The sequence below is a fragment of the Kitasatospora sp. NBC_00374 genome (assembly GCF_041434935.1).
Classification (GTDB): Bacteria; Actinomycetota; Actinomycetes; order Streptomycetales; family Streptomycetaceae; genus Kitasatospora.
The window spans coordinates 4695001-4807069 of record NZ_CP107964.1 but is presented as its reverse complement, the minus strand read 5'-3'; the positions used below and the strand labels follow the sequence as shown (position 1 = coordinate 4807069).

Genomic DNA, 112069 nt, shown 5'->3' with positions numbered 1-112069 from the left:
GAGAAGCCGCCGAGCAGGTCCACCTGGCCGACCAGCCCGAAGTCGGGGGCGGCGACCGGGTTGCCGGGCCACTGCGGGACGGTGAGGCCCCAGGCCGCGTCGGACAGGTGGGTGAGCTGCTGGATGAGCACGGCGACGCCGGTCATCACGACGATGCTGATCAGGATGGCGCCGGGCACCTTGCGGATCAGCAGCACCAGGGTGAGCAGCAGGCCGAGGACGAAGACCAGGACCGGCCACCCCAGCAGGTGTCCGTTGCTGCCGAGCTGCAGCGGGACGGTGGTGTGGGCGGCGTCCGGGATGCGGCTGACGAAGCCGGCGTCGACCAGGCCGACCAGGCAGATGAAGAGGCCGATGCCGATGGCGATGGCCTTGCGCAGGCCGAGCGGGACCGCGTTCATGACGCGTTCGCGCAGGCCGGTGGCGACCAGGAGCATGATCGCGAATCCGGCCAGCACCACCATGCCCATGGCGTCCGGCCAGGTCATCCGCGGGGCCAGCTGCAGGGCCACGATGGTGTTGACGCCGAGGCCGGCGGCCAGGCCGATCGGGACGTTGCCGATCACGCCCATCAGCAGGGTGGTGAGCCCGGCGGTGAGGGCGGTCGCGGTGACCAGCTGGGCGCTGTCGAGGTGGGTCCCGCTCATGTCCACGGCGTTGGCCAGGATGATCGGGTTCAGCACCAGGATGTAGGCCATGGTGAAGAAGGTCGCGACGCCGCCCCGGACCTCGCGCGCGAGGGTGGAGCCGCGCTCGGAGATGCGGAAGTAGCGGTCGACGGCGCCGGTCGGGGGGTGCGGCGCCGCCGGGTCGGGCTTGGCGTCCGACGCGTCGGTCGAGTTGGCCAGCGGAGGCATTCGGGTGTCCTCGTCGGGTGGGGGCGGAGGAGGAAGGGCACCCGAGCGACGGTGGCCGGGTCCGCCGGGGGTACTGGCGCTCGCGCTCGGGGGAGAGCCGACCTGCCGGTGACCGACCGGAATCCCAAGTATGAGTTCCTGGGTCGTGCACGCGCCATCTTCGCGCGTAGAAGAAACCCCTTACGACACTCCTCGACCATCTCCGATCACCGCGGCACCCCCACCTCTGCCGTGCTCCCACGCCGTCCCCGTACGCTAGGCCCCATGCCGAAGACCCCGCTGCACCCCTCCCCTCCGCCGCTGGAGGCCAATGACGTCGCGATCGTCGGCGGTGGCACGGTGCTGTGGTTCGTCGCCTTCGTGGCGCTGGTCCCCTTCCAGAGCTCGCTGTCCGAGCACGACCACGGCACCTGGCCGTGGATCTGCCTGTCCGGCGGCCTGCTCGGGCTGATCGGCCTCTGGTACTGCGTGTCGCGCCGCTCGGCGATCCGGCGCGACCGCGCCGCCGCCCAGGCCGAAGGACCGGCGGCGGAGAACCAGCCGGGCTGAGCCGAAGCCGCGCCGGGGCGAGGCCGGGCCGGACCGGGCCCGCCACCCGGTTGGCCTGAATCGCCTCACAGTGGGGCGCAGCGGACATATCGCCCCCATAGAGTCATGCCATGACGCACCCCGCGGAAGACCCCTCCGGCGTCGGGAGCGCCAGTCTCGGCGCCCGGCCCGCCCTGGCCGCCCCCGGCGCCCACGCGACCGGTCCCCGGCCGCAGCGGGCCGTCGGCCTGACCGCGGCGGAGGTGGCCGAGCGGGTCGCACGCGGCCAGGTCAACGACGTGCCGGTACGTTCCAGCCGGTCGGCCAGGGAGATCGTCCGGGCCAACGTCTTCACCCGGTTCAACGCGATCATCGGCGTCATGTTCGGCATCATCCTGGTGGTCGGACCGATCCAGGACGGCCTGTTCGGGCTCGTCATCGTCGCCAACACGGCGATCGGCATCGTCCAGGAGCTGCGGGCCAAGAAGACCCTGGACAGCCTCGCCCTGATCGGCGAGGCCAGGCCCCAGGTCCGCCGCGACGGCACGGCGCAGGCGGTGCCCACCGGCGGGATCGTCCTCGACGACACCGTGCTGCTCGGCATCGGCGACAAGGTCGTGGTGGACGGCCGGGTGACCGAGTCGGACGGCCTGGAGATCGACGAGTCGCTGCTCACCGGTGAACCGGACCCGGTGCTCAAGCACCCCGGTGACGAGGTGATGTCCGGCAGTTTCGTGGTGGCCGGCGCCGGGGCGTTCACCGCCACCAAGGTCGGGCGACAGGCGTACGCGGCGCAGCTGGCCGAGGAGGCGAGCCGGTTCACGCTGGTGCGCTCGGAGCTGCGCAGCGGGATCAACGACATCCTGCGGTTCATCACGTACCTGTTGATCCCGACCGCGATCGGCCTGGTCATCAGCCAGCTGACGGTGGAGGGCAACGACTGGCGGGAGGCGGTCCGCCGGATGGTGGCGGGCATCGTGCCGATGGTGCCGGAGGGACTGGTGCTGCTGACCTCGGTGGCGTTCGCGATCGGGGTGATCCGGCTGGGCCGCCGCCAGTGCCTGGTCCAGGAGTTGCCGGCGATCGAGGGCCTGGCCCGGGTCGACACGGTCTGCCTGGACAAGACCGGCACGCTCACCGAGGGCGGTATGGACGTGGTCGAGCTGCGGCCGCTGCGGAGCGCCGACGCCCGGCGGAGCGCGGACGACCGGCCCGGGCCGGGCGGGCCGCCGGCGGGCCACGCCTTCGCGGACCCCGAGCTCCTCGGGCAGGCGCTGGGCGCGATGGGTGGCGCGGACTCCCGGCCGAACCCGAGCATGCAGGCGGTGATCGACGCCTACGGCCCGCCGCCGGACGGGCACTGGCGGGTGCTGGAGGCGATGCCGTTCTCGTCCGCCCGCAAGTGGAGCGGGGTGCAGTTGCTGGAGCCGCAGGGCACCGAGGGGAGCTGGCTGCTGGGCGCTCCGGACGTCCTGCTGCCGGCCGGTGACCCGGCCCTGGCGGAGGTGGACGAGCTGGGCGCCAGAGGTCTGCGGGTGCTGCTGCTGGGCCGGACGACGGTCGCGCTGGACGCGCCGGACCCGGCCGCCGGGCTGGAACCGCTGGCGCTGCTGGTGCTGCAGCAGCGGCTGCGCGACGACGCGGCGCCCACGCTGCGCTACTTCGAGAGCCAGCGGGTCCGGGCGAAGGTGATCTCGGGCGACAGCGCGGTCTCGGTCGGCGCGGTGGCCTCGCATCTGGGCCTGGCGGGGGCGGAGCGGCCGGTGGACGCCCGGGACCTGCCGGCGGACGGCGAGGCGCTGGCCGAGGCGGTCGACCTGACCAGCGTGTTCGGACGGGTGACGCCGCAGCAGAAGCGGGACCTGGTCGGCGCGCTGCAGTCGCGCGGGCACACCGTGGCGATGACCGGCGACGGCGTCAACGACGTGCTGGCGCTGAAGGACGCCGACATCGGGGTGGCGATGGGCACCGGCAGCGACGCGACCCGGGCGGTGGCGCAGATCGTACTGCTGGACGACCGGTTCGCCACGCTTCCGTCGGTGGTGGCGGAGGGCCGCCGGGTGATCGGCAACATCGAGCGGGTGGCCAACCTCTTCCTGGTGAAGACGGTGTACTCGGTGCTGCTGGCCCTGCTGGTGGTGTTCACCAACGTGCCGTACCCGTTCCTGCCCCGGCACTCGACGGTGCTGTCCACGCTGACCATCGGGGTACCGGCGTTCTTCCTGGCGCTGGCGCCCAACAACGAGCGGGCGCGGACCGGCTTCGTCCGGCGGGTGCTGCGGCTGGCGGTGCCCGGCGGGGTGATCGCCGGGACGGCGACCTTCGCGGCGTACATGGTGGCGCGGGCCAACGACTCGACCGACCTGGAGGCGGACACCAGCGTGGCGACCCTGACGCTGTTCATCGTGGCGATCTGGGTGCTGGCCATCGTGGCGCGGCCGTACACCTGGTGGCGGCTGCTGCTGATCGCGACGATGTGCGGGGCGTTCACGCTGGTGCTGGTGGTGCCGTGGCTGTCGGAGTTCTTCCAGCTGTCGCTGTCGGGGGTGCGCGATCCCTGGGTGGGGGTAGGTATCGCGGTGGTGGCGGGGTTGTTGCTGGAGGTGGTCTGGCGGGTGATCGTCCGCCGGACGGACGCGTAGCGGCGGGGGGCGTCATGGCGCGCAGGGGCGGGGAGTTGGAGGCGTTCATCGCCTTCGCGGCCGGTGGGGCGGCCGCGGTGGTGGGCGCGCTGGCGCTGCACGCCGTGGCCCGGCTGACCGGGCACGTCGCGCCGCGCGGCGGGATGCTGCTGGTGCTGCTGACCTTCGGGGCCGGGTGCGCGGTGCTGGTGTACCGCGCACTCCGGGCCCCGGAGGCGGCCCGGCAGGCTCAGGAGCTGGCCTCGCTGCGGGACCTCAAGGACCGTCAGGACTCGAAGTCACGGGCGGCCAGCAGCTCGTAGGCCCGGTCGGGCTCGGTGAGCGCGGCGAGGATCTCGAACCGGCGGTGCCACTGGCCAACCGACCAGGCCAGGCCGGCCGCGAGCCCCTCGGGGGTGGCGGCGTGCAGCAGGCCGGGTGCCGGGGGTACCTCGAACTCGTCGTCCTCGTCGGCCGTTTCGGCGTCCTCGGGGTCGTACGGCAGCTCGGGGACGGGCGCGGCGGTGTCCCAGCGCCAGTGCACGGCGGCCTCCTGGCCGTCCGGGCCGACGACCAGCAGTTCCTCGTGCTCCTCGTACGCGGCGGGGCAGCCGGGCAGCAGTTCCCGGACGACGGCGGGCACCCGGTGCAGGCTGCCCTCGGAGAGCACCCGGCCGCCGGCCACCTCGCTGGCGAGCGAGACGTGCAGCCGTTCGGCGAGGTCCGCGGCGAACGCGGGGGCGACCGGCAGCACGGGGTGGCCGTGCAGCAGTTCCACCAGGTCGGGGGCGTCGGCGACGACCGCCTCGGCGGCGTCCACGATCACCGTGCGGTCGCCGCGCCGGCCGGTCTCCTCGTCCAGGGCGGTGAGCGCCCGCACGACGTCCAGCGACTCCACCCGCTCGGCCGGCAGCTGGGCCAGCGCGGTGTAGATGCCGTGCAGTTGGCGGTGCGTCACCTCGGAGGCCGGGTCGGTGAGCCGGTCCAGCAGCTCCTCCGGGCCGTGCGGCTCGGCGAGCAGGGCGGCCAGCGTGGTGCGTACCCCGAGGGCGTGCAGGAACAGCTCGTCCAGGGTGGTGCGGGCCTCGTCGTAGAGGCCGCGCAGCAGCGGGTCGGCGCCGGCGGCCCGCAGGCCGGCCGGCTCGCGGCCGTCCAGCACCGGGTGGTCGCGCAGCCACCAGGCGGTGTACGGCGGCAGGTCGGTGTAGCTGCCGTCGGGCAGCAGGGTGCGGACGGGGTTGACCACGGCCTCGCGGTACGGCGGCCGGGCCAGCAGGGCGAGCGCCTCGGGCCAGGCCGCGTCGTCGACCAGGTCGAGGTCGCGGACGGCGAGCAGCTCGGCGGCGACCGGCGGGACGCCGAGGTCGGCGTCGTCGGCGTGCAGGGCCTCCAGCACGTCCTCGCACCAGTCGGCGAGGCCGTCGGGGGCCTCGTCCAGCAGGCCGGTCGGACGGCCGCCGGCGGCGCGGTCGGCCGGGGCGGTCGGGTCGAGCCGCTCCAGGTCGTCCGGGTCGAGCACGACGTCCTCGGCGCGGACCAGCGCGAAGCTGGACAGCACTCCGGCGGCGGCGAGGACGTCGGGGCCCCAGCGGTCCAGCAGGTCGTCGTCCACGTAGCCGGCGTCGTCCTCGCGGGCGAGCGCGGCGAGCGGGCTGTCGGGCAGGATCAGCTCGCCAGCCCGGGTCAGCTCGCCCTCGTCGTCGGGCAGCGCGAGCCGGGCCAGCCAGGGGTGGCCGCCGGGGGTCGCGTCGGCGGCCTTGACCAGGGCGAGCACGGCGTCGGCGAGGTCCACGGCGGCGTCGAAGTCGTCCTCGCCGACCTCCAGCGAGCGGGCCACGGCGGCCCGGACCTCGGGGGTGTCCAGGACACCCGCCGGGGTGGCGGTGCCGGCGCCCAGCTTGGCGAGCAGCGGGTGCGCGGCCTCCGGGTGGGCCAGCCGCAGGTCGAGCAGTTCGAGGGCCTCGGCGAGCGCCTCCGGGTACCCCTCGTAGCCGGCCCAGTCGGCGGCGTCGGAGGGCAGCAGCACCCGGCGCGGGCCGGTGACCGTACGGCCGTCGGCCAGCGGCACCGGGAGCGCGCCCAGCGACTCCGGGTCGGCCCCGCCGAGCGCCGCGTACAGGTTGCGCCACCAGGCCGGCTCGCGGTCCAGTCCGCCGAGCTGGTCGACCACCTCGGCCAGCGGCACCCGCCGCACGGCCAGCGCGCGCAGCTCGCTGCGGCGCTCCAGGCCGGCCGGCAGCAGGCCGGGGAAGATCGGGGCGAGCGCCTCCACCACCAGGTGGTCGGCGCCCTCCAGCAGGGTGGCGTCGCGGGGGCGCAGGGCCGGGGTGCCCTCGTCCACCGTGCCGGGGTGCGGGAGGAAGGGGGTGGCGGGCAGCCGCTCCAGGATCGCGGCGCGCAGGGCGTTGTCGAGCGCGCCCTGGCCGAGCGGGGCGGGCACCAGGCCGAGCGAGCCGAGGTCGGCGCCGCGGACGCGGAGCAGGTCAGCGTAGGCCTCGGCGGCGCGCTCGGTGAGGAAGTCGGTGAGCGGGCCGGGTGCGACGTGCCGGCGGGTGGAGTCCAGCGGGTACCCGGCGATCAGCAGGGCGGGCACGCCGAGCGGCTCGTCGCTGGGCGTGGGCGCGTGCACCACGGGGGTGGTGCGGGGCGGCTGCGGAGTGCCGTCGGCGGTGACCGGGACGGCCCAGGTCACCGACCAGTACGGGCGGGCGCGCTCCTCGGTGGTGCGGTCGGCCAGCAGTTCGGGGGCGACCTCGCCGGACCGGCTGACGGTCTGCCACCTGGCCTGCCGGTCACCGTCGGTGATGGTGACCAGGGTCGGGCCGCCGGGCTCCGCGAGCGTGGCGGCGCGGGTCAGGGTGCGCACGCCGTCGGGGGTCTCGACGGTGACCTCGGCGAGGCCCGGCAGGGTGAGCAGCAGGGCGTCGTCGATCTCGGCGAGCAGCCTGCGGGTGAGGTCCTCGGCGGCGGCGTCGCGCAGTGGCAGCACCACCACCGTGTCGTAGCCGTCGGGGGCGGCGCCCTCGGCCAGGAACGGCAGGCGCAGCAGCGGGACGTGGCCCTCGCGGCGGCGCAGTTCCTCGGCGAGTTCGGGCCGGGCCGCGGCGAGCGCGTGCGCCTCGGTGAGCGACCAGCGGACGCCGCCGTGGCCGCCGAGCACGGCCGGTTCGTCGCTGACCGCCAGCACGGCCGAGAAGCCGACGCCGAACCGGCCGACGGCGCCGTCGCCGTCGGCCCGCTTGGCGGAGGCGCGCAGGGTGGAGAGCGACTCGACGGCGGCGGCGTCCGGCGGGGCGCCGGTGTTCGCGGCGGCGAGCACGCCCTCGCGCAGGGTCAGCCGGAAGCGGCCGGGGCCGGTGCCGGCGCGGGCGGCCGCGTCGGCGGCGTTCTGGGCAAGCTCGACGATCAGCCGGTCGCGGTAGCCGCCGAGGGCCAGTTCCTCCTCCGCGTTGGCGTCCTCGCGGAACCGTGCGGGCGTGGCCGTCCAGGCGTCCAGCACCCGCCTGCGCAGTCCGGCCGTGTCGAACACGTCAGCCGCCTGTCCGTCCGTGCCACTGCCGATGATCCGAGGCTCCACCGCGACCTGCCGCCTTCCGCCGAGCTGTCGTGCGTACGGGGGCATTCTTCCCTGCCCGGCCGACATCACCGACCACGGGTGGGCGCGGCAGGCCGCGCGCGAGCCGATCGGCGGGCTGTCCGGGAGCGTGTTCGACGGGTGGCCGGACGGGTGCGGACAGCGACAGACCCCGCCGGTACGACGGGGTCTGTCGGACGTGGATGCCGGGCCGTCAGGAGTGGCCGAGCTCCTCGGCCGGGGCGTCGGGCTCGACCGAGCCGCCGGTGCGGTCCGGGCGCAGCTGCAGCGGCTCGACCACGGTCTCGTCCAGGATCAGCTCGGACGGGACGGGCGGGGCGGGCAGCACAGCGGCCTCGGAGTGCGCGCCGCAGCCGTAGCCGAGCGAGACCACCTGGCCGTCGGCCGGGCCGAACTCGTTGCCGCACACACCGAACGCCTGGCCGAGCGAGCCGCCGATCGGGACCAGGAAGCCGCAGCTGGTGCAGGAGGCCGGGGCCGCCTGGGCCATCGGTGTCTGCGGCCCGAAGGTGGACTCCCAGCGGTCGGCGGCCAGGTGCAGGCCGAGCCGGGAGAGCACCCGGGGACGGCCGAGGCCGAGCTCCTCGGCGATCGCACCGATCCGGGCCCGGGCCGGCGCGGGCTGGACGTCCGGGTCCGAGACCACGACCTCCTCCTCGGCGGCCAGCGCCAGCACGGAGTTGGGGGCGGGCTCGTCCTCGCCGGTCCAGCCTGGCTCCAGGCGCAGGTCGTCGGCACCGGTCGGCAGCAGGTCGCCGGGGCCGAGGTCGCCGGGGCGCAGCCGCTCGCTCCACGGCACCCACTGGGGGGCGAGGACGGCGTCCTGGCCCGGCAGCAGGACGGTCTCGTCCAGCGTGATGTTCTTCGCCCGTGGCGCCCGCGCCACGGTCACGGCCCAGTGCCAGCCGCGGTACGCGGCGTCCAGACACTCGAAGGTATGGGTGACGACACGGTCGCCGTCCGCCTGGACGCCGAGGTGGGCGCCCACGCTCTCGGGGCCTACCGCCTCCCCGGCGGCCTGGCGGGCGAGTTCGACGGCCTCGGCACAGAGCCGGTCCGGGGTACGGCTTCGCATCGCAGCGCTCACGGCGTCGATTCTCTCCCAGTCCTGTCGTTCCTGCGGTAGATATCCGGCCCACCGCCCCGCCGGGGCGGGCCCGCAGTGCTGCCGACGGGCGTCGGCCCGCCGGGTACCGAATCCATTCTGCTCGAACCGGGGACACCTCCGGGACGGGCCGCGCCGCCCTGGCCCCTCCCCTGTCACCTCCCGGCACACGCCGTAGTGCAGGCTACCCGCCAGTCGACCGGGGAGCACAGCCCGGGGCACCACGACGCCCGTGCCGGTCGCCCCCGACACCGGCCCGACGGCGACTCGCCATCCGTACGCAAGCGTCAATCACTCGTCGGCCACGCCATTCTCGGGCAGGATTGCGGTGTGGCGGACGAGACCCCGTCGCAGCACGGACCGCACTCCCCGCAGGGCGAGGACCACGCGGAGGCGGAGGCTGTGCCGCGACAGCCGACGGTCCCCCCGGCCGGCGAACCGGAGCCGCAGCCGGAGGACGACTCGGCGCGGCCCGCCCGATCGCGCAACGTGCTGACCCGCGGCGCCTCCGCCGCCGGCGCGCGCACCGGCAAGGTGGTGCACGGCACCGGGCGGCGGATCCGGCGGGCGACCTCCGCCGAGGGCGCGGGCGAGTCCGGTCTGGCCAAGCTGATCGAGCTGCACGCGCTGAACTCCTTCGGCGACATGCTGATCACCATCGCGCTGGCCTCCACGATCTTCTTCTCGGTGCCGACCGGCGAGGCACGCGGCCGGGTCGCGCTCTACCTCCTGATCACGATGGCACCGTTCGCCCTGCTGGCCCCGGTGATCGGCCCGCTGCTGGACCGGCTGCCGCACGGCCGCCGCTCGGCGATGGCGATGTCCATGCTGGCCCGCGCGGTACTGGCCTGGACGATGGCCGGGACGATCGCCACCGGCGGGCTGGCGCTCTACCCGGAGGCACTGGGGGTGCTGGTCGCCTCCAAGGCGTACGGCGTGGTGCGCAGCGTGGTGGTGCCGCGGCTGCTGCCGCCGCAGCTGTCCCTGGTGAAGGCCAACTCCCGGGTCACGCTGGCCGGGCTGCTGGCGACCATGGTGGCCGCCGGGGTGGGCGGCGCGCTGCACCTGATCGGCCCGGGCTGGCCGCTGCGCGGGGCGTTCCTGGTGTTCGTGATCGGCACCCTGATGGCCTTCCACCTGCCGCACAAGGTGGACTCCGCGAAGGGCGAGCAGCGGGCGGTGCTGCACTCCGAGGAGCACGGGCCGGCCAGGCCCAAGGGGGTGCTGCGGGCGGTCGGCCCCTCGGTGATCCTGGCCCTGCGCGGGGTGGCCTCGCTGCGGTTCCTGGTGGGTTTCCTGGTGATGTTCCTGGCCTTCCTGATCCGCAACGACCCGGTCGGCGGCCTGCCGGAGACCGCGACGCTGGGCATCGTCGCGGCGGCGGCGGGGGTGGGCAACGCGCTGGGGTCGGTGTTCGGGTCCTGGCTGCGGACCAGGGGCTCCGAGGTGATTATCACGACGGTGCTGCTGCTGGCCACCGTGGCCGCCGCCGCGGCGGCGATCTGGTACGGGCTGCTGACCGTGGTCGTGGTGGCCGCGACGGCCGGCATGGCGGCCTCGCTGGGCAAGCTGGCACTCGACGCGCTGATCCAGCGGGACGTCCCGGAGGCGGTCCGGACCTCGGCCTTCGCCCGCTCGGAGACCCTGCTCCAGCTGTCCTGGGTGGCCGGCGGGGTGGTCGGCATCTCGCTGCCGCTGAACGCGGTGCTCGGCCTGGCGCTCGCGGCGGGGGTGATGTGCGTGTCGCTGCTGTTGACCGTCTGGTCGCTGTTCCGGATCGGCCCGCACCGCTCCGCGACCCGGCCCCGGGTGGCCTGAGCGGCCCGCGGATCGGCCGCCCGTGGGGATGCCGCGGCCGACTCGGCCACCCCGACGCACCGTGATCGCGAAAGCCCGGTAGCCTCTTGCCCATGAGCCTCAGCACCCGTGTCATCGCCGCCCTCGGCGCCGTCGTCGTGATCGGCGCCGGCACGGTCGGCGGTTCGATCGCCTACGCCAGCAGCCAGGGCAAGCCCGCCGAGCGCGAGGCGACGCTGGTCGTCGGCACCTCCTCGGTCCGCAGCGCACCGCTCTGCTACAACGGCGGCAAGCCGCTCGACCAGGCGCAGATCGAGAAGTGCCAGCTGGACGCCAAGAAGGCCGGCAAGGACAAGAAGCTGGAGTCCCTGGACGTCAAGGCCGGCGACCGGGTCGGCGTCGGCGTGGACCCGGACACCGGCGAGCGCGGCTGGTTCGCGTTCACCGACGGCGGCCAGCAGGGCCAGTCGCCGATCGCGCAGGAGGTCAAGGACTCGACCTTCTCCGGCACGGTGCTCGCCTCCACGCTGCTGAACACCTCCGGCACCACCACCGTCACCGTGGTCGAGGCCGACCAGAAGACCAACGACATCTACGGCGTCTGGTACTTCGAGCTCCACACCGAGAGCTGACACCTCCCGCGATGAGCGCGTCCGACGACGAGCGGCCCGGCCTCCAGCAGGCCGGGCTGCTCGTCGTCGTCGCGGTGCAGGCCGAGGCGGACGCGGTGCTGCGTGCGCTGCCCGGCGGCGCCCGGCCGCTGCCCGTACCGGGCGGCGGTGAACTGCGGCGCGCCGAACCGGCCGACGGCGTGCCGGTGGACGTGCTGGTCGGCGGCGTCGGCCCGGCCGCCGCGGCGGCCGGCACCGCGGCCGCGCTGTCCGCCCGGCGGTACGCCCTGGTGGTGTCGGCCGGGATCGCGGGCGGCTTCGCGCCCGGCGCGCCGATCGGCTCGCTGGTGGTGGCCGGGCGGATCGTGGCCGCCGACCTGGGCGCCGAGACGCCCGAGGGCTTCCAGGACGTCGCCCGGCTGGGTTTCGGGACCGTCCGGCACTCCCCGCCACCCGCGGCCGTCCGGCTGGCCTCGGACGCCCTGGGGGCCGCCTGTGGCGACGTGCTGACGGTCTCCACCGTCACCGGCAGCGCCGAGCGGGCCGCGATCCTGGCCGCCCGTCACCCCGGGGCGCTGGCCGAGGCGATGGAGGGCTTCGGGGTGGCCGAGGCGGCCGCCCGGTTCGGGACGCCGGCCTTCGAGATCCGGGCCGTGTCGAACGCCGTCGGGCCGCGCGACCGTGCGGCCTGGCGGATCGGAGAGGCGCTGGGGGCACTGGAGCGGGCCTTCCACACGCTGCCGTACCGAGCGCTGCTCCAGGAGGTCTCCCGTGGCTGAGCCGCTCAAGGTCGCCTACTCGCCCTGCCCCAACGACACCTTCGTCTTCCACGCCTGGGCGCACGGCCTGGTGCCGGGAGCGGCCGCGCCCGAGGTGACCTTCGCCGACATCGACCTGACCAACGGGATGGCCGAGCGCGGCGAGCTCGACCTGCTGAAGATCTCCTACGGGCAGCTGCCCTGGGTCCTGGAGGACTACGCGCTGCTGCCCTGCGGCGGGGCCCTGGGCCGGGGCTGCGGGCCGCTGGTGCTGACCGCCGGAGAGCGGGACGCGGCCGCGCTGGCGGGCCGGACGGTGGCCGTACCGAGCGAGCGCTCCACCGCGTACCTGCTGTTCCGGCTCTGGGCTGCGAAGGCGGTACCGGGCGGCTTCGGGAAGATCGTGGTGCTGCCGTTCCACGAGATCATGCCGGCCGTCCGGGACGGCCGGGTGGACGCCGGCCTGGTGATCCACGAGGCCCGGTTCACGTACCGGCGCTACGGGCTGCACAGCCTGGCCGACATGGGCGAGGCCTGGGAGCTGGAGACCGGCCTGCCGATCCCGCTCGGCGCGATCGTGGCCCGCCGCGCCCTGGGCGCCGATCGGCTGCGCGAGCTGGCCCGGACCATCCGCGACTCGGTCACGGCCGCCTGGGACGACCCGGCGGCCTCCCGCGGGTACGTGCTCGCGCACGCCCAGGAGATGGACCCGGACGTGGCGGACCGACACATCGCCCTGTACGTGAACGAGTTCACGGCCGAGCTCGGCGAGGAGGGCTACGCCGCGGTGCGCGCCCTGCTCACCCGGGCCGCCGAGGAGGGCTTGGCCCCCGCGGTCGACCCGGGTGCGCTGGCGTTCTGAGCCCCGCTCAGATGTCGAACTGCTCGGCCACCGCGCGCAGCAGCACGGCCAGATTCTGACCGGTCGGCTTGGCCGGGTAGCGGCCGCGCTGCAGCCCGGGCAGGACGGCGTCGAGCGTGGTGATCAGATCCTGCACGATCGGGGCCATGTCGTCCGCGCTCTTGCGCTGGGCCGCCGCCACCGACGGCAGGGCCTCCAGCAGGGTGACACTCATCGCCTGGTCACCGCGGTGACCGGCGACGATGCCGAACTCGACCCGCTGCCCCGGCCGCAGCGCGGTGACGCCGGTGGGCAGCGCCTTGGTGTGGACGAAGACCTCGCCGCCGTCGTCGCGCGACAGGAAGCCGTAGCCCTTCGTCTCGTTGAACCACTTGACCTGGCCGGTGGGCATCTCGAAAAGTCCTCGGTGTGGGTGTGGAGCGGCCTCGGGTCTGCGCCCCGGGGCTCGCTGGGTGGACGCCGAACCGACCACGCACGGCGGATCGGCCCGGTGAGCGGGTCAATGATCTCTCAGCTGCTCACTCATGCGCTGGAAGAGATGCATTTCGGGGCCTGGCCGGGCCAGGGTGCGGCATGGCGCTGTCCACTGGCACTCACCCCCGCTCGGTCGGGCGGGGTGTCCGCTGGACCCCGCGCGATGGCTGCATACCCCTGCCGGGGCGAGGTCGAAACTCCCCGCTGCCAGGAAACTCCATGCAGTGACCGCTGCCTGGTCACGGCGGGGTCGGGACGGCGGTGGATCGGGCGGGCGCGTTCGGCCGGGCCCGCCCGGGCGGATCAGGGGGCGCGTTCAGGAGGTGGCGTTCAGGAGGGCGCGTTCAGGTGCTCGCTCAGCCAGTCGAGCGAGGCCGGGAGCATCCGGTTCCAGGTGTTGAAGTTGTGGCCGCCGGTCTCCAGCGTGATCGAGGAGACCCGGGTCGGCCCGCCCTTGGCGGCGGCGACGAACTGCCGGGTGCTCTCGTAGTAGTCGCCGTCGCCCTCCTTGCTGCCGCCGACCAGCAGGGCGACCCCGGGGTGCGGCAGGTTGGCCAGCCGCCAGGCCAGGTCGGCCTCGTTGCGGCGCTGCTGCTGCCCGCCGAACAGGTCGCCGGTGGTCGGGTCGTCGGCCGCGCGGTAGTAGCCGGAGAGCGAGACGGCGGCGGAGAACACCTCGGGGTGCTTCATCGCCAGCTTGAGCGCGCAGTAGCCGCCGGTGGAGTTGCCCACCAGGCCCCAGTCGCCGGGGGCGTCGCCGACCCGGTAGGAGCCGCGGATCGCGGCCGGCACGTCCTTGGCGAAGTACGACTCGGCCTGCGGGCCGCCGGGTACGTCCTCGCACTCGGTGTCGCGCGGCATCGCCGGGGAGGGGCGCATCAGAACCAGCACGGTCGGCTTCATCTTCCCCTCCCGGATCTGCTGGAGCTCCGTGGCGGGGTAGTTGAGCTTGGTGACCAGGTTCTTGGCGTCGCCGGGGAAGCCGGTGATGGCCACCGCGGCCGGGAACCTGCGGTTCTGGTACTCGGGTTGGAAGTACTGCGGCGGCAGGTAGACGTAACCCTCGGTGGCCAGGCCGGTGGTGGCGCCCGGGATCCGGATCCGCTCCAGCCGGCCGACCACGGCCGGGTCCCGGCCGACGGTGTTGGCGCCGCGCACGTTCTCGTTGCCGATCTGCTGGATGCCGGCCGTCCGGCGGCCGTCGGCGAACTGGTTCTCGACGGTTACCGGGCCGTTGTCCGCGGTGCCCAGCAGATCGTCCCAACTGCTGTAGAAGGCGAACGAGTTGTTGGCCGCCAGCCCCAGTGTGCAGACCACGGCCAGCTGGGTGGCGACGATGGTGCCGATCCGGCCGCAGACCGCCGCCCAGCCGCCGCGGGCGAGCCGGGGCCACAGCCAGACCGTCCCGACCACCAGCAGGACCGAGACCAGCGCGGACAGCGCCAGCACCTTGTGACTGGTCAGACCCATGCGTGTGAAGCCCCTGTTTCCCGACGGCCCGGCCTCCGGGATCCCCCCGCAGAAGCCTCAGTACGACAATCTCCAGGGTGCCTGAGAACTCCCTGGGAAACCTGAGCGTACAGAGGGAGCCGCACCCCGCCGATCGGCGGGGGTCGGACGCTCTGTCAGACTGGACGGCCGAGTGGTGGAGGAGTCAGTTGTGAGCAGTCAGAGTGCAGGCCGGGGCGACGCGCTGGTCCGGGCCGGGGCGATCGTCTTCGGCAGCGGGGCCGTGGCCACCCTGGTGACCTTCGTCCCGCTCTTCTTCGGCCTGTCGCCCTTCCCCAGCATCGCCTACTGGCTGTGCATGCTGATGCCGCTGGGCTTCCTGCTCTCGGTCACGGACCTGTTCCTGTCCGCCCGGGCCCAGCGGCAGCGGGCCGTGGCGGGGCTCACGGCTCAGCCGGAGTAGCCCGCCAGCCAGGCCGGGAACGCGGTCAGGTCCGCCAGCACCACGTCGGCGCCGGCCTCGGCCAGCTCCTGCGCGCTGTACGGGCCGGTGGCCACCGCGACCGCGACCGCGCCGGCCGTCCGGGCGCCCACGACGTCGCCGAGGTGGTCGCCGACGTACACGCTCGCGCCGTGCTCTCGCAGTGCGGCGCCCTTGGTCTCCGCCCACAGGTCACCCACCAGGACGTCCGCCCGCAGGCCGACGCCGTCCAGGTGCAGGCGGGCGTTGGGCTCGTACTTGCCGGTGATCACCGCAACCCGGCCGCCCCGCTCGCGGACCGCCTGCACGGCCTCGAAGGCGCCCGGCAGCACCAGGGTGCGGGGCACCGCGTGGTCCGGGTAGAGCGCCCGGTAGCGGTCGGCCATCTCCGCGACCCGCTCGGCCGGGAACCACTGGCCGATCTCCTGCACCAGCGGCGGCCCGAGCCGGCTGACCGCGAGGTCGCTGTCGATGAACGTGCCGGTCTCCGCGGACAGCACGTCGTAGGTGGCCTTGATCCCGGGACGGGTGTCGAGCAGGGTCATGTCGAGGTCGAAACCAACGGTGAGCGCCATACCGTCAGCCTAGGGCCCGTCCGACGGGACCCGGGCGCGGGCCCGGACGGGACCCGGGGAGGCCCGTCCGCCGTGGCTCGCGCGCTACCTCGCCAGGTCCACATCTTCGCGGGCAAATCGGACATAATCGCTGGCAACCGAGCGTGATCCGGAGGTCCGAGCGTGCCGCACCAGCTGTCCCGCCGCACCGCGCTGACCGGGCTGGGCGCCGCACTGCTGACCGGCTGCACCGGCCTGGGCACCGGCGGCCCGAGGCTGGCGCCGCCCGCCGACGGCACCGGGAGCCCGATCCCCGTACCGACGCCCAGCGCCACCGTGACGGCCGCCACCGGGCCGGTCGTGGTGCCCGGCGGGCCGATCCGGGTGATCGCCCTGGACACCGCCGAACTGGACTCGGCGATGACCCTGGGCATCACCCCGGTGGGCGCCGCCAAGGCCCCCCTCGACGCCGGTCTGCCGGACTACTGGCCCGCGTCCCGGCTGGCCGAGGTCACCGAGGTCGGCGACATCGGCAACCCCGACCTGGTCCGGATGGTCGGCCTGGACCCGCAGGTGATCCTCGGCAACCGGGGCCGGGACGGCGCCCGCTACGACGCCCTGAGCCGCCTCGCGCCCACCGTCCTCACCCACGCCGCCGGCTACCCGTGGAAGGACAACTTCCAGCTGCACGCCGCCGCCCTGGGCCGCCGGGAGCAGGCCGCGGCCGTGGTCGGCGCCTACAACCGGCACGTCGTCCAGGCCGTTCAGGCGATCGCCGCGGCCGGCTCGGGCGGCCGGCGGATCAGCGTGCTGCGCTTCGTCGAGGGCTCCCCCGGCATCCGGATGGCCGGGAAGCCCAGCTTCATCGGCACCCTGCTCAGCGACCTTCAACTCGGGCGGCCGGACGCGCAGAACGTCGACCGCTTCGAGACCGAGGTCACCGTCGAGCAGCTCGCCCAGGCCGACGCCGACTACCTCTTCCACGCGACCTACGGCGATCCGGAGCGGTCCGGCGCCGCGGCCGTCCTGGCCCACCCCGCCTGGCAGGCGCTCGGCGCCGTGAAGGCTCACCGGGCGTTCCCGGTCGAGGACCAGCTGTGGTTCGAGGGCATCGGCTACACCGGCGCCAACCTGGTCATCGCCGAGCTCCAACGCGCCCTGGGCGGCTGACCGCCGGGGCCGCCGCGTCCCCGGGCCGCTCTTGCCCCGCGGTCGGGCCCGGGGCGACCATGGCCGCATGTCGGACGCCCAGCGGCGCAAGGCCGAACTCGCCCGGACCTTCTCCCTCGTCGCCGAGGAGTACGAGGCGCACAACGGGTCCTTCTTCAATCCGGTCGGCGCGCGGCTGGTCGCCCTGGCCGGGCCGGACGCGGGCCACCGGGTGCTCGACCTCGGCTGCGGCCGGGGTGCGGTGCTGTTCGCGGCGGCCGCCGCCGTCGGCCCGCGGGGGACGGCGGTCGGGATCGACCTGGCGCCCGGGATGGTCCGGTGCACCGCGGCGGACGCCGCCGCACGCGGGCTGCCCCAGGTCGCCGTACGGCTCGGCGACGCCGAGCGGCCGGACTTCCCGGACGGCTCGTTCGACGCCGTCCTCTCCTCGTTCGCCGTCATCCACACCCCCGACCCGGCCACCGCCCTCGCCGCCGCCCACCGGCTGCTGACCCCGGGCGGGGTGTTCGGCTACACCACCTTCGGCGCGGAGGAGGACCCCCGCTGGGCCGAGCCCTCGGCGGCGCTCACCGCCTTCGCCGCCGGACCGCGGCCGGCGACAGGGTCGGGGGCGGTCGACGGGCGCGGCCGCTCGGCCGGCCCGAACTCGCTGGCCCGGGACGCGGAGGGGGCCGCCGGGCTGCTGCGGGCCGCCGGCTTCACCACCGTCCGCACCGTCGAACGGGACTCCGTCACCCACTACGCAAATCCGCAGGCCTGGTGGGACGCGCTGTGGGCGAGCGGGCGCCGGGCCACCCTGGAGGCCGTCCCGCCCGAGCGCCGCCCCGAGGCCCGCCGGGCCGCCTTCGCCGCGCTGGCGCCCCTGACCGGGCCCGACGGCAGCCTGACCCGCCGCACCACGATCCGCTACACGACGGCCGTGCGCCCGGCCTGACGCTCCGACGGTTCCTGACGTGACGTCACCGCGCCCCGCGCTCGCGCGCATCCGGCTCGGGCCCTGCGGCGTCGGACGCGGACGGATCGGGCACGTCCGGGCCGGGCCGGGCACCGGTCGACCGCTTGCCGGTCCAGCGGGCGCGCAGCGGCCTCGGACCGATCGACCCGGCCGATCGACCTGCCCGTCCTGACCGGCCGAGCTGACCGACCGCAGGACCGCCCCGCCTCACGACTCCCGGCGCCGCCGCAGCGTCACGGCCAGCAGGAACAGCGCCGTCAGCACCGCGGCGACCCGCAGCACCCCCGGCGCCGCCGACCAGGTCATCTCACCCATCGGTGTCCCCGCACTCACCGGCGTGCCCCAGCGGCCCTGCGCCCGGCCCCAGAACCAGACCGTCGCCCCGGTCATGCAGATCATCGGGATCCCCAGCACCGCGAACTTCTTGGTGAAGTCGCCGATCCCCCGGGACAGGTACGCGGCCCCCCAGCCGCCCAGCATCGCCAGCAGCACCCCGCTGTACGCCCCCGTCAGCAGCGCCAGTGCGGCGACCAGCAGCAGCGGCGCCGGCCGCCGCCCGGCCAGCAGCCCGGGCCGCACCAGCGGCACCGGAGCGTCCGCGGCGGCCTCCGGCACCAGGGCACCCGGCACCTGGGCGCCCGGCTCCGCACCCTCCTGGCCCTCCCGCGGCTCCGGTACGGCCGGCGCGGGCGCCGGCTCCTCGAACGGATAGAACCTGACCGTGTCCCAGCCGGGGAACCTCGCCGTGACGTCCTCGCCACCGGACCGCCGACCGGGCTCCGCGCCGGGAACGGTGAGCGGCCGGTCCCACAGCGGCACCTCCGACCTCGGCACCTCCGACTTCGACAGGTCCGACTTCGACAGGTCCGACCGCGACTGCGACTGCGGAGCCGACGACGCCGGAGGCTGCGCCGGAGCGGCCGGCACCTCGGCCGCGTACACGCTCTCCTCGGACCGGGCTCCCCCGTCCCCGGGGCCGGCACCCAGCACCCGCCCGCCGACCCGCCACCACTCGCCGCCCGTAGGACTGTCCGCCATCGCCCCGCCACCCCGCATCGCACCGCACCGCACGGCTCACCTGCGCTGACGGTACCCACTGCCGCCCGCCCCAAGCGAGAAGTTCGCCCCCTCGCGCCCCGACCGGACGCTGCGTGCCCGCGGCCGCGCCCGGACCTTGCGCCGGGATCCGCCGTTCGCCCCTTGCCCTCCCTCGGCCCGGGCCGACTAACCTGGGTCGGATGACCACCACGCAGAGCGGGTCGCGCCCCGGCCGGGCCGCCCCCCGCACGCTCGCCGAGGAGCTCCGCGCCCGGAGCGACCAGGCGCTCACCGGCCTGCTGCGCGCGCGGCCCGATCTGCTCAACCCGGTCCCCGGCGACCTGACCCAGCTGGCCGCCCGGCTCTCCAGCCGGGCCTCGGCCCTGCGCGCCCTGGAGCGCCTCGACCGGTTCACCCTGCAGGTCGCGGAGGCGCTGGCCGCGCTGCCCGACGGCGGCCCGGACACGGCCGTCCGCACCCTGCTGACCGGCCCGGCCCGGGTGAAGCCGCACCCGGCGGCCGATCCGGTCGACCGGGAGGCCGTCGCCGCCGCCCTGCCCGCGGCCCTCGCCGAGTTGCGCGAGCAGGCGCTGGTCTGGGGCCCGGACTCCGCCCTGCGGCTGGTGATCGCCGTCCGCGAGGCGCTCACCCCGAGCGCCGCGAACCCCGGCCGGACCGGCCTCGGCCCGACGCTGGCCGAGGCGACCGTCGGCATGTCCCCCGCCCGGCTCCAGCAGCTGCTGGCCGGCGCCGGCCTCCCGCCGACCGCCGACCCGGTCACCGCCATCGCCGCCCTGGCCGGCCTGCTCGCCGACCGCAAGCGCTGCGCCGCGCTGCTCGCCGGAGCACCCGAACCCGCCCTGGCCCTGTTGGAACGCCTGGTCTGGGGCCCGCCCACCGGCACCGTCCCGGACGCGGCGCGGCCGGTCACCGTCGACGAGGTCCGCAGCCCGGTCGAGTGGCTGCTCGCGCGCGGGCTGCTGCTGCCGTCCAGCGCCGGTTCCGTGGTGCTGCCCCGCGAACTCGCGCTCCACCTGCGGGGCGGCCGCAGCCACCGCTCGGTGGAAGCCGCTCCGCCCGCCCTCACCGCCACCGCCACCCGCGATCCACAGGCTGTGGACAGCGCCGCGGCCGGCCAGGCGTACACCGCCGTCCGCACCGTCGAGGAACTGCTGGACGCCTGGGGCCTGCAGCCGCCCGCCACCCTGCGGGCCGGCGGACTCGGCGTCCGCGACCTCAAGCGGGCCGCACTGATCCTGGAGTGCCCCGAGCCCGTCGCCGCGTTCTGGCTGGAACTCGCCTACACCGCGGGCCTGCTCGCCCCGGACGGTGAGGCCGACGAACGCTGGGCTCCCACCCCCGGCTACGACCTCTGGCTGCAGCAGCCCACCGCCGACCGCTGGGCACAGCTCTCCCGCGGCTGGCTCACCGCCACCCGGGTCGCCGCACTGACCGGCAGCCCCGACGGCAAGGGCAAGACCCGGGCCGCCCTCGGCCCCGAACTGGACCGCACCCTCGCCCCGCTGGTCCGCCGCGCCGCCCTGGGGCTGCTCGCCGACCTGCCGCCCGGCTCGGTGGCCGGCGCCGAGACGCTGCTGCCCGTGCTCCGCTGGCAGCGTCCGCTGCGCGGCGGGCCGACCGGCCCCGACGGCCGCGACCTGCGCGACCACCTCACCGAGTGGACCCTGGGCGAGGCCGAACTGCTCGGCGTCACCGGCCGCGGCGCGCTGGCCGGCCCGGCCCGCGCCCTGCTGACCGGCGCCGACCCCGTACCGCTGCTCGACCCGCTGCTGCCGCGGCCGCTGGACCACGTCATCCTGCAGCCCGACCTGACGGCCGTCGCCCCCGGCCCGCTGCTGACCCCGCTCGCCCAGGCACTCGCCCTGTGCGCGGACGTCGAGTCCAAGGGCGGCGCCACCGTCTACCGCTTCACCCCCGAATCGGTGCGCCGCGCGCTGGACGCCGGCCGCAGCGCCGCCGACCTGCACACCTTCCTCGCGCAGCACTCCCGTACGCCGGTGCCCCAGCCGCTCAGCTACCTGATCGACGACGTGGCCCGCCGGCACGGCGTGCTGCGGGTCGGCGCGGCCTCCTCGTACCTGCGCTGCGACGACCCGGCCCTGCTCGCCGAGGTGCTGGCCGACCGCCGGGCGGCCGAACTGCGGCTGCGGCTGCTGGCCCCGACCGTGCTGGCCGCCCAGGCCGGCCCGGAGACCCTGCTCTCGGTGGTCCGGCAGATGGGGTACGCGCCGGTCGCCGAGTCCGCCGAGGGCGACGTCGTGATCACCCGACCGGACAGCCACCGCACCCTGCCCCGGACGCCTCCCACCCCCGTACCGGACGGCCCGCCGCAACCCGACGAGGTGCTGCTCGCCGCCGCGCTCAAGGCGATCCGGGCCGGCGACCGGGCCGCCACCGCGGTACGCCGGGAGACGGTGGCCGGCCCGGCCGCCAGCGTGCAGCAGAACGGCCCCGCCCGCACCGACCTGCGCCACCTGCCGCGCAGCGCCGCCGCCGACACCCTGGCCGCGCTGCAGACGGCCGTGCTGCTCGGTGAACGGATGTGGATCGGGTACATCAACGCGGAGGGGCTGTCCTCGCAGCGGGTGGTCGACCCGGTCAAGGTCGAGGGCGGCTTCGTCACCGCGTACGACCATCTCTCGGACGAGGTCCGCACCTTCGCCCTGCACCGGATCACCGGCGTCGCCGAGGTCGACGAGGACTGACCGCCGGACCAGCCGCACCACCTACCCACAGGGGGACTCCGATGGAACTCGCACCCGGCATCCGGTACGCCGTCGCCGACCGCCACGGCGGGGTCAGCGCCGCACCGTTCGACAGCCGCAACCTGGGCGGGACCACCCGGGACGACCCGGCCGCCGTCCGGCGCAACCGCGAACTGACCGCCCGTGAACTCGGCCTGGACCCGGCCCGCGTGGTGTTCATGAAGCAGGTGCACAGCGCCGACGTCCGGTATGTCACCGAGCCGTTCGGGGCGGACGCGCCGCCGCTCGACGGGGTGTTCACCGACCGGCCCGGGCTGGCCCTGGCGGCACTGGCCGCCGACTGCGCGCCCGTCCTGGTGGCCGACCCGGTCGGCCGGCTGGTCGGCGCGGCCCACTCGGGGCGGGTCGGCACCGTGTCGGGCGTGGTGCCCGCCCTGGTCGCGGCCATGACGGAACGCGGCAGCGACCCGGCCGACCTGGTGGCCCTGATCGGCCCGCTGGCCTGCGGCCGGTGCTACGAGGTACCGGAGTCGATGCGCGAGGAGGCCTGCGCCGACCTGCCGGAACTGTGGTCCACCACCCGCCGGGACACCCCGGCGCTGGACGTCCGGGCGGGGATCACCGCCCAGCTCACCCGCGCCGGGGTGACCGGAATCCGGCACGACGACCGGTGCACCATGGAGGTCCCGGACCTGTTCTCGCACCGCCGGGAGCAGAACACCGGCCGCTTCGCGGCCTATGTCTGGCTCACCGGCTGAGACACCGGCCTGGCGGTGCTCAGTGCTGCTGCGGGGCCTGCTGGGCGTCCTGCTCCTGCTTCTGCTTCTTCGCCTCGTCGACGATCGCCTGCGGGTCGGGCATCTTGGGCTCGACCCCGGTCAGCAGCCCGGTGACGGTGAAGGCCGCGGTGCCGAACAGCCCACCGGGCTGGCCGATGTCCGCGACCTGGTCGAGGCCCGGGGTAGGAGCGGCCTGCGCCGGGGTCGCACCGACGGCGGTGGCGAGGGCGGCGCCGGAGAGGGCGAGGCCGGCCAGGAAGCGGTTGCGCTTGTTCATGGGCTGCTCAACGAGCCTGTGGCCATCCGGTCACCCGGCTCCACCCGAGTGCGGGACAATGGAAGGTCTGCGACACACCACCGGAGGGCTCCCCGCGTGAACGACGGACCGCTGATCGTCCAGAGCGACAAGACGCTGCTGTTGGAGATCGACCACCCCAAGGCCGCCGACTGCCGCCGTGCCATCGCCCCGTTCGCCGAGCTGGAGCGGGCGCCCGAGCACATCCACACCTACCGGGTGACCCCGCTCGGTCTGTGGAACGCCCGTGCGGCCGGCCACGACGCCGAGCAGGTGGTGGACGCGCTGGTGACCTACTCCCGTTACCCCGTGCCGCACGCGCTGCTGGTGGACGTGGCCGACACCATGGGTCGCTACGGCCGGCTCCAGCTGCAGAAGCACCCGGTGCACGGGCTGGTGCTGTCCACCACCGACCGCCCGGTACTGGAGGAGGTGCTGCGCTCCAAGAAGATCGCCCCGCTGGTCGGCGCCCGGCTCGACCCGGACACCGTGGCGGTTCACCCCTCCGAGCGCGGCCAGATCAAGCAGGTCCTGCTCAAGCTCGGCTGGCCGGCCGAGGACCACGCCGGGTACGTGGACGGCGAGGCGCACCCGATCGAGCTGGACCAGGACGGCTGGCACCTGCGTCCGTACCAGCAGCAGGCCGTGGAGGGCTTCTGGCACGGCGGCAGCGGGGTGGTGGTGCTGCCCTGCGGCGCCGGCAAGACGCTGGTCGGCGCCGCGGCGATGGCCGAGGCCAAGTCGACGACGCTGATCCTGGTCACCAACACCGTCTCGGCCCGGCAGTGGAAGCACGAGCTGGTGAAGCGGACCTCGCTGACCGAGGACGAGATCGGCGAGTACAGCGGCACCCGCAAGGAGATCCGCCCGGTCACCATCGCCACGTACCAGGTGATGACGACCAAGCGGAAGGGCGTGTACGCGCACCTGGAGCTGTTCGACGCCCGGAACTGGGGCCTGGTGGTCTACGACGAGGTGCACCTGCTGCCCGCGCCGGTCTTCAAGTTCACCGCCGACCTGCAGGCCCGCCGCCGGCTCGGCCTGACGGCGACCCTGGTGCGCGAGGACGGCCGCGAGGGCGATGTCTTCTCCCTGATCGGCCCGAAGCGCTTCGACGCCCCGTGGAAGGAGATCGAGGCGCAGGGCTACATCGCCCCGGCCGACTGCTGCGAGGTGCGGGTGACCCTCTCCGACTCGGAGCGGCTGACCTACGCGACCGCCGAGCCGGAGGAGAAGTACCGCTACTGCTCGACCACCGCGACCAAGCGCCGGGTGGTGGAGTCGCTGGTCCGCAAGCACGCCGGTGACCAGACCCTGGTCATCGGGCAGTACATCGACCAGCTGGACGAGCTGGGCGAGGTGCTGAACGCCCCCGTGATCAAGGGCGAGACCAGCAACGCCCAGCGGGAGAAGCTGTTCGAGGCCTTCCGGACCAAGGAGATCAGCGTGCTGGTGGTCTCCAAGGTCGCCAACTTCTCGATCGACCTGCCGGAGGCCACGGTGGCGATCCAGGTCTCGGGCACGTTCGGCTCCCGCCAGGAGGAGGCCCAGCGCCTCGGCCGGGTGCTGCGCCCCAAGGCGGACGGGCACTCGGCGCACTTCTACTCGGTGGTCGCCCGGGACACCGTCGACCAGGACTTCGCGGCGCACCGGCAGCGGTTCCTGGCCGAGCAGGGCTACGCCTACCGGATCATCGACGCCGACGACGTGTAGCCGGTCGGGCCGGCCGCCCGAGGGGGTCGGCCGTGGACGGTCGGCGGTCGGCGGTCGGCTCAGAGCCTGACGCCGTCCCGCCCGAGGAAGACCACGCGGGCGGCGGTGTCGAGCAGGATGCCGACGTTGCGGACGGCCGTGGTCATCGGTCCGTGGCGGCGGGGGCCGGTCGCCGAGGTCGCGCCGGCGGCGACCCGGGGACCGGGGACGGAGTTCTTGGAAGTACGCGCCCGGGGGGCGGAGGCCGCGGCCCGGGGCGCCGTGATGTGTACGGTGCTCATGCCTTCCACAGTAGGTTTTCGGCCATACGGACGGCATCAGTCCAAAGTCCGTAGTCCCCGGGCCACAGGTCGTCCTTCCGGCGTACGGGGAGCCCGGGGGCTCTCGGGGGCGCGGCTCGGGGTCGTACGGCTCGGAGTGCGACTCGGAGTGCGGCTCGGGGTGGTCCGGACGAGTCGGCCGGTCAATTGATTCGCGCCGTCCGGTGACCGGGTCTATGCTCTCCGGTCTGCCCCCTCCCGAACCGTGGTGCCCGTCGTCGGCAGCCGTGGGAGGTCCCGACCGGTCGGCAACCGGCGGTACCCCTCCACCGTGAGCTCCGACAAGTCCGCTGCACTGCCCTGCCCGCCGCATCGTTCGCCGCGACGGGCACCAGGCAGCCGGGAAGGTTCGCTGTGCCATCTCCCACCCCCACCGACGATCCGCTGCGCCGCGAGCGGGACCACCTGGCCGCCTCCCGGTCGGCCCTGCGCGCGATGCGCGAGGACGTCGAATCGCTCGACCTGCGGGACGTCACCGGCACCTGGGTGTCCGCCGCCGTCCTGCGCAACCAGATCGAGCTGCGGATCGCCGCGCTGGCCGATCTGGCGCACACCCCGCTGTTCTTCGGCCGCCTCGACTACCTGCACGCGATCAGCGAGACGCAGGCCGAGGGTGCCGGCGGGGAGCGGTTCTACATCGGCCGCCGGCACGTGCACGACGCGGACGGCGACCCGATGGTGATCGACTGGCGGGCACCGGTCTCCCAGCCGTTCTACCGGGCCAGCCGCAAGGAGCCGCTGGACGTCGAACGGCGGCGCCGGTTCGGCTACACCGGCGGCGAGTTGACCGCGTACGAGGACGAGCACCTGACCGACCCGGCCGAGACCGAGACCCGCTCGGCCCTGCTCGCCGCCGAGATCGAGAAGCCCCGCGTCGGCCCGATGCGGGACATCGTGGCGACCATCCAGCCCGAGCAGGACGAGATCGTCCGGGCCGACATCTCCGGCACGGTCTGCGTCCAGGGCGCGCCCGGCACCGGGAAGACGGCCGTGGGCCTGCACCGGGTCGCCTACCTGCTGTACGCGCACCGCGAGCGGCTGGCCCGGACCGGCACGCTGGTGATCGGCCCGAACCGCTCGTTCCTGCACTACATCGAGCAGGTGCTGCCCGCGCTCGGCGAGGTGGACGTCGCCCAGGCCACCGTCCAGGAGCTGGTCGGCCGGGTCGAGGTGCGCGGCGAGGACTCGGCGGCCGCGGCGACGGTCAAGGGCGACGCCCGGATGGCCGAGGTGCTCCGGCGGGCCGTACGGGCCGGGATCAGCCTGCCGACCGAGCCCTGCGTGGTGGTCCGCGGATCCCGGCGCTGGCGCGTCCCGGCCTACGAACTCATCGAGCTCATCGAGGAGTTGCAGCGCCGCGAGATCCGCTACGGAGCGGCCGCGGAGGCGCTGCCGCAGCGGATCGCGCACGCCGTCCTGGTGAAGATGGAGCAGGGCGGCGAGGCCCCCGACGACCGGGTGCAGGACGCGGTGGCCCGCAACCCCGAGGTGAAGGCCGTGGTCCGGGCCTGCTGGCCGGCCGTCGACCCGGTCCGGCTGGTGCACCGGCTGCTCGGCGACGCGGCGTTCCTGGCCGAGTGCGCCGAGGGAATCCTGAGCCCCGAGGAGCAGGAGCTGATCCACTGGGCCAGGCCGCCCCGCTCGGTGAAGTCCGCCCGCTGGTCGGCGGCGGACGCGGTCCTCGTCGACGAGGCCTTCGACCTGGTGCAGCGCACGCCCTCGCTGGGCCATGTGGTGCTGGACGAGGCGCAGGACCTCTCGCCGATGCAGTACCGCGCGGTCGGCCGGCGCTGCTCGACCGGCTCGGCCACCGTGCTGGGCGACCTGGCGCAGGGCACCACGCCCTGGGCGACGGGGAGTTGGCCGGAGGCCCTGCACCACCTGGGCAAGGCGGGGGCCCACGTCGAGGAGCTGACCCAGGGCTTCCGGGTCCCGGAGGAGGTGATCGTCTACGCCTCCCGGCTGCTGCCCTCGATCGCCCCGGGCCTGGCCCCGGCGACCTCGGTCCGCGAACTTCCCGACTCCCTGACGATCCGTCACTTCGTGGACGGACTGGTGGAGTCGGTGGTGGAGACCTGCCGCCGGACGCTCGCCCTGGAGGGTTCGACCGGCCTGATCGCGGCGGACGCCAGGATCCCGCTGCTGGCCGAGGCGCTGACGGCGGCCGGCCTGCCGTACCTCGACCCGGGCACCGAGACCACGGCCGAGGCCCGGCTGACACTCGTACCGGCGTCGCTGGCCAAGGGTCTGGAGTACGACTACGTGGTGCTGGACGAGCCGGCCGCCGTGGTCGCCGGGGAGCCGGACGAGCGGACCGGCCTGCGCCGGCTGTACGTGGCGCTGACCCGGGCGGTGTCCGGGCTGACCGTGCTGCACACCGAGCCGCTGCCCGAGCAGCTGCGGGCGTGAAGAGGGGGGTTGCGGCCCGCCGACCGCAACCCCCGTCTCCCGGACGCGCTCAGGCGTCGATCAGGGCCCGCCACTCGGCGACCTTCGCCGCGTCCACCGGGGTGTACCAGCCGTCGGCGCGGACGGCTCCGCCGATGTGGAAGGCGTCGAAACCGGCCGCCCGCAGCCCGGGCACGTGCTCGGCCCGCAGGCCGCCGCCGACCAGGATCCGCTGGCGGTAGCCCGGCTCGCCCGCCTTGGCCAGCTCGCCCTCCAGGACGTGCTGGCCGTGCGAGACGCCCGCGGCGGCGCCCGAGGTGAGGTAGGTGTCCAGGCCGGGAAGGTCGGCGAGGTCGGCGCGCAGCGCGGCGCGGTCGGCGCTGTGGTCGATGGCCCGGTGGAAGGTCCAGCGGCAGCCGGCGACCGCCTCGGCGAGAGCGCGGGTGGCGGGCAGGTCGAGGCCGCCGTCGGCGGTCAGGAAGCCCAGCACGAACTCCTCCGCCCCCTCGGCGCGCAGGGCGGCCGTCCGGGCGAGCAGCTCGTCCAGGCCGCCGGGGGTGAAACCGTCCCGGATCCGCAGCATGACGCGCAGCGGGAGGTCGACGGCCGCGCGGATGGCGGCGAAGTCCGCCACCGCCGGGGTGAGGCCGTCGGCGGCCATGTCCGTGACCAGTTCGAGGCGGTCGGCGCCGCCGGCTGCGGCGGCCTGGGCATCCTGCGCGGTCAGCGCGATGACTTCGAAGATTGGTCTAGACATGGCGCTACCTTGCCACACCCCCCGCCACCTGGGCGAGCCCTCTGCCCACCCGGGCGGCCGCTCAGTCGGCCGTCGGCGGCCGGTGCGACAGCCCGGTCTCGTGCCGCCGCCGGAGCCACCGGGCCCAGACCACCGCCAGGACCACCAACGCCAGGTATCCCGCCGCCCGCCGGACCCCACCGAGCTCGAAGTCGATCCAGAACCAGAGGTCGTCGTTGAGCAGCAGCGGCAGCGCGCCGATCGCCGCCGCGGCCGGCAGCACCCGGCCGCGGGCCAGGCCCAGCAGCGGCAGCGCCACCAGCGCGAGCCGGTACGGGTGCCAGCTCGGGTTCCAGAGCAGCGGGGTATCGATGACCTCCTTGCCCATGGTGAGCAGCAGCGCCACCGTGACGCCCGCGAGGGCGACGGGCGCGGCCCGGCGCACCCGCCCGCCGAGCAGGTCCACCGGCGCCGGAAGCAGCAGCACCAGCCAGGCGGCGAGGCCCACGCAGGCCCGCACGGCCTGACCGAGGTAGAACGACAGCGGCAGGTGCTGGAACGGCGGGATCTGGACGCTCCAGGCGACCTCCAGCGCGATCCCGCCGATCGTCGCCGCCACCGCGATCCAGCGCGCCGCCGCCCAGCGCCCGGCCAGCCCGACCGCCAGGGCCATCGCCCAGACGGCGACGAGGCCGACCCCCCACCAGCGCAGCGGTCCGTGCCAGGCGAAGTGGTACGGCGACATCTGCCACATCACGCCGGCCTGCCGGCCGAGCCCGGCCCCGACCACGAACGGCACCGCCGCCGCGATCAGCAGCCCGGGCAGGCCTCCGGAGGTCAGCCCGACCCGCAGCCGCAGGCCGTGGCCGGCCAGGCCGGCCAGCTCGCGGGCCCGGCCGAGACGGCCCGTCCCGGCGGCCAGCGAGTCGTAGACCTCGGCGAGTTCGGCGCCGCGGTCGGCGCGGTAACCGCGCGGGTAGAGCCGCAGCACGGCGGCGAGCCTCCGGTCGCTCATGCGAACGCTCCGTTCAGTCGGGGGCGGACGACCGCGAGCCGCCGCTCGGCCTCGGCCGCGACGGCCCGCAGGCGCTCGGCCTCGGTGGCCAGCACCGCCCGGCCGGAGTCGCTGAGCGCGTAGGTGCGGCGGGCCCTGCCCTCCACCACCTCGTCGCTCTCGACCCGGATCAGCCCCTGCCCGAGCAGCCGGTCGAGCGCGCCGTACAGCGTGCCGGCCCGCATCCGGACGCGGCCGCCGGAGATGGCGGCGATCTCCTGGATGAGCGCGTAGCCGTGCCGGGGTGCGTCCGCGAGGGCGGTGAGCAGGAGCAGCGTGGGCTCCTGGATCGAACGTTCTGTCATGTCACCTAGATATACCGGTCGTCGGTATATACCGTCAGGCGAATCCGAACATTCGCCCAACCCGCCCTGACGGGCCGTCGGGCACCGGGGCCACAATGGGCGCATGACCGATCTGCTCGACCGCTGGAACGATCTGCTGCGCCGCTGCGGCGCGACCGCCGACCCGCTGCCGTACGGGCAGGACCTGCTGAAGCGCTGGGCCGAGCCGCAGCGCCGCTACCACACCACCGACCACCTGCGGGCGGTGCTCGACCAGGTCGACGCGCTCGCCGGGCAGGCCGCGGAGCCGGACGCGGTGCGGCTGGCGGCCTGGTTCCACGACGCGGTCTACCGGCCGGAGCGCTCCGAGAACGAGGAGCGCAGTGCCGTGCTGGCCGTCCGCGCGCTGCGCGAGGCCGGGCTGGCCGAGCCGCTGGTCGAGGAGGTGGCCCGGCTGGTCAGGCTCACCGTCACCCACGCCCCCGAGCCGGCGGACCGCAACGGCGAGGTGCTCTGCGACGCCGACCTGGCCGTGCTGGGCGGCTCCGCCGAGCAGTACGCGGCGTACGCGGCGGCCGTCCGCGAGGAGTACGGCTTCGTCCCCGAGGACGCCTTCCGGGCGGGCCGGGCGGCGGTCCTGCGCCAGTTGCTGGACCTGCCCGCGCTGTACCGGACCGAGGCGGCCCGTGCCCGGTTCGACGCGGCCGCGCGGGCCAACCTGGCGGCCGAGCTCAGGACGCTCGAAGGCTAGCCCGCCGACGCCGCGGCCCGGCGGGCGTGGCCGCGAGGGCCTCGGTCACGAGAGCTTTCCGACCGGCGCGACGGCCAGGCCCTCCTTGCCGCACACCCAGTGCGGATCCGGCCCGAGCTCGGGCTCCACGCTCAGCGCGTGCGGGTCGCCGTCCTCGGCGCAGGCCTCGCACAGCGGCCAGCGGCCGTACGCCTCCAGCAGCGCGTCCTGCACGTCCTGGGCGACCAGCCCGAGCACGTACTCGGTGCCGTCCGGCCACTGCTCCAGCCACCAGCGACGGTGCGTCACGGCGTCCTCGACCAGCGACACGACGGCGGCGTCCGCGACGTCCCGGGCCGTCAGGTCGGCGAGGATCAGCGCCCGGGCGCTGTGCAGTGCGGCTTCGATCTCAGGACTGGCCATCCGCCCATTGTCCCGCAGCTCACCGCGGCCCCGGAAACCCCTCGGTGGCCAGCTCGACCCCGAACGGCTCCGGCAGCGCGACCGGCTTGCCGAAGGGCGTGCGCAGGCTCTGCCGGTAGGCGCCGTTGACCGGCTCCGAGAACAGCGTCACGGTCGGGCCGTGCTCGTCGAAGCGGTCGATCAGCAGGTGGTGCGGGACGGGCGCGTGGGCGTAGGCCCAGAGCTTCCTGGTGCGGTCGTGCCGCGCGTTGCCGGAGGAGGTGATCTCGACGGCCAACAGGATCTCGGCGGCGTCGACCGGGTCGGCGTCGGTGCGGTCCGACTGCCTGAGCAGCGCCTTGTCCACGACCACGAGATCCGGCACGTAGACCCTCTCCGACTGCACGATCTCGACGCCGAGAGTCTGGTAGGCGCCGATTTCCGGCGGGAGGCAGCGCACCAGGGCGTCATGAACCTCGCCGGCGATCAAATTGTGGCCCTTGCCGGGCGGTGGCACCAGGACGATCTGCCCTTCCTCGATCTCGGCGCGCCAGCCCTCCGGGACCTCCAGTCCCCTCCAGGTGTCCAGCAGGTAGGTCCAGTTCCGTTCCGACTCCACGGCCATCGCGGTCCCCCCTTCTCCCGCATGACGCTGCTCGCCCTCACCGTAGCCGCGCTCCGAGGCGCCGGGACCGTTCATGCGCCCAGCGTCGCACGATCGGGTGAGACGGGGCGAGAACGCCGCGAGGGCGGCCTCCCCGTGGGGAGACCGCCCTCGCGGACGATCAGAACTCGCCGATCCTCGAAGGAGGATCAGAAGTCCATGTCACCGCCCGGCATGCCGCCGCCGGCCGGCGCGCCGGCCTTCTCGGGCTTGTCGGCGATGACGGCCTCGGTGGTGAGGAAGAGCGCCGCGATGGAGGCGGCGTTCTGCAGCGCGGAGCGGGTGACCTTGGCCGGGTCGATGATGCCCGCGGCGATGAGGTCGACGTACTCGTTGGTGGCGGCGTTCAGGCCGTGACCGGCGGGGAGGTTGCGCACCTTCTCCACCACGACACCGCCCTCGAGGCCGGCGTTGGTCGCGATCTGCTTGATCGGGGCCTCCAGCGCCACGCGGACGATGTTGGCACCGGTGGCCTCGTCGCCCTCGAGCTCCAGCTTGTCGAACGCGACACTGGCCTGCAGCAGCGCGACGCCACCACCGGCGACGATGCCCTCCTCGACGGCGGCCTTCGCGTTGCGGACGGCGTCCTCGATGCGGTGCTTGCGCTCCTTGAGCTCCACCTCGGTGGCCGCGCCGGCCTTGATGACGGCGACGCCGCCGGCCAGCTTGGCGAGGCGCTCCTGGAGCTTCTCGCGGTCGTAGTCCGAGTCGCTGTTCTCGATCTCGGCACGGATCTGGTTCACGCGGCCGGCGACCTGGTCGCTGTCGCCGCCACCGTCGACGATGGTGGTCTCGTCCTTGGTGATGACCACCTTGCGGGCGGAGCCCAGCAGGTCGACGCCGGCGTTCTCCAGCTTGAGGCCGACCTCCTCGGAGATGACGGTGCCACCGGTGAGGATGGCGATGTCGCCGAGCATGGCCTTGCGGCGGTCACCGAAGCCCGGGGCCTTGACGGCGACGGACTTGAAGGTGCCACGGATCTTGTTCACGACCAGGGTCGACAGGGCCTCGCCCTCGACGTCCTCGGCGATGATGACGAGCGGCTTGCCGCTCTGCATGACCTTCTCCAGCAGCGGGAGCAGGTCCTTGACCGAGCTGATCTTGGAGTTGGCGATCAGGATGTACGGGTCCTCGAAGGACGCCTCCATCCGCTCCAGGTCGGTGGCGAAGTAGGCCGAGATGTAGCCCTTGTCGAAGCGCATGCCCTCGGTGAGCTCGAGCTCCAGACCGAAGGTGTTGCTCTCCTCGACGGTGATGACGCCTTCCTTGCCGACCTTGTCCATCGCCTCGGCGATGAGCTCGCCGATCTGGGTGTCGGCGGCGGAGATGGAGGCGGTGGAGGCGATCTGCTCCTTGGTCTCCACGTCCTTGGCCTGGGCGAGCAGCTGGTCGGAGACGGCCGCGACGGCCTTCTCGATGCCGCGCTTCAGGGCCATCGGGTTGGCGCCGGCCGCGACGTTGCGCAGGCCTTCCTTGACCAGGGCCTGGGCGAGCACGGTGGCGGTGGTGGTGCCGTCACCCGCGACGTCGTCGGTCTTCTTCGCGACCTCCTTGACGAGCTCCGCGCCGATCTTCTCGTAGGGGTCCTCGAGCTCGATCTCCTTGGCGATGGAGACACCGTCGTTGGTGATCGTGGGGGCGCCCCACTTCTTCTCAAGGACGACGTTGCGGCCCTTGGGGCCAAGCGTCACCTTGACGGCGTCGGCAAGCTGGTTCATCCCGCGCTCAAGGCCGCGGCGAGCTTCCTCGTCAAACGCGATGATCTTTGCCATGTGAAGTGGTCCTCCGGGACGCGATCGACTGCATCGGACCGAAGGGTGCCCGCGACGGACGGCCCTGCGAGCGGGGGTCCTGTCCCCTACCGCTCCCGGGAGGCCTCACCGACCCGATCCGTTTGTCACTCTCGTACCGAGAGTGCTAACGCCAATGATTAGCACTCTCGGGTGGCGAGTGCAAGCCCGATCGCGGGGTGTCCCGAACATGGCGGCAGGCCCGCACGGGGATGCCGTACGGGCCTGCTGCCGATGATCTGTGGCCGCCAGCTCGTTGACCGAACCGAGGCTCCACAGGTCGAAGAGGTCACGCAACCAGCGCGCGGACCATGTCCGCCTGCGGACCCTTCTGCCCCTGGGAGATCTCGAACTCGACCCGCTGGCCCTCCTCGAGGGTGCGGTAGCCGTCCATCTGGATCGCGCTGTAGTGGACGAACACGTCCGCACCACCGTCGACCGCGATGAAGCCGTAGCCCTTCTCGGCGTTGAACCACTTGACGGTGCCCTGAGCCATTCCGAACTCCCCTTGTGCTGTGCTGGCCCTTCACGGACCCGCAGGGTGCGGGTCCAGAGGTCTGGAAGGCCGGCCCGGGGAACCCCCCCTGGGCGCAGCCGTGCACGCCGCAGACCACCGCACCGAGGCCCGAAAGGGGAACCGGAACGCGGGTGAATGCGTCGACCGCGGCTGAATGTATCCGGACATGCGCCCTCTGCAACAGGCCCTACTTTTGGGCAAATGCTACGGGCCGCAGGGGATATGACGGGATGAAAGCGGCACTAGTGTGCAATTGACGCCGGACATCGCGGACCAATGCCACAAATCGCCGGAATAATTCTGACGGCGGCCTGACAGTTCGGCGCTGCGCTTCGTCGCACCGGTCTCAGCGAGCGGACAGCCGCTGCGTACCCGACCGGAGGGCGGGGGCGGGCCGACTCGAATCGGCCTCGAATACCCCGGTGTCACGCACTCTATACCCAGCCACGTGGGCAAATGTCCGCCGGCAACGCCGAGAGCCGTCGCCGGGCCCGGAATTTCCGCATTCCGGTCCTGACGACGGCTCAGGGGTGCTAAGCGCACCCGGGAAGAGGGGCGTCCGCCGAGGTCAGCAGCCGCCGGCCACCGCCGGGATGATGGAGACGGCGGCGCCGTCCTTGATCTCGGTCTGCAGGCCGCCGTCGAATCGCACGTCGTCGTCATTGACGTACACGTTGACGAATCGGCGCAGCTGGCCGGCGTCGTCCAGGATCCGGGCCGAGATGCCCGGGTGGTTCTGCTCCAGGTCGCCGATCACCTCGGCCAGGGTGGCGCCCTCGGCGGCCACCTCGGCCGAGCCGCCGGTGTAGGTGCGCAGAATGGTGGGGATGCGGACGGTGGCGCTCATGGGCGTCTACTCCTTGCTGCGGGGTGGTGGGGGGCTCAGACGGAGGCGAGGCCGGCGGCGCGGAAGGACTCCAGGGTCGGCCGGATGGTGGCGGTCAGACCGGCGTCGGAGACCGCGTCCAGGGTCTTCAGGCCGTCGCCGGTGTTGATCGCGACGGTCTCCTTGGACGGGTCCAGCTGTCCGGTCTCGACCAGCTTCTTGAGCACGCCGACGGTGACGCCGCCCGCGGTCTCGGCGAAGATGCCCTCGGTGCGGGCCAGCAGCCTGATCGCCTCGACCACCTCGGCGTCGGTGACGTCCTCGACGGCGCCGCCGGTACGGCGGGCGATGTCCAGCACGTACGGGCCGTCGGCCGGGTTGCCGATCGCCAGCGACTTGGCGATGGTGTCCGGCTTGACCGGGCGGATCACGTCGTGGCCGGCCTTGAAGGCGGCGGAGACCGGGGAGCAGCCCTCGGCCTGGGCGCCGAAGATCCGGTACGGGCGGTCCTCGACCAGGCCGAGCTTGATCAGCTCCTGCAGTCCCTTGTCGATCTTCGTGAGCTGGGAGCCCGAGGCGATCGGGATGACGATCTGCTCCGGCAGCCGCCAGCCGAGCTGCTCGCAGATCTCGTACGCCAGGGTCTTGGAGCCCTCGCCGTAGTACGGGCGGAGGTTGACGTTGACGAAGCCCCAGCCCTCGCCGGCCGGGTCGCCGATCAGCTCGGAGCAGAAGCGGTTCACGTCGTCGTAGTTGCCCTGGATGCCGACCAGCTCGCCGCCGTAGACACCGGCCATCACGACCTTGCCCTGCTCCAGGTCGTGCGGGATGAAAACGCAGGACTTGAAGCCGGCCCGGGCCGCCGCCGCGCCCACCGCGCCCGCCAGGTTGCCGGTCGACGAGCAGGACAGGGTGGTGAAGTCGAAGGCGCGCGCCGCCTCGATGGCGCAGGCGACCACCCGGTCCTTGAAGGAGTGGGTCGGGTTGCCGGAGTCGTCCTTGACGTGCAGCTGGGCGGTGAAGCCGAGCTCGCGGCCGAGGTTGTCGGCCTTCACCAGCGGGGTCCAGCCGGGGTTCAGGTTCGGCTTGGACGCGACGTCGGCCGGGACGGGCAGCAGCGGGGCGTAGCGCCAGATGGAGGCCGGGCCGGACTCGATCCGCTTGCGCAGCTCCTCGGCCTCGTAGGAGCCGAAGTCGTAGGCGATCTCCAGCGGACCGAAGCACTCCACACAGGCGAAGCTCGGGCCGAGCGGGGTGCGGGCGCCGCACTCGCGACAGGACAGCGCGGCGGCGGGGCCGAGGTCGACGACGGCGACAGGGGTAGCGGTAGCCATGATGGCGGAGGCCTCTCTCCTCATCTTCCCCGTGACGCGGGCGCGCCACAGGACGGAATTGGCACCTGTCCCGCCGGGGCCTCGACCTGACGGTCAGTTAGCCGGACGAGAAGGTTGCCGGGACGTCGACGGGCCGTTCCCTCAGTCCCTCTGGATGAGCAATGTGGCGCGCGGCGTTGGAGCCGACAGCGCGTTTGTGGTCGTGCGCGGCGACCCACCCCGACGTGCGAGGGTCGGATCGCATTACCAAGACTGTATCCGAAGGCCCCGGTACCACCCCATGGCGTCCGACACCCGAGACGGCGTCGCCCATTCCGAGGAGCGAGACCTTGCCCGACCAGCCCAGGCCCGACGTGCTGCCCGAGGTGGCGTCCTGGCTGCGCCGCCGCTCCTGGACGGCGGGCGACCGGCCGGTCGCCTCGCTGCTCGCCGCGAAGCGCGCGGCGGGGGCGGCGGGCTCGGTCAGCGTGGTGCTGCCCGCGCTGGACGAGGAGCCGACCGTGGGCGAGATCGTCTCGGCGATCCGCGAGGAGCTGATGGAGCGGCTGCCGCTGGTGGACGAGCTGGTGGTGGTCGACTCCGGCTCGGTGGACCGCACCGCCGAACGGGCCGCGGCCGCCGGGGCGCGGGTGGTGCACCGGGACGAGATACTGCCGCGGCTGCCCGCCGAGCCCGGCAAGGGCGAGGTGCTCTGGCGCTCCCTGCTCGCCACCCGCGGCGCGATCGTCTGCTTCATCGACGCCGACCTGCGCGAGTTCGACCCCGCCTTCGTCACCGGGATCATCGGTCCGCTGCTCACCGATCCGGCAATCCAGCTGGTCAAGGCCATGTACGACCGGCCGCTGGAGACCGAGGGCGCGGTGGTCCCGGCCGGCGGCGGCCGGGTCACCGAGCTCGTCGCCCGCCCGCTGCTCAACCTGCACTGGCCGCAGCTGGCCGGCTTCGTCCAGCCGCTCGGCGGCGAGTACGCGGCCCGCCGCTCCCTGCTGGAGCGGCTGCCGTTCCCGACCGGCTACGGCGTCGAGCTCGGCCTGCTGGTGGACGCCCTGGACACCGTCGGCCTGGACGCGCTGGCCCAGGTCGACGTCGGCGTCCGGCACCACCGCCACCAGGACGGCCAGGCGCTCGGCCGGATGGCCGCCACCATCTACCGCACCGCCCTGGAGCGGCTGGACCGCACCCACCGGCTGAAGGCCGGGGACGGCCTGGTGCACCCGCTGCTCACCCAGTTCTCCCGGGACCCGGTCACCCGGGACTTCACCGCCCACACCCATCCCGTCGGCGCCGTCGAGCGCCCCCCGATGCGGACCGTCCCCGAGTACCGGCGGCTGTTCCCGTGACCGAGCGGCGCGCCCCGGCGCCGTGCTGAGTGGTTTGCACACCGGGTGTCGCGGCAAGCTTGGCAGTATGGCCGATCACGCGTCCGCACGTTCGAATCAGCCCGGCGCCGCCCCGATCCTGGTGGCCTCCAACCGCGGCCCGGTGTCCTTCACCAGCGAGGACGACGGTTCGCTGACCCTGCGCAGAGGGGGTGGCGGCCTGGTCTCCGGCCTCTCCGCGATCGACGACCCGAGTGCCGTCTGGGTCTGCGCCGCCCTCGGCGAGGCCGACCGGACGGCCGCCCGGCAGTCCCCCGACGGCCGCCTCGACCTCGGCGGCTTCGACGTCGGCGGCCAGGCCGTCCGCATGCTGGACATCGATCCCGGCACCTTCGCCCGCGCCTACAACGGTGTGGCCAACTCGACCCTCTGGTTCGTCCACCACCTGCTCTACGACACCCCGGTCTCGCCCACCTTCGACGACCGCTTCCGCCGCGAGTGGGAGTCCTACACCGCCTACAACGCCGCCTTCGCGCAGGCACTGGCCGCCGAGGCCGCCCCGGGCGCCGCCGTCCTGATCCAGGACTACCACCTGTCGCTCGCCCCCGACCTGCTCCGGGCCCTGCGCCCGGACCTGCGGATCGGACACTTCTCGCACACCCCGTGGGCCCCGCCCGAGTACTACCGGATGCTGCCCGACGACGTCGGCGCCGCCGTCCTCACCGGCATCCTGGGCGCCGACCGGGCCGGCTTCCTCACCCGGCGCTGGGCACTGGCCTTCGCCGACTGCTGCGCCGACCTGCTCGGCGCGGAGATCGACCGGGACGCCCTCACCGTGACGCACGCAGGGCGCACCACCCGGCTCGGCGTGCACGGCCTGGGCGCCGACGCCGACTTCCTGCGCGAGCGGGCCCACCGGCCCGACGTCGACGCCCGGCTGGCCTCGCTCAAGGAGGCCGTCGGCGACCGCCGGACCATCGTCCGGGTCGACCGCACCGAGCTCAGCAAGAACATCGTCCGCGGCCTGCTCGCCTACCGGCACCTGCTGCGGACCAGGCCCGACTGGCAGGGCCGGGTGGTGCACATCGCCTTCGCCTACCCGTCCCGGCACGACCTGCCCGAGTACCGCGAGTACACCGCCGCCGTGCAGCGGATCGCGCACGAGATCAACGACGAGTTCGGCACCCCCGCCTGGCAGCCGCTGATCCTGCACGTCAACGACGACTTCCCGCGCTCGCTGGCCGCCTACCGGCTCGCCGACGTCGCCCTGGTCAACCCGATCCGGGACGGCATGAACCTGGTCGCCAAGGAGATCCCGGTGGTCTCCGACCACGGCTGCGCCCTGGTCCTGTCCCGCGAGGCCGGCGCCTTCGCCGAGCTCGCCGAGGACGCGATCACCGTCAACCCGTACGACGTCGTCGCCACCGCCGAGGCCCTCCACCAGGCCCTCACCATGCCGCGGGACGAGCGCGCCGACCGCACCAAGCGGCTGGCCGCGGCGGCCACCGCGCTGCCCCCGCAGCAGTGGTTCCTGGACCAGCTCAACGCCCTCGGCTGAGCCCGGCCGCGAGGGCGGTGAGCAGTTCGACCACGCCGGCCGGGCCGGGGACCACCAGGTCCGCCCGGTCGGCGAGGGCCCGGACCGGGGCCTCGCTCCCGTCCGGGGCGCTGCACACCAGCAGACCGGCCATCCCCTCGGCCCGGCGCCGCTCCACAACCTCGTACGCGGGCAGGTCGCCGAGGTCGTCGCCGGCGTACAGCACCGTCCGCAGCGCCCGCTCGGTGAGGAACGCCGTCAGCGCCGCCCCCTTGTCCACCCCCGGCGGACGCAGCTCCAGCACCATCCGGCCCGGCTCGACCATCAGGCCGTGCGCGGCCGCGAGCTCGCCGAGCGGCCCCCGCAGCAGGTCCAACGCCTCCTGGGGCCGGTCGGTGCGCCGGGTGTGCACGGCCAGCGCCCGGCCCTTGTCCTCGGTCCAGGTACCGGCGGGCGCGCCCGCCCCGGCCAGGACGGCGGGCAGCTCCGCGCGGGCCGTGACCACTCCCGCGGGCGGCTCGGGTGCGGTGATCCGTCCGGTGCGGGCGTCCCAGCGTTCGGCGCCGTAGTGCCCCAGCACGGTCAGGTGCTCCAGGCCCGGGACGCCGGCGAAGCCGCCGTACTCCACCGCGAGCGCGGCGGGCCGCCCGGTCACCACGACCACGGAACCGACCAGCGGCGCCAGCGCGGCGAGCGCGGGCACGACCCCGGGGTGCGCCCGAGCCTGCTCGGGGTCGGCCACGATCGGCGCCAGCGTCCCGTCGAAGTCGAGTCCCACCGCGCCTTCCGCGGGGGCGGCCAGCAGTGCGGCCAGCCCCTCCCGGCCCGCAGCCGTCCGGGGCGTCACGTACTCAGGCATACCCATGCCCACGACCGTACCCAGGCCCGCCCGCCCGACGCGTCCCTGCGCCCGGCGGGCTACCGCGCGTCGCGCCGGGCCTGCCGGATCCGCCGGAGGCGGTTCACCAGCACCGGTGCGTGCGCCAGCGCCTCCGGCCGGTCGAGCAGGGCGTTCAGCAGCTGGTAGTACCGGGTGCCGGAGATGCCCAGCTCCTCCCGGACGGCCCGCTCCTTCGCACCGGCCGTCCGCCAGGCCCGCGCCTCCAGCGCCAGCACCGCGCGATCGCGTTCACTCAGCTCAGCCATGGTCACCTCCGCTTACGAGGTGTCATTCTGCCCGCCCGCCCCGACACACTCTGCGGCCGCCGGTCCGGCCCGTCGGCGGTTAGCGTCGGGATCATGACCAACAGTTTCGCGGTGCACATTCCCGACGCCGAGCTCGAACCCGACCCGCTCGACCCCGCCCAGATCGTCTCCGGCTCCCCCGAGGTGTCCGGCAAGGTGCTCTGGGAGTCCCCGGACGGCAGGCAGATCCGCGGCATCTGGCAGATCACCCCCGGCGTGGTCACCGACACCGAGGCGGACGAGCTGTTCGTCGTGGTCAGCGGCCGGGCCACGATCGAGTTCGAGGGCGGGCCGACGCTGGAGGTCGGTCCAGGTGATCTCGCCGTCCTGCGGGAGGGCGACCGCACCACCTGGACCGTGCACGAGACGCTGCGCAAGGCCTACTCGATCAACCTCTGACCCGCCGGCCGTCAGTGGCCCGCGGCAGCGCGGGCCCGGCCGGCCTCCTGCGCGGCCGAGGCCTGGAGCTCGGCCAGCACGCCCTCGCCGCCCGCCTTCACCGCTCCGCCGATCTTCGTCTTCAGCAGTCCGCTGACCTTGTCCCAGGAGGGGTCGCCGAGCGGGTAGAAGTTGGCGGTCGGCAGGGCGTTCAGGAACTCGGTGAGGTCCGGGTGCTTGCCGCTGCCGATCATCTCGTCCTTGGTGTCCTGGGTGACCGGCAGCAGGTTGTACTGCTCGTCGAACTTGAGCGTGTTCTCCTTCGCGTACACGAAGTTGAGGAACTTCTTGATCTCGGTCTTGTGACCGTTGGCCTTGAAGGCCATCATCCAGTCGGCCACGCCGAGGGTGCTCGGCTTGGCACCGGCCTCCTTTCGCGGGATGGCCGCCGTGCCGTACTCGACCTTCGCCTCGATCGCCTTGGCGACCAGCCCGGGGTGCCCGTTGAGCATGGCGACCTTGCCGGTCGCGAAGTCCGTGAAGGCGGTCTTGCGGTCGACCGTCGACGGGTCCGGGTACGTGAGGTGACGGTCCACCAGATTGGTGCGCAGCCACTTGAAGGTGTCGCGGTTGGGCTGGCTGTCGACGGTGTAGTTGCCGGCGTTGTCGGCCAGCGTGCCGCCGCCGCTCATGGTCCAGATCATCGACTCGCCCTGGGCCTCCTCGGGCCCGAGCGGCAGCGCGTACGGGATGGTGCCGGGCTGCTTGGCCTTGATCAGCTCGGCGTCCTTGCGCAGTTCCTCCCAGGTGGCGGGCGGGCCGCTGATGCCGACCTTCTGGAAGATCGTCTTGTTGTAGACGAAGACCCGGGTGGAGGCGACGAACGGGATGCCGTACTGGCTGCCGAGCACCTGGCCGGCCTTGGCGAACACGTCGATCATGTTGGCCTGGGTGTCGATCGACAGCACCTCCCCGGCGGGGTAGAGCCGGTCGGCGGCGACCTGGTCGGCGTAGCCGCCGGTCTGCACCACGTCGGGGGTCTTGCCGGCGGCGATCAGCTCGGCGACCCGCTTGTCGATGTCGGTCCAGCTGACCACCTCGACCGAGACCTTGAAGCCCGGATTGGTGGCCTCGAAGCGGCTCACCAGGTCGTCCCAGTAATGGGTGGTACTGGTGGCCTCGGTGTCACCGTAGTCGGCGGCGACCAGCCTGAGGGTGACGGGGCCGCCGTCGCCGCTTCCGACCGCTCCGCAGCCGGTGAGCAGGAGGGCTCCGGAGAGGGCCGTCGCGAGGGCCGGGCGACAGGACGTGCGAGTCGGTCTTTGCTGGGCCGCGCTGTTCAACTCGGTTTACCGCCTTCGGGGGAGGAGACCGGCGCCACCCTGGCAGGCATCGCCCGGGTGGTCCATACCTCTTGCGGTGTTAGTTACCGAGTTGTCTGTTGACGTTGCATCAGGTGCAACCGGAATCCGACCTATGCGGACATCGGGGACACCCTCCTCCGGGTCTCCGCCGGTCGTACGCGACCGCCCCACAGTCCGTTCAGGCTGTGATCACCTCGACGCCGGCCTCCGTGAAGGCGGCGGCCAGTTCGGCGTCGACGCCACCGTCGGTCACCAGGGTGTCCACCCGGTCGAGCCCGCAGATCCGGGCGAAGGCGCGGTGCCCGAGCTTGGAGGAGTCGGCGGCCACCACCACCCGTCGGGCCCGCTCGGCGAGCAGCCGGTTCACGCTGGCCTCGCCCTCGTGATGGGCGGTCGCACCGTGCTCGACGTCCACCGCGTCCACGCCCAGCACCGTGATGTCCAGGGCGAGTTCGCCGAGCACCAGACCGGCCAGCGGGCCGATCAGCTCGTACGACTGCGGGCGGGCGACGCCGCCGGTGACGACGATCTTGACCTGCGGGCGGACGGTCAGCTCGTTGGCGATGTTGAGCGCGTTGGTGACCACGGTGAGGGTCTGCCCGGGGCCGTTCTCCGGCCGCTCGGTGAGCTCCGGGCGGACGGCCAGGGCGCGGGCCACCTCGGTCGTGGTGGTGCCGCCGTTGAGGCCGACCACCTCGCCGGGCGCGATCAGCGCGGCCACGGCGGCGCCGATCCGCTGCTTGGCGTCCGCGTGCCGGGCCGACTTGTAGCGCAGCGGCAGGTCGTACGAGACGTTGTGCGCGACCGCGCCGCCCCGGGTGCGGGTGACCATCTGCTGGCGGGCCAGCTGGTCGAGATCGCGCCGGATCGTCGCGGCGGACACCCCGAGCGCGTCGGCGGCCTCCTCCACCTCCAGCTTGCCGTGCTCGGCGAGCAGCTCCAGCAGTGAGTTCCAACGCTCGTACCTGGACACGCGGTGCCGCCCCTCCTTGCGCGCTCGACGTGCTTCGCAAGCCGCGCGGGACCACGCGCGAAGCGGGGACAGCTTGTCACATCTCCGCGCGTCGATGCGGGATCTTCCCGCCGAACCGGCGCCCACCATTGCGCAATGATGCTCGAAAAAGCTATAAATCAATCAGCTTCACGCACCACCCGTTGCTGTGGACCGGAGTGCCGACCCGAGGAGCCCACCCGATGCCCCATCCATCCCTGACCGGCGAGGAGCTCGCCACCCAGCCCGCCGACTGGCGCACCGCCGCCGGACTGGCGGCCGAGTCGGGCGCTGCCCTGCCGCAGCGCGGTGAGCGCGTGGCCGTGGTCGGCTGCGGCACCCCGTGGTTCATGGCGCAGTCCTACGCGGCACTGCGCGAGGCCGGCGGCCACGGTGAGACGGACGCCTTCGCGGCCTCCGAATTCCCCTACCACCGCCGCTACGACCGGGTCGTGGCGATCAGCCGCTCGGGCACCACCACCGAGGTCCTCGACCTGCTCGGCCGGATCGGCACGCCCAGCACCGCGATCACCGGGGACACCTCGCAGCCGATCGCGGCGGCCGCCGACCGGCTGGTCGACCTGGGCTTCGCCGACGAGCGCTCGGTGGTGCAGACCCGCTTCGCCACCACCGCGCTCGCACTGCTGCGCGCCCACCTGGAACTGGAGGACGCCCGGCCGGCCGGGGTCGGCACGGTGGCCGCCGCCGCCGACGACGCCGAGCGGGCCCTGGCCCAGCAGCTGCCGGCCGAGCTGGTGGCCTGCGAGCAGTTCACCTTCCTCGGCGCCGGCTGGACCAACGGACTGGCCCAGGAGGCCGGCCTGAAGATGCGCGAGGCCGCCCTGGCCTGGACCGAGGCCTACCCGGCGATGGAGTACCGGCACGGCCCGATCAGCATCACCTCGCCGGGCCGCGCGGTCTGGGGCTTCGGCGCCCTGCCCGAGGGCCTGGCCGAGCAGGTCGGCGGGGTCGGCGGGCACCTGGTCGCGGACTCCGGGCCGGGCGGCATCGACCCGCTGGCCGACCTGGTGCGCGTCCACCGGCTGGCCATCGCGGTCGCCGAATCGCGTGGTCTCGACCCGGACAAGCCCCGCAACCTGACCAGGTCCGTCATCCTGGCCTGAGCGCACGGCGGCCCCCGGGGCACCGACGGCTGACCGGAAGGAAGGTTGCCCGAGGATCCACAAATCCCTCAGCAGGCACCCAAGCGCGACAAACCTCACCTCTCATGGACCAGACCAATCGGGCAACTGGACTAGACCTCTTCGACTCGGGCAAGGGAAACTGTCCCCCGTGAAGCACGTCATCGCACTCGATGTAGGCGGCACCGGCATGAAGGCCGCGCTGCTCGCCCAGGACGGCTCCGTGCTGTTCGAAGCACGCCGACCGACCGGGCGGGAGCACGGCACCGAAGCCGTCGTCGCCACCATCCTCGACTTCGCCGCCGACCTGGCGGACGAGGGCCGCAGCCGCTTCGGCTGCGCGCCCCTCGCCGCCGGCGTCGCGGTGCCGGGGACGATCGACGAGAGGAACGGGATCGCGGTCTTCTCCGCCAACCTCGGCTGGCGGGACCTTCCGATGCGCAAGCTGCTCGGCGAACGGCTCGGCGGCCTTCCGGTCGCCCTCGGCCACGACGTCCGCTCCGGCGGGCTGGCCGAGGGCCGGATCGGCGCCGGCCGCGGGGTCGACCGCTTCCTGTTCATCGCGCTCGGCACCGGCATCGCCGGCGCCATCGGCATCGGTGGACGGATCGAGGCCGGCGCGCACGGCTACGGCGGCGAGATCGGCCACGTGGTGGTCCGCCCTGGCGGACCGCGGTGCGGCTGCGGCGCCGTCGGCTGCCTGGAGACCCTGGCCTCGGCCTCGGCGGTCTCCCGCGCGTGGGCCGAGGCCAGCGGCGACCCCGCCGCCGACGCCGCGGCCTGCGCGCTGGCCGTCGACGCCGGGGACGAGCGCGCGGTCGGGATCTGGCAGACCGCGGTCGACGCCCTCGCCGACGGGATCGTGCTGGCACAGAGCCTGCTCGACCCGTCGACGGTGATCGTCGGCGGCGGGCTGGCAGAGGCCGGTGACACCCTCTTCACGCCACTGCGCGACGCGGTGAACGAGCGGCTGACCTTCCAGATGCCCCCGAAGGTCGTTCCGGCCATGCTCAAAGACACCGCCGCGTCCCTGGGCGCTGGCCTGCTCGCCTGGGATCTGCTCTCCATGGAGGTGACCGCGTGACAACCGCGGACCGTACTGCACTGGCCGGCGCCCGACTGGTCCTGCCCGGCGGCATCGTCGACAACGGCCGGATCACCGTCGAGGGTTCGCGGATCGCGGCCGTCGGCGGCGACGCCGAGCCGGGCGATCTCGACCTCACCGGGCGCACCGTGGTGCCCGGCTTCGTCGACCTCCACGTGCACGGCGGCGGCGGTGCCTCGTACACCTCCGGGGTGGCCGAGGAGGCCCTGCGGGCAGCCCGGACGCACCTGGAGCACGGCACCACCACCACCGTCGCCTCCACCGTCACCGGCGAGATCGACGAACTCTGCCACCAGGCCGCGGTCCTGTCCGAGCTGGTCGAGGACGGGGTGCTGGCCGGCATCCACTTCGAGGGGCCGTTCATCTCGCACAACCGGTGCGGCGCCCACCGCCCCGACCTGCTGCGCGACCCGGACCCGGCGCTGGTGCGCAAGCTGACGGACGCGGCCCGCGGCCACGCCCGGATGTTCACCCTCGCCCCGGAACTGCCGGGCGGCCTGGAGTCCGTCCGGATGCTGGCCGACCTCGGCATCATCGCGGCGGTCGGCCACACCGACTCCGACTACACCAAGACGCTGGAGGCGATCGAGGCCGGCGCCACCGTCGCCACCCACCTGTTCAACGCGATGCCGGGCATCCAGCACCGCGCCCCCGGGCCGATCGTCGCGCTGCTGGAGGACGAGCGGGTCACCGTCGAGCTCATCAACGACGGTGTCCACCTGCACCCCTCCGTGCTGGACCTGGCGTACGGCACCGCCGGCGCGCACCGGGTCGCGCTGATCACCGACGCGATGGGCGCGGCCGGCATGGGCGACGGGCTCTACCCGCTCGGCCCGCTGCAGGTCCGGGTCGAGAACGGGGTCGCGCGGCTGGTCGAGGGCGGCTCCATCGCCGGCTCCACGCTCACCCTCGACGTGGCGCTCCGACGCTCCGTCACCGTCAACGGCCTGAGCCTCGAACAGGCCGTGCAGTCCCTGTCCGCCGTCCCGGCCCGCCTGCTCGGGCTGAGCGACTCGATCGGCTCCCTGGAGGCCGGCAAGAACGCCGACCTCGTCGTCCTCGACTCCGACACCTACGAGCTCGTCGCGGTGATGCGCCGCGGCGAGTGGATCGTCGGCGCGGACCGCCTCGCCCGGGCCCACGCGGCCTGAACTCCCGTCCTGCCGGGGGTGAGTAGCGGTACTGCGTCCCGCTACTCACCTTCTGGGGGACTCCCATGCCACTCGCCCGTACCGCCGACCTGCTCGCCGCCGCCGTCGCCGAGCGACGCGGCCTGCCCGCCTTCAACGTGATCACGCTGGAGCACGCCGAGGCGATCGCCACCGGCGCCGAACTCGCCGGCACCGCCGCGATCCTGCAGATCAGTCAGAACGCGGTGGCCTTCCACGGCGGGCGCCTGCTCCCGCTCGCCCGGGCCTGCGCCGAGGTGGCCGCCGCCGCCCGGGTGCCGCTCTCCCTGCACCTCGACCACGTCGAGGACGGGGAGTTGCTGCGGGCCGCGCCCTCGGCCGGCTTCTCCTCCGCCATGTACGACGCCTCGGCCCTGCCGCACGCGGAGAACGTCAAGGCCACCGCCGAGGCCACCGCCTGGGCGCACCGGCACGGCCTGCACCTGGAGGCCGAGCTCGGCCGGGTCGGCGGCAAGAACGGCGAACCGCCGCTCCCCGCGCACGCCCCCGGCGCCCGCACCGACCCGGCCGAGGCCGCGCAGTACGTCGCCGAGACCGGGGTCGACGCGCTGGCGGTCGCCGTCGGCAGCTCGCACGCGATGACGACCCGCTCCGCCGCCCTCGACCACGAGCTGATCCGCCGACTCGCCGCGGCGGTGCCCGTTCCGCTGGTGCTGCACGGCAGTTCGGGCGTCCCGGACGAGGAGCTGGCGGCGGGCCTGGCGGCCGGCCTGGTGAAGGTCAACATCGGGACGGCGCTGAACACCGCCTTCACTCCGGCCGTCCGCCGGCACCTGGCCGGGGACGACCGGGTCAGCGACCCTCGCAAGTACCTCGCGCCCGCCCGTACCGCGATGGCCGAGGTGGTCGCCCACCTGGCCGGGCTGGTCCGTACCGGAGTGGCCGGCGCCGGCGGTCAGCGCCTCGGGTAGTCGCCGCTCACCGACATGTCGGTCAGGGTCACCTGGTCGAGCAGCACTCCGCCCGGACTCCCGGCCGGGACCGACACCGTGAGGGTGTTCGTCCCGGCCTGGAGCTGCGGCCACACGTTGGTGTAGGACCAGGAGTGCTCCGGGTCGAGACCCTTGGTGAAGACCTTGAAGGTGACGCCGCCCGGATGGTCCTTGCCGTTGGCCGTGACGGTCGCGGGCGCCTCGCCGGCGGTGTTGTTGTAGTGCAGCCAGAGCTTGTACTGCCCGGCCGTCGGCACCGAGATCGTCCAGGTCACCGAGGACCCGGGCTGCAGCGTGAGGTAGCCGCCGTCCGCCGAGACCGCACCCTTGACCGTGTTGCCCACCGGGGCGTTCTGGCCCTGCAGCTTGGACGCGTCGGCGACCGGGTTGCTGTCCGCCGTCGGGCTGGGCGAGGCCGACGGCGACACCGGGGCCGCCGCGGACTGCGCCGCGGTCGGCGCGCTGCTCTGGGTGCCCTTCGCCCCGGGCTTGCCGTCCGCGTCGCCGCCGGACAGCGCGATGCCCGCGCCGACCGCGACGGCGGCGATCACCGCGACCGCGCCGATCACCGCGGCCTTGCCCCGGCCGCCGCTCGGGCGGTCCTCGCCCGGCTGCGGGCGCGAGCGCTCGGCGTACCGGGTCTGCTGCGGCACCGGCGCGGGCTGCGGGGGCGGCGGGAACTGCTGCGTGGGCGCCGCGGCCGGCGCGCCGTACTGGGCCCGGCCGACCTCCATCGGCCTGCTGTACGCGCTGCGCGGCTGCGGCTGCGGGGCCGTCTCGCCTTCGGCGGGGCGGTAGAGGTAGGCGAACGGGTCGTCGTCGCCCGCGCTCTCGGGTGTGCCGTTGCTGCCGGCCGTGGTCACGGTGGTTCAACTCCCCATCGCGGCGGGCCGCACGGAGCATGCCGTACGGTCAGTGGTGGACGCTCGTACCCAGGGCACCCTACCTGTCGCCCCGGACAACGGGGAAAAGGCGGTCTGATCTGCGCTTGGCCGGGCCCGCCCGGGCTCATCCCGCGCGGCGGTGGGAACGTTCCCCGCGGGCTCCGCGCACGGCGCTGCCGCGGGCCCGCTTCTCGTCGTACATCCGCTCGTCGGCGGCGTGCAGCACCTCCTCGATGCTCATCCCGCAGCCCGCCCAGCCGATGCCCAGGCTGACCCCGACCCGCATCGCCCGGTTGTCGATCCGCATCGGCGGGATGATCGCGTTGCGCAGCCGGCCGGCCAGGTCCTTGGCCTCCTCGCGGCCGATGCCGTCCGCCAGGACGACGAACTCGTCGCCGCCCATCCGTGCGACCGTGTCGCCCTCGCGGACCACCTGCTGGAGCCGGCGGGCCACCTCGATCAGCACCGCGTCGCCGGCGTTGTGGCCGAACCGGTCGTTGACCGACTTGAAGCCGTCCAGGTCGCAGAAGAGCACCGCGAGGCCCTTCTCGCCCGGCGGGGCCGTCCGGCGGGCGGCCCCCCAGACCTCGCCGCCCGGCGGGTCGCCGGGGACGACGGCGTGCACGTGGTCGGCGGCCGGCTCCCGGCCGCGCAGCGGGTAGCCGCCGTCGAAGGCCTCGACGTCGTGGTGGAGCGACTCCTCGGGGTGACCGTAGCCGTGCGCCGGGACGCCCGCGTCCAGGCCCTCGAAGCCCCCGTGGGCGCCATAGGAGGCGCCGCCGTACGAGGGCTCGTAGGCGGGGCTGTAGGCCGCGCTGTAGGCGATGTCCTGGGCCTCGTGGGCGACGGTCCCCGGGGGCAGCGGGGCGTGCCCGGCCGCCACCGCGCCGTAGCCCGCCCCGTACGCCGCCCCGTGCGCGGCGGCTCCCCCCGGCCCCTGCGGCGCGGCGCAGAGCCGGCGGCCGAGCCGGGCCCTCAGCTCGGCGCCGTTGGGCAGGCCGGTCAGGGCGTCGTGGCTGGCCCGGTGGGCGAGCTGCAGCTCGTGCTTCTTGCGGTCCTCGATGTCCTCGACGTGGGTGAGCAGGAAGCTCGGGCCCTCGGCGGCGTCGGCCACCACCGAGTTGCGCAGACAGACCCACTGGTAGCCGCCGTCCCGGCGGGACAGGCGCAGTTCCGCCCGGCCGCCCTCGGCGCTGGTGCGCAGGAGCAGCTCCAGGTCCTCGGGGTGGACCAGGTCGGCGAAGCGCTGCTGGCGCAGGGTGGCCCGGGGGCGGCCGAGCAGCCGGCAGAGCGCGTCGTTGACCCGGGTCAGCTGGCCCATCGCGTCGCCGTGCAGTTCGGTGATGGCCATCCCGCTGGGCGCGTACTCGAACGCCTGCCGGAAGCTCTCCTCGCTGGCGCGCAGTGCCTGCTGCTCCTTCTCCAGCCGGGCCAGGGCGCGCTGCATCTCCGCGCGTAGCCTCGCGTTCCCGATGGCGATGGACGCCTGCAGCGAGAACATCTCCAGCGCCTCGCGGGTCCAGGCCCCCGGGCGCTTGCCGCTGCGCGGGCGGTCCACCGAGAGGACGCCGAGCAGATCGCCGCCGGCGCTGTACATCGGGGCGAGCAGGGCGTCGTTGGGGTGCCAGTCGTTGGCGTACACCGGCAGCGGGCCGTCGCCGGTCCAGGTCGGGATGTCGGAGGCGACCGCCCAGCCGCGGTCGTTCGGCAGGAAGCGCAGGGTGCCCCAGTGGTCGCAGACCCCCAGCAGCCGCTCCCAGGACTCCCGGGAGCCGACCTGGCCGAGCAGCACGGCGGGCCCGCCGAGGGCGCTCTCCTCGATCTCCCAGACCGCGGCGACCACCAGGTCGCCGTCCGGACGGACCAGGCTGACCGCGGCGGCGTCGAATCCGAGCCCGTGCACGGCGCCCTCGACCACGGCCTGCAGGGTGCCGGCCAGGCTCCGGGCAGCGTTGAGGTCCGCCACGACCCGGTGCAAGGTGCGGAGGGTCGCGAGGCGGACGTAGGGCTCCGACTCGGCTTCCATGCGGGGGCTCCCCGGCTGCTTCGGATTGTTCGTGACTGGTTATCGTCCGATTGCCAGAAGAACTGAATCACAGGGAGCACTGCGATAGGCACGCTCGGTCAGCAATAGGTAGCCACTGTGACTCAAATCACACAATGATCGACCGGTTCGGGCGCTTTGAGTCATCCGATACCGGGACATTCCCTGACTCCGGACCATCCGGCGGCCCGCCGTCACGGCCCGCGGCCGAAGCGCCGTGACGGCCTCCGGGCCCTGCATCATCACCCCTGGGAGCGCGCGGGACCAGCCCCCGGGCCGCACGCGTCCCCGACCAGGGGCCCGTCCGGTCCTACGACCAGGGCCCGATACCGGCGGAGGGGCCGGGCGACTACCGTGCGGTACGTGCACAGCTCCCCACAGCCCTCCGCCGCTCCCGCCGCCCCGGCCGTCCCGGTGGCGACCCCCGACGAGTTCCGGGCCGCCCTCGGCCAGCTCGCCTCCGGGGTGTCGCTGGTGACCGCCCACGACCCGGAGGACGGCGAGGACGTGGGGATGACCGCGACCTCGGTGCTGTCGGTGTCGCTCGACCCGCCGCTGGTCCTGGTCTCGGTGCGGGCGGACTCGCGGATGGACGAGCTGCTCGCGCGGGTCGACGGCTGGGCCGTCTCACTGCTCGCCGAGGAGCAGCGCACCCTCGCCTCGCGGTTCGCCATGAAGGGCCGGCTCAGCGACCGGCTGCTGTTCTCCGACACCCCGCACACCCGCGGCCCGTGGTCGGGCGCGCCCCTGATCGACCGGGCGCTGGCCACCCTGGAGTGCCGCACCGAGCAGCGGGTCGAGGCCGGCGACCACGTGCTGGTGATCGCCCGGGTGCTGGAGGCCAGGGTCCCCGGACCGGCCGAGCGCCCGCTGCTGTACTTCCGCGGCGGCTACCGCCGGGTCGGCTGACCGCCCGCGCGCACGCCCGGGCGGCGGAACGTCACTCCGGACGCGGCCTGCTCCGGCCCTGCTTCAGCTCGGCCCGGCGCCGCTTGTTGTCGAGCCGGCGCTCCACCATCCCCCGGCTGGGCCGGGTCGCCCGGCGGGCCTTCGGCGGCGGCGCCGTGGCCTCCCCGAGCAGCGAGGCCAGCCGGGCCGCGGCCACCTCCCGGTTGCGCCACTGCGAGCGGTGCTCGGAGGCGCGGACCACCAGCACCCGCCCGTCCACCAGCCGTCCCGCCAGCCGCTCCAGCGCGCGGGCCTTCCAGACCTCGGGCAGGGCGGCACTGGCCGCCAGGTCGTAACGCAGCTCGACCTGGGTGTCGGAGGTGTTGACGTGCTGGCCACCGGGGCCGGACGAACGGGAGAAGCGCCAGACGAGCTCGGCGTCGGGGACGACCACCGACCCCCGTACGCGGATGGGCTCAGGCATGCGCCCATCATCCCGCGCCGGACGGCCGCCGGTCACCCGGTTATCCCCCGGGCCGGAGCGCTCCGCCGGTGCCGGACAATGGCGTACGTGATCGAGCTCGGCTACGCCCTGTCCAACCGGTTCCCCGACCCCCCGCAGACCGACTACCGCGGCGCCTCGGTGCGCAGCCTGCGGTACGACCTGTTCTGCGGCGACGTCTACCTCGACCTGGACGGCGAGGAGCTGTCCACGCGCTGGGGCTGGGTGCCGGTGCTGGACTTCGCCTGGGCGCTGTGCGACATCGTCGAGCAGCTGGACGCCGACCCGCAGGGCAGCCGGGCCGCCGCCGTGCAGACCGCCGACCTGGACTTCACCCAGAACACCGAGCTGCTGCGGTTCGCCCGCCGGTTCGGCTGGGTCGAGATCAGCGCCACCTGGCGTCGGGACGCCGAGCCGCTGGTGGTCCGCCACGCCGAGCTGCGGCGGGAGGCCAGGGACTTCCTCCAGGACGTCCTGGCCGACCTCACCGACCTGCACGACGGCCTCGCGGACAACCCGGCGATCTGGACGGTGCAGGGGAGGTTCCCGCGGGTCTGAACCGGCCGCTCCCGGCGCGCCGACGGGGCGGTTCGGGTGACGGTCGGGTGATGGTTCGTGAGAGAACTCGCCGCCCTGATGGAACCATGGACGGGCCGGCCCGCGTTCTCCCGGCAAAAGCGACCGAAGGGACACCAAACAGCATGCCAGTGAGCCTCTCCAAGGGTGGCAACGTCTCGCTGACCAAGGAGGCCCCGGGCCTGACCGCGGTCACCGTCGGCCTCGGCTGGGACGTCCGCACCACCACGGGTGCCGAATTCGACCTGGACGCCAGCGCGATCGTCCTCAACGAGGGCGGCAAGGTCTACTCCGACCGCCACTTCGTCTTCTTCAACAACACCAGCACCCCGGACAACAGCGTCGTCCACACCGGCGACAACCGCACCGGTGAGGGCGCGGGCGACGACGAGGCCATCAACGTGAACCTCGCCGCGCTGCCGGCCGACGTCACCAAGATCACCTTCCCGGTCTCGATCTACGACGCGGTCACCCGCGGCCAGAGCTTCGGCCAGGTCCGCAACGCCTACATCCGGGTGCTGAACGCCGCCGGCGGGGCCGAGATCGCCCGCTACGACCTCTCCGAGGACGCCGCCACCGAGACCGCCATGATCTTCGGTGAGCTCTACCGCAACGGCGCCGAGTGGAAGTTCCGCGCCGTCGGACAGGGCTACGCCTCCGGCCTGGTCGGCATCGCCCAGGACTTCGGCGTCAACGTCTGACCGGCCTCGCGCCGAAACGGGCGGCGCCCGGACCCCTCGGGTCCGGGCGCCGCCCGTTGTCACACCCGCGGGTGCCGGGCCGTCAGGACGACCGGCCCGCCCGCAGCTCCGGCAGCTCCAGCAGCTCGGTCTCGTCCTCCGGGGTCAGGTCGACCACCTCGGGACGGCCGTGCACCGGCTCCGCCTCCTCGTCCCGCTCCACCGCCGGCTCGGCCTGCGGCTCGGCCGCCAGTGCCGGCGGCACGGCGTAGCGTGCGCTGGCGGCCACCGCCTCGTCGCCGACCACGTCCGCCAGGTCACCGACGGACGGCGCCGGCGCGGCGGCCCGCACGGCCGCCCTGGCCGCGCCCTGGCGGCCGAAGAAACTGAACCCGGGACCGCGCCCGGCCCCCGGCTGGGCCGGCCGCACCCGCTGCCGCCCACCGGACACCACCGTGGCGGCCGGTGCGGACGAGACCGCGGGAAGCCGGCTCGGCTCCGCCGGACCGGCCAGCTCGGGCCGCTCGGGCGCCGCCGCCACCGCCGGACGGACCACCGGCTCCGCGGCCCGCGCCGCCGCGCCGGCCGCGACCAGCTCCGGCACGCTGCGGCCCGGCGCGAGCTGCGTCCTGGCCTCGCCCGCCCGGCGGGCCTCCGCCTGCTCGGCCTTCCGCTCCAGATGCCGCAGCACGGCCGCCGCGCGGGCGTACGCGGCCGGGCCGGCCGGGTGCTTGGGGCGGGACTCCGCCAGCGCCCGCCGGGCGGCCTCCGCGTCCTTGAGTGCCTGCTCGGCGACGGTCACGGCGCGCTCGCGCAGCAGTCGCGCGATCTCCGTCTCCGCCTTAGCCAGCCGGGACTTCTCGGCCGTCAGCCGGCGCCCGAACCTGGTCGCGCGCTCCTCCGCGACCTCGGCCGCGTACTCGGCCTCGGCCAGCTGCTCCTCGTACCGTTCCTCGGCCCGCAGCCGCTGCACCACGGCGAGTTGGGCCGCCGCCCGGGCGGCCTTGTCGCGCTGGCGCAGCACCACGCCGAGGCCGACGGCGGCGAAGACCGCCGCGACGCCCACCGAGCGGGCCGCCACCTGATCCGGGCTGGCCACCAGGGCGGCGAGGGCCGCGACGACGAGAACACCGGTGGCGACCGGGGGCACGGATCGGCCGAGGAAAGAGGAATGGCGGTGGCGTCCACGAGACATGCCAAAGAAACTAGCGTGCGAATTGGGGCGCTGTCAGCCTCGCCACTCATTCCGCTCTTGACAGCGCGTCGGAAACACGTCGGGACACCGGTCCGCGACCCTGGGCGCACCCCGGCCGGACGGATCGTCCCGGCAGGTCAGCGGTGGGCGGCGGGGCGGCCGGCCGGGCCGCCCTCGTGGTCCTCGGGGAGCCGGCAGATGTGCTGCAGCCAGAGCGCGACCGCGATCACCGCCGCACCCGCCAGGACGGCGAAGCCCGCGGTGATCGCCTGCGACCTGCGGACCGCGATGTCCAGCTGGCCGAGCAGCACGATGCCCACGCCCGCGTACACCCCGGACACCACCGCCGACACCAGCGCGCTGGCCTGACCGAGCACCAGGGCCCGGGCCGCGCCCAGCGGATCGACTCCCTTGGCCCCCGGCTGCCGCTCCCGGACGGCCTTCAGCCTGGACCGCAGCGAGATCGCGGTGGCCAGCAGCACCACCGCGATCCCGGCCATCACGAAGGGCGCGAAGACCGGTACGCCGGGCAGCGCGCCGCGCGCGTCCCACAGCTTGGCACCGGCCCAGGACAGCACCGCGGCCACCGCGGCGATGCCGAGCAGCAGACGGAGACGGAGCGGCTTCACGCGCAGGAGGTCCCTTCCCGACAATCGCGGCGACCGGGGGCACCCCGGCCGGGGTGCCGGGGAGACTGCCGGGCCGTCGCCGAGCGGCGGCCAGGCCACCGTACCGGGCGGAGCCCCCGCAGTACTTACTCGTACGGCCGCGACCGGTGGAAGGTTCCCGGCCCCGGCGCCGGGGCGGCCCGGAGCGGACTACTCCGGCAGCCGCAGCTGCAGGTCCTCGCGGCGCCGGACCACCTGGCCCGGCTGGTCGGCGATGCCTGCGAGCAGCTCGCCGACCGGGCCCTGGCCCGGCACCTCGGCGGCGGGGTCGGCGTCCTGCCAGGGGGCGAGCACGAAGGCCCGCTGGTGCGCCCGCGGGTGCGGCAGCAGCAGCACCGGGTCGTCGCTGGTCACGCCCTCGTAGGCGAGGATGTCCACGTCCAGCGTGCGGGCGCCCCAGCGGACCTCCCGGACCCGGCCGAAGGCGTCCTCGACCGCGTTGGCGCGGTCCAGCAGGTCGCGCGGCGGCAGGCTGGTGCGCAGCACGGCGACGGCGTTGAAGTAGTTCGGCTGCTCGCCCGGGCCGCCGAGGGCCTCGGTCTCGAACACGGCCGAGACGGCGGTGATCCTGATGCCGGGGGTGTCCGCGAGCGCGTCCACGGCGCCCTGCAGGGTCTCCAGCCGGTTGCCGAGGTTGCTGCCGAGGGCGACCACGGCGGAGCGGGTGGTGTGCAGGGTGGATTCGGCGCAGTCCACCCGGCGCTCCAGGTCGAACGTGGTCGGCGAGGCGGTCGGGTCGCTGGTGCTCATCGGAATCCCTCTGCTCGGGGCGGCGGGAGGCTGCGGCCGCTGGAGATGGGGGCGGCGCACGTCATGCGCGGCCCCGGTGAATGGTGATGGTGACGTCGTCGAACGGGACGGTGATCGGGGCGTCCGGCTTGTGCACGGTCACCTCGACCTCCTCGACGGCCTCGTGGGTGAGGCACTGGTCGGCGATCCGCTGGGCGAGCGTCTCGATCAGGTCGACCGGGTCTCCCGCGATGACCGCGGTGACCTCCTCGGCGATGATCCCGTAGTGGGCCGTACGGGTGAGGTCGTCCCCCGCGGCGGCGGGCCGGGTGTCCAGGTGGAGCACGAGATCGACGACGAAGGTCTGGCCCTCGATCCGCTCGCGCTCGAAGACGCCGTGGTGGCCCCGGGCGCGCAGGCCCCGCAGGGTGACGCGGTCCAGCAAACGAATCACTGCTCCCAGATTCGGCCCCTGCGCAGGCAGGGTGGTGACGGGCCCCGTCGCCCGTTGCCCCCGAATCTACCCGCGGGCGCGGACACCGCCTGACCGTCTACCCGGCACGGCGGGGCGCCACGCACGCCGCTTCGGCGATTGACGTGAACGTTCGGTGCCGTTCCGGAGACATCGGCGCGGCCGCCCGGGCCCGTTCGGGGCTGCGCCGTCCGGTCAGTCCTCGTCCTCGTCGTCACCGCTGGTCAGGACGGGTGAGCCGTGGTGCGACCAGAGCCGCCAGCCGTCCGCCGTGCGCCGGAACAGATTGGTGGAGACGACCTTCCCGCCGACCAGCGGGCCCAGCTCGCCCTCCTCCTCCGCCTCGCCGCCGGACAGGATGTTCTCGGTGCAGGTGACCAGTGCCACATCGCCCTGGACCTCGACCTCGACATCGGTCAGGAAGAACTGGATGTACTCCGTGTTCATCATGATCAACATGTACGAACGGGTGACCTGCGCCCGCCCGCGCAGCACCGGCCAGCCGGGGTGGACGCAGACCACGCCGTTCTTGTCGTCCGCGTCCGCCGCGCCCAGCCAGATGGACTCGACCGCCTCCAGATCGCCCGTCTCCAGTGCCTCGTAGAGGGCCTGGTTGGCGGCCAGGACCGCCTCGCGGTCCAGCTCCGGAGCCGCCGCCGGGTTGCTCCGGTCGTTGCCGCTCACCGCTTCTGCCACGCCTTACCCCCTCTGTGCGGCCTGTTCCCAGGCCGCGACCACTCGAACGGCGTCGGCCGTGCCGGCCACGTCGTGCACCCGGACGGCCCAGGCGCCCGCCCGGGCCGAGAGCACCGAGACGGCCGCCGTGGCGTCGTCGCGCTGCCGGGCCGGGCGCGGCTCCCCGGTTTCCGGGTTGGCGAGCAGCGTACCCAGGAAGCGCTTGCGGGATGCCGCGACGAGGACCGGGCGGCCCAACGCCGTGAGCGCGTCCAGGCGGCCGAGCAGCGCCCAGTTGTGCTCGCCGGTCTTGGCGAAGCCCAGACCGGGGTCGAGGATCAGCTGCTCCTCCTTGACGCCGGCCTCCTGCAGCGCGGCCATCCGGCCGGCCAGCTCGGCGGCGACCTCGGCCACCACGTCGCCGTAGACGGCCAGACTGTCCATGTCGGCGGACTGGCCGCGCCAGTGCATCACCACGAACGGGACGCCGGTGCGGGCCACCACCTCCGCCATCGCCGGGTCGGCGAGGCCGCCGGACACGTCGTTGATCAGGCGGGCACCGGCGGCGACCGCCCGGTCGGCGACGCCGGCCCGCATGGTGTCGACGGAGACCACCACACCGGCGGCGGCCAGCTCGCGGATCACCGGGATCACCCGGCGCAGTTCCTCCTCCTCGGTGACCCGCTGCGCGCCCGGGCGGGTGGACTCCCCGCCGACGTCGACCAGGTCCGCCCCGCGGGCCGTCAGGGCGAGACCGTGCGCCACGGCGGCGGCCGGGTCGAGCCAGAGACCGCCGTCGGAGAAGGAGTCGGGGGTCACGTTGACGACGCCCATGACGGCGCAGCGGCCGAGGGTGGGGAGGCCGGGAAGACGGTTGTTCATGTGGTCATTATCGAGCGGGGTGGCGCGGGCCGGGCCGGTGACGTGGGGCGCGCGCGTCGGGCGGTGCACGATGCGTATCGCGCACCGCGATAACGGACGACGGACGACGGACGACGGCTGACAGATACTGAAATCTGTCAGCCGTCGTCCGTCGGTCACTCACCCGATCCCGGACGGCATCAGGCCGCCTCGGTCACCGCACCGACCTTGACCGGCTCCGGCATCAGCCCCTGCCGCTGCCGCTTGCGGCCGAACCGCGGCATGCCCAGCGTGATGAAGGCCTCCGCCTGCATCGCCGCGAAGCCGATCCGCGGCAGGTCCCGGGTCGCCGGGTAGACCAGGAACCGCGGCTCCCACTCCGGCTGGAACTTGGCGTTGAACTTGTACAGCGACTCGATCTGGAACCAGCGCGAGAGGAAGACCAGCAGCCCGCGCCAGGCCCGCAGCACCGGCCCGGCGCCGATCCGCTCACCGCGCGCCAGCGCCGAACGGAACATCGCGAAGTTCAGCGACACCCGCCGCACGCCGAGCGCCGGCACCTCCTGCAGGGCCGCCACGATCAGCAGCTCGTTCAGCCCCGGGTCGGCCTCCCGGTCGCGCCGCATCAGCTCCAGCGAGATCCCGTCCGGGCCCCACGGCACGAAGTGCAGCACCGCCTTGAGATCGTCCCCGACCCCGGCCGGCACGCCGCCCTCGTCGGCCCCCGCGTCGGCACCCTCGGGCGCCTTGTGCGCGGTGACCACCACGCAGTCGTCGTCCCCGATGTCGCCGAAGCGCCCGAGCGCCATCGAGAAGCCGCGCTCGGTGTCCGTACCGCGCCAGCGCGCCGCGGCGTCCGCGATCTGCCGCTTCTCCTCCAGGGTCAGGTCGCCGACCCGGCGGACCTTACAGGAGTAGCCGTTGCGCTCGATCCGCTTCACCATCTGCCGGACGTTGCGCATCGCGCGCCCGGAGAGCGAGAAGGCCGCGGTGTCGACGATCGCCTCGTCGCCCAGCTCCAGCGCGTCCAGCCCCGCCTCGCGGGTCCAGACCTCGCCGCCGACCTCGCTGCAGCCCATCACGGCCGGCACCCAGGCGTGCTCGCGCGCCTCGGCCATGAAGACCTTGATCGCACCGGGCCAGGCCTCCACGTCGCCCACCGGGTCACCGGAGGCCAGCATCACGCCGGACACCACCCGGTACGAGATCGCCGCCTTGCCCGAGGGCGAGAACAGCACGCTCTTGTCGCGGCGCAGCGCGAAGTAGCCGAGCGAGTCACGCTGCCCGTGCCGGGCCAGCAGCTCCCGCACCCGGATCTCGTCCTCGGGGGTCAGCTCGGGCTCCGGCTTCTCCGGCCGCAGGGCCAGGTAGCCGGTGGTGAACGCGGTCAGCAGGCCGAGGGCGCCGAGCGAGTACGCCACCAGGTCGCCGACCCGGTCGCTGCCGTACTGGATCGGGCCGTCGAAGCCGAACAGGCCGTACAGCGTCTCCTGGAGCCGCTCGGCCAGGCTCGGGTCGCCGATCTCCGACTTCGGGTGCACCGACACGATCAGCAGGCCGAGGCCCAGGCTGACCAGCGACATCACTACCAGGTTGGCGACGGCCCGCCAGCGGGTCCGCGGGTCCGCCTTGGCGTAGAACTCGCGGCGGTGGATCAGCACCACCACGAACAGCACCACGGACACCACGCACGGCCCGGGCTGGTGCCAGCGCAGCGCCTGCAGCGCGGCGCCGAGCGGCAGCAGCACGCAGACCGCCCGCCAGGCCCGGCGCTTGCGGCGGCGCAGCGCGTGCGCCAGCAGCACCAGCAGGATGCCGATCATCAGGGTGCCGACCGCCGCCAGCGTGGTGGTGGCGCCGGGCAGCTGCCCGGCGAAGGTGTGCACCTTGGTGTGCCGCAGCTTCGGGAACACCGCACTGCAGATGTCCAGGAGCCCGATCAGCAGACAGGCATACCCGACCGCTCCGGGCAGCCAGGCTCGCGGGACGGACGCGGCTTGGGAACGGAGCGTCTGCAGACCCCGGCGGCGGGGCTGCTCGGGCGACGGCTCAACGGACACGGGAACGCTCATGGAAGCTCAGCCTAGAGGCTGCCTGGGACTGTCCTGTCACTCCGGAGGAGGAGCTGTGATGGACCTTCATGACTATTCCTTGGTCTGGCAATCCGTAGGTCAAGAGAGCCCCTGCGGGCGGTCAAACCGCCCGGGGACACGGGACTCCCCCGGCCGACGGAGCCTGGGGACAGGTGGTGCCGGGCCCGGTCCGTCCAGCGGGACGGCTGGTCGGGCGGACGGCGACAGCAGGAAAACAGGAGACGGGTGCCCCCCGTGGAACGGGTGGCATGGGACCAGCATGACCGCATCGGCGCCGCGAGACCGTCGCCGACGCGTTTACACACGGTGGACGCCGCATTCTAGGGCCTCGGTTGCGCCCGGCCGCAGCCGCGGGCCGGAAGGCACCGGACGCCCGGTCAGGCTAGCCCCGGTGGCCGAAGGTGACACCCCAACGCACGATGAACCCTGGCCCGACAGCAACCCGAGGAGGACGAGCCCGGATGGAACTGACGAGCAGCGCGCTGGTGTACTCGCTGACTGCGCTGGGCTCCGTTGGCCTGCTCGCCACGCTCTGGCTCTGGCCCCGGCTGGCCCGCCAGCGACCGCTGCCGATGCTCGGCCGGCTCGGGCTGCTGAGCGTGGTTCAGGTCTCGGTGATGGCGGTCCTGGCGCTGACGGTGAACAACTCCTTCGGCTTCTATACCTCCTGGGACGACCTGCTGCGCCCCGGCGGCGCCCCGCTCGTGCTGGCCGGCGCGTCGGCCCCCCGGGGCGCGGCGCCGGACCTGGCCAAGCTGGTCCAGCCGACCACCGAGGGCGGCATGGAGACCGTGAAGGACCTCCTCCCCGCCGGCACCCCGCAGGAGGTCGGCAAGGTGGAGTCGGTCCGGGTGACCGGCCCCGCCTCGGGCCTGTCCGACCAGGTCTTCGTCTACCTGCCGCCGGAGTACTTCGCCCCCGAGTACGCCAAGATGCGCTTTCCGGCGGTGCTGGCGATCGGCGGATTCCCGGGCACCTCGCTGCACCTGCTGGACGGCCTGCGGCTGCCGCAGACCGTCTCCGCGCTGCACCGGGCCGGCCAGGTCACGCCGACCGTGATCGTGATGGCCCGGCCCACCGTGGCCCCGCCGCGCAACACCGAGTGCGTGGACGTCGCCGGCGGGCCGCTCACCGAGACCTGGTTCGCCAAGGACCTGCCGAACGCCGTCCACTCCGCCTACCGGGTGCGCGACTCGGCGAACTCCTGGGGTGTGCTCGGCTACTCCACCGGCGGCAGCTGCGCCCTGCGCCTGGCCATGCGCTTCCCCGAGCGGTTCTCCGCCGCGGCCGCCATGCACGCGGACTACCAGGTGCCGAACGACAGCTGGACGGGTGGCGACCTGTTCCAGGGGGACGCCGCCCTGGCCAGTCAGTCGGACGTGCTCTGGCGGCTGCGCAACCTGCCCGCGCCCCGGACCTCCCTGCTGGTGGTCAGCACCAGGACGGAGGAGAACTTCAAGGCGACCGAGGACTTCCTGGCCGTCGCCCAGCAGGTGGCGGAGGCCCATCCGGAGTTCACGGTGGACTCGACCTTCCTGGACGACGGCGGCCACAACTTCGACTCGTGGCAGCGTGAGCTGCCGGCGGCGATGACGTGGCTGGGCGACCGGCTGGGGACCTTCGAGTGGGTCAACGACCGCGCCTCGTAGCACCCGGTGGCACCCGCCCCGGAAACGCCGGTGACCGGCCACCCGTGGAGAGTGGCCGGTCACCGTACCGGTCGGTCACCGCGCTGGCCGGTCACCGCACCGGCGCCCGACGGTCAGCGCCCGATGATCAGTGCCCGATGATCAGGCTCATCGCCTCGGCGCGGGTGGCCGGGTCGCGGAGCTGGCCGCGCACCGCGGAGGTGATGGTCTTGGCGCCGGGCTTGCGGATGCCCCGCATCGACATGCACATGTGCTCGCACTCGATCACGACGATCGCCCCCCGCGGCTCCAGGATCCGCATCAGCGAGTCGGCGACCTGACTGGTGAGGCGCTCCTGCACCTGCGGGCGGCGGGCGAAGACGTCGACCAGCCGGGCGAGCTTGGACAGCCCGGTGATCTTGCCGCTGGTGGACGGGATGTAGCCGACGTGGGCGACGCCCCGGAACGGCACCAGGTGGTGCTCGCAGGTCGAGAACACCTCGATGTCCTTGACCAGCACCATCTCGTCGTGGCCCAGGTCGAAGGTGGTGGTGAGGACGTCCTCCGGCTGCTGCCGCAGGCCCGCGAATATCTCCTGGTAGGCCCGTGCGACCCGGGCGGGGGTCTCCAGCAGCCCCTCGCGGTCCGGGTCCTCGCCGACCGCGATCAGCAGCTCCCTCACCGCGTTCTCGGCACGTTTCTGGTCGAAGTGCCCGATGGCGGATTCGCCGTCAAGAGTCACCGGATCGATCATTCGTGCCTCGCTTGGCTGCAAAAGTGGACGGGAGAAACAGGTCTGGCAGCACGGATGCCGCGCCTCCAGGGTACAAACCCGGGTGACGCGGCATCCATTCCGTTCGGTGTGCCGAGTGGATCAGCCCTCGGCCGGGCCCTCCGGCAGCTTGCGCACGTCGACCGCCGGGGCGTCGACGACCGGCACCGCGATGCCGTTGGAGAGCGCGAGCTCCTTGGGCGACTGGACCGGCGGGCGGGTGGAGGGGGTACGCCGGGAGGAGCCCGTCCAGGCCGGACGGTGCGGGCGCTTGATCACGTGAGTGAAGATCTCCGCGATCTGCTCCTTGTTCAGCGTCTCCTTCTCCAGCAGCTCCAGCACGAGGTTGTCGAGCACGTCGCGGTTCTCGACCAGGATCTCCCAGGCCTCGTTGTGCGCCGTCTCGATGAGCTTCTTGACCTCCTCGTCCACCAGCCCGGCGACCTCTTCCGAGTAGTCGCGCTGGTGGCCCATCTCGCGACCGAGGAACGGCTCCGAGTCACTGGAGCCGAACTTGATCGCGCCGAGGCGCTCGCTCATGCCGTACTGGGTGACCATGGCCCGCGCCGTGGCGGTGGCCTTCTCGATGTCGTTCGAGGCGCCGGTGGTCGGGTCGTGGAAGACCAGCTCCTCCGCCGCGCGGCCGCCCAGCATGTAGGCCAGCTGGTCGAGCATCTCGTTGCGGGTGGTGGAGTACTTGTCCTCGTCCGGCAGCACCATGGTGTAGCCGAGCGCCCGGCCCCGGGACAGGATGGTGATCTTGTGCACCGGGTCGGAGTAGTTGCACGCCGCCGCCACCAGGGCGTGGCCGCCCTCGTGGTACGCGGTGATCTTCTTCTCCTTGTCGGACATGATCCGGCTGCGCTTCTGCGGGCCGGCCACCACGCGGTCGATGGCCTCGTCCAGGATGAAGTTGTCGATCAGCTTCTTGTCCGACCGGGCGGTCAGCAGGGCGGCCTCGTTGAGGACGTTGCTGAGGTCCGCGCCGGTGAAGCCGGGGGTGCGCTTGGCGACGGCCGAGAGGTCGACGTCGGGCGCGATCGGCTTGCCCTTCTGGTGCACCTTGAGGATGTCCAGACGGCCCTGGAGGTCGGGGCGGTCGACCGCGATCTGACGGTCGAAGCGGCCCGGCCGGAGCAGCGCCGGGTCGAGGATGTCCGGACGGTTGGTGGCGGCGATCAGGATGACGCCGCCCTTGACGTCGAAGCCGTCCATCTCGACCAGCAGCTGGTTGAGGGTCTGCTCGCGCTCGTCGTGGCCGCCGCCGAGACCCGCACCGCGGTGCCGGCCGACGGCGTCGATCTCGTCGACGAAGATGATCGCCGGCGCGTTCGCCTTGGCCTGCTCGAACAGGTCGCGGACCCGGGAGGCACCGACGCCGACGAACATCTCGACGAAGTCGGAGCCGGAGATCGAGTAGAACGGCACGCCCGCCTCGCCCGCCACGGCACGCGCGAGCAGGGTCTTACCGGTGCCGGGCGGGCCGTAGAGCAGCACGCCCTTGGGGATCTTGGCACCGACCGCCTGGAACTTGGACGGCTCCTGCAGGAACTCCTTGATCTCCTGGAGCTCCTCCACCGCCTCGTCCGTACCGGCCACGTCCGAGAACGTGGTCTTCGGGGTGTCCTTGGTGAGCAGCTTGGCCTTGGACTTGCCGAACTGCATGACCCGCGAGCCGCCACCCTGCATCTGGTTCATCAGGAACAGGAAGACCAGCACGATGATCACGATGGGCAGCATCGACAGCAGCAGACTCATGAAGGTCGACTGCTTCTCGGGGCTGATGGTGTAGTTGTCCGGCAGCTGGCCGTTCGCGAACTGGGTCTGAAGCCTGTCCGCGATGTCCTTGGCCTGCTGGTCCGAGACGTAGGACGCCTGGAACTTGCTGCCCGACGGCTGCTTGCCGGAACTGTTGGAGGGCAGCTTCTGGTCGCCCTTGAGCTCAATCTTGATCAGGTTCGAGTCACCAGTGGTGATCTCCGCCGACTTCACCTGCTGCTTGTCGATCGCAGCAACGACCTGACCGGTGTCCACCGTCTTGTAGCCGCCGGAGTCGGAGACGACCTGCATCAGCACAACGACGGCGAGGACGGCCAGCACGATCCACATGATCGGCGCACGGAAGTATCGCTTGACGTCCATCCATGCGGGGCGTTGCCGCCCCGTCCCTCCTGCCACTCAACGGCGCTGCGCGACTGGAGCCGCGGGCGCATACCGGGTATGTGCTCATGAGAAGAGCGGTTTATTGGACCGTACCGCAGTCCCACTCGCTCAAGGCGAGAGCACCGACGACACGACGTACTTTCCTACCCCGGCTCAACGGGTGGGAACGGTGCTCCGTTCCCACCCGTAGCCCGAACGATTCAGCCCCCGTAGACGTGCGGCGCCAGGGTGCCGATGAAGGGCAGGTTTCGCAGCTTTTCCGCGTAGTCCAGGCCGTAGCCCACCACGAACTCGTTGGGAATGTCGAAACCGACGTACTTGACGTCGATGGTGACCTTCGCCGCATCCGGCTTGCGGAGCAGGGTGCAGACCTCCAGCGAGGCCGGGCCGCGCGAGCCCAGGTTGCCCAGCAGCCAGGACAGGGTCAGACCGGAGTCGATGATGTCCTCGACGATCAGGACGTCCCGGCCGGCGATGTCGGTGTCCAGGTCCTTGAGGATCCGCACCACGCCGGAGGACTTGGTGCCCATCCCGTACGAGGAGACCGCCATCCAGTCCATGGTCACCTGCGAGTGCAGGGCCCGGGCGAGGTCGGCCATGACCATCACGGCGCCCTTGAGCACACCGACGATCAGCAGATCCCGACCGGCGTAGTCCTGGTCGATCCGCTCGGCCAGCTCGGCCAGCTTGGCGTCGATCTCGTCCTTGCTGATGAGCACCTTCGCCAGGTCGGCGCCCATGTCGTTCTGATCCACCGGGGATACGTCCTCAAACGTTCGGGGTCTGGGTTCGGCGGCGTCCTGGTACCAGCGGACGGGCTCACGCCCGCTGATCGCCCTGTCGCCGAAAGACCAGCGTGCCACACCGGCGGACGGCTTCCACTCCCCCGGGTAGGTGCAGCGGCCCCTGACCGCGCCACCCGGTGACCAGCAGGTCCACCGCTTCGAGGTGACGGGCGAACAGGTCCCCGGCCGGGCAGCCCGCGCGCAGGGCGGCCCGGCGCAGCACCCGGCGGCGGACGGCGGGCGGCAGGCCGGTGAGTTTGCCGACGTCCAGGGCGCCTTCGGCCGTTCGGAGATCGGGCTCGGCGAGGGCGGCCCACTGGTCGAGGGCGTCGGCGTCGTCACGGAACAGCCGGGCGGTGCGGGCCAGGGCCTCGACCACGCCGCCGCCCAGGTGCTTCTCCAGCACCGGCAGCACCTCGTGGCGGACCCGGGAGCGGGTGTAGGCGGGGTCGGTGTTGTGCGGGTCGTCCCAGACCGGGATCGACTGGGCGGTGCAGGCCTGCCGGGTGGCGGCGCGGTCCAGCTCCAGCAGCGGCCGGCGGTAGCGGCCCTTCTGTGCGGGCATGCCGGCCAGTGAGCGGGAGCCGGAGCCCCGGGCCAGGCCCAGCAGGACCGTCTCGGCCTGGTCGTCACGGGTGTGGCCGAGCAGCACGGCGAGCGCCCCGAGCCGGTCGGCCGCGCCGTCGAGCGCCGCGTAGCGGGCGTCGCGGGCCGCGTTCTCCGGGCCGCCGTCGCGGCCGACCCGGACCCGGATCGCCTCGACCGGGTCAAGACCGAGCTCGCCGAGCCGGTCGGCGACCTGCCGGGCACGCTCGGCGGACCCGCTCTGCAGACCGTGGTCGACGGTGACGGCGCCGACCCGCAGGCCGAGCTTGGGGGCCTCGAAGGCGGTGGCGGTGGCCAGCGCCATGGAGTCCGCGCCGCCGCTGACCGCGACCAGGACGAGCGGGGACCCCGGCGCGGCCGGGGTGCGGGGCAGGCCCGAGGGGTGGCGGCGGGCGTTGCCGATCAGGGTGGTGGCGCCGGCCAGGGCCGCCTCGGGCGCGGCGGCCGGGCGCAGCCGCGGCGCCCGGGTCGGCGAGCCTGGGACGACGCCGGCCTCGGCGGCGAGTTCGGCGAGGGTACGGCGGACGGCGAGGCGTATCGCCGCGACAGCAGGATGTGGGCCCACGGGGATGCACTCCTTGGCGGAGGGGGGAACGGGCAGGCCGGAGGCAGCGCCACAGGGTGCGGGGAACACCCGGTCAGCTCTCTGTCACCATGCGCTCACAGATGGTCGCAGAATCCGGCCCCCGGCTACGCCACCCTCGCCACCGGTACGACCACGGTCCCACGTACGGGTGAATGGAGAAACGTTCATTCGGGCTCCATCTGTACGGCTGCGCCACTCGTGCGAACGCCGGCGGCCGTCACCGGACACCCTCGGACAGCGCCGGACGGCGCCCGGTGCGTCCCGTCCGGCGGCGGCGGTCAGCCGACCACCCGGGCCACCCAGGCGGCCGGGTCGTGGATCTCGTCCTTGGTCGGGAGGGTGTTGGGCGAGGTCCAGACCCGGTTGAAGCCGTCGATCCCGACCCGGTCCACCACGCCGCGGACGAAGACCGCGCCGTCCTGGTACTGGCGCAGCTTGGCGTCCATGCCGAGCAGTCGGCGCAGCACCAGGTCGAGCCGGCCGGCGCCGCGGTCGCGGCGCTGCTGGAACTTCTCCCGGATCTCCGCCACCGAGGGCACCACGGCCGGGCCGACCCCGTCCATGACCACGTCCGCGTGGCCCTCCAGCAGTGACATGACCGCCGTCAGCCGGCCGAGGATCTCGCGCTGGGCGGGCGACTGGACGGCCTCCAGCAGGGTGCTGGGCCCGGACCCGTCGCCCCGGCCGCCGAGGCCCGGCACGCCGCCGCCGAAGGCCTCTCTGGCCCGTTCCAGCAGCGCGCCGGGGTCCACGTCGGCCTGGGCCAGGAAGGCCTGCACCTCGGACTGGATGTGGTCGCGCAGCCAGGGGACCGCGGTGAACTGGGTGCGGTGGGTCTCCTCGTGCAGGCAGACCCAGAGCCGGAAGTCGTGCGGGTCGACGTCCAGCTCGCGCTCGACGTGCACGATGTTCGGCGCGACCAGCAGCAGGCGCCCGGGGCCCGGCAGGTCGGGGCCGCGGCGCGGCTTGTCGAACAGGCCTGCCGGGCTGTCCGGCGGGGCCGGCAGCTCGGCCGGGGCGAAGGTCTCGTACTGCCCGAGCACCTTGGTCGACAGGAAGGCCAGCACCGCGCCGACCTCGACACCGGTGGCCTTCTCGCCCAGCGAGCCCATCATCGCGGTGCCCGCGCCCGGCCCGCGGCGGGCCTGGAGCTTGTCGACCAGCGGCTGGACGATGGTGCGGAAGCCCGCCACGTTGGCCCGCACCCAGCCCGGCCGGTCGACCACCAGGACGGGGGTGGCGACGGCGTCGATCAGGCTGCTGGAGCGCATCCGGGTGAACTCGCGGACGTGCTCCTCGGCCTCCAGCGCGTGCCGGCGCAGCTCGGCGACGACCGCGCGGGCCTCGTCCCGGGAGACCTCGGGGCCCGGACGGACCAGCCGGGTCGCCGTCGCGACCGCGAGATCCCAGTCGACCATGTCCACCCTGCCGCTCGCGCTCGTCATGCCCTCACGGTACGTGCTCGGACGCGCCGGGGGGAGGGAGTCCGACGCGGACATCCCTCCCCCGCGGCGGGCGGCCGCCGGGCCGGAGCGGCGGTCAGTGGCAGCCGCAGGCCGCGATCCTGGCGACGATCCGGTCGACGGCCACCCGTGCGGCGTCCACGGCCCCGGTCTTGGTCATCATCGCGAAGACCAGCACCCGGCCGTCGGCGTCCACCACGGTGCCGGCCAGCGTGGTGACATTCGACAGGGTGCCGGTCTTGGCCCGGACGATGCCGGACGCCTCCCCCGCGCCGGACCTGGTGCCGAACCGGCCGACCAGGGTACCGGTGAAGCCGGCGATCGGCAGCCCGGTGAGCACCGGGCGCAGCTCCGGGTGGTCCGCGGAGGCGGCCGTCGTCAGCACCTTGACCAGGGTGGTCGGCGGGATCAGGTTGGCGGTGCTCAGTCCGCTGCCGTCGTTGAGCACCACCCCGGTGGTCGGGACCCCGAGCTTGGCCAGCTCCTGGGTCACCGCGCTCGCGGCGCCCTCGAAGCTGGCCGGCTGGTGCGCGGCGATCGCCGCCTGCCGGGCGACGGCTTCGGCGATGGTGTTGTCCGAGTAGGTGAGCAGCCGCTCGACCAACCTGGCCAGGGTCGGCGAGGAGACCGTGCCGAGCGTGCGGGCGTCGGCGGTCGCGGTCGCGGCGGTGGGCCGGCCCTGGACGGTGATGCCGTCGGCCTTGAGCAGGGCGGCGAAGGCGTCCGCCGCCTGGGCGGCCGGGTCGGGGACCCGGGCCGGCGCCTCGATCTGGGACCTGGGCTCGTACTTGCCCTCGTCCACCATCAGCGGTGTGACGGGGGCGATGTTGTAGTCGTCCTTCTCCATGTGCCGGACCTGGCCGGTGTACAGCGAGGTGTCGTAGCCGAGCCGGACGCCGGTGGTGCCGGCCGCCTTGAGCGCGGCGGCGGTCTGCGCGGCCAGGTCGGCCATGGAGGCCGGGGCGCTGTCCGGGTCGACCGGGAGGCCGCCGACCTGCACCTGGTCGGCCGGGAGGGCGGTGAGGGTCGGGTCCCCGCCGCCGACCAGGACGATCTCGTCCGGCTTGGCGCCCGCGACCACCTTGGTGGTGATCCGGTGGTCGGCGGGCAGCAGGGCCAGGGCCGCCACCGAGGTGGCCAGCTTGGTGGTGGAGGCCGGGGTGGCCGGGGTGGCCTCACCCGCGCCGAACAGGAGCCGGCCGGTGGCGGCGTCCGCGACGGCGAAGTTCAGCGTCCCGAGCGACTTGTCCTGGAGCAGGGTACCCACGGCCTGCTGCAGGCCCTGGGTGGTCGGCAGGGTGTCGTCGGCGTCGACCACCGGCGCGAGCACCGCCCCGCCCGGGAGCGGTACGGCCGCCGCCCCCGGCGGCCTGCTGCCGCTCTGCCCCGCGGCGGGCGAGGGTGCGGCGAGCGCCCGTTCCGTCCCCACCGCCGGCCCGGACGTCGCGAGGGCCGCCCCCAGCACGCCCGCGACCACGGCTCTGCGCCGCCGTCCCACCCCTGTACCACCGTTCACCGACCGGCCCCTTTCCAGAGCACACCTTGCCGTAGGAGACACTTGGATTCTGTCAGTCCCTACCTTGGAGGAACCGTTGGAGTTCGACGTCCTGATCGAGATCCCGAAGGGCTCGCGGAACAAGTACGAGGTCGACCATGAGACCGGCCGCCTCCGTCTGGACCGGATGCTCTTCACCTCGACCCGTTACCCGGCCGACTACGGCTACGTCGAGGGCACCCTGGGCGAGGACGGCGACCCGCTCGACGCGCTGGTCATCCTGGACGAGCCGACCTTCCCCGGCTGCCTGATCAAGTGCCGCGCGATCGGCATGTTCCACATGACCGACGAGGCCGGCGGCGACGACAAGCTGCTCTGCGTCCCGGCGACCGACCCGCGCTGGGAGCACCTGCGGGACATCCACCACGTGTCGGAGTTCGACCGTCTGGAGATCCAGCACTTCTTCGAGGTCTACAAGGACCTGGAGCCCGGCAAGTCCGTCGAGGGCGCCAACTGGGTGGGCCGGATCGAGGCCGAGGCCGAGATCGTGGCCTCGATCAAGCGGCTGAAGGACCAGGGCGGTCACTGAACCGCCGTCCCCCACCGTTGCGCGGGGTGACCGGAAGGCCGGGACGAGCGAACCGCTCGTCCCGGCCTTCTGCCGTCCGCCGGGGTTCGGCCCGCCGGACTTTTACCGACAGACTGTCGGCATGACATTGACTTAGGTAACCCTAACCACAAGAATCGTGGGGACAGTCCGTCCGGAACCCGGAGGCCACCACATGCCCGACTCCGAGCCCCTCGCCTTCTCCACCGTGCTGCGGACCGCCAGCAGCCGGGAGCACGAGGCCGCCGAGCACTCGCCCTTCATGGGCCACCTGCTGAACGGCCGCCTCGGAGTGGACGCCTACGCCGAGCTCACCGGCCAGCTGTGGTTCGTCTACCAGGCCCTGGAGGGCCGGGCCGCGGAGCTCGCCGACCACCCGGTGGTCGGCCCGCTGATCGACCCGGCGCTGCTGCGCACCGCCGCGCTGGAGCGCGACCTGGCCCATCTGCTCGGCGCCGACTGGCGGGCCGGCCTCGCCCCGCTGCCCGCCACCGCCGCGTACGCGGCCCGGCTGGAGGAGCTCGCCGGGCGGTGGCCGAACGGCTACCTCGCCCACCACTACACCCGCTACCTGGGCGACCTGTCGGGCGGTCAGATCATCCGCGGCATCGCCGAGAAGACCTGGGGCTTCGAACGCAAGGGCGCCGGCGTGGAGTTCTACGTCTTCGCGGACATCTCCAACCCGGCCGCGTACAAGCGCGGCTACCGCGAGAAGCTCGATGCGGCGGGCCTCGCGATGGACGAGGTCGAGCGGCGCCGGGTGGTCGAGGAGTGCAAGCGGGCCTTCACCCTGAACGGCGCGGTCTTCGCCGACCTGGACACCCGTCACCCGCTGAGCGCCTGACCCCCACCGCCGTCGCGGACCGTGAGCCGGAGCAGGACGGTGGTGGTGCCGCCGGCGCTGCCGGCCGCACGGCGGCCGGCCCGTCGGATCAGCCCTCGTCGTCGAGCCGGAAGCCGACCTTCAGCCCGACCTGGTAGTGCTCGATCCGGCCGTCCGCGATGTGTCCGCGCACCTGGACCACCTCGAACCAGTCCAGGTTGCGCAGCGTCCGGGCGGCCCGGTCGACGGCGTTCCTGATCGCCTGGTCGACGCCCTCACCGGACGATCCGACGATCTCGGTGACGCGGTAGATGTGGTCCGTCATGGCAGTCTCCTGAGCAGTCCGGTTCGGCACGTCCGAGGCCCCCCGTCCACCGTGCCGCACCCGGCCGCACCCCGCTCGCCGGAACCACCCGCCCGGGGCCGTCCGGGGCCGCCCGGGGCCGTCAGAAGGCCGCCCGGACCTCGCCGACCACCGCGCCGCCGCCGTGCAGCGGTGCGGCCCCGATCCGGTCCAGCACCTCGTGCTCGACCCCGAGCCTGCGCAGGGCCGCGGCCAGCACCGGGCCGCGGGCCCGCTCGGAGCCGTCCTCGATCTTGAAGGCGAGCGCCCGGCCGTCCGCCAGCGCGACCACCTGGACGGCCTCCGCGCCCATCTTGGACAGTGCCCCGGGCACCGCCCGCATCAGCCAGGTGTCGGCCCGGCGGGTGCCCGCCACGTACTCGGGGTGGGCACGCATCGCGTCGGCGACCAGGCGCGGTGCGGTGCCGGGCTCGGCCAGCACCAGCGCGCGGTAACCGCGGGCCAGGGCGGTGAGCGAGACGGCGAGCAACGGCGCGCCGCAGCCGTCCGTGCCGACGTGCGCGGGCTGCTCACCGGTGGCCTCGGCCGTCGCCTCGCGGGCGAGCCGCTGGATCGGGTGGGCCGGGTCGAGGTAGCTCGCGGTGTCCCAGCCGTTGGCGGCGCAGGCGGCCAGCCAGCCGGCGTGCTTGCCGGAGCAGTCCATCAGGATCGGGCTGGGCCGCCCGTCCCGGCGCAGCAGCAGCTCGGCCTCGGCCTCGTCCAGCGGGAGGTCGGCCGGGGTGCGCAGGTCGGCCTCGGACAGTCCGGCCTCGGCGAGTATTCGCCGGACGGCGTCGAGGTGGAACGTTTCGGCGGAGTGGCTGGAGGCGGCCAGCGCCAGCAGCTCGCCCTCGATCGCCAGCCCGGCCCGCAGGGTGGCCACGGCCTGGAACGGCTTGGCGGTCGAGCGCGGGAACACCGGCGCGTCGGGGGCGCCGAGCGCGTACTCGACCGAGCCGTCGGCGGCCAGCAGCACCAGCGAGCCGCGGTGGCGGCCCTCGGTGAAGCCGGACCGGATGACCTCGGCGAGGGCGGGCAGGGCGGCGGACTGCGGCATGAGGTGGCTCCTGAGTTCCGGGGGCACAGGGGTGAGGGTGGCCCGGTCGCCGCCCTGCCCCGGCTCCGCGGCGGTGGCCTCAGCCCCCGGTGAGCAGGTCGTCGACCCGTGCTTCACCCTCACGGTACCTGCGGGTGATTTCCGCGCTGCAGTCGTCCGCCGTCCGCTGCAGCAGCTGGCGGCGGCCGGAGACGCCCCGCTCGTGCTCGGCCAGCCGCTCCACCGCGGCCAGCAGGTCGGCGGTCGGGTGCGCGGCCAGGTCGGCCAGCTGAACGTCGCCCATCAGCTCGTCCGCCTCGGTGCGGGCCTGCTCGCTGCGCGGGGGCCCGAGGGTGACGTGCCGGGCCGGGCGCCGGACGGAGGAGGGGGCGTCCGCCAGGATCGCCGGCAGCCGGTCCAGCAGCGGACCGACGTCGAGGGCGGCGATCGCGGAGTCGTCGAGCGGCACCTCCCGGCGGTCGAGCTCGGCCCGCAGGATGTCCAGGCGGCCGTGCAGCAGCCGGCGGAGGTACGAGAGGTCGGCCTCCTGCTCCTGGGCGTCCCGCCGCAGCGCGCGCAGCTCCTCCAGGCCCAACCGGCCGATCCAGCCGACCTGTTCCCGGGCCGTACCGCTCGCGTCCATCATCCAACCACCTGCCGTGATCCGATCCCGCCCTGACTCCAGTACGGGGCCCGTACTGGAGCACGCCCGGACATCCCCGGGGGTTCCCCGGCACCCCGCTGCCACCCGCCCGGGCGACACCGGCCGGTACGGGCGTACGAGCCGACCGCACGCCGTCGGACGGCGCGCCGTACGGCACCGTCCGACAGCGTGCCACCCCCGGCCGGGCATGTGCACGCCTGAGCACCCGAACGGCCCCGTGGCGAACGGGGGTGGCTGATACGACCGGAGCAATCCCCAGGCAGGCACGCGCCGTCCGGGGCGCGCAGCGCGCCACCCCGGCGCGTGCACAGGTCATTCGCGCCTCCGCGCTCCGGCAGAATGGCGACATGCGAGCAGTGGTGCAGCGGGTGGCCGGGGCAGGCGTGACGGTGGACGGCGAGAGTGTCGGGGCGATCGAGGGCCCGGGGCTGTGCGTCCTGGTGGGCGTGACCCACGACGACACCCCGGCGAAGGCCGCCCAACTCGCCCGGAAACTCTGGACCCTGCGGCTCTTCGACGGCGCGGAGGGGGTCGAGCAGTCCTGCTCGGACCTGGGCGCGCCGCTGCTGGTGATCAGTCAGTTCACGCTCTACGGCGACGCCCGCAAGGGCCGCCGCCCCACCTGGAACGCCGCCGCGCCCGGCCCGCTCGCCGAACCGCTGGTCGACGCGGTGGTGAGCGAACTGCGGGCACTGGGCGCGAAGGTGGAGACCGGGCGGTTCGGCGCGGACATGAAGGTGGCGCTGGTGAACGACGGGCCGTTCACCGTGCTGCTGGAGGTCTGAGCCGCTACTGCGGGACCACCACGTCCTGGGTGGCCGGCACGGTACCGGCCAGCAGCACGGCGTCCACCGGCACGTTCCGCTTCACCAGCGCGAGCGCGATCGGCCCGAGCTCGTGGTGGCGGGCCGAGGAGGTGACGAAGCCGAGCGCACGGCCCGCCCCGCCGTCCGCCGCGAGCCGGACCTCGGTGCCGTGCGCGGGCAGCTTCTCCTCCGTGCCGTCCAGATGCAGGAAGACCAGCCGGCGCGGCGGCCGGCCGAGGTTGTGCACCCGGGCGACCGTCTCCTGGCCCCGGTAGCAGCCCTTCTGCAGGTGGACGGCGCTGCCCAGCCAGTCCACCTCGTGCGGGATGGTGCGGTGGTCGGTCTCGAAGCCGAGCCGGGGCCGGTGCCCCTCGACCCGCAGCGCCTCGTACGCCCACACCCCGGCGGCCGGGCCGTAGCCCGCGGTGAGCCGGGCGAGCTCGGCGCGCGGCACGAAGAGGTCCCGCCCGTAGGAGAGTTCGCGCACCGCGGCGGCGCCCTCGGCGGAGGCCGTGGAGCCGGCGGGCAGGTGCACCACCGCGTACTCGGCCGTGGCGTCGGCGACCTCCACCCGGTAGAAGAACTTCATGCTCTCCAGGTAGGCGACCAGCGCCTGCTGGGTGCCCGGCTCGACGTGGGCCCAGGTCGTGGTGCCGTCGTCGACCAGGTAGAGGGCGTGCTCGACGTGGCCGTTCGGGGAGAGCACCAGCGCCTCGGTGGCCTGCTGCGGCGGCAGCTCGCTGACGTGCTGGGTGATCAGCAGGTGCAGCCAGGACAGCCGGTCGGCGCCGCTGACGGTGACCACGCCGCGGTGCGAGAGGTCGACGAAGCCGCGGCCCTCGGCGAGCTCGCGCTGCTCGCGGAAGATGTTGCCGTAGTGGGCGGCGACGCCCTCGTCGGCCCCCTCGGCGGGGACGGCACCGGGCAGGGCAAGCAGCGGGCTCTTCATACCGGCCAGCTTAGACCGACCGGCAGCGGGGAGCGTGGGTCGTGGCGCCGCGCACCCTGTGGCCGGCCGGTCGGAGTCCTCGGTCAACCGGCCTGCGGCTGCTCCCGCTTCGCGGTGCAGTCGGCGCAACGGCCGAAGATCGCGAAGTGCTTGAGGTCGGTGTCGAAGCCGTGCTCGGCGCGCAGGCTGTCGATCAGCGGGGCCGCGATCGCGGTGTCGGTCTCGGTGACCTTGTCGCAGTCCCGGCAGACCAGGTGCAGATGGGTGTGGCGGCCGGCCAGGTGGTAGGTGGGGGCGCCGTGGCCGAGGTGCGCGTGGCTGACCAGGCCCAGCTCCTCCAGCAGCTCCAGCGTGCGGTACACGGTGGAGATGTTCACCCCGCTGGCGGTCTTGCGGACCTGGGAGAGGATCTCGTCCGGGGTGGCGTGGTCGAGGGTGTCCACCGCCTCCAGCACCAGCTGGCGCTGCGGGGTGAGCCGGTAGCCGCGCTCGCGCAGGTCGGTCTTCCAGTCGGTGGTGCCCTGGAGTCCGCTGGGGGTGTCGGTGTTGGCCACGGTGTCGTCCCTGCCCGGTCGAGGTCGTGAGACAAGTGTAGGGACCGACCGGGCGGTCGGTCCCTCATCTTGTGCCGTGCTGGGCGGGCTCAGCGGAAGAAGGCGATGCCGTCGTCCGGAAGGTCCGCGATGTCCTGGATCAGCTTGGCCGGGTTGAGCACCTTCTTGAGCTGGGCCGACATGTACGGCCGCAGCGGCACCTCGGGGGCGGCCTTCTCGCCGACCCACAGCAGCTCCTCGCCGACCAGGCCGAAGAGCCGCTTGCCGCCGGTGTACGCGGCGGAGCCCTCGATCCGGGCGACCGCGTCGGTGGCCAGGTCGATCTGCGGCTTGCCGTCGTGCAGCTTGCCGTACCAGATCTCCACGGTGCCGTCGTCGCGGACGGAGGAGACCTCGATCTCGCGCTCACCGGTGCTGCCGTGCTGGTTGGTGGTGACGCGCCAGAAGGCGTGCTCGTTCTCCAGCGGGCCGACCTTCTCGCCCTCGTTGTTCAGCACCCAGGTGCGGGAGCGGAACTCCAGGAAGGCCCGGCCGTCGTGCCGGAACACGACCTCCTGGCCGAAGTTGCACTTCTCGCTGCCGGGGAAGTCGAAGACGCCTGCGCCCTCCCAGGTCCCCAGGAGGAAGGCCAGCGGGACGACGTCCTTGTGGAGGTCTGAAGGGATCTCGATCATGTTCCTGGTCACTGTCGTCGGGACGGGTTCGCCATCAACCGTACGGCAGTCGCGGTCAGCGCTGGCCCTGGTAGAGCTTCATCACCGAGAAGATCGCGAACCAGGTGATCAGCACGGCCATCAGAGCCAGCAGGCTGTCGAAGAAGATTTCGAGACCGGACACGGGTGCTCCCATTGACGGCATTGGCATACAGGGCGGACGCGGCCGAGTCTATCCAACGGTGATCCCGCGCTCACGGTGAGCCCCACCACGTCGGGCTAGGGTGTCGCCATGTCGAAGAAGCTGGTCATCAAGGTCACTGCCGGGGCCGACGCGCCGGAGCGCTGCTCGCAGGCCTTCACGGTGGCCGCGGTCGCGGTCGCCAGCGGCGTGGAGGTCTCGCTCTGGCTGACCGGGGAGTCCTCCTGGTTCGCGCTGCCCGGTCGGGCGGCCGAGTTCGAACTGCCGCACGCGGCGCCGCTGCCGGACCTGCTGGAGTCGGTGCTGGCCGCCGGGACGGTCACCCTGTGCACCCAGTGCGCGGCACGGCGCGGGATCGAGGAGAAGGACACCGTCGAGGGTGTCCGGATCGCGGGCGCCCAGGTCTTCCTGAGCGAGATCATGGCCGACGGCGTGCAGGCCCTGGTCTACTGAGGACGCCCTACGGCCGGCGTTCGTGGTCGGGGTGGTCCCGGTCGTGGCCGGGGTCGTCCCACTTCGGGTCGTCCCAGCGCGGGTCGTTCCACCAGTCGTCGTCCGGGTCGCGCCGGTTGGCGAGGACCGCCGCCAGCGGCGGGATCACCATCGCCACCACGCACATCCCGATCGCGGCCGGCACCGACCAGAACCGCACCACGCCCCAGGCCAGCACGAACAGGCCGAGGCAGACCCCCATCATCACGAAGTAGCGCACGTGGCGCCGGTGTGCCCGCACACCTCCAGGATATGGCTGAGGGCCCCTGCCGAGCAGGGGCCCTCGTACGCTCACGGTCGGGTTCAGACCGCGATCGCGACCTCGGTGAGCTCGCCCTGGGAGGCGACCACCACGCGGTCGACGCTCGCGCCGGGCACCAGGGCGCGCAGCGTCCAGGTACCGGGGCGGGCGAAGAACCGGAACTGTCCGGTCGACGAGGTGGGCACCTCCGCCGTGAAATCGCCGTTCTGGTCGAGCAGGCGCACGTAACCGTGCACCGGCTCCTCGCCTCGGGTCACGGAACCCTGAATGATCGTCTCGCTGGCCACGTCAACTCCTGCCAGGTCCGGGCCGCCGGCCTTCGCACCGCACATGTCTGTCTTCCCTCTCTTACGGTGGAGCCGAGGCTCAGTTGTCGCCGAGCGCGATCGGCACGCCCACGAGGCTGCCGTACTCGGTCCAGGAGCCGTCGTAGTTCTTGACGTTCTCCTGGCCCAGCAGCTCGTGCAGCACGAACCAGGTGAGCGCGGAGCGCTCGCCGATGCGGCAGTAGGCGATGGTGTCCTTCGCCAGGTCGACACCCTCGGCGGTGTAGAGCGCCGCGAGCTCCTCGTCCGACTTGAAGGTGCCGTCGTCGTTGGCGTTCTTGGCCCACGGGATGTTGCGTGCGGTCGGGACGTGGCCCGGGCGCTGCGACTGCTCCTGCGGAAGGTGGGCCGGGGCGAGCAGGCGGCCGGAGAACTCGTCGGGCGAGCGCACGTCGACCAGGTTCAGGGTGCCGATCGCGTTCACGACGTCGTCGCGGAAGGCGCGGATCGAGGAGTCCACGGCCTTGGCCCGGTACGCCGTGGCGGGGCGCTCGGGCTGCTCGACGACCAGCTCGCGGGAGTCGAGCTCCCACTTCTTGCGGCCGCCGTCCAGCAAGCGGACGTCGCCGTGGCCGTACAGCTTGAAGTACCAGTAGGCGTACGAGGCGAACCAGTTGTTGTTGCCGCCGTAGAGCACCACGGTGTCGTCGTTGGCGATGCCCTTGGCGCTGAGCAGCGCCTCGAAGCCGGCCTGGTCGATGAAGTCGCGGCGGACCGGGTCCTGGAGGTCCTTCTTCCAGTCGATCCGGACGGCGTTGCGGATGTGGTTCTTGTCGTACGCGGAGGTGTCCTCGTCGACCTCGACGACGACGACCTTCGGGTCGTCCAGGCGGGCCTGGACCCAGTCGGCGTCTACCAGGACGTCGCTGCGGCTCATGGTGGTTTCTCCATCCGGGGGCGGTTGGCGGAAGAGGCTGTTCAGGGGGCGCCCGGCGCTGCCCGTCCGGACTTCTGTCCGAATAGTGGGACAGGGCGGAGTGCGGGAGGCCTGGGGCCGGTGGTGCGGGAGCTGGAGGTGCGAACGCCGCCCACTATCGCGGGTCGGGCCGTCGCAGCGGGTCGGGCGAGCCGGAGATACCGGTCAGAACTGCCCGGTCAGCGCATTCGACACAGGCAGGTGGACACGCGGCACAGGTCTACCGCCCGCCGCTTCGTGAGATCCGCCTGTCGCTTCATGTCGACGATGCTAGGGACATCCCGGGCCCGCTGTCATCAGCGTGTCGAATAGTGAGACCGGAATGTTCGAATGATGAGATTTGCCCGCCCGTCCCCCTTGCGGCGCCTCGCCGGGGTGCCACAGGCACCTCCCGGACGGCCGGACGACACCGCTCCGCGGGTCGGCGCTGGACAGCGCGTCTCGCGGAGCGGGACGGAAGAGACGGGACGGAAGAGACGGGACGGAGGCGGGCGACACCGGGGCCGCCCGGTCAGCCGGTCCCCTGGTCAGCCGATCAGCCGATCAGCCGGACGTCGCTGCCGCGGAAGTCGAGCAGCAGCCCCTCCGGCTCCGGGGTCACCCCCGCCAGGCTCAGCCCGGCCGGCAGCCGGCTCAGCGTGAAGCTCCGCGGCGCCAGCAGATCCTTCATCTTCCCGTTCAACGCCGCCGCCATGCCGGTGAGTTGGAACCCGTCGGCGACCACGGTGTTGCCCTCGCTGTGCACCTTGCCCTCGCCGATCGAGATCCCCGCCACCGAGGCCTTCACCTTGCCGGGCCCGCCGTAGGAGAAGTCGAGCCGTTCCGCGCCCTGCACCAGCTTGGCGGCGTCCGGGTACGAGATCAGCCCGCTGCCGGTGGCGCTGCGGACGGTGGCGCTGCGGTAGGAGTCGCCGACCGAGACGCCCGAGAGGCTGGCCTTGAAGGCGTGCACCGAGACCTGCTGGCGGCCGTCGCTGACCTGCACCCCGTCCGCGGCGAGCTTGACGCCGTCGAACTCGCCGGACAGGGCCTGGGTGAGGAAGGGGAAACCGTCGATCGACACGTTCGGCCGGGTGCTCAGCCGGCCGCTGCTCACCAGTCGGTCGGCGGCCTCGTCCTCGGCCACCCCGACCGCGACCCGGTCCGCCCCGACCAGTAGGCCGGTCAGCACCCCAAGACCGATCGTCAGCTTCAGCCAGCCCCGCATCTCACTCCCCCGTGGGTCGTCGCCGCCGGACGGCGTGCCGTCGTCCATCCTCACAGCCGTACGGAGATACGACGATCACCCCGGGCGCCATGGTTCCTGGACGGCACCCCGGCCGCGGGGCTCAGCCCCCGGCGAAGGGCGGCAGCACCTCGACCGTGCCGCCCGCGCTCAGCCGCACCGCGGCATGGTCCCGCCCGCCGACCGGGTCACTGTCGACCAGGTACGAGCAGGCGCCGAGCACCCGCAGCAGCTCCGGCCGGCCGGCGTGCCGGGCGCGGACCGCGGCCAGTGCCTCGGCCAGCGTGGCCGCCAGGTACGGCTCCTCGGCCACGCCCGCCGCCGCCTTGGCGGCAGCCCAGTAGCGCATCGTGCCGCTCACTCGAACGGGTGAGGCGTCCGCGGTCCGGGCATCGGTGGTCGCAGTCATGGCAACCCCTTCCAGTGGTCCTCGCCCGGTGCGGCGGCCGGCTCCTGTGCCGGGCCGCCCACGCCAAAGGTGTACACGTACCGTGCGGCCGGTGCGGCTTCCATGATGACCCCATCACCCACCCGGGCGACAACACCCCAGGTCGCGGACCGACCGCCGCAAGCGCCCCCGGGTGTCGGAGGTCACGCCCACCAGGGGCCGGATCCCGGCCCTGTCACGCTCCGCACCCTCCCGCTGCGCGGTGTGGTCGGCTATTCTCGTGCCGTAAGGGATCCGGGCAGAGTCGCCCCCGGGTCCTTTTGTGCTTTCAGGACGCCAGTACGGACGTCCTTGCGAACGGCGCCCACCCGCGCCGCTCAGCGAGGACCGCCCCGCGAGCGCGGTACAACGAGGTGCCGCAGTCCGCCGGGGTGTCGCAATCGGCGCCGGGCCCCCGCCCGGCGCGGGCACAGACCGGAAGGTTCGCGGATGGGCAGGGCAGCTGCGGAGCACCACCAGGGGTTGCGGGACCTCTGGCACCCGCCCCGCACCGCCGTGCGCGCTGCCGAATCGGCCGGATCTCACCCTGCGGACGTCCCCCCACCCCACCACGCAGTCGCGACGGGCGGCCACGCCACCCGACGTCCTGCGACCGCGACGACCCGGAAAGGGGACTACCGGGTATGAGTTCTCTCCTCCTGCTCACCAACGCCCTCCAGCCGTCCGCCGAGGTACTGCCGGCCCTCGGGCTGCTGCTGCACAACGTCCGGGTCGCGCCCGCCGAGGGCTCGGCGCTGGTCGACACCCCGAGCGCCGACGTCATCCTGGTCGACGGCCGGCGTGATCTGCCGCAGATCCGCAGCCTGTGCCAGCTGCTCCGCTCCACCGGCATCGGCTGCCCGCTGATCCTGGTGGTCACCGAGGGCGGCCTGGCCGCCGTCACCGCGGAGTGGGGCATCGACGACGTCCTGCTCGACACCGCGGGCCCGGCCGAGGTCGAGGCCCGGCTGCGGCTGGCCATGGGCCGGCTGCAGGTGGTCGCCGACGACAGCCCGATGGAGATCCGCAACGGCGACCTCTCGGTCGACGAGGCCACCTACTCCGCCAAGCTCAAGGGCCGCGTCCTCGACCTCACCTTCAAGGAGTTCGAGCTGCTCAAGTACCTCGCCCAGCACCCCGGCCGGGTCTTCACCCGGGCGCAGCTGCTGCAGGAGGTCTGGGGCTACGACTACTTCGGCGGCACCCGCACGGTGGACGTCCACGTCCGACGGCTGCGGGCCAAGCTCGGGGTCGAGCACGAGCAGCTGATCGGGACCGTCCGCAACGTCGGCTACCGGTTCGTGGTGCCGGAGAAGCCGGACAAGGGCGAGCGCCCCGGCAGCGAGCCCGCGCGCGCCTCGACCGGCGCCGCGCAGCAGGCCTGATCCGGCGGCCGGCGGGGTCCACCTCCGCCGGCCGCCCGGCTTGTCGCGCTATGCCCGAATCGCCGCCGGTTCCGGTCCGGGACGCCGTGACACTGCTCATACCGCTGCCGCGCCACCCGCGTAGACTCCCTGCGTGGCCAAGGTGACGCGCGACGATGTAGCCCGACTGGCTGGGACCTCGACCGCGGTCGTCAGCTATGTGATCAACAACGGGCCGCGCCCTGTCGCGCCCGCGACCAAGGAGAAGGTGCTCGCTGCGATCGAGCAGCTCGGGTACCGCCCCAACAGCGTGGCCCAGGCGATGGCCTCCCGCCGCACCAACCTGATCGGCATGGTGGTGCCGGACGCCCGGCAGCCCTTCTTCGCCGAGATGGCGCACGCCGTGGAACGCGCCGCCTCCGAGCGCGGCAAGCTGGTGCTGATCGGCAACTCCGACTACGTCGACGACCGCGAGGTCCACTACGTCCGCGCCTTCCTCGGCATGCGGGTCTCCGGCCTGATCCTGGTCAGCCAGGGCCCCTCGCAGCGCGCGGCCGAGGAGTTCGCCGCCATGGAGGGCGCCAAGGTGGTGCTGCTGCACCGCCGCCCCGAGGCGATCGACGACGTCGCGGTGGTCACCGAGGACGTCGTCGGCGCCGAGGAGGCCGTGCGCCACCTGCTGGAGGTGCACGGCCACCCGTACGTGGTCTGCTTCGGCGGCCCGGTGGAGTCCCCCGCGCCCGGCGACCCGGTCATCGACCACGTCGAGGGCTGGCAGCGCGCCATGGAGGCGCACGAGCTGGCCGTCGAGCCGAACCTGGTCGACGCCCCGTTCCACCGCTACGGCGCCTACGAGGTCGCGGTGAAGCTGCTGCGCTCCCCGCAGCGGCCGCCGGCCATCTTCTGCTCCACCGACGACCAGGCGATCGGCGTGCTGCGGGCCGCCCGCGAGGTCGGCCTGCGGGTCCCCGAGGACCTCGCGGTGGCCGGCTTCGACGACATCCCCGAGGCGGCGCTCGCCGACCCGCCGCTGACCACCGTCGCCTCGGACCGGGACGCGATGGCCCGGGCCGCCGTCGACCTGGTGCTGGACGACTCGCTGATGGTCCCCGGTTCCGGCACCGAGCGGGTCCGCAAGTTCCCCTCCCACCTGGTGATCCGCCGCTCCTGCGGCTGCGGCGGCGCCGACCAGCCGTAATCCGTGCGCTGACCAGGCTTTATGAGAAGTCAACGGGCTTCTCGGGAGGCTCTGACCCCGCTCTCATCGAATCCTCATGATCCGGGCGGACCGTGGCTCCATGAGCGAGCAGCAGCGCAGCAACCCGGACCGGCACCCCGACGCCCCGTACGGCTCCCACGCCCAGGGCTCCCACGCCCAGGGCCACCACGACCCGCACGGTCAGCACCCCGGTTGGGCCCCGCCGCAGCCCGTCGAGCCGCCCACCGCGCACGTCCTGGAGGGCACGGTGCTCCGGGACGACACCGGCAGCTCCCACCACGACCGGCCCGGCACCCCGGAACCGCCCGCCCCGCCCGAGCCCGCGACCGGTCCGGCCGACCACCGCGGCCACCGGGCCCGGCGCGGCCTGCTCAAGAGCCGGCTCGTCCTGGTCGCGGCGGTCGCCACCGTCGCCGCCCTGATCGGCGGCGTCACCGGCGGCGTGCTCGCGGACGCCCACGACGACCGGGCCGGTGCGGCCTCGACCCTGGTCAGCCCGGTCTCGGCGAAGTCCGACGGCACCGCGAACGTCTCCGCGATCGCCGCGGCCGTCTCGCCCAGCGTCGTCCAGATCACCGTGAAGACCGCGAGCGGCACCGCCACCGGCACCGGCGTGGTCGTCACCTCCGGCGGACAGATCCTCACCAACTACCACGTGATCTCCGGCGCGGTCTCCGACGGCGGCCGGGTCACCGTCACCTTCAAGGACGGGAAGACCGCGACCGCCACCGTCACCGGCACCGACAAGGGCCTCGACATCGCCGTGATCGACGCCGCCGGGGTCTCCGGCCTCACCGCGGCCGCGCTCGGCGACTCCTCCGGCGTCCGGGTCGGCGACGAGGTGGTCGCCATCGGCAACCCCGAGGGCCTGACCGGGACGGTCACCTCCGGCATCATCAGCGCCATGAACCGCAAGGTCACCGTCCAGGTCGACGAGGGCTCCACCCGGGGCAACGGCGGCTTCGGCTTCCCCAACCTGCCCGGCCTGAACGGCAGCCGCTCCACCGCGGCCGGCGGCGACACCGCCACGTACCAGGCCCTGCAGACCGACGCCGCGCTCAACCCCGGCAACTCCGGCGGCCCGCTGCTCAACGCCAACGGCCAGGTGATCGGGATCAACTCCGCGATGTACTCGGCGAGCGGCGCCGGCTCCACCGCCGACTCCGGCACGGCGGGCAGCGTGGGCCTCGGCTTCGCCATCCCGATCAACGACGTCAAGCAGGTCCTCTCCGAGCTGCAGGCCGGTCAGAACCTGTAAACCGGGCCCCACCGCAGGACAATGGCCAGACCGTACGGACTCAGAAAGGGCCCGAGCCCATGAATCCCCCCGCCGACGACCGCACCCCTGCCGAGGCCGCGGGCCCCACCGCCCGCGTTCTGGTGGTCGACGACGAGCCCGCCCTGCGGGACGCCCTGGAGAGCAGCCTCGCCTTCGAGGGCTACGAGGTGGCCACCGCCACCGACGGCTACGAGGCCCTGGAGGCCGTCGAACGCCAGCGGCCCGACCTCGTGCTGCTCGACATCATGATGCCCCGGATGGACGGGCTCACCACCGTCCGCCGGATGCGCTCACGCGGCGACGCCGTACCGGTCCTGATGCTCACCGCCCGCGACGCGGTCGGCGACCGGGTCACCGGCCTGGACGTGGGCGCCGACGACTACCTGGCCAAGCCCTTCGAACTGGACGAACTGCTCGCCCGGGTCCGCGCCCTGCTGCGCCGCAACGCCCTCGCCGCCGAGGCCGCCGCCCGGGCCTCGGTCGACACCGACGCCAGCGAGGTGCTGGCCTTCGCCGACCTGCGGATGAACCTCGCCACCCGCGAGGTCACCCGCGAGGGCCGCCCGATCGAGCTGACCCGCACCGAGTTCATGCTGCTGGAGATGTTCCTGGCGCACCCCCGCCAGGTGCTGACCAGGGAGCAGATCCTCAAGGCGGTCTGGGGCTTCGACTTCGAACCGTCCTCCAACTCGCTCGACGTGTACGTGATGTACCTGCGCCGCAAGACCGAGCAGGGCGGCATGCCCCGCGTCATCCAGACCGTCCGAGGCGTCGGCTACGCCCTGCGGAGCGCCACCGGCGCGGCAGCGTGAGCGAGGCCGTCCCGCCGAAGCCCGCCCACCCGCCCAGGCGCGCGCGGCGCGGGCCGGTCCGGTGGTACCGCAGCCGCTCGCTGCGCAGCCGGCTGTCCATGCTCACCGCCGCCGCGGTGGCGTTCGCGATCGCGCTGTCCGCGCTGGCCTGCTGGTTCCTGGTCCGGGACCGGCTGTACGAGCAAGTCCACAACAACCTGGCCGAGGCGGCCGCGGACCCGTTCTTCAACGGCCCGCCGCGGCAGGACAACGCCCTGTCCTGCGCGTCGACGCCGGCGGCGGCGGTCGCCGTCGCCCAGTCCGCGACCGACCGGCACCGGCCCCTGAAGTGGGACATCGAGCTGATCGCCGCGGACGGCTCGGCCTGTTTCCCCGACGGCGCCTCCCGCGCCATCCAGACCTCGCCCGCCGATCTGTCGGTGCTGACCTCCCGCACGGTCTCCTACCGGGACGGCCAGTACGTGGACGGCAAGCCCGCCCGGGTACTGGCCTTCCCGGTGAAGGTCACGCAGCTCAACCAGCCCCTGAAGCAGTACGTGGCGCTGGTCGCCCTGCCGGTGGAGAGCGTCCAGGACTCGCTGAACAACCTCGCGCTGGTGCTGCTCGCCGTGGTCGGCGTCGGCACGGTCGGTGCCGGGTTCATCGGCCGCCTGGTCGCCCGGTCCGCGCTGCGGCCGGTCGACGACCTCACCGACGTGGTCGAGCACATCGCCCGTACCGAGGAGGTCGGCACGACCATCCCGGTGCACGGCAGCGACGAGATCGCCCGGCTGTCCACCTCGTTCAACTCCATGTCCACCGCGCTCGCCAACTCCCGCGACCGGCAGACCCGGCTGATCGCGGACGCCGGCCACGAGCTGCGCACCCCGCTCACCTCGCTGCGGACCAACGTCGACCTGCTGATCCGCAGCGACGACACCGGCCGGGCGCTGCCGCCCGCCACCCGGGCCAGGATGCTGGGCAACATGAAGGCGCAGATGCAGGAGCTGACCCTGCTGATCGGCGACCTGCTGCAGCTCTCCCGCCCGGACTCCCCCAAGCCCGGGCAGAACATGTCCGTCGTGGCCCTGCACGAGATCGCCGAACGGGCCGTCGACCGGGCCCGGCTGCGGGGCCCGGGGCTCGTCTTCGAGCTGGACATCAGCCCCTGGTACGTGCACGGCGACGGCCCCGCGCTGGAACGGGCGGTGATCAACCTGCTGGACAACGCGGTGAAGTACAGCCCGCCCGGCGGGGCCGTCGAGGTGGGGCTGAACGCCGGCCGGCTGACGGTCCGTGACCACGGCCCGGGCATCCCGGCGGAGGAACTGCCGTACGTCTTCGACCGCTTCTGGCGCTCGCCGTCCTCGCGGCAGCTGCCGGGGTCGGGGCTCGGCCTGTCGATCGTGGCGCAGGCCGTCCGGGACAGCGGTGGTGAGGTGTCGCTCGGCCCCGCCGCGGACGGCGGCCCGGGCGCGCTGGCCACCATCCTGCTGCCCGGCGAAGCGGCCCCGCCGCGGTAACGGGCCCCGGCATGCCGAGGGCGGGACACCCGAAGGTGCCCCGCCCGCTCAGCGGTACGGCGGTCAGTCGTTGTCCGCGCCGGGGCCGATGATCTTGATCCGGTCCTGGGCCGGGACCTTCAGCGGGGATCCCGCCTTGCTGTTGGCGCCCAGGTAGGCGGCGAACAGGTCCAGGTCCGAGGCGCCGACCAGCTTGTCGGTGCCGGCCGCGAAGGCCGGGAAGCCGTCGCCGCCACCGGCCAGGAACTCGTTGGCCGCGACGCGGTACGAGGCGGCCGGGTCGATCGCGGTGCCGTTCAGCTTGACCGAGTCGACCAGGACGCGGGCCGCGCCGGTCTTGGTCATGTCCAGCGTGTAGGTGAAGCCGGCCGAGTTCTGCAGGATCTTCGGCGCCGCCTCGTTGGGCCCGCTCACCTGCTGCTGCAGCAGCTGGACGATCTGGGCGCCGGTCAGCGTCTTGACCTGCATCATGTTGGTGAACGGCTGGACGGTGAACGCCTCGCCGTAGGTCACCACGCCGTCGCCCTCGGCTCCGGAGGCCTTGAAGACCAGGTCGGAACGGATGCCGCCGGGGTTCATGAAGGCGATCTGCGCGCCGCCCTTCTCCTTGGGCGCGAGAGCGGCCAGCTGCGCGTCGGCGATCACGTCACCGAGCGGCTTCTCCAGGTCCGTCGAGCCGCGGCCGTTGATGTCGGCGCTGATCCAGCCGAGCGGGCGGTTGGCGATCGGGGCGGCCAGCGCGCGGTAGTACTCGATCAGCTTGGTGATGTCCGCGGCCTTGGGCACGTTCTGCCGGACGATGTGGTTGGCGGCGGTGACCGAGGGGCGGACGACCGTGCCGCTGCGCTTGTCTATCTTCAGGTCGATCTCGGTGTAGAGCCGGCCGAAGGAGGCCGCACTGGTCACCGAGCGCGGGACGCCGTTCGGGTCCGGGATGCTGCACGCGTAGGCGTTGTGGGTGTGGCCGGTGACGATCGCGCCGACGGACGGGTCGATCTTCTTGGCGATGTCCACGATCGGCCCGGAGACGCCGGAGCCGCCCGCGCCGCAGTCGAAGTCGTAGACCGGGCTGGCCGGGTAGCCGCCCTCGTGGATCAGGGCCACGATCGAGTTGACGCCCTTGCGCTTGAGCTCCGCGGCGTACTTGTTGATCGTGGCGACCTCGTTGCCGAACTTCAGGCCCTTGACGCCCTCGGCGGTCACGATGTTGGGCGTGCCCTCCAGCGTGACACCGATGAAGCCGACCTTCACGCCGTCGACCTTGGTCACCCAGTACGGGTCCAGGATCGGGCGGTTGGTCTTCTCGTTGGTGACGTTGGCGGCCAGGTACTCGAAGTTGGCGCCCTTGAACTTCCGGCCCTTGGTGTAGCAGCCGTCGGTCGGGTGGCAGCCGCCGTTCTGGAGCCGGAGCAGCTCCTTGGCGCCCTCGTCGAACTCGTGGTTGCCGACGCTGGTGACGTCCAGGCCGAGCTTGTTCATCGCCTCGATGGTCGGCTCGTCGTGGAACAGACCGGACATCAGCGGGCTCGCACCGACGATGTCGCCGGCCGCGACGGTGATCGAGTTGGAGTGGCCCTTGCGGGCCTCGCGCAGCGCGGTGGCCAGGTACTCGACGCCACCGGCCGGGGTGGAGACGGTCTGCTTGGTGACCGGGTCGATCTCCTTGACGGTGCCCGAGGAGCCCGCCGGGGGCTCCAGGTTGCCGTGGAGGTCGTTGATGGCCAGCAGTTGGAGGTCGACGACCTTCGGCTTGTGGTGGTGACCGTAGCCGTAGTCGTCGTAGTCGTGCGCCTGGGCGACGCCGGGCACGATCACGGTGCCGAACAGGCCTGCGGCGGCGGCGACGGTATACGTCGCCTTGCGGTAGCGACCGGTGAGACCGGTGGTGGGCATGAGGGATCCCCTGGACCGTCGGGGCCCCGGGTGGGACGGGGCCGGGCTGGCAGGTGCCATATGACGGTGAAGCCTAGGGTCAACGCGCGTAGCTGTCAGGACCCTGGACGTAACGACCGGGTTTCCAGGACCTGTCGGCCTGCTGATTTCTGACCCGCCGTCCGACCTGGCCCGACCGGGTCCGGGACGGACACCCGAACGGTTCGCCGACGGAGGACCCGCGCGACCGAAGGGGAAGTGGACATGACCAACCAGGCCGCCGCGCCGGCCCGCGCGACCCGGGCCGGCCCCGCGCACGGGACCCGGCGGCCCGGACCAGTGGTGATCATCACTAGCCCGGCCCGGGACCCGCCTCAGCGCCTCGGCTCGGCCGCCAAGTGCTGTTCGGCGCGCTCGCGTTCGGCCACCGCGTCCTCGGTCATCGCCCGGTCCGTGTAGACCAGCGGCCGTTCGGCCTCGGTGATGATGTGCTTGACCACCTGGACGTTGCCGTTGACATCCCACACCGCGATACCGGGCGAGAGGGTCGGGATGATCTCGACCGCCCAGCGCGGCAGCCCGAGCACCCGGCCGGTGGCTCTGGCCTCCTCGGCCTTCTGCATGTAGATGGTCCGGGTGGAGGCCATCTTGAGGATCGCCGAGGCCTCCTTGGCCGCCGCCCCGTCCACCACGTCGGAGAGGTGGTGGACCACCGCCACGAAGGACAGGCCGAGCCGGCGCCCGAACTTCAGCAGGCGCTGGAACAGCTGCGCCACGAAAGGGCTGTTGATGATGTGCCAGGCCTCTTCGACCAGGAAGATCCGCTTCACCCGGTCGGGCCGCAGCCAGGTGTGCTCCAGCCAGACGCCGACGATCGCCATCAGGATCGGCATCGCGATCGAGTTGCGGTCGATGTGGGAGAGGTCGAAGACGATCAGCGGCGCGTCCAGGTCGATGCCGTCCGTGGTCGGCCCGTCGAACATGCCGCGCAGGTCGCCGTCGACCAGCCGGTCCAGCACCAGCGCCACGTCCAGGCCCCAGGACTGCACGTCGTCCACCGCGACCCCGAGCGAGGCGATCGACGAGAGCTCCGGGCTGCGCAGGGTGTTGATGATGTCGTCCAGCACCGGCTGGCGGTCCGTCACCGACCCGATCACATAGGCGTGCGCGGCCTTCAGCGCGAAGCCGGCCCGCTCGTCCAGCCCGTGCCCCATCGCCACCTCGATGATGGTGCGCAGCAGGGACAGCTGGCCGGTGGTGGTGATCGACGGGTCCAGCGGGTTCAGCCGCACGCCGCCGTCCCTGGCGGACATCGGGTCGAGCCGGATCGACTTTATGCCCAGCGCGTTGGCGATCAGGTTCCACTCGCCGACGCCGTCCTCGCCCTGCGCGTCCAGCACCACCACCTGGCGGTCGCGGAACCTCAACTGACGCAGCACGTACGTCTTCTCCAGCGCGGACTTGCCGTTGCCGGACTCGCCCAGCACCAGCCAGTGCGGGGCCGGCAGCTGCTGGCCGTACAGCTGGAACGGGTCGTAGACGTAGCCCTTGCCGCTGTAGACCTCCCGGCCGATGATCACGCCGGAGTCGCCCAGGCCGGGCGCGGCGGTGGGCAGGTAGACGGCCTGGGCCTGGCCGGTGGAGGTACGGACGGGGAGCCGGGTGGTCTCCACCTTGCCGAACATCAGGCTGGTGAAGGCCTCGGTCAGATTGCCGATCGCCATGACGGTGCCTCCTGAGGGGTCAGCGGCGGATGCCGGTGGCGAACGGGAGGGTGTTGACGAAGGCCCGGTGGTGCTCGCGGTCGCACCACTCCAGCTTCAGGTAGCTCTTGCCCGCCGAGGCCCTTATGGTCCGCTTGTCGCGCGCCAGCGCCTCGGGGCTGCGGGCCGAGACGGTGAGGTAGCCGACCAGGTTGACGCCGGCCGCGCCGGAGGCGAGGTCGTCGCCGCGCTGGTCGACCCGGCCGGTGTGGGCCAGGTCGCGCGGGTCGACGGTGCGGTTCATCTTGGCCGCGCGGTTGGCCTCGGCCTCGTCGTTGGTCTTCTCGGTGAGCATCCGCTCGATCGCGACGTCGGTCGGCTCCAGGTCCATGGTCACGGCGACCGTCCGGATCACGTCCGGGGTGTGCACCAGCAGCGGGGCCAGGAAGTTGACGCCCACCGGGGTGAGCGGCCACTCCTTGATCCAGGCGGTGGCGTGGCACCACGGCTCGCGGGTGGCGGACTCCCGGGTCTTGGCCGTCAGCAGCTGCGGGTGGGTGGCGTCCAGCTCGGCCGGCCAGGCGTTGCGCCGGCTCATCGCCTGCAGGTGGTCGATCGGGTGGTCCGGGTCGTACATCGAGTGCACCAGCGAGGCCAGCCGGGCCTGGCCGAGCGGCTGGCGGACCCGGATGTCGGCCTCCGCCAGGCGGGCGCAGATGTCGGTCAGCTCGCGGGCCATCACGGTGGCCAGCCCGTCGTCGTCCCGCACCCGGCGGCCGTCCGCGGTGCGGCCCATGGCGTGCGCCTCGGCGGCGAGGTCCCGGGTGTAGTGCATGCAGGCGACCAGGTAGGCCCGGTGCTGCTCGGAGGAGGTCGACACCATCGACTGCAGCTGGTCGTAGGACTCCTTCAGCCAGCGCGGCGCCTCCTGGGAGCCGCGCCGCTCGACGTCCTTGGCGTGCGCGTCCGGGTCGGCGGGCAGCGTCCGGGCCAGGATCTGCAGCCGGGTCACGAAGCCGTCGCCGTTGGCCACGTGCTTGAGCAGGGTGCCGAACCGGTCGACCAGGGTCTCCTGGTCCTCCGAGTCCCGCAGGCCGACGCCCGGGCCCTCGATCTCGATCGCGGCGGTGACGGTCCGGCGCTCCAGGTGCATCAGCACCGCGACCTCGTCCGGCCCGAACGGCGCGGACAGCCAGCGCAGCCGGCCCACCCCGGGCGGCGGACCGATCTCGATCTCCCGCCCGTCCAGCCGGGTACCGGCGTCGATCACCTCGGACTTCCACACCGCGCGGCCGCTGCGCAGCGTCCGCCGGTAGGTGCGGTTGATCTCGGCCCACTTGTAGAACGTGCGCCGCCGGTACGGCACGTAGACCGCCATGATGGCGAGCAGCGGGAAGCCGACCAGCCCGGCGATCCGCAGCGGCAGGATCGGCAGCAGCAGGCCCCACATCATGCCGAGGAACGCGCCGAAGATGATCAGCACGATCTCGCCGGTCTCCCGGTTGCGCCCGATCGGCGCGTTGGGCCGGGACTTGCCGATCAGGTACGTGCGGCGCTGGTGGACGTACGGCTGGGCGTACTGGGCTCCGTACTGGCCGAGCGGTTCGCTGCTCACCGACCCGTCACCCCCCCTTCGCTGAGTTGCTGTCACGGATCATGGGCGGGGCCTGCGGCGGCGGCGCGGCCGCGGGGGTGCGGCCGGCGTGCGCGGCGATGCCGGGGGCGACGGAACCGCCGCCGGAGCCGGAGCCGGAGGACGCGTTGGCGGTCTGCGGGCCGCCGCGGGAACCGTGGGTGGAGATGCCCTGCTTGACCAGGTTGGCCGGGCCGCTGATCATCGCCGAGCCGGCCGAGACCGCGCCCGCCCGCGCGTTGCGCAGTTGGAGCATCTCGTCGCCGAGGCCGGGCACGAAGCGGTAGACGGCGGCGCTGGCGAAGATCGACAGGAACAGGATGGCCAGGCCGGAGAGCACCCGGGCGAAGTCGTCGTCCGCGCCGGCGCCGGTGGCGACCGCGCCGGCCAGGCCGAGGATGATCACGATGATCGGCTTGGCCAGGTCGACCGCGAGCATCAGGCCGGCCCAGCGGCGGACGTGCTTCCACAGCTGCTTGTCGACCAGCCCGGCGTAGACGGCGGTGCCCAGCAGCGCGCCGACGTAGAGCATCGCGGCGCGGATCAGCAGTTCGATCCAGAGCACGGCCGCGGCGAGCACCGCCACCAGGGAGACGATGATCAGGATCAGCGGGCCGCCGCCCATGGTGCCCTTCTCCAGGGTGTCGGCGAAGCCGCCCAGATAGGTGCCGGTGTCCGACTTGGTACCGGCCGCGATCGCGGCGGTCAGCCCGTCGGTGACGCTGACCAGGGTGAACAGGATCAGCGGGGTGAAGGCGGAGGCCACCACCGTCAGCCACAGGAAGCCGATCGCCTCGGCGAAGGCCTGGCCGAGCGGCGCGCCGCGGACGGCCCGCTTGGTGACGGCGAGCAGCCACAGCACCAGGGTGATGATCGTGGACCCGGCGAAGACCACCGCGTACTGCTGCAGGAAGGCCGCGTTGGTGAAGTCGACCTGGGTGGTGCCGTCGATCGCGCCGGACAGCTTGCGGACCACCCAGGCGGCCGCCTGGGCGCAGCCCTTGGCCAGCGAGCCGAGCGGGTCGGTGACGCCGGAGACGGTGCCGCTGCCCGGCACCACGACGGCGCCGGGCGGCGCGCAGAGCCGGTCGGCGCCCAGGACGGTCGCCTCCTGGCCGGCGCACTTGGAGACCGAGGGGCTGGGCGAGGGGGTCGGGGAGGGGTCGGCGAAGACCCGCTGGGCCGTCACCAGGGCGGCGAGTTGGAGGGCCGCCATGGCGCCGCCGAGCGTGGCCGCCCGGGGTAGCAGGCGGGCTGGGCCGTCAGCGGGCATAGCGGAAGCCTCCGAACTGCCTGACGGCGTTGGTGATGTCCTCGGCGGTGGCCGCCTGCTGGTCGCCCGGTACGGGAGCCGGCCCGGCGGCGCGGGAGAAGTCGGTGACCTTCCAGTCGCTGCCGTTCCACCGCATGGTGACGGTCAGCGTGTACCAGTCCTGGGAGACCGGTTTGGTGGAGCTCTCGCCGGCCAGCCCGTACAGGCCGGTGCACCAGACCTCGACCTTGGTGGCGGTGTCGGCGAAGTTGGTGGTCCTGGTGCCGACCGGGACGCTGCGGCTGACGAAGGTCAGCCCCTTGGGGGCCTTGCCCTGGGCGTCCAGTCCGAAGCCGGCGACGGTCTCGGGGCCGAAGGCCCTGTCCAGCCGCTCCTGGAGCTGCGGGGTGACGGTCGGATCGGCGACGGCGGCGACCAGGGTGTGCCGGGGGTCGGCCTGGAACATCTCGGCCGAGCCCAGCGCGGCCGCGTAGTTGGCCGCGGCCGACTGGGCGCCCTGGTCGGTGTGCGGGAAGCCGTTGGCGACCCCGTTGGCGGAGGTGGCGACCGGCTGCTGGCCGCTGGCGGCGGTGTTGGCCGGGGCCGGCACGGCGTCGCCGGCGGACCCGCCGGTCCGGTCGGCGGAGCCCGTGGCCCCGCCCGGGTCCGGCTTGCCGCGGTTGGCGATCGAGATGGCCAGCACCAGCAGGGTGACCACCACCAGCACGGCGAGCAGGGTCCGCAGTGGCCGTGGCTGACGTCCGCTCACCTGGTAGGAGGACTGTTCGGCGACCGGTAGCCGCGTACGGGTGTGCGGCTGGTCGTCGGACAACGGCACGGCGGCCCTCCTGGTGCGGGGAGCCCGGGTGGGACTCCGGTGGTGACACACGACAGCCCCAGCAGACGCGGCGCGACCGGTCCGCCGGGACGACTATCTGATCGTCAGATGGCCATGCCGTAGACAATGGTGAACAGGGTGCCCAGGGAACCGATGATGAACACGCCGGTCAGGCCCGCGATGATCAGCCCCTTGCCCTGTTCGGCGCTGAAGGTGTCCCTCATCGCGGTGGCGCCGATCCGCTGCTTGGCCGCACCCCAGACCGCCAGCCCCAGGCACGCCAGGATGGCCACGGCCATGACGACCTCCACCATCACCCGGGCCTCGGAGCCGAGGCTGGCGAACGGGCCCCAGTCGGGCGCGATCCCACCGATGATGGTGTCGATGTTGGCTTTCTTCGGCGGATCCTCCGCCAGGTACCCGGTCACCTTGCTGCCCACGCTGCTCAGGTTCATTTCCGTCTCACCGCCCGATCAGGCAAATTCAAGGCCCCGAACCATGGTCGAGCGAAGGGGCCGGTCCTATTCTTGGCCAGATCTGATGTCGACTTGGCTACTTCTCGCGGATTGGTCGTGCGGCACGGGACACGTACGACAGGATGTCCACCGTACGAAGGATACGGCTCACTCTATGTGTTCGCGTTGATTGCGCTGAGCAACGCCTTCCGGGACACTGACGACTGACGCTTCGTCGGGATGGTGCTGATGGTACTCCGCAAGGCAGGCGCAGCCGCCGCCGCTGCGGCAGTTGTGACGTTCGGATTCGTCGGCCTGGTCAGTGTCGGGACGTTCGCCGCCAGTGGCGCGCCCCAGCAGGCCGCGAACAACCTCGGCCTCTCCAGCGGCACCGTGCCCGCCGCGTACCAGCCGCTGATCCAGAAATGGGGCGTTCTCTGCCCCGAGATCTCCCCCCCGATGCTCGCCGCGCAGCTCTACCAGGAGAGCGGTTTCGACCCGTCAGCCCGCAGCCCCGCGAAGGCCTATGGCATGGCGCAGTTCCTCGAGGCCACCTGGGCGACCTACGGGACGGACGGGAACGGCGACGGCAAACGGGACATCTGGGACGCGTCCGACGCCATCGCCTCCGCCGCCACCTACGACTGCGCCCTCGCGAACGACGTCTCCAAGGTCCCCGGCGACCGCCAGGCCAACATGCTCGCCGCCTACAACGCCGGCCCCTACGCGGTGATAAGGGCCGGCGGCATCCCCGCGTACCGCGAGACCCAGGGCTACGTCCGCAGCATCCAGGCGCTCGCCCGCAGCTTCACCGCACCCGCCGCCTCCGGGGCCGGCGCCGCGATCAGCGTCTCCCACCAGGCGGCCGGCGCGATCTACTACGCCCAGACCAAGCTCGGCACGCCCTACCTCTGGGGCGGCGAGGGCCTGCCCTCGCAGAACGGCCGCTTCGACTGCTCCGGCCTCACCCAGGCCGCGTTCGAGAGCGTGGGCATCAAGCTCCCCCGGGTCGCCAACGACCAGTGGTACGCCGGCGAGCACCCCTCCCGGGACCAGCTCCGCCCGGGGGACCTGGTCTTCTTCGCCAACGACCTGAACGATCCGCGCTCCATCCACCACGTCGGGATCTACGTCGGCGGCGGCTACATGATCGACGCTCCGCACACCGGCGCGGTGATCCGCTACGACCGGATCGACCAGCGCGACTACATCGGCGCCACCCGGATCACCCAGGACGGCGCCGAGGCGCTGCCCGTGCGCGCGGCGGACGGCAGCATCACCGGCGGCGGCGGTCCGAGCGGCGGCAACCCCGGCGCGGGCGCCGCGAGCCCGGCGGCCCAGGCCCTCGCGGCCCCCGCCCCCGGCCTCCCGGGCCCCGCCGCCGTGAGCCCCGCGACGGCCGGTCAAAGCCCGGCAAAGAGCTGACTCGGCGACACCACACCGTGTGGGTGTCCAGTGGACGGTCAGTCAAGTTTCCATAACAGGGCTTCCTGATGGAAACCTGATCCCCGTCCACGGCGTTCTTGTCCAGTGGACCGTGGGACCCATGTGATGAGAGAGGGAGGTGTGGCGTGCCGACGCTGCTTGCCGACACGGGCGACCCCGATCTCGACCTGCTGCGCGCCATCAACGGACTGGCCGGATCCGCGCCGGGCTGGGTGGACAGCCTGGTCTCCTGGGTGGGCGAGTACGGCATCCTGCTGGGCCTCGCCGCCGTCTGCCTGGCCGCCTGGCTGGGCGCCCGCCGCGCCCCCGACGCCCCGGTGGCGGTGGCCGGCCTGCTCTGGGCACCGCTCGCGGTCGCCATCGCCGAGCTCGCCAACCTGCCCATCTCCGCCATCGTCGACCGCCCGCGCCCGTTCGTCGACCATCCCGAGCTGGACGTCCTGGTCGAGGGCAAGGAGGGCACGCTCTCCTTCGTCAGCGACCACTCGGCGATGTCCATGGGGATCGCCGTGGCCCTGATGCTGGTCAACCGGCGGCTCGGCCTGGTGGCCGGCGTGCTGGCGCTGCTCCAGGGCTTCTGCCGGATGTTCATGGGCGTGCACTACCCCACCGATGTGCTCGGCGGCTACGCGCTGGCCACCGCCGTGGTGCTGCTGCTGGCCCCGATCGCGATGGCGGTGCTGGTCCCGCTCTGCCACGCGCTGACGAGAACCGCCGTGGCACCCCTGATCGTGGCCGGGCCGCGGCGCACCGCGCCCTCCCGGCGCCGCCGCGCCGCCTCCCGCCGGGCCCGGCCGGTGGCGGCCTCCGAGGAGCCCCCGCAGGAGCGCGATCTGGCGGCCTGAGCCGCCCCCGGCGGGCCTCGCCCGCCACGGCCGCTTCAGTACCGCTCCACGGGCTGCTGAGACTGTGCCAGGTGCTCCGCGGCGTCCCGTCGCGCGCGGTCCCGGGAGCGCCGCGCCGGGGCGACCCAGCCGCAGCTGCAACCGGCGAAGCAGAACGACCCGCGCTCGTCGACCGAGACGCGATGGTCCGACACGGGTGCCGCACCGGGCTGAGCCGGCAGCTCGCTGTACACGTGCCTCACGGTAACCCGATCCGCACCCGGCGCGCGACGACTTCCACACGCCCCCATTGGCGTAACCCTTGAGCCGTCGGCTCGTTTGACGGTGAAGAGCTCTGCCCACCCGGGGTAGCTGCTTGCCGGGCACCCGCGCCCGAGGGGGTTGTGTCGAGAGTGAAGAAGCCGATCAAGAGCCGCCGGTCCGCGCAGCCTGTCCGGACCGCCGCAGCGGTGACGGTGCTGGCCGCAGCCCTGGCCGCCTGCGGTGGCGGCGGCAGCGACGGCCGCCCCCAGGGCAGCTCAGCGGACCGGCTCTCCGCCGATCCGCTGACCGCCGTCCGCAGCGCCGCCGACATCACCGGCCGCACCGGCTCCGCCCACGCCAGGACGGAGCTGAGCACCGAGTCCGCGGACAAGAAGGCCGTGTTCACCGGCACCGGCGGGTACGACTACGTGAAGCGGATCGGCCGGCTGGAGATCACCGTGCCGCCCGGGGCGGCGACCACCGGCACCATCCTCGAGGTCGTCCTGCCCGGCACGGTCTACCTGCAGAACAGCGGCGCCAAGATCCCGGCCGGCAAGTGGGTCAAGCTGGACGTCCGCCAGCTCCCCGACGGCAACCTGGTCAGCAGCGGCGCCACCGACCCGGCCGGCGCCGCTGGCGCGCTGCGCGGGGTGACCTCCGCCGAGCTGGTCGGCACCGAGACGGTCGGCGGCGTCGAGCTCAAGCACTACAAGGGCGCCCTGGATCTGGCCAAGGCGGCCGACGCCACCGGCGGCCGCGGGGCGGACTCGCTGCGGATGGCCGCCCAGACCTTCACCGCCAAGGAGGTCCCCTACGAGGCCTGGCTGGACGCCCAGGGGCGGCTGCGCAAGGTGGTCGAGACCTTCAACTTCACCGGTGTGGCGGGCTCCAAGGCCGCCAAGGACCAGGTGAAGGTGGTCTCCACGGTCTCGCTCGACGACTTCGGCAAGCCGGTGGAGGCGGCCGAGCCCGCGGCGGCCGACATCTACGCGATGCAGGCCTCCGAGTCCCCCACCGCGAGGTAGTCCGCGGTGTCCCACCCGTTTCGGCGGCAGAGATGACCCGTCCGTGCCATGTGGCCGGGCCCGGTCCTGCCTACGCTGGACAGCCGGGGCTGCCGTCCGGACCGGCAGGTGGCGCTGAAGGGGTGGTGGTGCAGGTGGCGTCCGCGGACGGCCGGGCAGGCGGCCACGACAAGACGGCGCTCGACGAGATCGAGCTGGCCGGTGAACTGATGATCGCCGCGTCCACCAGCGAGGAGGAGCGGCTGGCCACCGAGCAGATCGACGAGGTGCTGCTGGACCGGGCCCCCGACCCGCGGTCGGACGGGCCCGGCGGCTGACCGGCCCTCAGCGGCGCCGCACCGCCCGCCCGCCCGGCGGCCGGGGAGCGCGGCGGCTCGGGGGTACCGGGCTCAGGACCGCAGCAGCCGGGCGACGGCCGCGGTGGCCTCCGCCACCTTGGCGTCCAGCTCGGCCCCGCCCTCCTCGGCCGCGGCGGCGACGCAGTGCCGCAGGTGCTCCTCCAGCAGCGCGAGCGCGAAGGACTGCAGTGCCTTCGTCCCGGCCGAGACCTGGGTCAGGATGTCGATGCAGTAGACGTCCTCGTCGACCATCCGCTGCAGACCGCGGATCTGGCCCTCGATCCGCCGCAGTCTCTTGAGGTGCTCGCTCTTCTGCGAGCTGTAACCGTGCGGGCCGTGCCCGCCGTCACCGTGCCCCGCACCGCTGCTCGGGGCCTCGCCGTGCGGCGCCCCGGCCTGCTGGGCACCGGTCTGGCCACCGGCACCGCGCCCGCCGTCGCCGGGCGCCGGTACGTCCTCGGTGCGCGTCGGGATCGTGGTCATCCGGCTCGCCTTCCGTCCTTGCTGCTCGCCTCTGCCTGAACCCCCAGTGTCCAACACCCCGGGCCGGTACGGTGTTCCGCCGTCCGGGCGGCGGCCCGGGAACCGCTCATGCAGGGCAGGAGCAAACCGGCCGAGTTTGGGCCACACTGAGGCGTCACGTCAACCCCCGTTTGCACTGTTCGGACGGCTTGCGCCTAGCATCGTTCAGTCCCGCCCCCGCACATCGGAGATTTCCGTGCGTTTTAGCCTGACCCCGAAGGAGACGAGCTTCTACGACATGTTCGCCGCTGCCGCGGAGAACCTGGTCGTCGGATCGAAGCTCCTGCTGGAACTGCTGGGTGCAGACGTGTCGGCCCGCGCGGACATCGTCGAGCGCATGCGCGCCGCCGAGCACGCCGGGGACGACACCACCCACGCGGTGTTCCACCAGCTGAACTCCTCCTTCATCACGCCCTTCGACCGCGAGGACATCTACAGCCTGGCCTCCTCGCTGGACGACATCATGGACTTCATGGAGGAGGCCGTCGACCTGGTCGTCCTCTACGACATCCAGACCCTGCCGAAGGGTGTCGAGCAGCAGATCGAGGTGCTGGCCCGGGCCGCGGAGCTGACCGCCGGGGCGATGCCGAACCTGCGCTCGATGTCGAACCTGACCGAGTACTGGATCGAGGTCAACCGACTGGAGAACCAGGCGGACCAGATCCACCGCAAGCTGCTCGCCCACCTCTTCAGCGGCCAGTACGACGCCATCGAGGTGCTCAAGCTCAAGCAGGTCGTCGACGTCCTCGAAGAGGCGGCCGACGCGTTCGAGCACGTCGCCAACACCGTGGAGACCATCGCGGTCAAGGAGTCCTGACCAGCGTGGACACGGCAACACTGATCGCCGTCCTCGGCGTCGCGTTCTTCTTCACCTACACCAACGGCTTCCACGACTCCGCCAACGCGATCGCGACCTCGGTCTCCACCCGGGCGCTCACCCCCCGGGTCGCCCTGGCGATGGCCGCCGTGATGAACCTGGCCGGCGCCTTCCTCGGCAGCGGGGTGGCCAAGACGGTCTCCAGCGGGATCATCGAGACCCCGACCGGCCAGCAGGGCATGGCCATCCTGTTCGCGGCCCTGTTCGGCGCGATCGCCTGGAACCTGCTCACCTGGTACTTCGGCCTACCGTCCTCCTCCTCGCACGCGCTGTTCGGCGGCATGGTGGGCGCGGCGCTGGCCGGCGGCACCCAGGTGATCTGGTCCGGCGTGCTGGACAAGATCGTCATCCCGATGTTCGTCTCCCCGGTCGTCGGCCTGCTCTTCGGCTTCCTGGTCATGCTGGCGATCCTGTGGATCTTCCGGAAGGCCAACCCGCACAAGGCCAAGCGCAACTTCCGGGTCGCGCAGACCGCCTCGGCCGCCGCGATGGCGCTGGCCCACGGTCTGCAGGACGCCCAGAAGACGATGGGCATCGTGGTGATGGCCCTGACCATCTCGGGCCACCAGTCGACCAACGACATCCCGATCTGGGTCAAGATCTCCTGCGCGACCGCCCTGTCGCTCGGCACCTACGCCGGCGGCTGGCGGATCATGCGGACGCTCGGCCGGAAGATCATCGAGCTGGACCCGCCGCAGGGTTTCGCGGCCGAGGCCACCGCGTCGACGATCATGTACATCACGTCGTTCGTCTTCAAGGCGCCGATCTCCACCACCCACGTGATCACCTCGGCGATCATGGGCGTGGGCGCCACCAAGCGGATCCGCGCGGTGCGCTGGGGCGTGGCCAAGAACATCGTGCTGGGCTGGTTCATCACCATGCCGGCCGCGGCGATCGTGGCCGCGGTGATCTACTGGATCATCGACCTGGTCTTCGGCTGACCCACCCGGCCCGGCGTCCGGCCGGACGCCGACCGACAGACGGAAGGGCCCGCCCCCACATCACGGGGGCGGGCCCTTCTCGCACGCTCTGCGGTGGCACCGCCATGCAGCACCACAGAGCAGCTTCTGTCCGCGACAGCGGCCGGCGTGCCTAGCCGAAGCGGCCGGAGATGTAGTCCTCGGTGGCCTGGACCGACGGGTTGGAGAAGATCCGCTGGGTGTCGTCCAGCTCGATCAGCCGGCCCGGCTGGCCGACCGCGGCCAGGTTGAAGAAGGCGGTGCGGTCGCTGACGCGGGCCGCCTGCTGCATGTTGTGGGTCACGATGACGATCGTGTACTGGGCCTTCAGCTCGCCGATCAGGTCCTCGATGGCGAGGGTGGAGATCGGGTCGAGGGCCGAGCAGGGCTCGTCCATCAGCAGCACCTGCGGCTCGACCGCGATGGCGCGGGCGATGCACAGCCGCTGCTGCTGGCCGCCGGAGAGGCCGGCGCCGGGCTTGTTCAGCCGGTCCTTGACCTCGTTCCAGAGGTTGGCCCCCTTGAGGGACTTCTCCACCACGCCGTCCAGCACGGCCTTCTTCTTGACGCCCGCGAGCTTGAGGCCGGCCACCACGTTGTCGTAGATGGACATGGTCGGGAACGGGTTGGGGCGCTGGAAGACCATGCCGACCGAGCGCCGCACGGCGACCGGGTCGACGTTGGAACCGTAGAGGTTCTCGTCGTCGAGCATCACCTTGCCCTCGACCCGGGCGTTGGGAATGACCTCGTGCATCCGGTTGAGGGTGCGCAGGAAGGTCGACTTCCCGCAGCCGGACGGGCCGATGAAGGCCGTCACCGAGCGGGGCTCGACGGTCATCGAGATGTCCTCGATGGCCTTGGTGGTGCCGTAGTAGGCGGACAGTCCGCTGACGTCGATGCGCTTTGCCATGATCTCTCGTCTTCTCTCGTCTCGTACGTCAGTCGGTGTCAGTGCCCGGCCTTGGGCGAACGCCAGCGGGCGATGCCCCGTGCGACGAGGTTGAGCCCCATCACGAAGGCGATCAGCACCAGCGCCGCACCCCATGCGCGGTCATAGCCGAACTCGTTGTTGACCACGGTGTACTGCTGCCAGATGTAGAGCGGCAGAGACTGCTGCGGGTCGTGGAACGGGTCGTTGTTGATGACATCGCTGCCGAACACCAGCATCAGGACCGGCGCCGTCTCACCCGTGATGCGGGCGACGGCCAGCATCACACCGGTGGTGATACCGCCGATGGCGGTCGGGATGACGATCCGGACGATGGTCTTCCACTTCGGCACACCGAGGGCGTACGAGGCTTCGCGCAGCTCGTTCGGGACGAGCTTGAGCATCTCCTCGGCGGAGCGGACCACGACCGGGATCATCAGGATGGCGAGCGCGAGACTGCCGGAGAAGCCGGAGTAGCCCTGCTTGAACATCGACCAGAGCGAGAAGATGAACAGACCGGCGACGACCGACGGGACACCCGTCATGACGTCGACGAAGAACGTGACCGCCTGCGCCAGCCGACCCCGGCCGTACTCGACCAGGTAGACGGCGGTCAGCAGGCCGATCGGAGCGGCGATCAGGGTGGCCAGCAGCACCTGTTCCAGGGTGCCGATGATGGCGTGGTAGATACCGCCGTCGGCCGTGGTGGAGGCCACCACACCCTTCATCGAGTGGGTCAGGAAGTCGCCGTCGATGGCGTCCGCGCCCTGCTGGACGGTGTAGAAGGTCAGCGCACCGAGCGGGACGACGGCGAGGATGAACGCGACCCAGACCACCGAGGTGGCGAACCGGTCCTTGGCCTGTCGGCGGCCCTCGACCTTGGCCGAGAGCCCGTAGCTGATCACCAGGAACAGGGCGGCCGCGATCAGGCCCCACTGGATGTGGCTGGCGAGGCCGGCGCCCGCGCCGATCGCGCAGCCGAGCGCGATCGCGAGGACGGCCACCCCGATCGGCGCCCACTTCGGGAGCCGGGCGGCGGTCAGGTCGCGGCGCAGCAGCGGAGCCGGCGGCGTGGTGGTGGTGACACTCATGCGGCACTCCTCGCTGCGCTCGTCGGGGCGCAAGAGCGCCGTTCGCACCTGTCCATGGTTCGTTCGCTTCGCTCACTCACGCGTTGGCCCCCGAGTACTCCTTGCGGCGCGCGATGATCATCCGGGCGGCGCCGTTCACCAGCAGGGTGATCACGAACAGGACGAGGCCGGAGGCCATCAGGGCGTCACGCCCGAACGGCTGGGACTCGTTGAACTTGAGCGCGATGTTCTGCGCGAAGGTGCCGCCGCCCGGGTCGAGAAGGTGCAGCGAGAGGAGGCTGTTACTGGAGAGCACGATCGCGACGGCGATCGTCTCACCGAGCGCGCGGCCGAGGCCGAGCATCGAGGCCGAGATGATGCCGGGGCGGCCGAACGGCAGCACCGCGGTGCGGATCATCTCCCAGCGGGTGGCGCCGAGGGCGAGGGCCGCCTCCTCGTGCATCCGCGGGACCTGCCGGAAGACCTCGCGGGTGACCGCGGTGATGATCGGCAGAATCATGATCGCCAGCAGGATGCCGACCGTGAACAGGTTGCGGGCCGGGGCGCCGCCCTTGGTCTGGTCGAACACGTACGTCCAGGACAGGTACTGGTCCATCCAGCTGGTCAGACCGTCCATGTGCGGGACCAGGAAGAGCACGCCCCACAGGCCGTAGACGATGCTGGGGACCGCCGCGAGCAGGTCCACCAGGTAGGCGAACGGCTGGGCGATCCGGCGCGGCGCGTAGTGCGAGATGAACAGCGCGATGCCGACGGCGACGGGCACCGCGATCAGCATCGCGATCAGCGCGCTGACCAGGGTGCCGAAGGTCAGGACCGCGATGCCGAAGACCGGCTTGGTGCCGTCCGGGGTCCACTCGAAGGTGGTGAAGAAGTTGCCCTCGTTCTTCCCCAGGGCGAGCGCGGACCGGTAGGCCAGGAAGCCCGCGATGGCGGCCATGATGACCAGCAGCAGGATGCCCGACCCCCGGGAGAGGTTGAAGAAAACCTTGTCGCCGAGCCGGCTGTCGCGCCGGGTCGGGCGGGCCCTGCCTGCAGTGTCGGCAGGGGGCGATGAAGTCATGATCGTTTACTCCGGTCTGGCGGCGCTGCCCCGCGGGGGCGGCACCATGGCGGCGGTGCCCCGGACGTGTGTCGGTCGGTGGATCAGTACCCCGGTCACCCGGTGGGGCGGCCCCGCCCCCTCCATTGAGGGCCGCCCCACCGTGGTCCCGAGGATCAGGCCAGGGTCGGAATAACAGCCTGGACCTTGGAGGACAGTTCCTTCGGCAGCGGCACGTAACCGGCCTGGCCGATGGCCTGCTGACCGTTGTCGCTGATGGTGTAGGTCAGGAAGGACTTGAGCAGGTCGAGGCTCTCGGCCTTGTTGCCCTTGTCGCAGGCGATCTCGTAGGTGACCAGGACCAGCGGGTAGGCGCCCTCGTCCTTGGTCGCGTAGTCGAGGGTCAGGGCCAGGTCGCTGCCGGTGCCGGCGATCTTCGCCTTGGAGAAGGTGGTGGCGCCGTTGGCGGCGGTGGCCTCGACCGGCTTGCTGGCGCCGGTGTTGATGGCGGCGCTGGTCAGCTTGTTGGTCTGGGCGAAGGAGAGCTCGACGTAGCTGATCGAGTTCTTGACCTGCTTCACCTGGGCCGACACACCGGCGCTGCCGTTGGCCGACTGGCCGCCCTTGCCCGCCCAGGTCTTCGCCGCCGGGTAGGTCCAGGCGCCGCCCGAGGCCTTGGCCAGGTACTTGGTCAGGTTCTCGGTGGTGCCCGAGTCGTCCGAGCGGTGGATCGCCTGGATGTCGGCGGCCGGCAGGTTGACACCCGGGTTCAGGGCGGCGATCGCCGGGTCGTTCCACTTGGTGATCTGCGAGTCGAAGATCTTCGCGATGGTCGGGCCGTCCAGGACGAGCTTGTCGACGTTCTCGACGTTGAAGACGACCGAGATCAGGCCGCCGACCATCGGCAGGTTGACGCCCTGGCCACCGGTGCAGACCGCCTTGGAGGCGTCGACCTCGGCCGGCTTGAGGGCCGAGTCGGAGCCGGCGAAGGCCACCTTGCCCTGGTTGAACTGCTGGATGCCGGCGCCCGAGCCGACCGCGCCGTACGTCACGGTGGTGCCGGAGCAGGCGGCGCCGTACGCGGCCTTCCAGACGTCGACCGCGTTGCCCTGGGCGGTGGAACCCGCGCCGAGCAGCTGGCCGCCCTTGGCACAGGCGATCGCCGCGGCCGAGGCGGCCGAACCGGAGGAGCCGCCGGCGGCGGGCTTGGTGTTGTCGTCGGTACCGCACGCGGCGAGCGACAGCGAGCTGACGAGCGCCACGGCACCGATGGCGAGGGCCTTGGAGCGGCCGTTCCGCTGGAGCTTCACAGGGTGTCCCTTTCTGAGGCAGCACCTGCGCCGGGCCGGCCCCGAGGGGCTCCGCGACGCGGGTTCTGCTGTGGTCCGGGGCCTTGCTCGGCCCTCCGGTAGACCCGAAGTTAGGCCGGGCAGGTGACGCATCAGGCGGTCGCAAATGAACGGGGAGTGAACCTCGAACGGACGACAGGAAACTGCGGCCGGTAGTAACGGTTGCGTCACGAGCAGAGCGCAGCGAGATCACCAGGACCGGCCGGTCCTAGCCCGCGGCGGTCCACCCACGGGTCCGGAGGCGGTCCACCCACAGGTTTCAGACCTGGCGGACGTCCTTGCCGAGCACCGCCAGCAGGGCGTCCACCAGTTCCCGGTCCCGGACGTGGGTGAGCCGCGCCCGGGCCTTCCGCGGCGCCAGCCACTCCAACCGGTCCACCTCACGGTTGGGCGCGAACCCGCCCCCGGTCGGCACCGCCGCCCAGTACCGGACCTCCTTCGGCCGGCCGTTCACCCGGTAGTGCTGGGCGGGCAGCTCCTCCCCCAGCACGCAGTCGAGGCCGGTCTCCTCCCGCACCTCGCGCAGCACCGCCGCCCGCCAGCCCTCACCCGGCTCCAGCTTGCCCTTCGGCAGACTCCAGTCGTCGTACTTGGGCCGGTGGACCAGCGCGATCCGCGGCTTCTTCCGGCGCCGCCCGTCCTTCGCCACCGGGCCCGGCACCCACAGCACCGCACCGGCGGCGAGAATCGTCGAACGCTCGACCCGCCCCCGGCGCGCCCCCGCCCCACCACCGCCCGCACCCGTGCGGGATCCGTACGTACGGGCCGCGTCGCGCGCGGCGGTCAGGCGGTCGCCCATTCATGCCATCCGTGGTGCAGGGGGTACGCCCCCGGACTCCGGCCGGGGGGATCCCCACCCGGCCGCCAGGCCGAGGGACAGCGTCGGCCACTGGTGGCCGAAGGCGTATCGCGCCGCCTCCACCTCCAGTCGTTGATCAGCATGCACCACGCCGAGCACGTACGCGGTCGCCGGGGTGATCCTGGGCGTGCGCGCCGCCGTCGCGGCGGTCACCGCGGCGTCCGCGGCCTCCTGGTGCCGGTCCAGCACCGCGTCCAGCCCGTCCAGCTCCGGCACCGGCCGCCGGCAGACCTCCAACGCGTACCTGGCCCGCTTCACCAGGATCCGCACCCGGTGCCACGGCGCGTCGTCCGCGGCCAGCGCGGCCTCCGCGTCCAGCACCGGCCCCCGGGCCGCCGGCACCGTGGCCAGCCGGTGCAGACCGTCGCCGCCGTACGGAGTGGCGGCCCGGCTCAGCGGCAGCCGCTCCGCCCCCGCCACCAGCGCCGCCAACGCGCCCGCGGCCTGCCCGGGCAGCTCCGCCGCCGGCCGGGCGGCCGCCGGGGCCGCCAGCGGGACGTCACCCGCCAGCAGCGTCATCCGGTCGGCCAGCGCGTGCAGCCGCGCCGACCGCAACTCCTGCAGCACCGCGGTGTGCGCCCTGGTCCGCGCCAGGGTCAGCTGCCGCTCCAGCAGGGCCCGTGCCTTCGGCGTCCCGGCGTGCCCGGCGAGCATGCCGGGCCCCTCCCCGGCGGTCTCGCCGAGCGAGTCGACGGCCGCCAGCAGCCGGGCCGCCCGCCGCTGGTACGCCGGCTCCTGGCCCAGCAGGTTCAGCAGCCACCGCAGCTCGGTCCTGGCCTCCTCGGCCCAGCTCTGCTCGAACACCGTACCGAAGGTGTGCAGCACCCCGCCGACCCGCCGCACGGCCCGCAGCAGATCGTCCGCGGCCGCCGCCGACGCCGGCAGCGCGCCCGGTCTCGAACCCGCCTCCCCCACCGCCTGCGGCAGCGCGCGCAGGAACACCCCCGCCTGCGCGGTGAGATAGCCGGCAAGGACCTCCCCGACGGTCGCCGCGGAGGCCGCGGCTGCCGTGGTCGGCGCTTCGGTCATGGCACTGCTCTCCCCGATGTGGTCCCGGGCCCACGCCGTGGCGGCGGACCCGGGGCTGGTGTCCGGTGCTCCCGTGCTCCGACCGCAGCCGGTCAGCGCTGTCCGGTCAACGCGTGACCGCCGAGCTGCGGTGGCGGCGTCGCGAGTCGATCAACAGGCCCTGGATGTGCCGCAGAGCCTGGCCCTCGGCGTCCTGGGAGTGCCTGGTCCAGCTGCCGTCCGCCCCCAGGTGCCAGGACTCGGTCCCGTCCGACATCCCGAGGTCCAGCAGCCCGGACAGCTCCGCCCGGTGCGCCGGGTCGGCGACCCGCACCAGCGCCTCGATCCGGCGGTCCAGGTTGCGGTGCATCATGTCGGCGCTGCCGAACCACACCTCCGGGTCGCCCCCGTTGCCGAAGACGAAGACCCGGGAGTGTTCCAGGAACCGCCCGAGGATGCTGCGCACCCTGACGTTCTCGCTCAGTCCGGCCACCCCCGGCCGGATCGCGCAGATCCCGCGCACCAACACGTCCACCGGCACCCCGGCCTGCGAGGCCCGGTACAGCGCGTCGATCAGCTGCTCGTCGACGACGGAGTTGACCTTGATCTTGACGTACGCCGGGCGGCCCGCCCGGTGGTGGGCGATCTCGCCGTTGATCCGCGAGATCAGACCGTCCCGCAGCCCGCGCGGCGCCGTCAGCAGCCGCCGGTAGGACTCCCGGCGCGAGTAGCCGGACAGCCGGTTGAACAGGTCCGACAGGTCCGCCCCGACCTGCTGGTCGGCGGTCAGCAGACCCAGGTCCTCGTAGAGCCGCGCCGTCTTGGGGTGGTAGTTGCCGGTCCCCACGTGGGAGTACCGGCGCAGGGTGTCGCCCTCCTGCCGGACCACCAGCGACAGCTTGCAGTGCGTCTTCAGGCCGACAAGCCCGTAGACCACGTGGCAGCCGGCCTCCTCCAGCTTGCGGGCCCACTTGATGTTGGCCTGCTCGTCGAACCGGGCCTTGATCTCGACCAGGACCAGCACCTGCTTGCCGGACTCGGCGGCGTCGGTCAGCGCGTCCACGATCGGCGAGTCGCCGGAGGTCCGGTACAGCGTCTGCTTGATCGCCAGCACGTGCGGATCGGCTGCGGCCTGCTCCAGGAACGCCTGCACGGAGGTGGAGAAGCTGTCGTACGGGTGGTGCAGCAGCACGTCCCGCTCACGCATCGCGGCGAAGATGTCCGGCTGCGAGGCCGACTCGACGTCGGTCAGGCCGCGCGCGGTGCCGGCCACGAACTTCGGGTACTTCAGCTCCGGACGGTCCAGGTCCGCGATCCCGAACAGCCCGGTGAGGTCGAGCGGACCGGGCAGCGGGAACACCTCGGCCTCGGTGATGTTCAGCTCGCGGATCAGCAGGTCCAGGATGTAGGGGTCGATCGACTCCTCGACCTCCAGGCGCACCGGCGGCCCGAACCGGCGCCGCATCAGCTCCTTCTCCAGCGCCTTGAGGATGTTCTCGGTGTCGTCCTCCTCCACCTCCAGGTCCTCGTTGCGAGTGACCCGGAAGGCGTGGTGGGCGAGCACCTCCATCCCCGGGAAGAGCTCCTCCAGGTGCGCCCCCATCACGTCCTCCAGCGGCACGTACCGCTGCGGCGAGGCCTCCAGGAAACGCGGCAGCGACTGCGGCACCTTCACCCGGGCGAAGTGCTTGTGACCGGAGACCGGGTTGCGGACCACCACGGCGAGATTGAGGCTCAGTCCCGATATGTACGGGAACGGGTGCGCCGGGTCGACCGCCAGCGGCGTCAGGACCGGGAAGATCTGCTGCCGGAACAGCGCGTGCAGCCGGGACTGGTCCTTGTCCACCAGCTCCGACCAGCGGACCAGCTCGATCCCCTCGGCCGCCAGGTCCGGCAGCACCTCCTGCTGGAAGGTCGCCGCGTGACGCGCCATCAGCTCGCGCGAGCGGCGCCAGATCAGGTCGAGCACCTCGCGCGGCTGCAGCCCGGACGCGGACTTCTGCGCGACACCGGTCGCGATCCGGCGCTTGAGGCCGGCGACCCGGACCATGAAGAACTCGTCCAGGTTCGACCCGAAGATCGCCAGGAACTTGGCCCGCTCCAGCAGCGGGATGGTCGGGTCCTCGGCCAGCTCCAGCACCCGCTCGTTGAACGCCAGCCAGCTGCGCTCGCGGTCCAGGAAACGGCCCTGCGGCAGCTCGTCCAGCCCGTGGTCGGCGCCGGCCGCCGTCTGCGGCCCCTCCTCGGCACCGAGGCCGAGCGTCAGGGCGCTCGCCAGCGCCGGGGCGGGCACCACCGCGCCGACCGTCCTCGCCGCGGCGGTCGGCTTGGGCGTCACCGTCCGCTTGGCGGGCGTCGCGGCGGCCCGCTTGGCCGTGCTGCGCTTGGCCGCCGCCGCGCGCTTGACCGGCGTGGCCTTCTTCGCGGCGCCGCGCTTGGCCGCCCGGGCCGGAGCCGCGGTGCCCTCGTCCCGGTCCTGGCCGACGGGCGTGGCCGCCGAGCCGTCGGATGCCGCAGATGCAGGTCCCTCGGCCGTACCGGAGCCCGGGATGCCGGGCGCCGACGGAATCGAGGTGGAGACAGGCCGAGGGATGCTCATGGTTTCCAGCTCCTCCTGCAGGGCGAAGTCGCGGTGGTACGAAGCGCCGGTGGCGCCCACCCGGCCCTCGTCCCGCTGCACCGGCGTCCACCCACCGTGGGCGGCCGGCGGATTACCGGCCGGTCGGTGGGCGGTACGTGGACGAGGCACTTCGGGCTTCATCCTGTGATCTTCGCGGTGTCAATTGAATCCACGGTAAACACCGCATGGCCGGGAGGAAAGCTGAGTCGGTCACCCCTGTGGCTGCACCCGGGAGTGCGGCCCGGCTCCGACGGCGGCCGCCTGGACGCGGTACATCAGGTCCACCTCGTGGACGGCGAACCCCAACCGCTCATATACCCGCACAGCGGCCGGATTGTCAGCGTCCACATAAAGAAGTACCGCCGGCACGTTACGCTCCAGCAGCAGGTACCGCAGGCCGGCGGCCGTCAGCGCCCGGCCGAGACCGCTGCCCTGCTCGCCCGGGGCCACGCCGACCACGTACACCTCGCCGAGGCCGTCCGGGTGCACCTTCGTCCAGTGGAAGCCCACCGGTTCGCCGTCCCTGGTCGCCAGGAAGAAGCCGGCCGCGTCGAACCACGGCTCGGCCAGCCGGTCCGCGAGGTCGTCCGCGGTCCAGCCGCCCTGCTCGGGGTGGTGGGCGAAGGCCAGGGCGTTCAGCCGGAGCCAGGCCTCGTCGTCCTCGCCCGGACGGAAGGTGCTGAGCCCGATCCCCGCAGGCAGCGGCACCTCCTCGGGCACGTCCCCGATCCTGCGCATCTGCCGCAGCTCACGTACCAGCTCCGCCCCGTAGACCTCGGCCAGCCGGCCCGCGGCGGGGTGACCGCCGTGCGCCCAGAAGTCCACGGAGGTGCCGGGCCCGGCCGCGGCCAGCACCTGGTCGACCAGGCGGTGGCCCAGTCCTCTGCCCCGGAGGGCCGGCAGTACCGCGAGCTCGGCGGCCGCGGCGGCCGGGCCGGTGCTCTCCAGCTGGGCGTACCCGCCGGGCGCGTCGGCGTACGTCTGCACCAGATGGCGCACCCCGGGGCGCGGACTGTCCGCCTTGATCCTCAGCCGGCCGGCCTCCGAGACGGCTTCCCGCCCGTCCGCCCGGGCGGCCGCGGTCAGCACGGCCCGAGCCACGTCGAGCTGTTCCGGGGTGAGTGAGTCCGTCGCCAGAATCCGGCCCTGGTCGTCGGCGCGCGAGAGGTGCTCAGCGGTCTCCATGCCAGCGACCTTACGCCGCATCAGCTGCCGTCCACCCGGCGGCCGGGGCGAACCACGGCGGTCCGGTCGGGCCTCGTCCTGCCTGGGCTCGGCCGGTCCGGTCCGGGAACGCGAAAAGCCCCTCCCGGGTGACCCGGGAGGGGCTTCTCTGAAAGATTGTTCGGCGGCGTCCTACTCTCCCACAGGGTCCCCCCTGCAGTACCATCGGCGCTTTGAGGCTTAGCTTCCGGGTTCGGAATGTAACCGGGCGTTTCCCTCACGCTATGACCACCGAAACACTATGAAACTGTCAACCGCACCACACCCGTGACCAAACGGTGTGGGGTCGTTGTTTCAGAACAACACAGTGGACGCGAGCAACTGAGGACAAGCCCTCGGCCTATTAGTACCGGTCAACTCCACCCCTCACAGGGCTTCCATATCCGGCCTATCAACCCAGTCGTCTACTGGGAGCCTTACCCTCTCAAGGAGGTGGGAGTGCTCATCTCGAAGCAGGCTTCCCGCTTAGATGCTTTCAGCGGTTATCCCTCCCGAACGTAGCCAACCAGCCATGCCCTTGGCAGGACAACTGGCACACCAGAGGTTCGTCCGTCCCGGTCCTCTCGTACTAGGGACAGCCCTTCTCAACACTCCTACGCGCACAGCGGATAGGGACCGAACTGTCTCACGACGTTCTAAACCCAGCTCGCGTACCGCTTTAATGGGCGAACAGCCCAACCCTTGGGACCTACTCCAGCCCCAGGATGCGACGAGCCGACATCGAGGTGCCAAACCATCCCGTCGATATGGACTCTTGGGGAAGATCAGCCTGTTATCCCCGGGGTACCTTTTATCCGTTGAGCGACGGCGCTTCCACAAGCCACCGCCGGATCACTAGTCCCGACTTTCGTCCCTGCTCGACCCGTCAGTCTCACAGTCAAGCTCCCTTGTGCACTTACACTCAACACCTGATTGCCAACCAGGCTGAGGGAACCTTTGGGCGCCTCCGTTACTCTTTAGGAGGCAACCGCCCCAGTTAAACTACCCACCAGACACTGTCCCTGATCCGGATCACGGACCCAGGTTAGACATCCAGCACGACCAGAGTGGTATTTCAACGACGACTCCACCCAAACTGGCGTTTGGGTTTCAAAGTCTCCCACCTATCCTACACAAGCCGAACCGAACACCAATATCAAGCTATAGTAAAGGTCCCGGGGTCTTTCCGTCCTGCTGCGCGAAACGAGCATCTTTACTCGTAATGCAATTTCACCGGGCCTATGGTTGAGACAGTCGAGAAGTCGTTACGCCATTCGTGCAGGTCGGAACTTACCCGACAAGGAATTTCGCTACCTTAGGATGGTTATAGTTACCACCGCCGTTTACTGGCGCTTAAGTTCTCAGCTTCGCCACACCGAAATGTGACTAACCGGTCCCCTTAACGTTCCAGCACCGGGCAGGCGTCAGTCCGTATACATCGCCTTACGGCTTCGCACGGACCTGTGTTTTTAGTAAACAGTCGCTTCTCGCTGGTCTCTGCGGCCACCCCCAGCTCGGAGTGCAAGACTCGTCACCAGGAATGGCCCCCTTCTCCCGAAGTTACGGGGGCATTTTGCCGAGTTCCTTAACCATAGTTCACCCGAACGCCTCGGTATTCTCTACCTGACCACCTGAGTCGGTTTGGGGTACGGGCCGCCATGAAACTCGCTAGAGGCTTTTCTCGACAGCATAGGATCATCCACTTCACCACAATCGGCTCGGCATCAGGTCTCAGCCTCAATGAGTGACGGATTTGCCTATCACTCGGCCTACACCCTTACCCCGGGACAACCACCGCCCGGGCTGGACTACCTTCCTGCGTCACCCCATCGCTCACCTACTACCCTGTTGGGTCACCGGCTCCACCACGTCCCTTTGTCCGAAGACTCCGGGCCGGCTTCACGGGCTTAGCATCAAGAGGTTCGACGTTGGCGCTTCAAAGCGGGTACGGGAATATCAACCCGTTGTCCATCGACTACGCCTGTCGGCCTCGCCTTAGGTCCCGACTTACCCTGGGCAGATCAGCTTGACCCAGGAACCCTTGGTCAATCGGCGCAAGAGTTTCTCACTCTTGTATCGCTACTCATGCCTGCATTCTCACTCGTGTACCGTCCACAACTGGATTCCTCCGCTGCTTCACCCGGCACACGACGCTCCCCTACCCATCCACACAGCCGTTGGGCCTATATATGTGAATGACACGACTTCGGTGGTGTACTTGAGCCCCGCTACATTGTCGGCGCGGAATCACTTGACCAGTGAGCTATTACGCACTCTTTCAAGGGTGGCTGCTTCTAAGCCAACCTCCTGGTTGTCTCTGCGACTCCACATCCTTTCCCACTTAGCACACGCTTAGGGACCTTAGTCGGTGTTCTGGGCTGTTTCCCTCTCGACCATGGAGCTTATCCCCCACAGTCTCACTGCCGTGCTCTCACTTACCGGCATTCGGAGTTTGGCTAAGGTCAGTAACCCGGTGAGGCCCATCGCCTATCCAGTGCTCTACCTCCGGCAAGAAACACACGACGCTGCACCTAAATGCATTTCGGGGAGAACCAGCTATCACGGAGTTTGATTGGCCTTTCACCCCTAACCACAGGTCATCCCCCAGGTTTTCAACCCTGGTGGGTTCGGTCCTCCACACGGTCTTACCCGCGCTTCAACCTGCCCATGGCTAGATCACTCCGCTTCGGGTCTTGGGCATGCAACTCAACCGCCCTATTCGGACTCGCTTTCGCTACGGCTACCCCACACGGGTTAACCTCGCTACACACCGCAAACTCGCAGGCTCATTCTTCAAAAGGCACGCAGTCACGAGACACACAGCAAGCTGCGCATCCGACGCTCCCACGGCTTGTAGGCACACGGTTTCAGGTACTATTTCACTCCGCTCCCGCGGTACTTTTCACCATTCCCTCACGGTACTATCCGCTATCGGTCACTAGGGAATATTTAGGCTTAGCGGGTGGTCCCGCCAGATTCACACGGAATTTCTCGGGCTCCGTGCTACTTGGGAGAAGCTCAAGTGAGCCGTACAAGTTTCGTCTACGGGGGTCTTACCCTCTACGCCGGACCTTTCGCATGTCCTTCGACTACCCATACGGTTTCTGACTCACCCAGCCGCCGGCAGACGACTGAAGAACTTTCCCACGACCCCGAAGTGGCAACCCCTGCCGGGTCTCACA

At 72.6% G+C, this 112069-nt stretch carries 106 protein-coding genes, 2 rRNA genes and 1 riboswitch (2 of these 109 running past the window's edge); of the genes, 41 read left to right on the top strand and 67 right to left on the bottom strand.

Features of this window, described 5'->3' with window-relative positions; translation table 11 throughout:
* Positions 1 to 857, bottom strand: the 5' portion of a protein-coding gene (locus OG871_RS21690; RefSeq protein WP_371498629.1) for an NCS2 family permease. It extends 610 nt beyond the left edge of the window; only the first 857 of its 1467 coding nucleotides appear in the window; its start codon is at positions 855 to 857; its stop codon lies off the left edge, out of view.
* A gap of 264 nt (positions 858 to 1121) precedes the next feature.
* Between OG871_RS21690 and OG871_RS21685 the strand changes: the two genes are divergently transcribed.
* From OG871_RS21685 to OG871_RS21675, 3 genes are all read left to right on the top strand, one after another.
* Positions 1122 to 1406, top strand: coding sequence for a DUF2530 domain-containing protein (locus tag OG871_RS21685; RefSeq protein ID WP_371498628.1), 285 nt, complete (start codon positions 1122 to 1124; stop codon positions 1404 to 1406).
* Positions 1407 to 1516: 110 nt separating this feature from the next.
* The gene (locus tag OG871_RS21680) at positions 1517 to 4027 is read left to right on the top strand and encodes an HAD-IC family P-type ATPase (protein WP_371498627.1); all 2511 of its coding nucleotides are present in this window, start codon (positions 1517 to 1519) and stop codon (positions 4025 to 4027) included.
* Positions 4028 to 4041: 14 nt separating this feature from the next.
* The gene (locus tag OG871_RS21675) at positions 4042 to 4329 is read left to right on the top strand and encodes a hypothetical protein (protein WP_371498626.1); all 288 of its coding nucleotides are present in this window, start codon (positions 4042 to 4044) and stop codon (positions 4327 to 4329) included.
* Here the strand turns inward: OG871_RS21675 and OG871_RS21670 are convergent.
* The gene (locus tag OG871_RS21670; protein ID WP_371498625.1) at positions 4293 to 7628 is read right to left on the bottom strand and encodes a sacsin N-terminal ATP-binding-like domain-containing protein; all 3336 of its coding nucleotides are present in this window, start codon (positions 7626 to 7628) and stop codon (positions 4293 to 4295) included. The two genes, OG871_RS21675 and OG871_RS21670, sit on opposite strands and share 37 nt — an antisense overlap.
* A 166-nt stretch (positions 7629 to 7794) precedes the next feature.
* Entirely contained in the window at positions 7795 to 8676 is an 882-nt protein-coding gene (locus OG871_RS21665) for a DUF3027 domain-containing protein (RefSeq protein WP_371503378.1), read from the bottom strand.
* Between the two features lie 432 nt (positions 8677 to 9108).
* Here OG871_RS21665 and OG871_RS21660 point away from each other — a divergent pair, with 432 nt between their 5' ends.
* The 4 genes from OG871_RS21660 to OG871_RS21645 all read left to right on the top strand — a co-directional run bounded on the left by OG871_RS21660 (position 9109) and on the right by OG871_RS21645 (position 12734).
* Positions 9109 to 10524, top strand: a complete 1416-nt coding sequence (locus tag OG871_RS21660) for an MFS transporter (protein WP_371503377.1) — start codon at positions 9109 to 9111, stop codon at positions 10522 to 10524.
* Positions 10525 to 10616: 92 nt separating this feature from the next.
* Positions 10617 to 11135 carry a hypothetical protein gene (locus OG871_RS21655; RefSeq protein ID WP_371498624.1) on the top strand — a complete coding sequence of 173 codons (519 nt, stop codon included), beginning with the start codon at positions 10617 to 10619 and terminating at the stop codon, positions 11133 to 11135.
* 11 nt (positions 11136 to 11146) lie between these two features.
* Positions 11147 to 11893, top strand: a complete 747-nt coding sequence (locus OG871_RS21650; RefSeq protein WP_371498622.1) for a futalosine hydrolase — start codon at positions 11147 to 11149, stop codon at positions 11891 to 11893.
* Positions 11886 to 12734: a 1,4-dihydroxy-6-naphthoate synthase gene (locus tag OG871_RS21645; protein WP_371498621.1), complete on the top strand. Its 849-nt coding sequence runs from the start codon at positions 11886 to 11888 to the stop codon at positions 12732 to 12734. Before OG871_RS21650 ends, OG871_RS21645 begins: the two co-directional genes overlap by 8 nt.
* A gap of 7 nt (positions 12735 to 12741) precedes the next feature.
* On the opposite strand, the gene OG871_RS21640 is transcribed toward OG871_RS21645, so the two are convergent.
* Both OG871_RS21640 and OG871_RS21635 read right to left on the bottom strand, forming a co-directional pair.
* Complete coding sequence (locus tag OG871_RS21640) at positions 12742 to 13125, bottom strand: cold-shock protein (RefSeq protein WP_371498620.1); 384 nt, start codon at positions 13123 to 13125, stop codon at positions 12742 to 12744.
* 413 nt (positions 13126 to 13538) lie between these two features.
* Positions 13539 to 14678 carry an alpha/beta hydrolase gene (locus OG871_RS21635; RefSeq protein ID WP_371498619.1) on the bottom strand — a complete coding sequence of 380 codons (1140 nt, stop codon included), beginning with the start codon at positions 14676 to 14678 and terminating at the stop codon, positions 13539 to 13541.
* Between the two features lie 190 nt (positions 14679 to 14868).
* Between OG871_RS21635 and OG871_RS21630 the strand changes: the two genes are divergently transcribed.
* The gene (locus OG871_RS21630) at positions 14869 to 15120 is read left to right on the top strand and encodes a hypothetical protein (protein WP_371498618.1); all 252 of its coding nucleotides are present in this window, start codon (positions 14869 to 14871) and stop codon (positions 15118 to 15120) included.
* On the opposite strand, the gene OG871_RS21625 is transcribed toward OG871_RS21630, so the two are convergent.
* Positions 15108 to 15713, bottom strand: a complete 606-nt coding sequence (locus tag OG871_RS21625; RefSeq protein ID WP_371498617.1) for an HAD family hydrolase — start codon at positions 15711 to 15713, stop codon at positions 15108 to 15110. The two genes, OG871_RS21630 and OG871_RS21625, sit on opposite strands and share 13 nt — an antisense overlap.
* A 162-nt stretch (positions 15714 to 15875) precedes the next feature.
* Here OG871_RS21625 and OG871_RS21620 point away from each other — a divergent pair, with 162 nt between their 5' ends.
* Entirely contained in the window at positions 15876 to 16862 is a 987-nt protein-coding gene (locus OG871_RS21620; protein ID WP_371498616.1) for an ABC transporter substrate-binding protein, read from the top strand.
* Between the two features lie 67 nt (positions 16863 to 16929).
* Positions 16930 to 17796 carry a class I SAM-dependent methyltransferase gene (locus OG871_RS21615; protein WP_371498615.1) on the top strand — a complete coding sequence of 289 codons (867 nt, stop codon included), beginning with the start codon at positions 16930 to 16932 and terminating at the stop codon, positions 17794 to 17796.
* A gap of 228 nt (positions 17797 to 18024) precedes the next feature.
* Here the strand turns inward: OG871_RS21615 and OG871_RS21610 are convergent, their stop codons facing one another.
* The gene (locus tag OG871_RS21610) at positions 18025 to 18855 is read right to left on the bottom strand and encodes a hypothetical protein (protein WP_371498614.1); all 831 of its coding nucleotides are present in this window, start codon (positions 18853 to 18855) and stop codon (positions 18025 to 18027) included.
* Between the two features lie 200 nt (positions 18856 to 19055).
* Here OG871_RS21610 and OG871_RS21605 point away from each other — a divergent pair, with 200 nt between their 5' ends.
* Complete coding sequence (locus tag OG871_RS21605; RefSeq protein WP_371498613.1) at positions 19056 to 21581, top strand: helicase-associated domain-containing protein; 2526 nt, start codon at positions 19056 to 19058, stop codon at positions 21579 to 21581.
* 41 nt (positions 21582 to 21622) lie between these two features.
* On the top strand, positions 21623 to 22339 hold the full coding sequence (gene pgeF / locus OG871_RS21600) for a peptidoglycan editing factor PgeF (RefSeq protein ID WP_371498612.1): 717 nt from the start codon (positions 21623 to 21625) through the stop codon (positions 22337 to 22339).
* Between the two features lie 19 nt (positions 22340 to 22358).
* On the opposite strand, the gene OG871_RS21595 is transcribed toward pgeF, so the two are convergent.
* Positions 22359 to 22637, bottom strand: coding sequence for a hypothetical protein (locus OG871_RS21595; protein WP_371498611.1), 279 nt, complete (start codon positions 22635 to 22637; stop codon positions 22359 to 22361).
* Positions 22638 to 22733: 96 nt separating this feature from the next.
* Here OG871_RS21595 and OG871_RS21590 point away from each other — a divergent pair, with 96 nt between their 5' ends.
* A complete protein-coding gene (locus tag OG871_RS21590) occupies positions 22734 to 24368 on the top strand; it encodes a DNA repair helicase XPB (protein WP_371498610.1) in 1635 nt (544 codons plus the stop codon).
* Between the two features lie 59 nt (positions 24369 to 24427).
* Here the strand turns inward: OG871_RS21590 and OG871_RS21585 are convergent, their stop codons facing one another.
* Entirely contained in the window at positions 24428 to 24649 is a 222-nt protein-coding gene (locus OG871_RS21585) for a hypothetical protein (RefSeq protein ID WP_371498609.1), read from the bottom strand.
* Positions 24650 to 25042: 393 nt separating this feature from the next.
* Here OG871_RS21585 and OG871_RS21580 point away from each other — a divergent pair, with 393 nt between their 5' ends.
* Positions 25043 to 27097 carry an AAA family ATPase gene (locus OG871_RS21580; RefSeq protein ID WP_371498608.1) on the top strand — a complete coding sequence of 685 codons (2055 nt, stop codon included), beginning with the start codon at positions 25043 to 25045 and terminating at the stop codon, positions 27095 to 27097.
* A gap of 49 nt (positions 27098 to 27146) precedes the next feature.
* Here the strand turns inward: OG871_RS21580 and OG871_RS21575 are convergent, their stop codons facing one another.
* The 3 genes from OG871_RS21575 to OG871_RS21565 form a co-directional block, all read right to left on the bottom strand.
* Positions 27147 to 27833 carry a copper homeostasis protein CutC gene (locus OG871_RS21575; RefSeq protein ID WP_371498607.1) on the bottom strand — a complete coding sequence of 229 codons (687 nt, stop codon included), beginning with the start codon at positions 27831 to 27833 and terminating at the stop codon, positions 27147 to 27149.
* Positions 27834 to 27894: 61 nt separating this feature from the next.
* A complete protein-coding gene (locus OG871_RS21570) occupies positions 27895 to 28827 on the bottom strand; it encodes a hypothetical protein (protein WP_371498606.1) in 933 nt (310 codons plus the stop codon).
* On the bottom strand, positions 28824 to 29171 hold the full coding sequence (locus OG871_RS21565) for a PadR family transcriptional regulator (RefSeq protein ID WP_371498605.1): 348 nt from the start codon (positions 29169 to 29171) through the stop codon (positions 28824 to 28826). Before OG871_RS21565 ends, OG871_RS21570 begins: the two co-directional genes overlap by 4 nt.
* A 103-nt stretch (positions 29172 to 29274) precedes the next feature.
* Between OG871_RS21565 and OG871_RS21560 the strand changes: the two genes are divergently transcribed.
* Positions 29275 to 29901: a hypothetical protein gene (locus tag OG871_RS21560; protein WP_371498604.1), complete on the top strand. Its 627-nt coding sequence runs from the start codon at positions 29275 to 29277 to the stop codon at positions 29899 to 29901.
* A gap of 45 nt (positions 29902 to 29946) precedes the next feature.
* Here the strand turns inward: OG871_RS21560 and OG871_RS21555 are convergent, their stop codons facing one another.
* From OG871_RS21555 to thrC, 6 genes are all read right to left on the bottom strand, one after another.
* Positions 29947 to 30303: a hypothetical protein gene (locus OG871_RS21555; protein WP_371498603.1), complete on the bottom strand. Its 357-nt coding sequence runs from the start codon at positions 30301 to 30303 to the stop codon at positions 29947 to 29949.
* Between the two features lie 19 nt (positions 30304 to 30322).
* Entirely contained in the window at positions 30323 to 30907 is a 585-nt protein-coding gene (locus tag OG871_RS21550; RefSeq protein ID WP_371503376.1) for a Uma2 family endonuclease, read from the bottom strand.
* A gap of 188 nt (positions 30908 to 31095) precedes the next feature.
* On the bottom strand, positions 31096 to 32718 hold the full coding sequence (gene groL / locus OG871_RS21545; RefSeq protein WP_371498602.1) for a chaperonin GroEL: 1623 nt from the start codon (positions 32716 to 32718) through the stop codon (positions 31096 to 31098).
* A gap of 307 nt (positions 32719 to 33025) precedes the next feature.
* The gene (locus OG871_RS21540; protein ID WP_033819590.1) at positions 33026 to 33232 is read right to left on the bottom strand and encodes a cold-shock protein; all 207 of its coding nucleotides are present in this window, start codon (positions 33230 to 33232) and stop codon (positions 33026 to 33028) included.
* A gap of 589 nt (positions 33233 to 33821) precedes the next feature.
* Positions 33822 to 34100, bottom strand: a complete 279-nt coding sequence (locus OG871_RS21535; RefSeq protein WP_371498601.1) for a ubiquitin-like small modifier protein 1 — start codon at positions 34098 to 34100, stop codon at positions 33822 to 33824.
* 35 nt (positions 34101 to 34135) lie between these two features.
* A complete protein-coding gene (gene thrC, locus OG871_RS21530; RefSeq protein WP_371498600.1) occupies positions 34136 to 35413 on the bottom strand; it encodes a threonine synthase in 1278 nt (425 codons plus the stop codon).
* 17 nt (positions 35414 to 35430) lie between these two features.
* A riboswitch (SAM riboswitch) is annotated at positions 35431 to 35574 on the bottom strand.
* 192 nt (positions 35575 to 35766) lie between these two features.
* On the opposite strand from thrC, the gene OG871_RS21525 reads away from it, so the two are divergent.
* A complete protein-coding gene (locus OG871_RS21525) occupies positions 35767 to 36753 on the top strand; it encodes a glucosyl-3-phosphoglycerate synthase (protein WP_371503375.1) in 987 nt (328 codons plus the stop codon).
* 67 nt (positions 36754 to 36820) lie between these two features.
* Positions 36821 to 38290: a trehalose-6-phosphate synthase gene (locus OG871_RS21520; RefSeq protein ID WP_371498599.1), complete on the top strand. Its 1470-nt coding sequence runs from the start codon at positions 36821 to 36823 to the stop codon at positions 38288 to 38290.
* Here the strand turns inward: OG871_RS21520 and otsB are convergent.
* Together otsB and OG871_RS21510 are read right to left on the bottom strand one after the other, a co-directional pair.
* Entirely contained in the window at positions 38274 to 39134 is an 861-nt protein-coding gene (gene otsB, locus OG871_RS21515; RefSeq protein ID WP_371498598.1) for a trehalose-phosphatase, read from the bottom strand. The two genes, OG871_RS21520 and otsB, sit on opposite strands and share 17 nt — an antisense overlap.
* 53 nt (positions 39135 to 39187) lie before the next feature.
* Positions 39188 to 39415: a DUF3263 domain-containing protein gene (locus tag OG871_RS21510; RefSeq protein ID WP_371498597.1), complete on the bottom strand. Its 228-nt coding sequence runs from the start codon at positions 39413 to 39415 to the stop codon at positions 39188 to 39190.
* 93 nt (positions 39416 to 39508) lie between these two features.
* Here OG871_RS21510 and OG871_RS21505 point away from each other — a divergent pair, with 93 nt between their 5' ends.
* The gene (locus tag OG871_RS21505) at positions 39509 to 39853 is read left to right on the top strand and encodes a cupin domain-containing protein (RefSeq protein WP_371498596.1); all 345 of its coding nucleotides are present in this window, start codon (positions 39509 to 39511) and stop codon (positions 39851 to 39853) included.
* Positions 39854 to 39864: 11 nt separating this feature from the next.
* Here OG871_RS21505 and OG871_RS21500 read toward each other — a convergent pair whose 3' ends face one another.
* Together OG871_RS21500 and OG871_RS21495 are read right to left on the bottom strand one after the other, a co-directional pair.
* Positions 39865 to 41175, bottom strand: coding sequence for an extracellular solute-binding protein (locus OG871_RS21500; protein ID WP_371498595.1), 1311 nt, complete (start codon positions 41173 to 41175; stop codon positions 39865 to 39867).
* Between the two features lie 199 nt (positions 41176 to 41374).
* Positions 41375 to 42169: a DeoR/GlpR family DNA-binding transcription regulator gene (locus tag OG871_RS21495; protein ID WP_371498594.1), complete on the bottom strand. Its 795-nt coding sequence runs from the start codon at positions 42167 to 42169 to the stop codon at positions 41375 to 41377.
* A 221-nt stretch (positions 42170 to 42390) separates the two neighbouring features.
* On the opposite strand from OG871_RS21495, the gene OG871_RS21490 reads away from it, so the two are divergent.
* The 4 genes from OG871_RS21490 (at position 42391) to OG871_RS21475 (ending at position 46535) form a co-directional block, all read left to right on the top strand.
* Entirely contained in the window at positions 42391 to 43311 is a 921-nt protein-coding gene (locus OG871_RS21490; RefSeq protein WP_371498593.1) for an SIS domain-containing protein, read from the top strand.
* Between the two features lie 169 nt (positions 43312 to 43480).
* A complete protein-coding gene (locus OG871_RS21485; RefSeq protein ID WP_371498592.1) occupies positions 43481 to 44413 on the top strand; it encodes an ROK family protein in 933 nt (310 codons plus the stop codon).
* Positions 44410 to 45585 carry an N-acetylglucosamine-6-phosphate deacetylase gene (gene nagA, locus OG871_RS21480; protein ID WP_371498591.1) on the top strand — a complete coding sequence of 392 codons (1176 nt, stop codon included), beginning with the start codon at positions 44410 to 44412 and terminating at the stop codon, positions 45583 to 45585. The genes OG871_RS21485 and nagA overlap by 4 nt, the downstream gene beginning before the upstream one ends.
* A gap of 65 nt (positions 45586 to 45650) precedes the next feature.
* Positions 45651 to 46535, top strand: a complete 885-nt coding sequence (locus OG871_RS21475) for a class II fructose-bisphosphate aldolase (RefSeq protein WP_371498590.1) — start codon at positions 45651 to 45653, stop codon at positions 46533 to 46535.
* On the opposite strand, the gene OG871_RS21470 is transcribed toward OG871_RS21475, so the two are convergent.
* Together OG871_RS21470 and OG871_RS21465 are read right to left on the bottom strand one after the other, a co-directional pair.
* Complete coding sequence (locus tag OG871_RS21470) at positions 46520 to 47419, bottom strand: hypothetical protein (RefSeq protein ID WP_371498589.1); 900 nt, start codon at positions 47417 to 47419, stop codon at positions 46520 to 46522. The genes OG871_RS21475 and OG871_RS21470 overlap by 16 nt on opposite strands.
* Positions 47420 to 47564: 145 nt before the next feature.
* A complete protein-coding gene (locus tag OG871_RS21465) occupies positions 47565 to 49466 on the bottom strand; it encodes a diguanylate cyclase domain-containing protein (protein WP_371498588.1) in 1902 nt (633 codons plus the stop codon).
* Positions 49467 to 49847: 381 nt separating this feature from the next.
* On the opposite strand from OG871_RS21465, the gene OG871_RS21460 reads away from it, so the two are divergent.
* Entirely contained in the window at positions 49848 to 50393 is a 546-nt protein-coding gene (locus OG871_RS21460) for a flavin reductase family protein (RefSeq protein WP_371498587.1), read from the top strand.
* A gap of 31 nt (positions 50394 to 50424) precedes the next feature.
* Here OG871_RS21460 and arfB read toward each other — a convergent pair whose 3' ends face one another.
* Positions 50425 to 50856 (bottom strand): alternative ribosome rescue aminoacyl-tRNA hydrolase ArfB, encoded by a 432-nt coding sequence (arfB, locus tag OG871_RS21455; protein ID WP_371498586.1) that lies wholly within the window; start codon positions 50854 to 50856, stop codon positions 50425 to 50427.
* 78 nt (positions 50857 to 50934) lie between these two features.
* Here arfB and OG871_RS21450 point away from each other — a divergent pair, with 78 nt between their 5' ends.
* Entirely contained in the window at positions 50935 to 51432 is a 498-nt protein-coding gene (locus tag OG871_RS21450) for a hypothetical protein (RefSeq protein WP_371498585.1), read from the top strand.
* 143 nt (positions 51433 to 51575) lie between these two features.
* The gene (locus OG871_RS21445; RefSeq protein WP_371498584.1) at positions 51576 to 52151 is read left to right on the top strand and encodes a TerD family protein; all 576 of its coding nucleotides are present in this window, start codon (positions 51576 to 51578) and stop codon (positions 52149 to 52151) included.
* Between the two features lie 82 nt (positions 52152 to 52233).
* Here the strand turns inward: OG871_RS21445 and OG871_RS21440 are convergent, their stop codons facing one another.
* The 7 genes from OG871_RS21440 to OG871_RS21410 all read right to left on the bottom strand — a co-directional run bounded on the left by OG871_RS21440 (position 52234) and on the right by OG871_RS21410 (position 58802).
* Positions 52234 to 53280: a hypothetical protein gene (locus OG871_RS21440; RefSeq protein WP_371498583.1), complete on the bottom strand. Its 1047-nt coding sequence runs from the start codon at positions 53278 to 53280 to the stop codon at positions 52234 to 52236.
* Positions 53281 to 53462: 182 nt separating this feature from the next.
* Positions 53463 to 53954, bottom strand: coding sequence for a DUF3180 domain-containing protein (locus tag OG871_RS21435; RefSeq protein ID WP_371498582.1), 492 nt, complete (start codon positions 53952 to 53954; stop codon positions 53463 to 53465).
* Between the two features lie 189 nt (positions 53955 to 54143).
* A complete protein-coding gene (gene folK, locus OG871_RS21430) occupies positions 54144 to 54743 on the bottom strand; it encodes a 2-amino-4-hydroxy-6-hydroxymethyldihydropteridine diphosphokinase (protein ID WP_371498581.1) in 600 nt (199 codons plus the stop codon).
* Positions 54744 to 54804: 61 nt separating this feature from the next.
* Positions 54805 to 55164 (bottom strand): dihydroneopterin aldolase, encoded by a 360-nt coding sequence (gene folB, locus OG871_RS21425; protein WP_371503374.1) that lies wholly within the window; start codon positions 55162 to 55164, stop codon positions 54805 to 54807.
* Between the two features lie 225 nt (positions 55165 to 55389).
* Positions 55390 to 55890 (bottom strand): nuclear transport factor 2 family protein, encoded by a 501-nt coding sequence (locus OG871_RS21420; RefSeq protein ID WP_371498580.1) that lies wholly within the window; start codon positions 55888 to 55890, stop codon positions 55390 to 55392.
* A 3-nt stretch (positions 55891 to 55893) separates the two neighbouring features.
* Positions 55894 to 56751, bottom strand: coding sequence for a dihydropteroate synthase (gene folP / locus OG871_RS21415; protein ID WP_371498579.1), 858 nt, complete (start codon positions 56749 to 56751; stop codon positions 55894 to 55896).
* A gap of 179 nt (positions 56752 to 56930) precedes the next feature.
* Complete coding sequence (locus tag OG871_RS21410; RefSeq protein WP_371498578.1) at positions 56931 to 58802, bottom strand: phosphatidylglycerol lysyltransferase domain-containing protein; 1872 nt, start codon at positions 58800 to 58802, stop codon at positions 56931 to 56933.
* Between the two features lie 482 nt (positions 58803 to 59284).
* On the opposite strand from OG871_RS21410, the gene OG871_RS21405 reads away from it, so the two are divergent.
* A complete protein-coding gene (locus tag OG871_RS21405) occupies positions 59285 to 60472 on the top strand; it encodes an alpha/beta hydrolase (protein ID WP_371498577.1) in 1188 nt (395 codons plus the stop codon).
* 127 nt (positions 60473 to 60599) lie between these two features.
* On the opposite strand, the gene folE is transcribed toward OG871_RS21405, so the two are convergent.
* The 6 genes from folE to dacB form a co-directional block, all read right to left on the bottom strand.
* On the bottom strand, positions 60600 to 61205 hold the full coding sequence (folE, locus tag OG871_RS21400) for a GTP cyclohydrolase I FolE (RefSeq protein WP_371498576.1): 606 nt from the start codon (positions 61203 to 61205) through the stop codon (positions 60600 to 60602).
* A gap of 120 nt (positions 61206 to 61325) precedes the next feature.
* A complete protein-coding gene (gene ftsH, locus OG871_RS21395) occupies positions 61326 to 63365 on the bottom strand; it encodes an ATP-dependent zinc metalloprotease FtsH (protein WP_371498575.1) in 2040 nt (679 codons plus the stop codon).
* Between the two features lie 221 nt (positions 63366 to 63586).
* Complete coding sequence (hpt, locus tag OG871_RS21390; protein WP_371498574.1) at positions 63587 to 64141, bottom strand: hypoxanthine phosphoribosyltransferase; 555 nt, start codon at positions 64139 to 64141, stop codon at positions 63587 to 63589.
* A gap of 64 nt (positions 64142 to 64205) precedes the next feature.
* Positions 64206 to 65342, bottom strand: a complete 1137-nt coding sequence (gene tilS / locus OG871_RS21385) for a tRNA lysidine(34) synthetase TilS (protein WP_371498573.1) — start codon at positions 65340 to 65342, stop codon at positions 64206 to 64208.
* Between the two features lie 299 nt (positions 65343 to 65641).
* The gene (locus OG871_RS21380; RefSeq protein WP_371498572.1) at positions 65642 to 66808 is read right to left on the bottom strand and encodes a zinc-dependent metalloprotease; all 1167 of its coding nucleotides are present in this window, start codon (positions 66806 to 66808) and stop codon (positions 65642 to 65644) included.
* Positions 66809 to 66902: 94 nt separating this feature from the next.
* Positions 66903 to 68342 (bottom strand): D-alanyl-D-alanine carboxypeptidase/D-alanyl-D-alanine-endopeptidase, encoded by a 1440-nt coding sequence (dacB, locus tag OG871_RS21375; protein WP_371498571.1) that lies wholly within the window; start codon positions 68340 to 68342, stop codon positions 66903 to 66905.
* 76 nt (positions 68343 to 68418) lie between these two features.
* Here dacB and OG871_RS21370 point away from each other — a divergent pair, with 76 nt between their 5' ends.
* On the top strand, positions 68419 to 68910 hold the full coding sequence (locus OG871_RS21370; protein WP_371498570.1) for an inorganic diphosphatase: 492 nt from the start codon (positions 68419 to 68421) through the stop codon (positions 68908 to 68910).
* Between the two features lie 193 nt (positions 68911 to 69103).
* Positions 69104 to 69772, top strand: a complete 669-nt coding sequence (locus OG871_RS21365; RefSeq protein ID WP_371498569.1) for a heme oxygenase (biliverdin-producing) — start codon at positions 69104 to 69106, stop codon at positions 69770 to 69772.
* Between the two features lie 88 nt (positions 69773 to 69860).
* Here the strand turns inward: OG871_RS21365 and OG871_RS21360 are convergent, their stop codons facing one another.
* The 3 genes from OG871_RS21360 to OG871_RS21350 form a co-directional block, all read right to left on the bottom strand.
* A complete protein-coding gene (locus OG871_RS21360; RefSeq protein WP_371498568.1) occupies positions 69861 to 70076 on the bottom strand; it encodes a dodecin in 216 nt (71 codons plus the stop codon).
* A gap of 121 nt (positions 70077 to 70197) precedes the next feature.
* Complete coding sequence (locus tag OG871_RS21355; RefSeq protein ID WP_371498567.1) at positions 70198 to 71151, bottom strand: asparaginase; 954 nt, start codon at positions 71149 to 71151, stop codon at positions 70198 to 70200.
* A gap of 79 nt (positions 71152 to 71230) precedes the next feature.
* Positions 71231 to 71776 carry an ABC transporter substrate-binding protein gene (locus tag OG871_RS21350; RefSeq protein ID WP_371498566.1) on the bottom strand — a complete coding sequence of 182 codons (546 nt, stop codon included), beginning with the start codon at positions 71774 to 71776 and terminating at the stop codon, positions 71231 to 71233.
* Positions 71777 to 72141: 365 nt separating this feature from the next.
* Between OG871_RS21350 and dtd the strand changes: the two genes are divergently transcribed.
* Positions 72142 to 72579, top strand: coding sequence for a D-aminoacyl-tRNA deacylase (gene dtd, locus OG871_RS21345; RefSeq protein ID WP_371498565.1), 438 nt, complete (start codon positions 72142 to 72144; stop codon positions 72577 to 72579).
* Between the two features lie 4 nt (positions 72580 to 72583).
* Here the strand turns inward: dtd and OG871_RS21340 are convergent, their stop codons facing one another.
* The 3 genes from OG871_RS21340 to OG871_RS21330 form a co-directional block, all read right to left on the bottom strand.
* Positions 72584 to 73549, bottom strand: a complete 966-nt coding sequence (locus OG871_RS21340; protein WP_371498564.1) for a folate-binding protein YgfZ — start codon at positions 73547 to 73549, stop codon at positions 72584 to 72586.
* Between the two features lie 83 nt (positions 73550 to 73632).
* Positions 73633 to 74103, bottom strand: a complete 471-nt coding sequence (locus OG871_RS21335) for a Fur family transcriptional regulator (RefSeq protein ID WP_371498563.1) — start codon at positions 74101 to 74103, stop codon at positions 73633 to 73635.
* An 89-nt stretch (positions 74104 to 74192) separates the two neighbouring features.
* Complete coding sequence (locus OG871_RS21330) at positions 74193 to 74777, bottom strand: FABP family protein (RefSeq protein WP_371498562.1); 585 nt, start codon at positions 74775 to 74777, stop codon at positions 74193 to 74195.
* 271 nt (positions 74778 to 75048) lie between these two features.
* Here OG871_RS21330 and OG871_RS21325 point away from each other — a divergent pair, with 271 nt between their 5' ends.
* Positions 75049 to 75411 carry a DsrE family protein gene (locus tag OG871_RS21325; protein WP_033821771.1) on the top strand — a complete coding sequence of 121 codons (363 nt, stop codon included), beginning with the start codon at positions 75049 to 75051 and terminating at the stop codon, positions 75409 to 75411.
* 7 nt (positions 75412 to 75418) lie between these two features.
* On the opposite strand, the gene OG871_RS21320 is transcribed toward OG871_RS21325, so the two are convergent.
* From OG871_RS21320 to OG871_RS21295, 6 genes are all read right to left on the bottom strand, one after another.
* Complete coding sequence (locus OG871_RS21320; RefSeq protein ID WP_371498561.1) at positions 75419 to 75691, bottom strand: DUF3099 domain-containing protein; 273 nt, start codon at positions 75689 to 75691, stop codon at positions 75419 to 75421.
* A gap of 62 nt (positions 75692 to 75753) precedes the next feature.
* On the bottom strand, positions 75754 to 76044 hold the full coding sequence (locus OG871_RS21315) for a DUF1416 domain-containing protein (RefSeq protein WP_371498560.1): 291 nt from the start codon (positions 76042 to 76044) through the stop codon (positions 75754 to 75756).
* A 34-nt stretch (positions 76045 to 76078) separates the two neighbouring features.
* A complete protein-coding gene (locus OG871_RS21310) occupies positions 76079 to 76915 on the bottom strand; it encodes a sulfurtransferase (RefSeq protein ID WP_371498559.1) in 837 nt (278 codons plus the stop codon).
* 218 nt (positions 76916 to 77133) lie between these two features.
* Positions 77134 to 77214, bottom strand: a complete 81-nt coding sequence (locus OG871_RS21305) for a putative leader peptide (RefSeq protein WP_350637490.1) — start codon at positions 77212 to 77214, stop codon at positions 77134 to 77136.
* A 275-nt stretch (positions 77215 to 77489) separates the two neighbouring features.
* Positions 77490 to 78209 (bottom strand): DUF2993 domain-containing protein, encoded by a 720-nt coding sequence (locus OG871_RS21300; protein ID WP_371498558.1) that lies wholly within the window; start codon positions 78207 to 78209, stop codon positions 77490 to 77492.
* Positions 78210 to 78282: 73 nt separating this feature from the next.
* On the bottom strand, positions 78283 to 78588 hold the full coding sequence (locus tag OG871_RS21295) for a MoaD/ThiS family protein (protein ID WP_371498557.1): 306 nt from the start codon (positions 78586 to 78588) through the stop codon (positions 78283 to 78285).
* Positions 78589 to 79250: 662 nt separating this feature from the next.
* On the opposite strand from OG871_RS21295, the gene OG871_RS21290 reads away from it, so the two are divergent.
* The 5 genes from OG871_RS21290 (at position 79251) to OG871_RS21270 (ending at position 84782) form a co-directional block, all read left to right on the top strand.
* Complete coding sequence (locus OG871_RS21290; RefSeq protein WP_371498556.1) at positions 79251 to 79991, top strand: response regulator transcription factor; 741 nt, start codon at positions 79251 to 79253, stop codon at positions 79989 to 79991.
* A 133-nt stretch (positions 79992 to 80124) separates the two neighbouring features.
* Positions 80125 to 81168 carry a LacI family DNA-binding transcriptional regulator gene (locus tag OG871_RS21285; RefSeq protein ID WP_371498555.1) on the top strand — a complete coding sequence of 348 codons (1044 nt, stop codon included), beginning with the start codon at positions 80125 to 80127 and terminating at the stop codon, positions 81166 to 81168.
* 100 nt (positions 81169 to 81268) lie between these two features.
* The gene (locus OG871_RS21280) at positions 81269 to 82447 is read left to right on the top strand and encodes a S1C family serine protease (protein WP_371498554.1); all 1179 of its coding nucleotides are present in this window, start codon (positions 81269 to 81271) and stop codon (positions 82445 to 82447) included.
* Positions 82448 to 82506: 59 nt separating this feature from the next.
* Positions 82507 to 83280, top strand: a complete 774-nt coding sequence (locus OG871_RS21275) for a response regulator transcription factor (protein WP_371498553.1) — start codon at positions 82507 to 82509, stop codon at positions 83278 to 83280.
* A complete protein-coding gene (locus OG871_RS21270) occupies positions 83277 to 84782 on the top strand; it encodes a sensor histidine kinase (RefSeq protein WP_371498552.1) in 1506 nt (501 codons plus the stop codon). Before OG871_RS21275 ends, OG871_RS21270 begins: the two co-directional genes overlap by 4 nt.
* Positions 84783 to 84845: 63 nt before the next feature.
* On the opposite strand, the gene OG871_RS21265 is transcribed toward OG871_RS21270, so the two are convergent.
* From OG871_RS21265 to OG871_RS21240, 6 genes are all read right to left on the bottom strand, one after another.
* Positions 84846 to 86675, bottom strand: coding sequence for a bifunctional UDP-sugar hydrolase/5'-nucleotidase (locus tag OG871_RS21265; protein ID WP_371498551.1), 1830 nt, complete (start codon positions 86673 to 86675; stop codon positions 84846 to 84848).
* 353 nt (positions 86676 to 87028) lie between these two features.
* Positions 87029 to 88378, bottom strand: coding sequence for an ATP-binding protein (locus OG871_RS21260; protein ID WP_371498550.1), 1350 nt, complete (start codon positions 88376 to 88378; stop codon positions 87029 to 87031).
* Between the two features lie 19 nt (positions 88379 to 88397).
* Positions 88398 to 89972, bottom strand: coding sequence for an SCO6880 family protein (locus OG871_RS21255; RefSeq protein ID WP_371498549.1), 1575 nt, complete (start codon positions 89970 to 89972; stop codon positions 88398 to 88400).
* A gap of 7 nt (positions 89973 to 89979) precedes the next feature.
* Positions 89980 to 91263 carry a hypothetical protein gene (locus tag OG871_RS21250; protein WP_371498548.1) on the bottom strand — a complete coding sequence of 428 codons (1284 nt, stop codon included), beginning with the start codon at positions 91261 to 91263 and terminating at the stop codon, positions 89980 to 89982.
* Positions 91253 to 92080, bottom strand: coding sequence for a hypothetical protein (locus OG871_RS21245; protein WP_371498547.1), 828 nt, complete (start codon positions 92078 to 92080; stop codon positions 91253 to 91255). Before OG871_RS21245 ends, OG871_RS21250 begins: the two co-directional genes overlap by 11 nt.
* A 104-nt stretch (positions 92081 to 92184) precedes the next feature.
* Positions 92185 to 92535 (bottom strand): hypothetical protein, encoded by a 351-nt coding sequence (locus tag OG871_RS21240; protein WP_371498546.1) that lies wholly within the window; start codon positions 92533 to 92535, stop codon positions 92185 to 92187.
* Positions 92536 to 92784: 249 nt separating this feature from the next.
* Here OG871_RS21240 and OG871_RS21235 point away from each other — a divergent pair, with 249 nt between their 5' ends.
* The 4 genes from OG871_RS21235 (at position 92785) to OG871_RS21220 (ending at position 96411) form a co-directional block, all read left to right on the top strand.
* Positions 92785 to 93960 carry an NlpC/P60 family protein gene (locus OG871_RS21235; protein ID WP_371503373.1) on the top strand — a complete coding sequence of 392 codons (1176 nt, stop codon included), beginning with the start codon at positions 92785 to 92787 and terminating at the stop codon, positions 93958 to 93960.
* Between the two features lie 146 nt (positions 93961 to 94106).
* On the top strand, positions 94107 to 94826 hold the full coding sequence (locus OG871_RS21230) for a phosphatase PAP2 family protein (protein ID WP_371498545.1): 720 nt from the start codon (positions 94107 to 94109) through the stop codon (positions 94824 to 94826).
* Positions 94827 to 95218: 392 nt separating this feature from the next.
* Positions 95219 to 96094, top strand: coding sequence for a hypothetical protein (locus OG871_RS21225; protein ID WP_371498544.1), 876 nt, complete (start codon positions 95219 to 95221; stop codon positions 96092 to 96094).
* A 134-nt stretch (positions 96095 to 96228) separates the two neighbouring features.
* Entirely contained in the window at positions 96229 to 96411 is a 183-nt protein-coding gene (locus OG871_RS21220; RefSeq protein WP_371498543.1) for a hypothetical protein, read from the top strand.
* Between the two features lie 72 nt (positions 96412 to 96483).
* Here the strand turns inward: OG871_RS21220 and OG871_RS21215 are convergent, their stop codons facing one another.
* On the bottom strand, positions 96484 to 96915 hold the full coding sequence (locus tag OG871_RS21215) for a metal-sensitive transcriptional regulator (protein WP_371498542.1): 432 nt from the start codon (positions 96913 to 96915) through the stop codon (positions 96484 to 96486).
* A 235-nt stretch (positions 96916 to 97150) separates the two neighbouring features.
* Here OG871_RS21215 and OG871_RS21210 point away from each other — a divergent pair, with 235 nt between their 5' ends.
* On the top strand, positions 97151 to 97771 hold the full coding sequence (locus OG871_RS21210) for a DUF47 domain-containing protein (RefSeq protein WP_371498541.1): 621 nt from the start codon (positions 97151 to 97153) through the stop codon (positions 97769 to 97771).
* A 5-nt stretch (positions 97772 to 97776) separates the two neighbouring features.
* Positions 97777 to 98772 carry an anion permease gene (locus OG871_RS21205; RefSeq protein WP_371498540.1) on the top strand — a complete coding sequence of 332 codons (996 nt, stop codon included), beginning with the start codon at positions 97777 to 97779 and terminating at the stop codon, positions 98770 to 98772.
* A gap of 151 nt (positions 98773 to 98923) precedes the next feature.
* On the opposite strand, the gene pstB is transcribed toward OG871_RS21205, so the two are convergent.
* The 10 genes from pstB to OG871_RS21155 form a co-directional block, all read right to left on the bottom strand.
* The gene (gene pstB / locus OG871_RS21200) at positions 98924 to 99700 is read right to left on the bottom strand and encodes a phosphate ABC transporter ATP-binding protein PstB (RefSeq protein WP_371498539.1); all 777 of its coding nucleotides are present in this window, start codon (positions 99698 to 99700) and stop codon (positions 98924 to 98926) included.
* A 38-nt stretch (positions 99701 to 99738) separates the two neighbouring features.
* Positions 99739 to 100809 carry a phosphate ABC transporter permease PstA gene (gene pstA / locus OG871_RS21195; protein WP_371498538.1) on the bottom strand — a complete coding sequence of 357 codons (1071 nt, stop codon included), beginning with the start codon at positions 100807 to 100809 and terminating at the stop codon, positions 99739 to 99741.
* A 76-nt stretch (positions 100810 to 100885) separates the two neighbouring features.
* Positions 100886 to 101869 carry a phosphate ABC transporter permease subunit PstC gene (pstC, locus tag OG871_RS21190; protein ID WP_371498537.1) on the bottom strand — a complete coding sequence of 328 codons (984 nt, stop codon included), beginning with the start codon at positions 101867 to 101869 and terminating at the stop codon, positions 100886 to 100888.
* Positions 101870 to 102024: 155 nt separating this feature from the next.
* Positions 102025 to 103158 (bottom strand): phosphate ABC transporter substrate-binding protein PstS, encoded by a 1134-nt coding sequence (gene pstS, locus OG871_RS21185; protein WP_371498536.1) that lies wholly within the window; start codon positions 103156 to 103158, stop codon positions 102025 to 102027.
* A 298-nt stretch (positions 103159 to 103456) separates the two neighbouring features.
* Positions 103457 to 103996 carry an NUDIX hydrolase gene (locus OG871_RS21180; RefSeq protein ID WP_371498535.1) on the bottom strand — a complete coding sequence of 180 codons (540 nt, stop codon included), beginning with the start codon at positions 103994 to 103996 and terminating at the stop codon, positions 103457 to 103459.
* Positions 103997 to 105085 (bottom strand): CHAD domain-containing protein, encoded by a 1089-nt coding sequence (locus OG871_RS21175; RefSeq protein ID WP_371498534.1) that lies wholly within the window; start codon positions 105083 to 105085, stop codon positions 103997 to 103999.
* A 106-nt stretch (positions 105086 to 105191) separates the two neighbouring features.
* Complete coding sequence (locus OG871_RS21170) at positions 105192 to 107663, bottom strand: RNA degradosome polyphosphate kinase (protein WP_371498533.1); 2472 nt, start codon at positions 107661 to 107663, stop codon at positions 105192 to 105194.
* Positions 107664 to 107894: 231 nt separating this feature from the next.
* Positions 107895 to 108869, bottom strand: coding sequence for a mycothiol synthase (gene mshD / locus OG871_RS21165; RefSeq protein WP_371498532.1), 975 nt, complete (start codon positions 108867 to 108869; stop codon positions 107895 to 107897).
* Positions 108870 to 109027: 158 nt separating this feature from the next.
* A 5S ribosomal RNA gene (gene rrf, locus OG871_RS21160) occupies positions 109028 to 109144 on the bottom strand.
* A gap of 87 nt (positions 109145 to 109231) precedes the next feature.
* A 23S ribosomal RNA gene (locus OG871_RS21155) occupies positions 109232 to 112069 on the bottom strand (it continues 284 nt past the right edge of the window).

What these genes read in the sequence shown, in the direction of transcription:
- OG871_RS21685 (WP_371498628.1), top strand. Translation starts at nt 1,122, where the DNA reads ATGCCGAAGACCCCGCTGCACCCCTCCCCTCCGCCGCTGGAGGCCAAT.
- OG871_RS21680 (WP_371498627.1), top strand. Translation starts at nt 1,517, where the DNA reads ATGACGCACCCCGCGGAAGACCCCTCCGGCGTCGGGAGCGCCAGTCTC.
- OG871_RS21675 (WP_371498626.1), top strand. Translation starts at nt 4,042, where the DNA reads ATGGCGCGCAGGGGCGGGGAGTTGGAGGCGTTCATCGCCTTCGCGGCC.
- OG871_RS21670 (WP_371498625.1), bottom strand. Translation starts at nt 7,628, where the DNA reads ATGCCCCCGTACGCACGACAGCTCGGCGGAAGGCGGCAGGTCGCGGTG.
- OG871_RS21665 (WP_371503378.1), bottom strand. Translation starts at nt 8,676, where the DNA reads ATGCGAAGCCGTACCCCGGACCGGCTCTGTGCCGAGGCCGTCGAACTC.
- OG871_RS21655 (WP_371498624.1), top strand. Translation starts at nt 10,617, where the DNA reads ATGAGCCTCAGCACCCGTGTCATCGCCGCCCTCGGCGCCGTCGTCGTG.
- OG871_RS21650 (WP_371498622.1), top strand. Translation starts at nt 11,147, where the DNA reads ATGAGCGCGTCCGACGACGAGCGGCCCGGCCTCCAGCAGGCCGGGCTG.
- OG871_RS21640 (WP_371498620.1), bottom strand. Translation starts at nt 13,125, where the DNA reads ATGCCCACCGGCCAGGTCAAGTGGTTCAACGAGACGAAGGGCTACGGC.
- OG871_RS21635 (WP_371498619.1), bottom strand. Translation starts at nt 14,678, where the DNA reads ATGGGTCTGACCAGTCACAAGGTGCTGGCGCTGTCCGCGCTGGTCTCG.
- OG871_RS21625 (WP_371498617.1), bottom strand. Translation starts at nt 15,713, where the DNA reads ATGGCGCTCACCGTTGGTTTCGACCTCGACATGACCCTGCTCGACACC.
- OG871_RS21615 (WP_371498615.1), top strand. Translation starts at nt 16,930, where the DNA reads ATGTCGGACGCCCAGCGGCGCAAGGCCGAACTCGCCCGGACCTTCTCC.
- OG871_RS21610 (WP_371498614.1), bottom strand. Translation starts at nt 18,855, where the DNA reads ATGGCGGACAGTCCTACGGGCGGCGAGTGGTGGCGGGTCGGCGGGCGG.
- OG871_RS21605 (WP_371498613.1), top strand. Translation starts at nt 19,056, where the DNA reads ATGACCACCACGCAGAGCGGGTCGCGCCCCGGCCGGGCCGCCCCCCGC.
- pgeF (WP_371498612.1), top strand. Translation starts at nt 21,623, where the DNA reads ATGGAACTCGCACCCGGCATCCGGTACGCCGTCGCCGACCGCCACGGC.
- OG871_RS21595 (WP_371498611.1), bottom strand. Translation starts at nt 22,637, where the DNA reads ATGAACAAGCGCAACCGCTTCCTGGCCGGCCTCGCCCTCTCCGGCGCC.
- OG871_RS21585 (WP_371498609.1), bottom strand. Translation starts at nt 24,649, where the DNA reads ATGAGCACCGTACACATCACGGCGCCCCGGGCCGCGGCCTCCGCCCCC.
- OG871_RS21575 (WP_371498607.1), bottom strand. Translation starts at nt 27,833, where the DNA reads ATGTCTAGACCAATCTTCGAAGTCATCGCGCTGACCGCGCAGGATGCC.
- OG871_RS21570 (WP_371498606.1), bottom strand. Translation starts at nt 28,827, where the DNA reads ATGAGCGACCGGAGGCTCGCCGCCGTGCTGCGGCTCTACCCGCGCGGT.
- OG871_RS21565 (WP_371498605.1), bottom strand. Translation starts at nt 29,171, where the DNA reads ATGACAGAACGTTCGATCCAGGAGCCCACGCTGCTCCTGCTCACCGCC.
- OG871_RS21560 (WP_371498604.1), top strand. Translation starts at nt 29,275, where the DNA reads ATGACCGATCTGCTCGACCGCTGGAACGATCTGCTGCGCCGCTGCGGC.
- OG871_RS21555 (WP_371498603.1), bottom strand. Translation starts at nt 30,303, where the DNA reads ATGGCCAGTCCTGAGATCGAAGCCGCACTGCACAGCGCCCGGGCGCTG.
- OG871_RS21550 (WP_371503376.1), bottom strand. Translation starts at nt 30,907, where the DNA reads ATGGCCGTGGAGTCGGAACGGAACTGGACCTACCTGCTGGACACCTGG.
- groL (WP_371498602.1), bottom strand. Translation starts at nt 32,718, where the DNA reads ATGGCAAAGATCATCGCGTTTGACGAGGAAGCTCGCCGCGGCCTTGAG.
- OG871_RS21540 (WP_033819590.1), bottom strand. Translation starts at nt 33,232, where the DNA reads ATGGCTCAGGGCACCGTCAAGTGGTTCAACGCCGAGAAGGGCTACGGC.
- OG871_RS21535 (WP_371498601.1), bottom strand. Translation starts at nt 34,100, where the DNA reads ATGAGCGCCACCGTCCGCATCCCCACCATTCTGCGCACCTACACCGGC.
- thrC (WP_371498600.1), bottom strand. Translation starts at nt 35,413, where the DNA reads ATGGCTACCGCTACCCCTGTCGCCGTCGTCGACCTCGGCCCCGCCGCC.
- OG871_RS21520 (WP_371498599.1), top strand. Translation starts at nt 36,821, where the DNA reads ATGGCCGATCACGCGTCCGCACGTTCGAATCAGCCCGGCGCCGCCCCG.
- otsB (WP_371498598.1), bottom strand. Translation starts at nt 39,134, where the DNA reads ATGGGTATGCCTGAGTACGTGACGCCCCGGACGGCTGCGGGCCGGGAG.
- OG871_RS21510 (WP_371498597.1), bottom strand. Translation starts at nt 39,415, where the DNA reads ATGGCTGAGCTGAGTGAACGCGATCGCGCGGTGCTGGCGCTGGAGGCG.
- OG871_RS21505 (WP_371498596.1), top strand. Translation starts at nt 39,509, where the DNA reads ATGACCAACAGTTTCGCGGTGCACATTCCCGACGCCGAGCTCGAACCC.
- OG871_RS21490 (WP_371498593.1), top strand. Translation starts at nt 42,391, where the DNA reads ATGCCCCATCCATCCCTGACCGGCGAGGAGCTCGCCACCCAGCCCGCC.
- OG871_RS21475 (WP_371498590.1), top strand. Translation starts at nt 45,651, where the DNA reads ATGCCACTCGCCCGTACCGCCGACCTGCTCGCCGCCGCCGTCGCCGAG.
- OG871_RS21465 (WP_371498588.1), bottom strand. Translation starts at nt 49,466, where the DNA reads ATGGAAGCCGAGTCGGAGCCCTACGTCCGCCTCGCGACCCTCCGCACC.
- arfB (WP_371498586.1), bottom strand. Translation starts at nt 50,856, where the DNA reads ATGCCTGAGCCCATCCGCGTACGGGGGTCGGTGGTCGTCCCCGACGCC.
- OG871_RS21450 (WP_371498585.1), top strand. Translation starts at nt 50,935, where the DNA reads ATGGCGTACGTGATCGAGCTCGGCTACGCCCTGTCCAACCGGTTCCCC.
- OG871_RS21445 (WP_371498584.1), top strand. Translation starts at nt 51,576, where the DNA reads ATGCCAGTGAGCCTCTCCAAGGGTGGCAACGTCTCGCTGACCAAGGAG.
- folK (WP_371498581.1), bottom strand. Translation starts at nt 54,743, where the DNA reads ATGAGCACCAGCGACCCGACCGCCTCGCCGACCACGTTCGACCTGGAG.
- folP (WP_371498579.1), bottom strand. Translation starts at nt 56,751, where the DNA reads ATGAACAACCGTCTTCCCGGCCTCCCCACCCTCGGCCGCTGCGCCGTC.
- OG871_RS21410 (WP_371498578.1), bottom strand. Translation starts at nt 58,802, where the DNA reads ATGAGCGTTCCCGTGTCCGTTGAGCCGTCGCCCGAGCAGCCCCGCCGC.
- OG871_RS21405 (WP_371498577.1), top strand. Translation starts at nt 59,285, where the DNA reads ATGGAACTGACGAGCAGCGCGCTGGTGTACTCGCTGACTGCGCTGGGC.
- folE (WP_371498576.1), bottom strand. Translation starts at nt 61,205, where the DNA reads ATGATCGATCCGGTGACTCTTGACGGCGAATCCGCCATCGGGCACTTC.
- ftsH (WP_371498575.1), bottom strand. Translation starts at nt 63,365, where the DNA reads ATGGACGTCAAGCGATACTTCCGTGCGCCGATCATGTGGATCGTGCTG.
- OG871_RS21380 (WP_371498572.1), bottom strand. Translation starts at nt 66,808, where the DNA reads ATGACGAGCGCGAGCGGCAGGGTGGACATGGTCGACTGGGATCTCGCG.
- OG871_RS21365 (WP_371498569.1), top strand. Translation starts at nt 69,104, where the DNA reads ATGCCCGACTCCGAGCCCCTCGCCTTCTCCACCGTGCTGCGGACCGCC.
- OG871_RS21360 (WP_371498568.1), bottom strand. Translation starts at nt 70,076, where the DNA reads ATGACGGACCACATCTACCGCGTCACCGAGATCGTCGGATCGTCCGGT.
- OG871_RS21355 (WP_371498567.1), bottom strand. Translation starts at nt 71,151, where the DNA reads ATGCCGCAGTCCGCCGCCCTGCCCGCCCTCGCCGAGGTCATCCGGTCC.
- OG871_RS21350 (WP_371498566.1), bottom strand. Translation starts at nt 71,776, where the DNA reads ATGATGGACGCGAGCGGTACGGCCCGGGAACAGGTCGGCTGGATCGGC.
- dtd (WP_371498565.1), top strand. Translation starts at nt 72,142, where the DNA reads ATGCGAGCAGTGGTGCAGCGGGTGGCCGGGGCAGGCGTGACGGTGGAC.
- OG871_RS21340 (WP_371498564.1), bottom strand. Translation starts at nt 73,549, where the DNA reads ATGAAGAGCCCGCTGCTTGCCCTGCCCGGTGCCGTCCCCGCCGAGGGG.
- OG871_RS21330 (WP_371498562.1), bottom strand. Translation starts at nt 74,777, where the DNA reads ATGATCGAGATCCCTTCAGACCTCCACAAGGACGTCGTCCCGCTGGCC.
- OG871_RS21325 (WP_033821771.1), top strand. Translation starts at nt 75,049, where the DNA reads ATGTCGAAGAAGCTGGTCATCAAGGTCACTGCCGGGGCCGACGCGCCG.
- OG871_RS21315 (WP_371498560.1), bottom strand. Translation starts at nt 76,044, where the DNA reads ATGTGCGGTGCGAAGGCCGGCGGCCCGGACCTGGCAGGAGTTGACGTG.
- OG871_RS21310 (WP_371498559.1), bottom strand. Translation starts at nt 76,915, where the DNA reads ATGAGCCGCAGCGACGTCCTGGTAGACGCCGACTGGGTCCAGGCCCGC.
- OG871_RS21305 (WP_350637490.1), bottom strand. Translation starts at nt 77,214, where the DNA reads ATGAAGCGACAGGCGGATCTCACGAAGCGGCGGGCGGTAGACCTGTGC.
- OG871_RS21300 (WP_371498558.1), bottom strand. Translation starts at nt 78,209, where the DNA reads ATGGACGACGGCACGCCGTCCGGCGGCGACGACCCACGGGGGAGTGAG.
- OG871_RS21295 (WP_371498557.1), bottom strand. Translation starts at nt 78,588, where the DNA reads ATGACTGCGACCACCGATGCCCGGACCGCGGACGCCTCACCCGTTCGA.
- OG871_RS21290 (WP_371498556.1), top strand. Translation starts at nt 79,251, where the DNA reads ATGAGTTCTCTCCTCCTGCTCACCAACGCCCTCCAGCCGTCCGCCGAG.
- OG871_RS21280 (WP_371498554.1), top strand. Translation starts at nt 81,269, where the DNA reads ATGAGCGAGCAGCAGCGCAGCAACCCGGACCGGCACCCCGACGCCCCG.
- OG871_RS21275 (WP_371498553.1), top strand. Translation starts at nt 82,507, where the DNA reads ATGAATCCCCCCGCCGACGACCGCACCCCTGCCGAGGCCGCGGGCCCC.
- OG871_RS21265 (WP_371498551.1), bottom strand. Translation starts at nt 86,675, where the DNA reads ATGCCCACCACCGGTCTCACCGGTCGCTACCGCAAGGCGACGTATACC.
- OG871_RS21260 (WP_371498550.1), bottom strand. Translation starts at nt 88,378, where the DNA reads ATGGCGATCGGCAATCTGACCGAGGCCTTCACCAGCCTGATGTTCGGC.
- OG871_RS21250 (WP_371498548.1), bottom strand. Translation starts at nt 91,263, where the DNA reads ATGCCCGCTGACGGCCCAGCCCGCCTGCTACCCCGGGCGGCCACGCTC.
- OG871_RS21240 (WP_371498546.1), bottom strand. Translation starts at nt 92,535, where the DNA reads ATGAACCTGAGCAGCGTGGGCAGCAAGGTGACCGGGTACCTGGCGGAG.
- OG871_RS21235 (WP_371503373.1), top strand. Translation starts at nt 92,785, where the DNA reads ATGGTACTCCGCAAGGCAGGCGCAGCCGCCGCCGCTGCGGCAGTTGTG.
- OG871_RS21215 (WP_371498542.1), bottom strand. Translation starts at nt 96,915, where the DNA reads ATGACCACGATCCCGACGCGCACCGAGGACGTACCGGCGCCCGGCGAC.
- pstB (WP_371498539.1), bottom strand. Translation starts at nt 99,700, where the DNA reads ATGGCAAAGCGCATCGACGTCAGCGGACTGTCCGCCTACTACGGCACC.
- pstA (WP_371498538.1), bottom strand. Translation starts at nt 100,809, where the DNA reads ATGAGTGTCACCACCACCACGCCGCCGGCTCCGCTGCTGCGCCGCGAC.
- pstC (WP_371498537.1), bottom strand. Translation starts at nt 101,869, where the DNA reads ATGACTTCATCGCCCCCTGCCGACACTGCAGGCAGGGCCCGCCCGACC.
- OG871_RS21180 (WP_371498535.1), bottom strand. Translation starts at nt 103,996, where the DNA reads ATGGGCGACCGCCTGACCGCCGCGCGCGACGCGGCCCGTACGTACGGA.
- OG871_RS21175 (WP_371498534.1), bottom strand. Translation starts at nt 105,085, where the DNA reads ATGACCGAAGCGCCGACCACGGCAGCCGCGGCCTCCGCGGCGACCGTC.
- OG871_RS21170 (WP_371498533.1), bottom strand. Translation starts at nt 107,663, where the DNA reads ATGAGCATCCCTCGGCCTGTCTCCACCTCGATTCCGTCGGCGCCCGGC.
- mshD (WP_371498532.1), bottom strand. Translation starts at nt 108,869, where the DNA reads ATGGAGACCGCTGAGCACCTCTCGCGCGCCGACGACCAGGGCCGGATT.